This window comes from Bacillus sp. FJAT-29814 (genome assembly GCF_001510715.1).
Lineage (GTDB): Bacteria > Bacillota > Bacilli > Bacillales > Cytobacillaceae > Neobacillus.
Map to the genome: position 1 here is coordinate 170,643 of NZ_LMTJ01000003.1, position 115,343 is coordinate 285,985.

At 42.8% G+C, this 115,343-nt stretch carries 106 protein-coding genes, 1 pseudogene, 2 riboswitches and 1 other annotated feature (2 of these 110 cut by a window edge); of the genes and pseudogenes, 77 read left to right on the top strand and 30 right to left on the bottom strand.

The features are described from left to right. A protein-coding gene (htpG, locus tag AR334_RS08645) for a molecular chaperone HtpG (protein WP_066308206.1) crosses the window boundary here: on the top strand, positions 1 to 716 show its end. It extends 1,165 nt beyond the left edge of the window; 716 of the gene's 1,881 nt are visible here — the last part of the coding sequence; its start codon lies off the left edge, out of view; it ends in the stop codon at positions 714 to 716. A 526-nt stretch (positions 717 to 1,242) separates the two neighbouring features. On the opposite strand, the gene AR334_RS08650 is transcribed toward htpG, so the two are convergent. Beyond that, positions 1,243 to 2,103 carry an MBL fold metallo-hydrolase gene (locus tag AR334_RS08650; protein WP_066308213.1) on the bottom strand — a complete coding sequence of 287 codons (861 nt, stop codon included), beginning with the start codon at positions 2,101 to 2,103 and terminating at the stop codon, positions 1,243 to 1,245. 146 nt (positions 2,104 to 2,249) lie between these two features. On the opposite strand from AR334_RS08650, the gene AR334_RS08655 reads away from it, so the two are divergent. Beyond that, positions 2,250 to 3,857 (top strand): AarF/ABC1/UbiB kinase family protein, encoded by a 1,608-nt coding sequence (locus AR334_RS08655; protein WP_066308223.1) that lies wholly within the window; start codon positions 2,250 to 2,252, stop codon positions 3,855 to 3,857. Positions 3,858 to 3,878: 21 nt separating this feature from the next. Here AR334_RS08655 and AR334_RS08660 read toward each other — a convergent pair whose 3' ends face one another. Further along, complete coding sequence (locus AR334_RS08660) at positions 3,879 to 4,748, bottom strand: cation diffusion facilitator family transporter (protein ID WP_066308226.1); 870 nt, start codon at positions 4,746 to 4,748, stop codon at positions 3,879 to 3,881. Between the two features lie 271 nt (positions 4,749 to 5,019). Here AR334_RS08660 and AR334_RS28805 point away from each other — a divergent pair, with 271 nt between their 5' ends. The 8 genes from AR334_RS28805 (at position 5,020) to AR334_RS08700 (ending at position 11,614) form a co-directional block, all read left to right on the top strand. Beyond that, on the top strand, positions 5,020 to 5,178 hold the full coding sequence (locus AR334_RS28805) for a YezD family protein (protein ID WP_156431241.1): 159 nt from the start codon (positions 5,020 to 5,022) through the stop codon (positions 5,176 to 5,178). Positions 5,179 to 5,259: 81 nt separating this feature from the next. Further along, positions 5,260 to 5,976, top strand: coding sequence for a phosphoadenylyl-sulfate reductase (locus AR334_RS08670; protein WP_066308231.1), 717 nt, complete (start codon positions 5,260 to 5,262; stop codon positions 5,974 to 5,976). Further along, positions 5,909 to 7,066, top strand: coding sequence for an inorganic phosphate transporter (locus AR334_RS08675; protein ID WP_082692859.1), 1,158 nt, complete (start codon positions 5,909 to 5,911; stop codon positions 7,064 to 7,066). The genes AR334_RS08670 and AR334_RS08675 overlap by 68 nt, the downstream gene beginning before the upstream one ends. A gap of 1 nt (position 7,067) precedes the next feature. After that, complete coding sequence (gene sat, locus AR334_RS08680; protein WP_066308233.1) at positions 7,068 to 8,216, top strand: sulfate adenylyltransferase; 1,149 nt, start codon at positions 7,068 to 7,070, stop codon at positions 8,214 to 8,216. A 13-nt stretch (positions 8,217 to 8,229) separates the two neighbouring features. After that, positions 8,230 to 8,829: an adenylyl-sulfate kinase gene (gene cysC, locus AR334_RS08685; RefSeq protein WP_066308251.1), complete on the top strand. Its 600-nt coding sequence runs from the start codon at positions 8,230 to 8,232 to the stop codon at positions 8,827 to 8,829. 35 nt (positions 8,830 to 8,864) lie between these two features. After that, entirely contained in the window at positions 8,865 to 9,587 is a 723-nt protein-coding gene (locus tag AR334_RS08690) for a sirohydrochlorin chelatase (RefSeq protein WP_066308254.1), read from the top strand. Positions 9,588 to 9,723: 136 nt separating this feature from the next. Beyond that, a complete protein-coding gene (locus AR334_RS08695; protein ID WP_066308257.1) occupies positions 9,724 to 10,566 on the top strand; it encodes an aldo/keto reductase in 843 nt (280 codons plus the stop codon). Between the two features lie 163 nt (positions 10,567 to 10,729). Beyond that, the gene (locus tag AR334_RS08700; RefSeq protein ID WP_066308260.1) at positions 10,730 to 11,614 is read left to right on the top strand and encodes a YitT family protein; all 885 of its coding nucleotides are present in this window, start codon (positions 10,730 to 10,732) and stop codon (positions 11,612 to 11,614) included. Positions 11,615 to 11,655: 41 nt separating this feature from the next. Here the strand turns inward: AR334_RS08700 and AR334_RS08705 are convergent, their stop codons facing one another. Then, on the bottom strand, positions 11,656 to 12,111 hold the full coding sequence (locus tag AR334_RS08705) for a CBS domain-containing protein (protein ID WP_066308263.1): 456 nt from the start codon (positions 12,109 to 12,111) through the stop codon (positions 11,656 to 11,658). A gap of 216 nt (positions 12,112 to 12,327) precedes the next feature. Between AR334_RS08705 and aspA the strand changes: the two genes are divergently transcribed. Then, entirely contained in the window at positions 12,328 to 13,755 is a 1,428-nt protein-coding gene (gene aspA, locus AR334_RS08710) for an aspartate ammonia-lyase (RefSeq protein WP_066309334.1), read from the top strand. A gap of 35 nt (positions 13,756 to 13,790) precedes the next feature. On the opposite strand, the gene AR334_RS08715 is transcribed toward aspA, so the two are convergent. Beyond that, complete coding sequence (locus AR334_RS08715; RefSeq protein WP_066308265.1) at positions 13,791 to 14,705, bottom strand: 4Fe-4S dicluster domain-containing protein; 915 nt, start codon at positions 14,703 to 14,705, stop codon at positions 13,791 to 13,793. Between the two features lie 268 nt (positions 14,706 to 14,973). Here AR334_RS08715 and AR334_RS08720 point away from each other — a divergent pair, with 268 nt between their 5' ends. Then, positions 14,974 to 15,432, top strand: coding sequence for a response regulator transcription factor (locus AR334_RS08720; RefSeq protein WP_082692860.1), 459 nt, complete (start codon positions 14,974 to 14,976; stop codon positions 15,430 to 15,432). A gap of 408 nt (positions 15,433 to 15,840) precedes the next feature. Beyond that, positions 15,841 to 17,148, top strand: coding sequence for a cytosine permease (locus AR334_RS08725; protein ID WP_066308271.1), 1,308 nt, complete (start codon positions 15,841 to 15,843; stop codon positions 17,146 to 17,148). A 74-nt stretch (positions 17,149 to 17,222) separates the two neighbouring features. Here the strand turns inward: AR334_RS08725 and AR334_RS08730 are convergent, their stop codons facing one another. Further along, a complete protein-coding gene (locus AR334_RS08730) occupies positions 17,223 to 18,920 on the bottom strand; it encodes a PucR family transcriptional regulator (protein WP_066308279.1) in 1,698 nt (565 codons plus the stop codon). 227 nt (positions 18,921 to 19,147) lie between these two features. Between AR334_RS08730 and AR334_RS08735 the strand changes: the two genes are divergently transcribed. The 7 genes from AR334_RS08735 (at position 19,148) to AR334_RS08765 (ending at position 27,436) form a co-directional block, all read left to right on the top strand. Continuing rightward, entirely contained in the window at positions 19,148 to 20,032 is an 885-nt protein-coding gene (locus tag AR334_RS08735; RefSeq protein ID WP_066308283.1) for a DUF2877 domain-containing protein, read from the top strand. Further along, positions 20,029 to 21,573, top strand: coding sequence for an acyl-CoA synthetase FdrA (gene fdrA, locus AR334_RS08740; protein ID WP_066308285.1), 1,545 nt, complete (start codon positions 20,029 to 20,031; stop codon positions 21,571 to 21,573). Before AR334_RS08735 ends, fdrA begins: the two co-directional genes overlap by 4 nt. Before the next feature lie 2 nt (positions 21,574 to 21,575). Continuing rightward, complete coding sequence (locus tag AR334_RS08745) at positions 21,576 to 23,003, top strand: DUF1116 domain-containing protein (RefSeq protein WP_066308287.1); 1,428 nt, start codon at positions 21,576 to 21,578, stop codon at positions 23,001 to 23,003. Positions 23,004 to 23,131: 128 nt separating this feature from the next. Next, on the top strand, positions 23,132 to 24,304 hold the full coding sequence (locus tag AR334_RS08750; protein WP_066308289.1) for an ankyrin repeat domain-containing protein: 1,173 nt from the start codon (positions 23,132 to 23,134) through the stop codon (positions 24,302 to 24,304). Between the two features lie 21 nt (positions 24,305 to 24,325). After that, the gene (gene arcC / locus AR334_RS08755; RefSeq protein WP_066308292.1) at positions 24,326 to 25,297 is read left to right on the top strand and encodes a carbamate kinase; all 972 of its coding nucleotides are present in this window, start codon (positions 24,326 to 24,328) and stop codon (positions 25,295 to 25,297) included. Positions 25,298 to 25,374: 77 nt separating this feature from the next. Beyond that, positions 25,375 to 26,916: a xanthine permease gene (locus AR334_RS08760; RefSeq protein ID WP_172799186.1), complete on the top strand. Its 1,542-nt coding sequence runs from the start codon at positions 25,375 to 25,377 to the stop codon at positions 26,914 to 26,916. A 67-nt stretch (positions 26,917 to 26,983) separates the two neighbouring features. Further along, a complete protein-coding gene (locus tag AR334_RS08765) occupies positions 26,984 to 27,436 on the top strand; it encodes a nucleoside deaminase (RefSeq protein WP_066308299.1) in 453 nt (150 codons plus the stop codon). A gap of 58 nt (positions 27,437 to 27,494) precedes the next feature. Here the strand turns inward: AR334_RS08765 and AR334_RS08770 are convergent, their stop codons facing one another. Continuing rightward, positions 27,495 to 28,367, bottom strand: coding sequence for an alpha/beta hydrolase (locus tag AR334_RS08770; RefSeq protein WP_156431225.1), 873 nt, complete (start codon positions 28,365 to 28,367; stop codon positions 27,495 to 27,497). A 247-nt stretch (positions 28,368 to 28,614) separates the two neighbouring features. Here AR334_RS08770 and AR334_RS08775 point away from each other — a divergent pair, with 247 nt between their 5' ends. Beyond that, positions 28,615 to 29,895, top strand: coding sequence for a purine/pyrimidine permease (locus AR334_RS08775; protein ID WP_066308302.1), 1,281 nt, complete (start codon positions 28,615 to 28,617; stop codon positions 29,893 to 29,895). 279 nt (positions 29,896 to 30,174) lie between these two features. Here AR334_RS08775 and AR334_RS08780 read toward each other — a convergent pair whose 3' ends face one another. Beyond that, positions 30,175 to 30,516, bottom strand: coding sequence for a hypothetical protein (locus tag AR334_RS08780; RefSeq protein WP_066308305.1), 342 nt, complete (start codon positions 30,514 to 30,516; stop codon positions 30,175 to 30,177). A 268-nt stretch (positions 30,517 to 30,784) separates the two neighbouring features. On the opposite strand from AR334_RS08780, the gene AR334_RS08785 reads away from it, so the two are divergent. The 6 genes and pseudogenes from AR334_RS08785 (at position 30,785) to AR334_RS08805 (ending at position 35,646) form a co-directional block, all read left to right on the top strand. Next, on the top strand, positions 30,785 to 31,774 hold the full coding sequence (locus AR334_RS08785; RefSeq protein WP_066308311.1) for a VanW family protein: 990 nt from the start codon (positions 30,785 to 30,787) through the stop codon (positions 31,772 to 31,774). Positions 31,775 to 32,411: 637 nt separating this feature from the next. After that, positions 32,412 to 32,805: pseudogene (locus AR334_RS29460) on the top strand (amino acid permease); the annotation flags it as partial. Positions 32,806 to 32,880: 75 nt separating this feature from the next. Continuing rightward, on the top strand, positions 32,881 to 33,054 hold the full coding sequence (locus tag AR334_RS29885; RefSeq protein WP_172799187.1) for a hypothetical protein: 174 nt from the start codon (positions 32,881 to 32,883) through the stop codon (positions 33,052 to 33,054). A gap of 94 nt (positions 33,055 to 33,148) precedes the next feature. After that, positions 33,149 to 33,496 (top strand): PadR family transcriptional regulator, encoded by a 348-nt coding sequence (locus AR334_RS08795; protein ID WP_066308317.1) that lies wholly within the window; start codon positions 33,149 to 33,151, stop codon positions 33,494 to 33,496. After that, positions 33,477 to 34,115, top strand: coding sequence for a hypothetical protein (locus AR334_RS08800; RefSeq protein ID WP_066308320.1), 639 nt, complete (start codon positions 33,477 to 33,479; stop codon positions 34,113 to 34,115). The genes AR334_RS08795 and AR334_RS08800 overlap by 20 nt, the downstream gene beginning before the upstream one ends. Positions 34,116 to 34,176: 61 nt before the next feature. After that, a complete protein-coding gene (locus tag AR334_RS08805) occupies positions 34,177 to 35,646 on the top strand; it encodes a DUF4153 domain-containing protein (RefSeq protein ID WP_253701230.1) in 1,470 nt (489 codons plus the stop codon). Between the two features lie 38 nt (positions 35,647 to 35,684). On the opposite strand, the gene AR334_RS08810 is transcribed toward AR334_RS08805, so the two are convergent. After that, a complete protein-coding gene (locus AR334_RS08810; RefSeq protein ID WP_066308324.1) occupies positions 35,685 to 36,476 on the bottom strand; it encodes a TIGR00266 family protein in 792 nt (263 codons plus the stop codon). Positions 36,477 to 36,826: 350 nt separating this feature from the next. On the opposite strand from AR334_RS08810, the gene AR334_RS08815 reads away from it, so the two are divergent. The 6 genes from AR334_RS08815 to AR334_RS08840 all read left to right on the top strand — a co-directional run bounded on the left by AR334_RS08815 (position 36,827) and on the right by AR334_RS08840 (position 45,928). Next, positions 36,827 to 38,575, top strand: coding sequence for a SulP family inorganic anion transporter (locus tag AR334_RS08815; RefSeq protein WP_066308327.1), 1,749 nt, complete (start codon positions 36,827 to 36,829; stop codon positions 38,573 to 38,575). A gap of 25 nt (positions 38,576 to 38,600) precedes the next feature. After that, positions 38,601 to 38,954 (top strand): metalloregulator ArsR/SmtB family transcription factor, encoded by a 354-nt coding sequence (locus AR334_RS08820; protein WP_066308329.1) that lies wholly within the window; start codon positions 38,601 to 38,603, stop codon positions 38,952 to 38,954. Between the two features lie 153 nt (positions 38,955 to 39,107). Beyond that, positions 39,108 to 40,901 carry a TIGR04190 family B12-binding domain/radical SAM domain protein gene (locus tag AR334_RS08825; RefSeq protein ID WP_082692862.1) on the top strand — a complete coding sequence of 598 codons (1,794 nt, stop codon included), beginning with the start codon at positions 39,108 to 39,110 and terminating at the stop codon, positions 40,899 to 40,901. A gap of 377 nt (positions 40,902 to 41,278) precedes the next feature. After that, the gene (locus tag AR334_RS08830; RefSeq protein WP_042463935.1) at positions 41,279 to 41,479 is read left to right on the top strand and encodes a cold-shock protein; all 201 of its coding nucleotides are present in this window, start codon (positions 41,279 to 41,281) and stop codon (positions 41,477 to 41,479) included. A 169-nt stretch (positions 41,480 to 41,648) separates the two neighbouring features. After that, a complete protein-coding gene (locus AR334_RS08835; RefSeq protein WP_066308338.1) occupies positions 41,649 to 42,794 on the top strand; it encodes an exonuclease SbcCD subunit D in 1,146 nt (381 codons plus the stop codon). After that, positions 42,791 to 45,928 (top strand): AAA family ATPase, encoded by a 3,138-nt coding sequence (locus AR334_RS08840; protein WP_066308340.1) that lies wholly within the window; start codon positions 42,791 to 42,793, stop codon positions 45,926 to 45,928. Before AR334_RS08835 ends, AR334_RS08840 begins: the two co-directional genes overlap by 4 nt. Positions 45,929 to 46,256: 328 nt before the next feature. On the opposite strand, the gene AR334_RS08845 is transcribed toward AR334_RS08840, so the two are convergent. Next, positions 46,257 to 47,912 carry an FAD-binding dehydrogenase gene (locus AR334_RS08845; protein WP_066308343.1) on the bottom strand — a complete coding sequence of 552 codons (1,656 nt, stop codon included), beginning with the start codon at positions 47,910 to 47,912 and terminating at the stop codon, positions 46,257 to 46,259. A 130-nt stretch (positions 47,913 to 48,042) separates the two neighbouring features. On the opposite strand from AR334_RS08845, the gene AR334_RS08850 reads away from it, so the two are divergent. The 3 genes from AR334_RS08850 to AR334_RS08860 all read left to right on the top strand — a co-directional run bounded on the left by AR334_RS08850 (position 48,043) and on the right by AR334_RS08860 (position 50,217). Then, positions 48,043 to 48,624 (top strand): uracil-DNA glycosylase, encoded by a 582-nt coding sequence (locus tag AR334_RS08850; protein WP_066308345.1) that lies wholly within the window; start codon positions 48,043 to 48,045, stop codon positions 48,622 to 48,624. 230 nt (positions 48,625 to 48,854) lie between these two features. Further along, positions 48,855 to 49,694: an alpha/beta fold hydrolase gene (locus AR334_RS08855; RefSeq protein WP_253701232.1), complete on the top strand. Its 840-nt coding sequence runs from the start codon at positions 48,855 to 48,857 to the stop codon at positions 49,692 to 49,694. A gap of 61 nt (positions 49,695 to 49,755) precedes the next feature. After that, complete coding sequence (locus tag AR334_RS08860; protein WP_066308346.1) at positions 49,756 to 50,217, top strand: GNAT family N-acetyltransferase; 462 nt, start codon at positions 49,756 to 49,758, stop codon at positions 50,215 to 50,217. 37 nt (positions 50,218 to 50,254) lie between these two features. On the opposite strand, the gene AR334_RS08865 is transcribed toward AR334_RS08860, so the two are convergent. Further along, the gene (locus AR334_RS08865) at positions 50,255 to 50,731 is read right to left on the bottom strand and encodes a GNAT family N-acetyltransferase (RefSeq protein ID WP_066308351.1); all 477 of its coding nucleotides are present in this window, start codon (positions 50,729 to 50,731) and stop codon (positions 50,255 to 50,257) included. A gap of 38 nt (positions 50,732 to 50,769) precedes the next feature. Beyond that, a complete protein-coding gene (locus AR334_RS08870) occupies positions 50,770 to 51,198 on the bottom strand; it encodes a hypothetical protein (protein ID WP_066308353.1) in 429 nt (142 codons plus the stop codon). Between the two features lie 86 nt (positions 51,199 to 51,284). On the opposite strand from AR334_RS08870, the gene coaW reads away from it, so the two are divergent. Both coaW and selB read left to right on the top strand, forming a co-directional pair. Then, positions 51,285 to 52,163, top strand: coding sequence for a type II pantothenate kinase (gene coaW / locus AR334_RS08875; RefSeq protein ID WP_253701234.1), 879 nt, complete (start codon positions 51,285 to 51,287; stop codon positions 52,161 to 52,163). A 71-nt stretch (positions 52,164 to 52,234) separates the two neighbouring features. Then, positions 52,235 to 54,121, top strand: a complete 1,887-nt coding sequence (selB, locus tag AR334_RS08880) for a selenocysteine-specific translation elongation factor (protein ID WP_082692882.1) — start codon at positions 52,235 to 52,237, stop codon at positions 54,119 to 54,121. Between the two features lie 48 nt (positions 54,122 to 54,169). On the opposite strand, the gene AR334_RS08885 is transcribed toward selB, so the two are convergent. Continuing rightward, positions 54,170 to 55,771, bottom strand: a complete 1,602-nt coding sequence (locus AR334_RS08885) for a TerD family protein (RefSeq protein ID WP_066308357.1) — start codon at positions 55,769 to 55,771, stop codon at positions 54,170 to 54,172. Between the two features lie 226 nt (positions 55,772 to 55,997). Here AR334_RS08885 and AR334_RS08890 point away from each other — a divergent pair, with 226 nt between their 5' ends. From AR334_RS08890 to AR334_RS08935, 10 genes are all read left to right on the top strand, one after another. Continuing rightward, positions 55,998 to 56,822: a M55 family metallopeptidase gene (locus AR334_RS08890; protein ID WP_066308361.1), complete on the top strand. Its 825-nt coding sequence runs from the start codon at positions 55,998 to 56,000 to the stop codon at positions 56,820 to 56,822. A gap of 13 nt (positions 56,823 to 56,835) precedes the next feature. After that, positions 56,836 to 57,768 carry an ABC transporter permease gene (locus AR334_RS08895; RefSeq protein ID WP_066308367.1) on the top strand — a complete coding sequence of 311 codons (933 nt, stop codon included), beginning with the start codon at positions 56,836 to 56,838 and terminating at the stop codon, positions 57,766 to 57,768. After that, positions 57,769 to 58,722, top strand: coding sequence for an ABC transporter permease (locus tag AR334_RS08900; protein ID WP_066308369.1), 954 nt, complete (start codon positions 57,769 to 57,771; stop codon positions 58,720 to 58,722). It abuts the gene before it with no gap. Between the two features lie 6 nt (positions 58,723 to 58,728). After that, complete coding sequence (locus tag AR334_RS08905) at positions 58,729 to 59,727, top strand: ABC transporter ATP-binding protein (RefSeq protein ID WP_066308371.1); 999 nt, start codon at positions 58,729 to 58,731, stop codon at positions 59,725 to 59,727. Between the two features lie 30 nt (positions 59,728 to 59,757). Then, positions 59,758 to 61,389, top strand: a complete 1,632-nt coding sequence (locus AR334_RS08910) for a peptide ABC transporter substrate-binding protein (RefSeq protein ID WP_066308374.1) — start codon at positions 59,758 to 59,760, stop codon at positions 61,387 to 61,389. 83 nt (positions 61,390 to 61,472) lie between these two features. Then, a complete protein-coding gene (locus tag AR334_RS08915; RefSeq protein WP_066308377.1) occupies positions 61,473 to 62,396 on the top strand; it encodes an LD-carboxypeptidase in 924 nt (307 codons plus the stop codon). Positions 62,397 to 62,411: 15 nt separating this feature from the next. Continuing rightward, positions 62,412 to 63,503: a mandelate racemase/muconate lactonizing enzyme family protein gene (locus AR334_RS08920; RefSeq protein WP_066308387.1), complete on the top strand. Its 1,092-nt coding sequence runs from the start codon at positions 62,412 to 62,414 to the stop codon at positions 63,501 to 63,503. Continuing rightward, positions 63,490 to 64,419 (top strand): C40 family peptidase, encoded by a 930-nt coding sequence (locus tag AR334_RS08925; RefSeq protein ID WP_066308390.1) that lies wholly within the window; start codon positions 63,490 to 63,492, stop codon positions 64,417 to 64,419. Before AR334_RS08920 ends, AR334_RS08925 begins: the two co-directional genes overlap by 14 nt. 2 nt (positions 64,420 to 64,421) lie before the next feature. After that, positions 64,422 to 65,435 carry an ABC transporter ATP-binding protein gene (locus AR334_RS08930; protein WP_066308393.1) on the top strand — a complete coding sequence of 338 codons (1,014 nt, stop codon included), beginning with the start codon at positions 64,422 to 64,424 and terminating at the stop codon, positions 65,433 to 65,435. Between the two features lie 3 nt (positions 65,436 to 65,438). Further along, complete coding sequence (locus AR334_RS08935) at positions 65,439 to 66,212, top strand: serine hydrolase (protein ID WP_066308395.1); 774 nt, start codon at positions 65,439 to 65,441, stop codon at positions 66,210 to 66,212. 50 nt (positions 66,213 to 66,262) lie between these two features. On the opposite strand, the gene AR334_RS08940 is transcribed toward AR334_RS08935, so the two are convergent. From AR334_RS08940 to AR334_RS30605, 6 genes are all read right to left on the bottom strand, one after another. Continuing rightward, a complete protein-coding gene (locus tag AR334_RS08940; RefSeq protein WP_066308397.1) occupies positions 66,263 to 67,720 on the bottom strand; it encodes a sodium:alanine symporter family protein in 1,458 nt (485 codons plus the stop codon). Between the two features lie 166 nt (positions 67,721 to 67,886). Next, a complete protein-coding gene (locus AR334_RS08945; RefSeq protein ID WP_066308400.1) occupies positions 67,887 to 70,988 on the bottom strand; it encodes an MMPL family transporter in 3,102 nt (1,033 codons plus the stop codon). A 3-nt stretch (positions 70,989 to 70,991) separates the two neighbouring features. Further along, complete coding sequence (locus AR334_RS08950; protein ID WP_066308403.1) at positions 70,992 to 71,453, bottom strand: MarR family winged helix-turn-helix transcriptional regulator; 462 nt, start codon at positions 71,451 to 71,453, stop codon at positions 70,992 to 70,994. 453 nt (positions 71,454 to 71,906) lie between these two features. Beyond that, on the bottom strand, positions 71,907 to 72,098 hold the full coding sequence (locus tag AR334_RS08955) for a hypothetical protein (RefSeq protein WP_066308406.1): 192 nt from the start codon (positions 72,096 to 72,098) through the stop codon (positions 71,907 to 71,909). Between the two features lie 118 nt (positions 72,099 to 72,216). After that, positions 72,217 to 73,107, bottom strand: a complete 891-nt coding sequence (locus AR334_RS08960) for a cupredoxin domain-containing protein (protein ID WP_066308409.1) — start codon at positions 73,105 to 73,107, stop codon at positions 72,217 to 72,219. A 101-nt stretch (positions 73,108 to 73,208) separates the two neighbouring features. After that, positions 73,209 to 73,343 carry a hypothetical protein gene (locus tag AR334_RS30605; RefSeq protein ID WP_301337156.1) on the bottom strand — a complete coding sequence of 45 codons (135 nt, stop codon included), beginning with the start codon at positions 73,341 to 73,343 and terminating at the stop codon, positions 73,209 to 73,211. 166 nt (positions 73,344 to 73,509) lie between these two features. Next, positions 73,510 to 73,725 (top strand) — a binding site (T-box leader). 47 nt (positions 73,726 to 73,772) lie between these two features. Between AR334_RS30605 and proS the strand changes: the two genes are divergently transcribed. Both proS and AR334_RS08975 read left to right on the top strand, forming a co-directional pair. After that, positions 73,773 to 75,203, top strand: coding sequence for a proline--tRNA ligase (proS, locus tag AR334_RS08965; RefSeq protein ID WP_066308411.1), 1,431 nt, complete (start codon positions 73,773 to 73,775; stop codon positions 75,201 to 75,203). Positions 75,204 to 75,446: 243 nt separating this feature from the next. Further along, positions 75,447 to 76,007, top strand: a complete 561-nt coding sequence (locus AR334_RS08975; RefSeq protein ID WP_066308415.1) for a GNAT family N-acetyltransferase — start codon at positions 75,447 to 75,449, stop codon at positions 76,005 to 76,007. A 46-nt stretch (positions 76,008 to 76,053) separates the two neighbouring features. Here the strand turns inward: AR334_RS08975 and AR334_RS08980 are convergent, their stop codons facing one another. Then, on the bottom strand, positions 76,054 to 76,641 hold the full coding sequence (locus tag AR334_RS08980) for a YdcF family protein (protein ID WP_066308418.1): 588 nt from the start codon (positions 76,639 to 76,641) through the stop codon (positions 76,054 to 76,056). Between the two features lie 203 nt (positions 76,642 to 76,844). Between AR334_RS08980 and hmpA the strand changes: the two genes are divergently transcribed. Further along, positions 76,845 to 78,056, top strand: coding sequence for an NO-inducible flavohemoprotein (gene hmpA / locus AR334_RS08985; RefSeq protein ID WP_066308421.1), 1,212 nt, complete (start codon positions 76,845 to 76,847; stop codon positions 78,054 to 78,056). Positions 78,057 to 78,101: 45 nt separating this feature from the next. Here the strand turns inward: hmpA and AR334_RS08990 are convergent, their stop codons facing one another. Further along, complete coding sequence (locus AR334_RS08990; RefSeq protein ID WP_066308423.1) at positions 78,102 to 78,950, bottom strand: DegV family protein; 849 nt, start codon at positions 78,948 to 78,950, stop codon at positions 78,102 to 78,104. A 259-nt stretch (positions 78,951 to 79,209) separates the two neighbouring features. On the opposite strand from AR334_RS08990, the gene AR334_RS08995 reads away from it, so the two are divergent. Genes AR334_RS08995 through AR334_RS09005 form a run of 3 tightly spaced genes read left to right on the top strand, consistent with a single transcriptional unit; the run spans position 79,210 to position 81,888 of the window. Next, on the top strand, positions 79,210 to 79,989 hold the full coding sequence (locus tag AR334_RS08995; protein ID WP_066308424.1) for an SGNH/GDSL hydrolase family protein: 780 nt from the start codon (positions 79,210 to 79,212) through the stop codon (positions 79,987 to 79,989). 11 nt (positions 79,990 to 80,000) lie between these two features. Beyond that, positions 80,001 to 80,915 carry an ABC transporter ATP-binding protein gene (locus AR334_RS09000; protein WP_066308427.1) on the top strand — a complete coding sequence of 305 codons (915 nt, stop codon included), beginning with the start codon at positions 80,001 to 80,003 and terminating at the stop codon, positions 80,913 to 80,915. Beyond that, the gene (locus tag AR334_RS09005; RefSeq protein WP_066308429.1) at positions 80,908 to 81,888 is read left to right on the top strand and encodes an ABC transporter permease; all 981 of its coding nucleotides are present in this window, start codon (positions 80,908 to 80,910) and stop codon (positions 81,886 to 81,888) included. The genes AR334_RS09000 and AR334_RS09005 overlap by 8 nt, the downstream gene beginning before the upstream one ends. A gap of 172 nt (positions 81,889 to 82,060) precedes the next feature. Here AR334_RS09005 and AR334_RS09010 read toward each other — a convergent pair whose 3' ends face one another. Further along, complete coding sequence (locus AR334_RS09010; protein WP_066308431.1) at positions 82,061 to 83,284, bottom strand: NAD(P)/FAD-dependent oxidoreductase; 1,224 nt, start codon at positions 83,282 to 83,284, stop codon at positions 82,061 to 82,063. 285 nt (positions 83,285 to 83,569) lie between these two features. Here AR334_RS09010 and AR334_RS09015 point away from each other — a divergent pair, with 285 nt between their 5' ends. Then, on the top strand, positions 83,570 to 84,175 hold the full coding sequence (locus AR334_RS09015; RefSeq protein ID WP_066308434.1) for a hypothetical protein: 606 nt from the start codon (positions 83,570 to 83,572) through the stop codon (positions 84,173 to 84,175). A 127-nt stretch (positions 84,176 to 84,302) separates the two neighbouring features. Then, complete coding sequence (locus AR334_RS30610) at positions 84,303 to 84,428, top strand: hypothetical protein (protein ID WP_301337157.1); 126 nt, start codon at positions 84,303 to 84,305, stop codon at positions 84,426 to 84,428. 86 nt (positions 84,429 to 84,514) lie between these two features. Here AR334_RS30610 and AR334_RS09020 read toward each other — a convergent pair whose 3' ends face one another. After that, entirely contained in the window at positions 84,515 to 84,724 is a 210-nt protein-coding gene (locus AR334_RS09020; protein ID WP_066308442.1) for a twin-arginine translocase TatA/TatE family subunit, read from the bottom strand. 72 nt (positions 84,725 to 84,796) lie between these two features. Further along, a complete protein-coding gene (locus AR334_RS09025) occupies positions 84,797 to 85,819 on the bottom strand; it encodes a M42 family metallopeptidase (protein WP_172799203.1) in 1,023 nt (340 codons plus the stop codon). Positions 85,820 to 86,010: 191 nt separating this feature from the next. On the opposite strand from AR334_RS09025, the gene AR334_RS09030 reads away from it, so the two are divergent. After that, positions 86,011 to 86,322: a hypothetical protein gene (locus AR334_RS09030; RefSeq protein WP_066308447.1), complete on the top strand. Its 312-nt coding sequence runs from the start codon at positions 86,011 to 86,013 to the stop codon at positions 86,320 to 86,322. A 45-nt stretch (positions 86,323 to 86,367) separates the two neighbouring features. Here AR334_RS09030 and corA read toward each other — a convergent pair whose 3' ends face one another. The 3 genes from corA to AR334_RS09045 all read right to left on the bottom strand — a co-directional run bounded on the left by corA (position 86,368) and on the right by AR334_RS09045 (position 89,929). Next, positions 86,368 to 87,318 carry a magnesium/cobalt transporter CorA gene (gene corA, locus AR334_RS09035; RefSeq protein WP_066308450.1) on the bottom strand — a complete coding sequence of 317 codons (951 nt, stop codon included), beginning with the start codon at positions 87,316 to 87,318 and terminating at the stop codon, positions 86,368 to 86,370. 38 nt (positions 87,319 to 87,356) lie between these two features. Then, positions 87,357 to 88,679, bottom strand: a complete 1,323-nt coding sequence (locus tag AR334_RS09040) for a hypothetical protein (RefSeq protein WP_066308453.1) — start codon at positions 88,677 to 88,679, stop codon at positions 87,357 to 87,359. Positions 88,680 to 88,765: 86 nt separating this feature from the next. After that, complete coding sequence (locus AR334_RS09045) at positions 88,766 to 89,929, bottom strand: TIGR04053 family radical SAM/SPASM domain-containing protein (protein WP_156431243.1); 1,164 nt, start codon at positions 89,927 to 89,929, stop codon at positions 88,766 to 88,768. A 232-nt stretch (positions 89,930 to 90,161) separates the two neighbouring features. Here AR334_RS09045 and AR334_RS09050 point away from each other — a divergent pair, with 232 nt between their 5' ends. Then, positions 90,162 to 90,944 (top strand): C40 family peptidase, encoded by a 783-nt coding sequence (locus AR334_RS09050; protein WP_066308455.1) that lies wholly within the window; start codon positions 90,162 to 90,164, stop codon positions 90,942 to 90,944. Between the two features lie 46 nt (positions 90,945 to 90,990). On the opposite strand, the gene AR334_RS09055 is transcribed toward AR334_RS09050, so the two are convergent. Together AR334_RS09055 and AR334_RS09060 are read right to left on the bottom strand one after the other, a co-directional pair. After that, the gene (locus AR334_RS09055; RefSeq protein ID WP_066308460.1) at positions 90,991 to 91,341 is read right to left on the bottom strand and encodes a hypothetical protein; all 351 of its coding nucleotides are present in this window, start codon (positions 91,339 to 91,341) and stop codon (positions 90,991 to 90,993) included. 211 nt (positions 91,342 to 91,552) lie between these two features. Beyond that, on the bottom strand, positions 91,553 to 92,929 hold the full coding sequence (locus AR334_RS09060) for an MFS transporter (RefSeq protein WP_066308462.1): 1,377 nt from the start codon (positions 92,927 to 92,929) through the stop codon (positions 91,553 to 91,555). Between the two features lie 194 nt (positions 92,930 to 93,123). Between AR334_RS09060 and AR334_RS09065 the strand changes: the two genes are divergently transcribed. The 3 genes from AR334_RS09065 to AR334_RS09075 are packed head-to-tail and all read left to right on the top strand — an operon-like array spanning position 93,124 to position 96,757. Continuing rightward, entirely contained in the window at positions 93,124 to 95,457 is a 2,334-nt protein-coding gene (locus AR334_RS09065) for a xanthine dehydrogenase family protein molybdopterin-binding subunit (RefSeq protein ID WP_066308469.1), read from the top strand. Next, positions 95,444 to 96,283 (top strand): xanthine dehydrogenase family protein subunit M, encoded by an 840-nt coding sequence (locus tag AR334_RS09070; protein WP_066308472.1) that lies wholly within the window; start codon positions 95,444 to 95,446, stop codon positions 96,281 to 96,283. Before AR334_RS09065 ends, AR334_RS09070 begins: the two co-directional genes overlap by 14 nt. Positions 96,284 to 96,301: 18 nt before the next feature. Continuing rightward, a complete protein-coding gene (locus AR334_RS09075) occupies positions 96,302 to 96,757 on the top strand; it encodes a (2Fe-2S)-binding protein (protein ID WP_066308475.1) in 456 nt (151 codons plus the stop codon). A gap of 19 nt (positions 96,758 to 96,776) precedes the next feature. Here AR334_RS09075 and AR334_RS09080 read toward each other — a convergent pair whose 3' ends face one another. Next, the gene (locus AR334_RS09080; protein WP_066308478.1) at positions 96,777 to 98,843 is read right to left on the bottom strand and encodes a penicillin-binding protein 2; all 2,067 of its coding nucleotides are present in this window, start codon (positions 98,841 to 98,843) and stop codon (positions 96,777 to 96,779) included. A gap of 353 nt (positions 98,844 to 99,196) precedes the next feature. Between AR334_RS09080 and AR334_RS09085 the strand changes: the two genes are divergently transcribed. From AR334_RS09085 to AR334_RS09110, 6 genes are all read left to right on the top strand, one after another. Then, positions 99,197 to 99,982, top strand: coding sequence for a TerC family protein (locus tag AR334_RS09085; RefSeq protein ID WP_066308480.1), 786 nt, complete (start codon positions 99,197 to 99,199; stop codon positions 99,980 to 99,982). Positions 99,983 to 100,137: 155 nt separating this feature from the next. Beyond that, on the top strand, positions 100,138 to 100,833 hold the full coding sequence (gene pssA, locus AR334_RS09090) for a CDP-diacylglycerol--serine O-phosphatidyltransferase (protein WP_082692884.1): 696 nt from the start codon (positions 100,138 to 100,140) through the stop codon (positions 100,831 to 100,833). A 111-nt stretch (positions 100,834 to 100,944) separates the two neighbouring features. Then, positions 100,945 to 101,247, top strand: coding sequence for a heme biosynthesis protein HemY (locus tag AR334_RS09095; RefSeq protein ID WP_066308483.1), 303 nt, complete (start codon positions 100,945 to 100,947; stop codon positions 101,245 to 101,247). Positions 101,248 to 101,377: 130 nt separating this feature from the next. Further along, on the top strand, positions 101,378 to 103,093 hold the full coding sequence (locus tag AR334_RS09100; RefSeq protein ID WP_066308486.1) for an ABC transporter ATP-binding protein: 1,716 nt from the start codon (positions 101,378 to 101,380) through the stop codon (positions 103,091 to 103,093). 105 nt (positions 103,094 to 103,198) lie between these two features. Continuing rightward, positions 103,199 to 103,993: a Cof-type HAD-IIB family hydrolase gene (locus AR334_RS09105; RefSeq protein WP_082692863.1), complete on the top strand. Its 795-nt coding sequence runs from the start codon at positions 103,199 to 103,201 to the stop codon at positions 103,991 to 103,993. 90 nt (positions 103,994 to 104,083) lie between these two features. Further along, on the top strand, positions 104,084 to 104,287 hold the full coding sequence (locus AR334_RS09110) for a cold-shock protein (protein ID WP_066308488.1): 204 nt from the start codon (positions 104,084 to 104,086) through the stop codon (positions 104,285 to 104,287). A 415-nt stretch (positions 104,288 to 104,702) separates the two neighbouring features. Here the strand turns inward: AR334_RS09110 and AR334_RS09115 are convergent, their stop codons facing one another. After that, entirely contained in the window at positions 104,703 to 105,689 is a 987-nt protein-coding gene (locus AR334_RS09115; RefSeq protein WP_066308490.1) for a nuclease-related domain-containing protein, read from the bottom strand. A gap of 299 nt (positions 105,690 to 105,988) precedes the next feature. Between AR334_RS09115 and AR334_RS09120 the strand changes: the two genes are divergently transcribed. The 10 genes from AR334_RS09120 to AR334_RS09165 form a co-directional block, all read left to right on the top strand. Next, a complete protein-coding gene (locus AR334_RS09120) occupies positions 105,989 to 106,825 on the top strand; it encodes an oxidoreductase (protein WP_066308494.1) in 837 nt (278 codons plus the stop codon). Between the two features lie 166 nt (positions 106,826 to 106,991). Then, positions 106,992 to 107,453 carry a GyrI-like domain-containing protein gene (locus tag AR334_RS09125; protein ID WP_066308497.1) on the top strand — a complete coding sequence of 154 codons (462 nt, stop codon included), beginning with the start codon at positions 106,992 to 106,994 and terminating at the stop codon, positions 107,451 to 107,453. A 115-nt stretch (positions 107,454 to 107,568) separates the two neighbouring features. After that, positions 107,569 to 107,715: riboswitch (FMN riboswitch) on the top strand. A 117-nt stretch (positions 107,716 to 107,832) separates the two neighbouring features. After that, on the top strand, positions 107,833 to 108,915 hold the full coding sequence (ribD, locus tag AR334_RS09130; RefSeq protein WP_066308500.1) for a bifunctional diaminohydroxyphosphoribosylaminopyrimidine deaminase/5-amino-6-(5-phosphoribosylamino)uracil reductase RibD: 1,083 nt from the start codon (positions 107,833 to 107,835) through the stop codon (positions 108,913 to 108,915). Positions 108,916 to 108,925: 10 nt separating this feature from the next. Further along, positions 108,926 to 109,582 (top strand): riboflavin synthase, encoded by a 657-nt coding sequence (ribE, locus tag AR334_RS09135; protein ID WP_066308502.1) that lies wholly within the window; start codon positions 108,926 to 108,928, stop codon positions 109,580 to 109,582. Between the two features lie 21 nt (positions 109,583 to 109,603). Next, on the top strand, positions 109,604 to 110,797 hold the full coding sequence (locus tag AR334_RS09140; protein ID WP_066308506.1) for a bifunctional 3,4-dihydroxy-2-butanone-4-phosphate synthase/GTP cyclohydrolase II: 1,194 nt from the start codon (positions 109,604 to 109,606) through the stop codon (positions 110,795 to 110,797). Positions 110,798 to 110,817: 20 nt separating this feature from the next. Then, positions 110,818 to 111,288 carry a 6,7-dimethyl-8-ribityllumazine synthase gene (gene ribE / locus AR334_RS09145; protein WP_066308512.1) on the top strand — a complete coding sequence of 157 codons (471 nt, stop codon included), beginning with the start codon at positions 110,818 to 110,820 and terminating at the stop codon, positions 111,286 to 111,288. Positions 111,289 to 111,398: 110 nt separating this feature from the next. Next, positions 111,399 to 111,588: riboswitch (cobalamin riboswitch) on the top strand. Between the two features lie 130 nt (positions 111,589 to 111,718). Then, positions 111,719 to 113,542 (top strand): DUF4430 domain-containing protein, encoded by a 1,824-nt coding sequence (locus tag AR334_RS09150; RefSeq protein WP_172799188.1) that lies wholly within the window; start codon positions 111,719 to 111,721, stop codon positions 113,540 to 113,542. A gap of 69 nt (positions 113,543 to 113,611) precedes the next feature. Beyond that, entirely contained in the window at positions 113,612 to 114,343 is a 732-nt protein-coding gene (locus AR334_RS09155) for a DUF4430 domain-containing protein (RefSeq protein ID WP_066308520.1), read from the top strand. Between the two features lie 18 nt (positions 114,344 to 114,361). Beyond that, positions 114,362 to 115,240: an energy-coupling factor transporter transmembrane component T gene (locus tag AR334_RS09160; RefSeq protein WP_066308524.1), complete on the top strand. Its 879-nt coding sequence runs from the start codon at positions 114,362 to 114,364 to the stop codon at positions 115,238 to 115,240. Further along, a protein-coding gene (locus tag AR334_RS09165) for an ABC transporter ATP-binding protein (protein ID WP_066308531.1) crosses the window boundary here: on the top strand, positions 115,222 to 115,343 show its 5' portion. 1,516 nt of this gene lie beyond the right edge of the window; 122 of the gene's 1,638 nt are visible here — the first part of the coding sequence; the start codon lies at positions 115,222 to 115,224; the stop codon falls past the right edge of the window. The genes AR334_RS09160 and AR334_RS09165 overlap by 19 nt, the downstream gene beginning before the upstream one ends.

The following is a 115,343-nucleotide window of genomic DNA, read 5'->3' on the forward strand; positions in this document are numbered from 1 at the left end:
ACGGTGTCTATAGCGATTTCGGTTCACATAAAGACGAATTGCAGGACCTATTAATGTTCTATTCTTCCAAAGAGAAGAAGCTAGTTACATTAGATGAATATGTGTCCAGAATGCCGGAGGACCAAAAATACATCTTCTATGCTACCGGAGCCTCCAATGAGCGAATTGAAAAATTGCCGCAGACAGAGCTGGTGGCAGATAAAGGATTTGAGATTTTATACTTTACAGATGAGATTGACGAGTTTGCCATCAGAATGTTGATGAGCTACAAGGAGAAAGAATTTAAATCCGTGTCCAGCGGCGATTTGGGCTTTGAAGCGGACGAGAAGGAACAGGAAGCTGCGTCCGAACAGCAGGACAACAAGGAATTGTTCGAGCGGATGAAGGGAATTTTGGCAGGCAAAGTGAAGGATGTCCGAGTATCCAAACGTCTGAAGTCACATCCGGTATGTTTATCGACTGACGGCGATGTCTCCATCGAGATGGAGAAGATTTTGAGTGCGATGCCGAACAACCAAAACATCAAGGCCGAAAAAGTATTGGAAATCAACGTCAACCACGAGGTTTTTGATGCGTTGAAGGATGCATTTGCCTCCGACCAAGACAAACTTGGACTCTATACCCATCTGCTGTACAACCAAGCCCTGTTGATCGAAGGGTTGCCAGTCGAGGACCCGGTAGAGTTTACCAACAATATTTGCAAAATTATGGTGTAAAGAATGGGGAAGGATTGCCGTATGTGGGATGTGCGCGGCAATCCTTTTTTGTTTTTGGAAGGACAGAACTGAGCGGGTTCGAGGTTAAAAGGTCTTTTGAATTGTAATTATCTAGAAAATGAAAGGCGAAATCCTCTAGAAAGAGGTGGTATCTGTCCTTCATAGGCTCGATGCAGGACAAGTTTAATTAAAAGTGCGGTCAAAACGGTCTTCATAGGTCGAATGAAGCACAAAATCAGCTGAGTAGTTGCTAAAAATGCCGTTCATAAGCCCAATGAAGGACAAAATTAAGTGAAATTAGGAGAAATTGTCCTTCATCTCGGGTGCCAAAAAATATATCTGCGGTAAAATCAAATATATCTGCGATAATTTCAATATATCTGCGATAGTCGCAATTATATCTGCGATAGTCGCAATTATATCTGCGATAATTTCAGTATATCCGCGATAATCCGAATATATCTGCGATTCGCCCCAAAACCCTCTAAACCAACAAAATGACACCACAAACCCTATTCAAAAAAACTCAGTGCGGCCCGCCGCCATCCACATATTTCCCGTAATCCGGTACAGCAAGCCTGTCAAACTCGTTAACCAGCCTCCGAAGTCCGATCGATAGCGCATCACCTGCAACAGGTGCCCCATGCCCGACAACAGCAACAGAAGGGTTCAATTCGGCCAGCCGTTGAACAGAGTTCTTTGCCGCCTGCCAATCGGTCGTGAGGTACCGGGGCGGACCGTTGATTTCCTGCTCCTGCGTCAATACCTTATATAAAGTATCCTGTTTTACATTTATAAACGCATCACCAGCAATCAAAGCCCGGTCGGAATCCCTAAAAAAGGAAACATGACCAGGCGAGTGGCCTGGTGTGTGAATCCAGCGGAACCCATCTAAAAACGGCACGGTTCCATCGGCAGGCAGCTTTTCAACTTGATTCCCCAGGTTAATTGGCTCATTCGGAAACATTGGCGACATTTTGGCCACCATGCCGCCCTCGACCGTCGGGTCCGGTTCCGGGTAACTCTGACGGCCGGTTAAAAACGGAAGTTCCATCTCATGAGCGAACACCGGAACTTGCCAATGCTTAACAAGCTCCACAATGGCTCCAACATGATCAAAATGCCCATGCGTTAAAATAATCGCTTTCGGTCGGCTTCCGCTTCCAAACCGTTCCTCTGCAACCCTTATAATTTCCTCTGCTGACTCCGGCATTCCGGCATCCACCAAAACATACTCGTTTCGATCCGGGTTTCCCACTAAACATATATTGACAATTTGGATGGTATGAGAATAAATATCTGGTAACACTTCAATTCCAATACCACTAGCAATGGAAGTGGCCGGAATAAACTTGTAATCACTTCCGTAGGACATCTCTTGATCCATCGGATTACCTCCTTTTTTAAGCAACATTAGTTTTTCACGTCTTGACAAAAATATCCCTAATATACCAATGGAATCAAATTATTTCCAGTTCTAGGCAAAACGTCTATAATACTAATGTAGCTGTGTTTAACGAGGGGTGGATTTCAATGAAATACAAGCAAAAGTCGCGACGGATGTGGCGGATTTTGTCCTTTGCACTGTCTGTTTTCCTAAGAGTGTACTGGTACAAGTTGATGAAAAAATCCGAAATAGAGCGGGAAAAGCTATGGGGGAATATTGGACAAGAGTTTCGGCAATTGCTATTTGATTTAGAGGGATTGTTAATAAAAGTCGGTCAATTTTTAAGTATTCGGGCCGATTTGCTGCCCAATAGTTTTATAAGCCAAATACAGGACTTAGTCGATCAGGTGCCCCCCTCCAATTGGGAAGAAATCATAGTGGTCATTGAAAAAGAATGGGGCGGACCGATTGAACAATTCATACAATCTATTGACCCTAAAGCAGTAGCTTCTGCTTCCATTGGCGAGGTTTACCGCGGCATACTCAAAGATGGAACAGAAGTGGCTGTCAAGGTGCAGCGTCCTATGATAAAGTCGATTATTACGACTGATTTTCGGGCATTGTCGATTATTATTTGGTTTGCCGATCATTTTGCGCCTGTGCCAAAGGGATTTATTAATTTTAAGATGTTATTTCAGGAACTAAAAACTGTGATTGAAAAAGAAGTGGATTTCAAAAAGGAACTGGAAGCCATCCAACATTTCCGCCATCGTTTCCAGTCCTTTCAAGGGCTCGCCATTCCTAAAACCTATCCCAATCTATCAACCTCGAAAGTGTTGGTCATGGAATGGGTGGAAGGGGCAAGGATTACTGACCTCGACTTCTTGGAGCAAAACTCAATCGACAGGGCTGAGTTAGCACAGCGGTTATTCCGCTTGTTTATCCCACAATGGTTGGAGGCCGGTATCTTTCATGCAGACCCACACGCTGGGAACGTACTGGTGAAGGCGGATGGCACCATCATCCTTTTGGACTTTGGCATGGTCGGGGAGATTTCGAAAAAAGATGCGCTGAATTTCCAGGACCTGATTCAAGCGATATTGGCAAAAAACTATGCCATGGCAGTCAAAGTTTTAATAGATTTGGGTTTTATTCAACCTGGCGCCAACACAAAAGCCATTGAGCCGGTATTAAAAGAAGCCTTTTCTTTTGATTTTAATCAGTTGAAGGAGATGGACCTGTTTCAGGTAAAAAAAGACCTGAATGAAATGATTAAATCACTGCCAATCCAGGTTCCAACCAGATTTATTTTCCTTGGCCGATCATTCGTAACCATTGAGGGGATGCTTCATAGCATTAGCCCGGACCAGGAATTGCTTGAGATCGCAAAACCCGCTTTTATCGATTGGCTGAATCATGGCAATCAAAGTAAATGGAAGCTGGTATTAAAATGGATTCATTCCCAGCCGGTTTTTCAAATCTTTCATTCTATTACCGATTTGCTTGAGGCGCCGAATCGTTACCTTGAGCAAACTCAGGCACTCAAGCAAAGAGAGTTTTACTTTACCAAATTTGAAAATCAGAAGAAACAGGCATTTTTTCTGGCGATCCTGGGAGTGGCCGGAGTTTTTGCTGGTCTGTCTATTAACGAAGAGATCCTTTGGAAAGGGGCAGTCGGAATCGTCGGTCTTTCTATTATCACCTACTTCATTACTAATAAAAATCAGAAAAAATGGTTAAAAGGCGGAGAATGAACGATTCACCGCCTTTTCGCGTTAATTTGGCTCGACATGCACATGGACATCAAAAACATCATGTTTTTTGATTAGCTCGTTCTCCACCTTTGTGGCTACATCATGCGCGTCCCGAATATTTAACGTGGAATTGACCAGTATGACGACATCGACCACGGCGCTGTTTCCGTAATTTCGTGCTTTAATGTCCTTGATTCCTTTTACACCGGGAATTTCCTCAATCGTATTTTTAAAAGAATGCATTTCCTTCACATCAAATCCATCGGTCAAACTATGGGAAGCGGAGCGGAAGATATCCCACGCCGTGTTACAAATAAGCAGTCCAACCACAATGGCAGTTACCGGGTCAAGCCAGGGAAGTTGAAATTGGGCGCCGATGATACCGATGGCCGTCCCAATACTGACCCAGGCATCGGAAAGATTATCCTTGGCTGCCGCCATTACCGCTTGGCTGTTGGTTTTTACAGCGAGCTTGCGATTATAGCGGTAAACAACATACATGACAATCGCACAAAATAAGCCGGTAACGGCCGCTATTGGATCAGGGGAGACACTTCTCCCATTCAACATGGTGGTTGCCGCAGCATATAGTACTTCAATCCCCACAGCCATCATAATAAACGAAGATACCATGGAGGCGACAGTTTCCGCTTTCCAATGACCGTAAGGGTGATCTCGATCAGCAGGTTTTTGCGATAATTTCAACCCAATCAATACAACAATTGAAGCGAGGACATCGGTTGTATTATTAAGCCCGTCCGCCTTTAATGCTTCGGAATTTGTAAAAAAGCCGACTGTTAGCTTTAGTGCGGATAAACAAAGGTATGCCACTATACTAATAATTGCCCCTCGTTCGCCCTTTTTCAATTCCAGATACTTTTCTTGTTCCATTGTTAAAGCCCCCAATTTCTATTGCCATTATTATCTTAGCAATCGATAGTCGAGTGGGTCTAGAGCAACCTTTTTAGTCTCTTATTAAAATTATTGTAATAGCAAAAAATGTTTCGCTTGGGAAAAAATCATTGTCAACTTTTTTATCGGTAAAAAATTTTGAAAAATTGAAATATACATTATTGACAAATTCCTATCGGTATAATAGGATTAATTTTAATATTAATTTAATTGCAAACGAGATAAAAGTTAAAAAAGGGGGGCGAATCGGCTGCGACCAACAGAAGAATGGCATGAAATTGCCCAACATCTTCAGGCAATGCTAGAAAGTATTAAATTCGGATCAATTACACTAGTTGTCCAAGATGGGAAAGTAGTGCAAATTGAGAAAAATGAGAAGGTTCGTCTTCAAAACAATAAAACTCGCTGACTAGACAAACTAGAGGCGGTCTACACCTAATATGGTGGAAGACTGCCTTTTTTTATTGCCGAAATAGGAGGTTTAACGACTTTGACAAATACTGTGACATATGAAAATTGGAATCAAATATCCGAGAGCTTTTCAACAAACGATGAAACAAAAGGGGCCCGTGCCGTTTTGGAATGGGCGTATCGTCAATATTCAGAGGACAAAATTGTTTATGCTTCGAGCTTCGGGGCAGAGGCAATCGTGTTAATTGATTTGATTTATCAGGTGAAGCCCGATGCCCATATCGTTTTTTTGGATACCGACCTTCATTTTCTCGAAACCTATGAAGTTATTGAAAAAATCGAGAAACGTTTCCCGTCATTGAAGATTGAAAAGAAGAAACCGGCGTTAACCCTGGACGAACAAGCGGCCCAGTATGGCTCGGCATTATGGAAACGGGAGCCGAACCAATGCTGCCAGATCAGGAAGGTGATCCCGTTAAGAGAGACGCTGATCTCTAAGGATGCCTGGATTTCCGGCCTTCGCCGAGATCAATCGCCAACCAGGAAGGATACCCTATTCCTAAACAAAGATGAAAAATTCAAAAATATTAAAATCTGTCCGTTAATTCATTGGACATGGGATGAGGTTTGGCAGTACATCAGAAGCCGAGACCTCCCGTACAACGAACTGCACGACCGGAATTACCCTAGCATCGGCTGCTTCCCATGTACACAGGCGGTCGGAAGTGATGGCGATTCCCGTGCCGGCCGCTGGAGCGGAAGCAGCAAGACAGAGTGTGGCTTGCACACATCTTAAGGAGGGGATTCCTACGGTAACCATCATTGCAGTTACAATCGGGTTGTTTTTTGCTGTCAATATTGGCGCGAGCGGGGCGGCGGCCTCAATGGGAATTTCCTATGGCGCCGGAGTAGTGAAGAAGCAATTGGCTTTATTTCTATGTGCCATCGCTGTTTTTCTGGGGGCATGGCTCGGCGGAGGTGAAGTGGTCAAAACAATTGGCAGTGGAATCGTGCCTAGCAGCACATTTACCAATGCGATTGCGTTAATCGTGTTGGCCTCAGCAGCGCTGTCATTATTCCTGGCAAATATCTTTGGAATCCCTCTATCCACGAGCGAAGTGGCGGTCGGCTCCGTTGTCGGAGCAGGGATTGTCTATCAATCTGTGTTTGTAGGGAAGCTTTTATGGATTATGATGTTTTGGCTGCTCACTCCCTTTGCTGCCTTTTTCATTGCGATTTTCGCCACCTATTTTTTAAAAGTAAGAGCCGTTCAATCTGTGCTGGCAACTAGTAAGGCGGCTCCAATCCTGGCCGTTTTGGTTGTGATTATGGGCCTGTTTGAAGCCTTTTCGGCGGGAATGAACAATGTGGCCAATGCCGTTGGGCCGCTTGTTGCAGCAGCATTGATGTCAAAGGAAAGCGGCGTACTTTGGGGCGGGCTAGCCGTCGCGTTGGGCGCCTGTCTCTTGGGCCACCGGGTCATTGAAACCAATGGCAAGAAAATCACCACATTAAGATTGGAAGAGGGCTGTGTCATTTCCGGAACGGGGGCAGGCATTGTCACGGCAGCATCCATTTTTGGAATTCCGGTGCCGTTAACGCAAATTACCACCTCTTCCATTATCGGAATCGGTTTTGCCAAGCATGGAAAATCGGTATTAAAAAAGGATATTGTTGTTCAATTGCTTACCGTTTGGCTCGTTTCCCCAGTCTTATCCATGGTCTTATCCTATACCATCATCCAGCTAGTGATTGTGCAGAATGTCTACCCGATAATTGTCATGGCTGGCGTGCTCATTTCAGTTTTCGGAGTTCTGAAATTGATGAAGACAGCAGTTGTAACTGAGACAAATTTTACAAAAGATTTATTACGAAAGGTTGATTAAAATGTCATTTCTACCAAAACCACATGGAGGAAAGCTAATTCAAGCTTTCAATCCGCACTACGATATTAGCTCAGTAAAAAAAGAAATAGAAATTGATTCAGTTGCTTTAAGTGACCTGGAATTAATCGGAATCGGCTTGTTCAGCCCTTTAACAGGCTTTCTAGGAAAGAGAGATTACGAGGCAGTGGTCACCACGATGCTTTTAGCGGACGGTACCGTTTGGTCGATTCCGGTAACCCTGCCTGTTTCCTATGAAGTGGCGGATACGCTGGTTGTTGGCGAGGAAGTCAAGCTCACCTACAACAATGAAGTGTATGGGGTGATCACAGTCTCTGAAACGTATGAACCTGATTTAACAAAAGAAGCAATCGAGGTTTATAAAACAGAGGAACTCGCCCATCCCGGGGTAAAACGTTTATTTGAACGGGGGCCGGTATATGTGGCCGGTGAAATCGTGCTAGTGAAAAAGGCAGAAAAAGGCGTATTCGGTGATGTGTGGTTTGAGCCAAAGGAAACAAGGGAATTTTTTGAAGTAAAAGGCTGGAAAACCGTCGTTGGTTTCCAAACGAGAAATCCGATTCACAGAGCCCATGAATACATTCAAAAAGTCGCGCTTGAGACGGTTGATGGCCTGTTCGTTAACCCGCTTGTCGGGGATACAAAATCGGATGATGTCCCGGCGGATATCCGGTTAAAAAGCTATCGGGTACTACTTGAAAACTATTATCCGAAAGAGCGGGTTCAGCTGGGTGTCTATCCGGCGGCAATGCGGTATGCAGGGCCAAGAGAGGCAATCTTCCATGCAATTGCCCGGAAAAATTTTGGTTGCACCCACTTTATTGTCGGCAGGGACCATGCCGGTGTCGGCAACTATTACGGTACCTATGATGCCCAATATATTTTTAACGAATTTACCGAAGAGGAATTAGGAATTAAGCCATTGTTCTTTGAGCACAGCTTTTATTGCACGAAGTGTGACGGAATGGCGTCCGATAAAACTTGTCCGCATGGCAAGGAGGACAGGGTCATACTTTCTGGAACAAAGGTGAGGGAGATGCTTCGTGCCGGAGTGCTTCCGCCATCCACCTTCAGCCGCAAAGAAGTGGTGGAAGTATTGATTGAAGGCATGCGAGAAAAGACGACTGTATAAGGAGAATCGGAAAATGGGGAAAGCAACCAACATCACATGGCATGAAACGTCGATCACAAAATCAGACCGCCGGATCCAAAATGGCCACGGTAGCTGCACGCTATGGTTTACCGGGCTTTCCGGCTCCGGGAAATCGACGATCGCCAACGCTGTTTCACATGAATTGTACCGCCTGGGGATCAATGAATACGTCCTGGATGGGGATAATATACGTCATGGCTTAAATAAGGATCTTGGTTTTTCGGACGATGACCGGACTGAAAATATTCGCCGGATTGGGGAAGTCGCTAAGCTGTTTATAGACAGCGGCAAAATCGTAACCACGGCCTTTATTTCCCCGTTTCGTTCGGACCGTGATGGGGTACGTGCTTTGTTTGAGGCAGGGGAGTTCATCGAGGTATATGTAAGCTGTCCGCTCGAGGAGTGTGAACGCCGCGATCCAAAACAGCTTTATGCAAAAGCTCGCCGAGGTGAAATCAAGGATTTCACAGGGATTGATTCTCCATATGAAGCACCGGAACAGCCAGAAATAACAATTCAATCAGATAAGGTCTCAGTTGCCGAGGCCGTAGAACAAGTATTAAACTATTTACGTGGACAAAATTTCATTTAAGACAATCTTGCAACAGCAGAAGGGGGGCAGCCAGGATGAACGCAATCCTATACGTCGGCCACGGTACGCGCTCAAAAACAGGCGCCGCGGAAGCAAGTAGTTTTGTCCAACGGGTGATGGAACGAATCAATATACCGATTCAGGAGCTCGCTTTCTTGGAATTGACGGAGCCGTCGATTGCAGAAGGTTTCGCCCGTTGCGTTGAAAAAGGGGCAACTCAAATAAGTGTTGTTCCCCTTTTTCTGCTTGCGGCGGGACATATCAAAGAAGATATTCCCCAAGCCCTTGCTTCACTAAAAAATACTTATCCAACTATTAAAGTGCAGGTAAAGGACCCGTTTGGTATACAATCGGTCCTACTGGACGGGCTGGCAGAACTCATTAGGGAATCTGCGGGGGACATCTCCCGGAGCGACTCGATTTTAATCGTTGGCAGGGGCAGCAGTGACCCGGATCTTCATCCTGCTTTTTCAAAAATTGCTGAAGGAATCCGTGAGAGGCTTGGAACAACATCTGTTTCGGTTTGTTATCTTGCGGCGGCGTTACCAAGGTTTGATGAAGAGTTGAGATTGATTGCCGAACAAACCTCCGGCAGGGTCATTGTCGTTCCGTATTTACTATTTTCCGGTCTGCTCCTTGCTGAAGTAAATCAGAAAGTGCACCAAATGCAAAAACAAGGTATAGAAATTCTCCATACCGGTCAGCTTAGCAAACATCATGCCATCGAGGATATTATTATAAAGAGGGCGACACAGTAGGAAAAACACTCATGCGGGTGTTTTTTTGCTTAACAAGGTTTCTTAATGGAAGATTTCGTTATTTTCATGTAGTATTTTTATTGGGATGGGCAGGAATAGAGGTTTCGTACATATCATGATTAAAAGGAGAATGAAGATGCCAAAAAGTTTAACGGACACGACCAAATTACATAACGGCGTAGAAATGCCATGGTTCGGCCTGGGAGTTTTTAAGGTAAAAGAAGGCAGCGAGGTTATTGAATCCGTAAAAGCTGCTCTGAAACATGGCTACCGAAGCATTGATACCGCTGCTGTCTACAAAAACGAAGAAGGCGTTGGCCAGGCCATTCGCGAATCCGGAGTTCCCAGGGAAGAAATATTCGTTACCTCAAAGGTATGGAATTCTGACCAAGGCTATGAAACGACGCTTCAAGCATACGAAACAAGCCTAAAGAAATTAGGTCTTGATTACCTGGATTTATACCTAATCCACTGGCCGGGTAAAGATAAATTTAAAGAAACATGGAAAGCGCTTGAAACACTGTACAAGGAAGGCCGGGTCCGGGCAATTGGTGTAAGCAACTTCCATATCCATCATTTGGAGGAACTGCTAAAGGATGCCGAAATCAAGCCTATGGTGAATCAGGTGGAATATCATCCACACCTTGCGCAAAGGGATTTGCTAGACTATTGCCAGCGGGAAGGGATTCAACTTGAAGCATGGTCACCGCTTAAGCAAGGAAAATTATTAAATGAGCCAACGATTTCACAAATTGCCGAAAAATATGGAAAATCAACAGCACAAGTAATTTTACGCTGGGATTTGCAAAATAAAGTAGTGACCATTCCAAAATCCATTAAAGAACAGCGAATCATTGAAAATGCTGAAATTTTTGATTTTGAGCTAACTGCTGAAGATATGGAAAAATTGAATGGATTGAATAAGGATGAGCGTACTGGTTCTAATCCTGACGAGTTCATGGCTGGTTTTACCGAATAATAAATCTGAAGCGGACAGTCAAAAATAGCGACCGTCCGCTATTTTTTGTTCCTATCCAAACCTGAACTAGGGTTCATATTATTGACCAAAAATGATATAATGAAGATAACTCTCAATTGTAAACTGAATTAGGGAGACTATAATATCGTAAAGGAGTGATTGGATGACAGAACTTGTTCAATCAACAATTCAACACCGCAAACTTCCTCTAACCAGGATCATAGTCAGAATCATTGCCATTACCATCGGAGCCGTCCTGATGGCGACGGGGCTGGAAATATTCCTGGTTCCCAACCATGTCATTGATGGGGGCATAACCGGGATCTCCATTATGCTGTCTCATATAACTGGTTGGAAATTGGGAATATTTCTGTTCCTGTTAAACCTGCCTTTTGTTTATATGGGCTATAAACAGATGGGGAAAACATTTGCATTTTCAACTGTATACGGCATTATCGTATTATCCATTTTTACTTCATTTTTTCACCCGATTCCTCCGTTCACTGAAGATATTCTGCTGGCTACGGTTTTTGGCGGAATGATTTTAGGTATAGGTGTCGGCCTTGTTATACGCAATGGCGGTGCCTTGGACGGAACCGAAATCCTCGCCATTGTCATAAATAAAAAAGTTCCGTTTTCGGTAGGGCAAATCATCATGTTTATGAATATTTTTATTTTGGGGACGGCCGGTTTTGTATTTGGCTGGGACCGGGCGATGTACTCGCTGTTAGCCTATGTGATTGCATCTAAGGCGATTGACACCGTGGTTGCAGGGCTCGAGGAATCAAAATCTGTCTGGATTATCAGCGATGACGCCGAAAAAATTGGTGAAGCCGTAAATGCACGGCTAGGCCGGGGTGTCACTTATTTAAAAGGTATGGGAGCGTATACCGGAGACAATAAAAAGGTTATTTTTAGTGTCATTACCAGACTTGAGGAATCAAAATTAACGACGATTGTAGAAGATATTGACCCTTCGGCATTTCTGGCGATTGCTGATATTTCCGAAGTGCGCGGCGGCCGCTTCAAAAAGCGGGATATTCATTAGCGTTATCCACCAAAAGGATCTGCACAGATCCTTTTGGTGGTTTAGAGCAAAGCCTTGAAGGAATTTCTGATCACATCGCCACGGCTGATGATGCCAGCCAATACCCCGTTACGTTCAACCGGAACTTTTTTGATTTGCTTATTACCCAAAATAGCCGCAATGTCCTCGACATTTTCATTCCAGTCCACTTTATACACCTTTTTCTTGGCAATTTCCAGGACATTTAAGTTTAGCAAACGTTTTTCCCGTTCTTCAAACTCTTCCTGGTCGCCTTTAATAACAAACGTATAGAAAAAGCTGTCTACGACTCTGTCCTTGTGTTTACCTATGTATCGCATAATGTCGCCATCACTGACAAAGGCGACCACCTCGTTTCTGTCATTTACGACAGGAAGCCCGCTAATTCGGTATTCAATAAATTTTTCAATAACCGATCTGACCAGGTCGCTGTCTTTCACTTTATGGACTGGGCTGATCATTATCTCATGTGCCTGCATTTAATAAACCTCCTTTTAATGGCCAATTTACATTTATTATACAAAAATAATTAAAAATCAAAAAGATGCATACCCGCGGCGGCTCCGAACCCGTGCTCTTTTTGCGGATTTCCTGGTCCAATAATATTAAAAAACAGTGAAATAGGAGACAGTACCATAATGTACTGGTATTATTTTATTGAAAGGGTATTCTTTTTAATTATAGAGGTGGGAGAAATGTTGCAGATGGATAAAACAAGAGTGGAACAGGACTTCTTGGGAACGAAGGAAATACCTTCGGATGCCTATTACGGGATTCAAACACTGAGAGCAGTTGAAAACTTTCCGATAACCGGCTATAAAGTTCACCAAGAGTTAATCATCGCATTGGCGATGGTGAAGAAAGCGGCGGCCATTGCCAATATGAATACAAAGCGTTTATATAGCGGACTGGGCGAAAAAATTGTCCAAGCAGCCGATGAGATGATTGCCGGACAGTGGCATGATCATTTTATCGTCGATCCGATCCAGGGCGGGGCAGGGACTTCCATGAACATGAACGCCAATGAAATCATTGCCAATCGGGCGCTCGAATTGCTAGGGCATGGAAAAGGCGAATATAAGCACTTAAGTCCCAACAGTCATGTCAATATGTCGCAATCGACCAATGATGTATTTCCAACCGCGATTCATATTGCCGCTCTCAACCTACTGGATAAATTGCTGGTAACAATGGATGATATGCATGCTGTTTTTCTTGAAAAAGCGAAGCAATTTGAAAAAGTCATTAAAATGGGACGTACCCATCTTCAGGATGCTGTTCCAATCCGCCTTGGCCAGGAATTTGAAGCGTATTCACGGGTGCTGGCCAGGGATATCAAGCGAATTAAACAATCACGCACCCATTTATATGAAGTGAATATGGGGGCTACAGCAGTTGGAACCGGATTAAATGCCGAACCGACCTATATTAAAGATGTGGTGAAACAATTGGCTGAAATCAGCGGGCTGCCGTTGGTAAATGCTGATCATTTGGTCGATGCCACACAAAACACAGATGCATATACAGAAGTTTCAGCAGCGCTGAAGGTCTGCATGATGAACATGTCGAAAATCGCCAATGATCTCCGGATGATGGCATCTGGCCCACGCGCAGGGTTGGGGGAAATCACCTTGCCGGCCCGTCAGCCAGGGTCGTCCATCATGCCGGGAAAAGTAAATCCAGTTATGCCAGAAATGATGAACCAAATTGCCTTTCAGGTAATTGGAAATGACCATACTATCTGTTTGGCCTCGGAAGCGGGTCAATTTGAGCTAAATGTTATGGAGCCGGTGCTGGTATTTAACCTACTGCAGTCCATCAGTATCATGAATAATGGTTTCCGCTCGTTTACTGATTATTGCTTGAAAGGGATTGAAGCAAACGAAGCGAGATTAAAGGAGTATGTGGAAAAGAGCGTCGGGATTATTACAGCGGTTAACCCGCATCTTGGCTATGAAGTCGCTGCAAGAATTGCCCGGGAAGCAACGATAACTGGCAAATCTGTCCGTGAATTATGCCTTAAATACGATGTGTTGACCGAGGAAGAATTGGATCTTATTTTAAATATTTATGAAATGACCAAACCAGGTATCGCCGGTGCGGCTCTATTGGAGAGAGATTAAGAAGAAAGCGAACAGTCCACTGTTCGCTTTTTTTCTTATAGGAAATTCAAAATACTGTTAGCTTTCTTGCTTTTGCAAATAAAACAGCTGTCTTCTTCCTCCCATGAATAGAACGGGTCACCGCAAGTTTTACAATTTCTTTTATGGATTGTCATACATTCTACTGCGGATTCTCGTATTTCTTGTTTAATGTTTATTCCTTCAAATTTGCAAACATCAACACAAAGAGAGCAGCCTGTGCAATTCCCGGCGCTGAGCTTAAGCTGTTCTCCTTCAATCGAAAAGACGTTTTCGGGACAAAGACGAAAACATGTCTCACATAAGGTGCATTGTTCTTTATGGAAATCAATCGTAAACAATGCCCAATCGGGAAACATGCCAATACGTTTAAATTTCGTGTAATTAAAGCGCCACTTTGCTGGTGTTACAGTGGCTGCAGCAAGTTTTTTGCTATCAAATGAAAGTTTATTGAAAAAATCACGTCTTGAAAGCTTTTTTTCCTGCAAATTAATCGATTCCTGATCATTACGAATTTCAAAAGGTAGGTTATTCATCCCCATTAACTGAGAATTCGTCTCCTTTATTATTTGGTCCACGTTCTGATTGGGGCTGGATATGGAAATTGTTCTAATTTCATTTTTATACATAAATAATAATTCGTTAACAGTTGGCGCTGGTCCATCTTCCAAAATTAAAACTTTATTGACAACTTTTCTGGAGGGCGATTTTCCTTCAAGCGCTACAACGGGACACACCGTTACGCAACGGCCACAGAGGTTACAGTTTTGATTGTTGACCATAGGAATTCCGTTTTCAAAAGAAATCGCCTGCGACTCACAGCTATCCACACAGGAGGTACAGGTACTAAAAGGGCTAATTTTCCGCAGACAATGGTCGGTAGCTTTTATTTCATGGCTAAGGCTTTCTAGCCAGTTCATCCATAATGACATGTTTTCACCCCTTAACGATCCCCTCTCTTCATTGTAACGCGGCTGGACTATTATTTTCTCGAGTTCCCAATATTTCCAACGTTTTGTAACATTTTATCAACAATTTAGTGGAAACTGTCACCTAATGTTAACGAAATGTACAGAAGAATGGCTTATTTTCAAGCTAAAATTGAAATAAGAGAATTATGGCAATTCAAAAGGATGATGGCTGGGGACATTGGATGGCCTAAAATAATAGCGCTTTATAAAAGTTGAAGGTTAAGAGGAAATGATTAAGAGGGGAAGGGTTTTTTTAGGGATGAATATTTTGATCATCGATGACCAAGAAATTGTAGTGGAGGAGCTTTCATTCATACTTAAGCAGGCTTATTGTGTAGATAATTTATATTATGTATCAGACGGTAATGAAGCGGTAGAGCTTGCGGAAAACGTTCTCGCAGATTTGATCCTGCTTGAATTATCTATGACGGGTGGTTTGGATGGTTTTGCAACACTTGAAAAACTGCGAAAACTGCTGCCGAAAGCAAAAATCGTCATTTTCACCATGGTGGACAATCTTGATTACCAGAAAAAAGCATATGAAGCAGAGGCAGATGGATATTTGATAAAACAACTAAACAGAGATGTCATTATCGATTCTTTGGATCAAATTCTAGCATCCTATAAAGTGTTCAATGTGGATGTAATGACCGCTGTGGTCTTAGGTGATACGCCGACTAAAGAATAAAAATTTAACGATTGAAAACGAGAAATAGGGAACAAGTAGGTTCCTCAGGAAGAAAAAGTCCCGATTATTGGAAATCGGGACTTTTTGTGATGTTTACAATTGTCAATTTATTTTCACAAATCTTCGTATTTAATGCCTATAGCTCAAGGGGGAATTTCAGTTGTTTTATCCAAAGACCGTTAAATTATTCCAATCTACAATATGTAATAAGGTCATTAAGAAAACGCTTTAAAAGTTTAGGATGGAAGGGAAAAAGGAGGGGATTTACCATAACGCCTTAAACCTATTAACAAAAAGATAGGCATTTATGACCTTGAAAATGATAGTTCAAAAGACATCAACCAACAAGAAAACCTTCCAGTGCCTATTCTAAGAGCTAAGAAAATTCGCATCATAAGGAGGAAAAATATGCAGTCCAATAATGTAGATAATAAACTTTTGGATCCAGAGTTTGAGACCGTTCCGGTACCGAAAGAATATCGAAAACCATTAGCATCTGTCGCAGCAGTGTGGTTTGGTTTTCCAATGGTGTTAACAAGTGCCGTAATTGGCGGGGTTATCACATACATGCTTGGATTTAAAACAGGTGTTACCGCAATTTTAGCCGGTAACTTGTTGCTATGCCTCATAGTAGGTTCCCTTAGCTACCTGGCTGGAAAAACAGGAGAAAATTTTGCGATGACAGCCCAAAGAACCTTCGGACGATTTGGGTATATAGTCGTATCGGGATTACTTTCCACTGTAGTGGTAGGATGGTTTGCTCTAATGACAGGGCTTACCGGTGATACCATGGCACGATCATTCGGTGCCCCTTTGCTATTAATGACCTTACTCGGCGGAGTCCTTTATGTAGCCGCAACTTTTATCGGGATTAAAGCATTGACGATTTTAGGATGGATCGCGGCACCTTTGTATCTAATCTTGGGGGCTGTTTCAATTGTCCTTTCTTTAAAATCTGGAAATACAGACATCATAAATTATGAGCCTGCGGCTGGTGCGGGTCTTATGTCATTTGGGGCGGCAGTGACTTTGGTTTTTGCTACATTTGCTGACTCCGGAACGATGACGGCAGACTTTACCCGTTGGGCCAAAAATGGAAAGGAAGGATTGCTGGCAGCCATTTCAGCCTTCCCATTTGGAAAGTTCATTGCAGAAGTAATTGGGTCCATTATTGTAGCAACGGGTGTAATCCAAAACCCTGCCGCTAATGGCGGTGACTTCATGCCTATCTTATCTGGACAAGGAGCTCTGCTTTCGGCCTTGGCTATTATTTTTGTATTTATCAACCTTGGTGTAGGGTGCACACACTGCTTGTATAATGGTGCAGTTGGTTTTTCGCATATGACTGGAAAAAGCATGAGATCTTTGACAATTATTTTAGGCATTATTGGAATTATTGCCGCTGTTTCCGGGATTTGGAACGCTTTCCAAAGCTGGCTTGAACTATTAGGCTTAATTGTTCCGCCAATCGCAACAATTATTATTATTGATCAACTAATTCTGCGCAAGAATAAGACAAATGAAACAGCAAAATGGAAGCCATTGGCATTTGTTGCGTGGGGAATGGCAGCTATTGTTGCCTTACTAGTTAACTTCTTTGCCCCAGAGCTTTCAGTGGTGGCCTTCGGTATTGGCTCTGCAGCTATTTTCTATTATGTTGGAAGCCTACTTGGGAAATCTTCACCTAATGAGGCTGCTAAAAAGAAGGCTGTATAGGATATATTTGTACAATTAAGAAAGGGGTAGCCTTCATGAGGTTACCCCTTTCTATTCCAAAACTAAGATTCTAATTAAATTTTTTTATTTAAAAGTCTATATATTTTTAAAGCTAATTGAATTTGCAGTAGTTCCTCAGAATTCTTTAAATCAGTGTTTAGGATTTCCTTGATTTTTTCTATTCTATATATGAGTGTGTTACGGTGCAAAAACATTGCTTTTGCGGTTTCACTAATATTAAGGTTGTTTAAAAAGTAATTTTCTAAGGTATCAATATACCCTGAGTTATGATGTTTATCATGTTCATATATTTTGCCAAGTCGTTTGCTGAAAAAATCTTCCAATTGAATATCTTTTATATTAGAATCCAAGAAATGATAGACCGTATGATCTTCAAAATGAGAGATTCCACCACGGTCTTCAAATTTCTGCATCAGTCTAATTGATTCATTCGCTTCAGAAAAGCTTTTGTGGAGAGAATGTACCTTTTCGTACTGCCTGCCAATACCAATTAGGAAAGTGATATTTTTTAATTGTTTTTCCATTGAATTGTATAAATTAATTGCATATTGTTTTGCTTCGGTTATAGAAATGCTCGGTTTACTTTCATTTTGGCCAATCAAAATAATAATACGATTGTTTCGGTGAAAGCAGGTAACTTCTCCATTTGCAATATTAGAAGTCGTATAAACGATATCCACACATTGTTTGGATATGCTTTCCATTCTCACTCTTCTGGCTACCAAATCCTTGTACTGATCGAGTTCTTTGGTTTCGACATTAATCACGATACAGTAGTACCTAAATTGTGAATTTAATCCGTGCATTTCACTCAATGTTTGAATTGATTCACTTGATGTTATTTTCCCTGTCAGTAAATCATCAAAGAAGTCATGGCGGATTTTCAACTTAACTTCCTCAATTTCCTTAGCTTTAATCCTTTCTAAAGCGATATTTGTCGATGCCTGTTCCAAGATGATAAAGTCAAACTCGGTTAATTCACGAACAGTTTCCCATACGATTATATAACCATAAATATTGCTTGCTGCAGCGACCGGCAGGATCCGGCATTTTATTTCCATCCCTTCCAAACGAAATATTCTTTTGATTGATCTTTTCATATCATTAATATTTTCTGGAATAGACTGTATGAACTCTTTAGGGAAGGCTTGTCTATTTTTTATGAGATCAAAAAAATAAGAAAGCGGGACTTTGTTATTAATGTGTTCCGTAATGTGCACAAGCTTCCAGTCCTGGTCGACAAGAATAATTGGATTATTAATCGTCTCAGATAACATGGATGAAATCCGTTCAATACCGCCGCCTTCCAGGGTAATTCTGAAAAATAAATTATGCATATCCAATGTTTTTCTATTTAATAAATCGTATCTGCCTGAAGCTTTCTCATTGATGATGGAAATAACCCTGGATAGAGTGTATCCAAATGGCAGTTCTATAAGTGGTAAACCATATTTATTCGCCTGGTCAATCATATTTTGCGGGAGTTTATCGAAATAGCGTTTCATTTTGATTATAAGCCCAGCACAGTTAATTTCAGCGAGCTCTTTAATGATTCTATTTTGCAGTTCCTCATTATCCTTGAAAATATATCCAGTCGACAATAGCAATTCATTTGGCGAAAGCCAGTCGAAGGCATCGGGATTCTCAATAATATTCACGATTGATATTTCATTGTTAATGCCTTTTTCTCCTCCTACAATCTTCATCCCATCGATAGCTTTTATGTTAAATAGTTCTTTTACTGTAAGCAAATTTCCTCACCTCGTTGTCAAAATTCAATCACAATTCGTTGTATAAGTTGCACAATTGAACTTAAAGCTTTTTGGATTGCCTATACGATGACCTTGTTATGCATTATATCTAAAATAATCGTGTAAGGCTTTAGGTTTGTCAAATGAAATCGTATTCAAAAAGGAGGTACGATTCGATCTAATTTAGATTAAACGCTTCATTGGTGTAAATCTTAGGGGTGTCTTTCGTGAGAGAAATAATTTCTGGTGATGTTGATTTTATTCATAGAATTCACGATTCAGAGTTTAATGGTTTTGTGCATAGTACATTTAATCAAACGTTTAATATTCATTGTCTAGAAGATGGTGAGCTATACACTATAGCGGGAAGCAAGATTGATAATGCACCAAATACATTTATTATCGATGTCGATCATGTCAGTTCAATGAAAATTGAAGTTAATGACAAGGTATATGTTGTAAATAAGGTCTTATACATTGAAGATAAACTTGCCCTATCAATCGACAAAGCTGCTGCTTGGCAAGGTCAGATTCCGTCATACCCAAGCAATGTAGAGGTTTTGAAGCGAAATTTAATGACCATGAAGGAATACCTCAGAATTCATGGGAAAGCTGGCGGAATAAAAAAACCTCTAGTTACTAACAGCCCTTTTGAGGCTGAAATGGCTGAAATGCTAGAAAAACGAGTAGCTTTATTTTTGGATGAATTATTAAATAATCGAATGTCTCATGCTTTGCCGCATGCGGTTTCAATTTTAGGTCTTGGACCAGGATTAACACCATCAGGTGATGATTTTTTAGTAGGGTTATTTACCGTTTTAAATATGAAAAATTGTCCTTACAACAAGTGGTGGTTATTCTGTGATGCCGTAACGACAAAAGCCAAAACCTTAACGAATGACATTAGCTACATGGCTTTGAAAAAAGCTGCAACTGGTAAAGTGAGAGAGTCTATCATTTCATTACTCAACTCCTTATTAATAGGGAATGAAGAAGACTTAATTCTCTCTTTAAATAAAGTAATTAACATCGGCTCTTCTTCCGGGACAGATATAGCTTTTGGGCTTATTTACGGGCTGGAGGCCAATATTAACGCAGGAGGTAAATTATGACTGTTCAAGCATTGATTAAGCCAAACACATATTTCGATTCAGTGTCTTTAATGTCACTCTCAACCAAAGCGAATCAAATTGAAGGTGTGGAACAAGCCATTATTGCAATGGGAACTGAAATGAATAAAGAGGTAATGAAAAACGTCGGCTTAATGACACCGGAAGTGGAAGAAGCCAAGACGAGTGATCTCATTATTGTAGTAAAAGCAGCATCAGATGAGTTATGTGAAAGCGCATTCGAGAGCATTAATGAATTGTTTACTAAGAAAAATACATCAAAAGGAAAAAGTGAAGTAAAGTACGCCACAATTTCATCGGCAGCCCAAAGTGTACCTGAAGCGAATTTGGCAATTATCGCTGTAAATGGAGCATATGCGGCTAGGGAAGCGAGAAAAGCGCTTGAAAACGACCTGCATGTCATGATGTTCAGCGACAATGTAAGTATCGAAGATGAAATTGAATTGAAGAATTTAGCTCACGAAAAAGGATTATTGATGATGGGCCCTGACTGTGGAACAGCTATTATCGGCAATACTGCCCTTTGCTTTGCAAATGCAGTCAGAAAAGGGAACATCGGTATTGTTGGGGCATCGGGAACAGGTAGCCAAGAGGTAAGTGTTCGGATTCACGAATTTGGCCAAGGTATCTCCCAGCTGATTGGAACAGGCGGAAGAGACCTTAAAGAAGAAGTTGGCGGAATCATGATGCTGGATGGTATCCAAGCACTTGAAGACGATGAAGCAACAAAGGTAATTGTTCTTGTTTCTAAACCACCTGCACCAAGCGTGGAAGAAAAAGTGTTAGCCAAAATTAAAACCTGTAAAAAGCCTGTTGTCGTTTGGTTTGTTGGCGGCGATGAAGAGAAGATTACTGCTGCTGGCGCTCATTTTGCAAAAATGTCAAAAGAAGCAGCGCTTAAAGCCGTTATACTTGCCGGTGCTGACGAAAGCAAACTGAATAAACGTGCGTTAAACATCCCATTAATCGAAGAAGTTCGCACTAAATTAACGCCAGAGCAAAAATATATTCGCGGCCTATTCAGTGGCGGTACTCTTTGTGATGAAGCGATGCACGCTGCAATGGAGAAATTCGATAACGTTTACAGCAATCTAGCAAGAAATCCGGAGTATCGTTTAAAAGACAGATACACAAGCCAAGAGCATACATTCATTGACTTTGGTGATGATGAATATACACAAGGAAAGCCGCACCCAATGATTGACCCGTCAACTCGTTTAGAAAGATTTATTCAAGAAGCAAAAGATCCATCTGTGGGTGTAATTGTTATGGACTTCGTTTTAGGTTACGGTGCTCATGAAGATCCAGTGGGAGCATTCCTTCCAGCGATTATGGAAGCGAAACAACAGGCGGAACAAGAAGGCAGACACTTAGAAATTATCGGATATGTTCTCGGAACAGAATTAGATCCACAAGATTATGAAGAGCAAATCAATAAATTATTAGCTGCAGGTGTAACTCACGCAAGCAGTATGCAAAATGCAGGTCTATTGGCTCGTGAATTTGTTGTGAAGGGAGAATAGCCATGAGTAAAATTAATGAACTTTTCAAAGGGAAACCACATGTAATTAACGTAGGAATTGAATCTTTCAAGGATGATTTAGCATCACAAGGTGCCGAAGTAATTCATTTGGAATGGACACCACCTGGCCGTGGAAATCCCGATTTAATTGCGGCACTTGACAAGCTGGAAGATCCAGCGCTCATCGAAAAAATCGAGGAAGCAAATAAATTGGCTGTTGAAAGAATCATCAACTCACAGCCAGTATTAATTGGCTATGATCAAGCAATTAATTGCGTACCAGGAATGACGAAAACAACAATTCTTCATGCCGGTCCTCCAATCACTTGGGACAAAATGAACGGACCAATGAAAGGTGCTGTTACCGGGGCAATCGTATTTGAAGGGTTAGCCAAGGATATCGAAGAAGCTGCTGCGCTTGCTGCTTCCGGTGCCATTACATTCTCTCCATGTCATGAACATAATTGTGTAGGCTCAATGGCTGGGGTTACATCTGCATCCATGTTTATGCATATTGTTGAGAACAAAACTTATGGCAACATTGCCTACACAAACTTGAGTGAGCAATTATCAAAAATCCTTCGTATGGGTGCGAATGATCAAAGTGTTATTGATCGCTTAATCTGGATGCGCGATGTGTTCGGTCCAATGTTAAGAGATGCCATGAAACTTAATCCAAATGGTATTGACTTACGACTAATGCTGGCACAAGCGCTTCATATGGGTGATGAGTGTCACAACCGTAATGTTGCAGGGACAACATTACTAGTACAAGCGTTGACTCCTTATTTAATTCAAACTGATTTTACTACTGAGCAAAAGAAAGATGTATTTGATTTCATTGCAAGCAGTGACTATTTCTCAGGTCCTACTTGGATGGCTATGGCTAAATGTGCCTTAGATGCTGCACATGGTATTGAAAACAGTACAATTGTTACCACTATGGCTCGTAATGGTGTGGAATTCGGAATTCGTGTCAGTGGTATGCCTGGAAACACGTGGTTTACTGGCCCTGCACAACAAGTAATTGGTCCAATGTTTGCTGGATATAAGCCTGAAGATTCAGGCCTTGATATTGGCGATAGTGCAATCACTGAAACTTACGGTATCGGCGGATTTGCAATGGCAGCTGCTCCGGCAATTGTTGCTCTTGTGGGTGGAACAGTTGAAGAGGCGATTGGCTTTACAACAAAAATGAAAGAAATTACAACTGATGAAAATCCAAACGTAACCATCCCATTATTAGACTTCATGGGGGTAGCAACTGGAATCGATGTCCGCAAAGTTATTTCAACTGGCATTCTGCCAATCATCAATACTGCGATTGCTCATAAAGATCCGGGAATAGGTATGATTGGTGCGGGTATAGTAAATCCACCAGTTGAGGCTTTTGAAAAAGCAATGTTAGCTTTAAGTGAAAACATTCATTAATAATTAATTGGTTAGGGGAGTTTAGAAAAACTGTGAATGTAGTTCATTATGTTTTTTTGGAATCTCCCCTCCTGATGATTTCAATCCGAATATTACAGCAGGGCATGAGAATAGGAGAGAAAAAAAAGATGGAAAGCAAATCCTTAGATCGGGAGCTAATTTTCGCAAGCGAGCAAGGAGATAACGAAAGGGTACAAAAGCTCATACAGGAAGGCGCAAGCGTTGATTTTAAAGATGAAAATGGCCGAACAGCCTTAATGGCGGCTACGCAAAAAAATCAACTTGAAGTGGTCAAACTTCTCTTGGAAGCTGGCAGTGACGTAAACACTAGAGATATTACCCAACTTACCCCATTTATTTGTTCAGGAGCAAATGGCTTCCATGAAATCCTAAGCGTCATGCTTAAATACGGTGCAGACCTAAATAGTGTCAATCGATTTGGAGGCACAGCGTTACTTCCTTCAAGTGAAAAGGGCTATTTAAAAACCGTTCAAGCTTGTTTAGATGCGGGCGTGCCTGTAAATCATGTAAACAATTTAGGATGGTCCGCTCTCCATGAAGCCGTTATATTGGGCAATGGCGGCCGTTTGTATTCAAATATCATCGAAAACCTGGTAGAAGCTGGTGCCGATGTGAACTTACCGGATCGTGACGGAAAATCATCGCTCCAACACGCAGCAGCACTAAAGCAGGAAAAGGTTGTAAAAATTCTAAACAAAAAATATGAAGAGAAAAACTTGCACATTATTTCTGCAAAAACTTTCTATAAAGAAGACTGTTACGAGGAAGCGATATCAGAAATCAATAAAGGACTTGAAAATGACTCTACTAATCTTGATTTCTATTTCTATAAAGGATATTGCTTGCAAGAATTAAAGAAATATGAAGAGGCGCTTACAGAATATAACAAAGCACTAGCCTTAAATCCAAATGATTTGGACTTCTATTTCTATACAGCGAATTGCCTCCGATTAATGAACAAACCTGAGGAGGCTTTGGGGGAATATGATAAAGCCAGCGATTTAAATCCTAATGAAACATTTTATCGTTATCACAAATCAAATTATTTAAGAGAATTGGGAAGACATGAGGCTGCAGTCGTTGAAATGGATAAGCTTCTTTCCATGCTGCCGCATCGATATGATTATTCCTTCCATAAGGCAAATAGCCTTAGATCGTTAGGCAGGCACCAGGAAGCGATAGAAACGATAGAGGATGCGATTGCAAATGACCCGACTAATCCTTTATATCATCAGCATAAAGAACAGTCGATTGCATTGCTGCAAGAACATCAAGATTAAATAAGGACAGGAGAAATAGCTGTGGAAAAATTAGTTATTGTTGCTATTGGGGGGAACTCTTTAGTTCGCGAAAATGGACGAGATTCCGTTAAGGATCAATATGAAGCCGTTTGTGAAACCGCAATAAACATTGCAGATATGGTTGCAGAAGGCTTCAATGTAGTTGTTACACACGGCAACGGACCTCAAGTTGGTTTTGGACTTAGACGATCTGAAATTGCAAATGAGGTGGCCGGCATGCCTGATGTGCCACTAGTTAATTGTGGAGCTGATACACAAGGAGGCATAGGCTATCAAATCCAACAAGCTTTGATTAATGAGTTTGCTAGAAGAGGTATTGATAAAAAAGTAGCAACCGTTATTACCCAAGTGGAAGTTAGCGCAGAGGATCCAAATTTTGAAAATCCAACCAAACCTGTTGGTTCATTCTTTACTCTAGAGCAAGCGGAAGAAATGAAGAAGGAACACCCAGATTGGATTTTCATTGAGGATTCCGGCCGCGGCTACAGAAGAGTGGTTCCTTCACCAAAACCAATTGATATTGTAGAAAAGGAAGCAATTAAAACTTTAATTGAGGCTGGTTTTGTTGTTATTGCAGTAGGCGGTGGGGGAATACCTGTCGTTAAAACTGACAAAAACACATATGAAGGCGTTGATGCTGTAATCGATAAAGATTTTGCAACAAGCCTCCTGGCAGAACAAGTTCAAGCGGATACCTTAATCATTACTACTGGTGTTTCGAAAGTTTGCATTCATTTTGGGAAACCAAATCAACGGGCTCTTGAAAATATTTCAATCGAGGAAACCAAGCAGTATGTTGAAGAAGGTCATTTTCCTCCGGGAAGCATGCTTCCAAAAATTGAAGCAAGTTTAAGTTTCTTGGAAAAGGGCGGTTCCAGGGTCATCATCACAAACCCTGAAAGTCTGAAGGAAGCTATTCAAGAAAAAGCAGGTACCCATATTGTAAAAAAAAAGCAATTCATGACCAATTAAAATAGGAAATTTTGAAATTAAATGCTTATTACAATTTAGCAAAATATTAAATTATTCATTTTTAAGGAGAAATTTATATGGGAAATGTAGCTTTTTGGAAAAAAGGAGACATTGCTGCTTCCTTCGGTTTGTTCGTTAATGTTTTGACAGACTTTTTGGTTATGATTTCATTATTAATCGGTGTAGTAGGGATGCCAACAGAGTTTGTTTTTAAACAAATTGTCCCTGGCTTTGGACTTGCTGTATTGCTATCTGGTATTGTATTTGCTTATTTTGCGTATAAATTAGCTAAGAAAACAGGCAGAACTGATGTTACCGCACTACCATCAGGCTCTAGTTCACCTGGTATTTTCCTTATCGTATTTGTGATTATGCTTCCTCTGTATCATCAAACACAGGACGCTGCTTTCACAACAACAGTTGCTATCCTTTGGGGTTTTGTTGAGTCTGGCATTTTATTCCTTGGAGCATTCCTTGGTGAAACTATTCGAAAAATCGTTCCAAGAACTGTCTTGCTGGCAGCCTTGGCAGGTTTGGCATTTGTATTCTTGGGCATGAACCCAATGCTGCAATCTTTTGAAATGCCTGTAGTAGCTTTTGTTGCATTAATAATCATCTTCATGAACTGGTTAAGTAAACATCCAGTATTAAAGAAAATACCTACGGGTTTATTATTGATCGTAGTTGGAACTGCAATTGCTTGGATAGCTGGATATCAAAATCCTGCTGATGTGACTGAAGCGCTGAAATCATTTGGCTTTAATCCTCCTATGTTGCATTTAACTGGTTTTGCAGACAGTTTTCAAGCTGCGTTGCCATATTTATTAACTGCTGTACCACTTGGTTTGGCTAACTACATTTTTAATTTAGAAAACGTTGAAGCTGCTGCTGTTTCAGGGGATGAGTACAAAACTAGAGATGTTATGCTAACAAACGGCTTTTGTACTTTAATAGGCAACCTTTGTGGTAACCCATTCCCAGTAACAGTATATGTAGGTCATGCTGGCTGGAAAGAAGTTGGTGCAGGTTTAGGTTATTCTATTGCTAGCTCTGCAGCCATTTTCTTTATATCAATTTTCAGTCTTATGGGTCTGTTGCTTGCTGTAGTCCCAATTGCCGCTATTGTTCCGATGCTCGTATTTATCGCGGTTGTAACAGGGCATCAAGTGGTTAAAGAAAGTCCAAAATTTGAAGCTCCGGCAATCTTTGTATGTTTCTTCCCATGGGTTGCTAACTGGGCACTTGTTGCTGTTAATAATGCACTTTCAGCTGCTGGTACATCGGTAGGTGCAGCTGAAAATCAAGTTTCCTCACTTGCACTTCACAATGCCGGACTTTTCTATGATGGTTTGGTTGCTCTCGGTAATGGTGCTCCTATTACTAGTGTTCTCTGGGGGTGTATTGCAGTATTTACTATCCGTAACACGCCTATTGGAGGCATAATAGCTGCAGTGTTAGGAGCCCTATTAACTTTTGTTGGTGCAATTCATACAAGCACTATTGGATTTGCACAAGATATTGCAATGCCTTTCGTTGTGGGATATCTACTAATTGCAGCATTTTTAGCATACAAACTTTATGTAAATAAGAAAGAAAATCTTGGTCCTGTTACAGAGTAAGAATGAAAGTCACTCTGGTATTTAAATTCCAAAATTTCATATAAACAACACTTGGAGGAATTAGGCTATGGATTACATTAAAATGGCGGTAGATGCAACAATTGAAGGGATGAACAAAAGAATAGGCGGACCTTTTGGTGCAACAATTGTCCGTAACGGTGAAGTTGTTGCAGCTGTGAGTAATACGATGATTAGAGATACTGATCCTTCCGCACATGCAGAACTGGTGGCCGTTAGAGAAGCATGCAAGAAATTAGGTACATTTGATTTATCGGATTGTGTTATGTATGCTACGTGTGAGCCGTGTCCAATGTGTGTAGCTGTCATGATTTGGGCTGGAATAAAAGAAGTTTTTTATGTCAATACAAAGGAAGATGCAGACAAGCATGGTTTCTCAGACATGCACCTGCGCAAATATTTATCTGGTGAAGATAAGAGTGTTATAAAAATGGTAAAAGTTGAGCAGAGAGACGACTGCGACCATCTTTTTGAGCATTTTCATGAATTAAACAACAAGTAATTCAAAAGACCGCAAAAAGTCCGTCATGTCAATAGACAATGACGGACTTTCTTTGTGTCTAAGCAAGATGAGTGTGTAGAAAATCAATCACCTGTTTAAGAGCGTTTTGTACAACTGGATTATGAAAATCTTTATCAAAAACATGTTCTCCATTAGGAATGGTAATTAATTTTGCCTCTACACCATCCTTTATAATGGCAGCTCTCATAAAGACTGATTGCTCATATGGAACGTCTGTGTCCTTTGTTCCGTGTAAGAACAGTGTTGGCGGGTAATCACTTGTGACATTGTAAATTGGACAATACTTCTTGAGTTCCTCTTTATTGCTTTCAGGATTAACACCGGTAATGAGCTCGATCCAGTTCCCATGCTGTCTACCGTACACGTAAAGCAGGAAACGCTGTTCTACAGAGGCATCTGTAAGCGGCAAGTCAGAAATAAGGGTATTTGCTACATTTTGAGGTACCATGTCCTTTTGACAATAAAAGCTGCTAGGGGTAGTTGCCCATTTCCCCAAAATATCACCATATCCATAGAAGGATACAATAGCCTTTGGTTTATTTTTAAACATTCCGCAACATAGAGCTAGAAAACCACCTGCTGAACTGCCGACAACAGCAATTTTCTCGTGGTTAATAGAAAATTGTTCAGTTCCTTTGGTAATTAGCCAATCGATTGCATCTTCAATGTCCTCTAGTATACCTGGCAGTTTTGTTTCGGGGGCTAAACGATAATCGATGGAAAACAAAGAGAATCCATTATTAATATACAATTGTATCATTTCTTCATTAAGTTCTTCTCTTGTCCCCCATATCAAACCACCGCCATGAATATAAACCACAACGGGTGCAAAATTACGATTGGCAGAATAAAAATCCGCTTTAACAGAAAAAGAATCATTCTGTTTATATAAGACTGTTTGTTTCAACATTTACCACTTCCATTCCCTTATGTACTTTCTTAGGCTGATTTCAATCAAATAACTTAATTAAGTTTATCAAAAAAGTAATAAATATGACCCATTCAAACTAACTAAAAATGGACATGTTTCATTGTATACTTTGCCTAAGGGGAAGCGGGATATTTGGGATCAATAAACAATGACGGTTTGCATTAAATCATTTAATATTATTACCGAGAGGAATATGTTGAATATTTGAAAGGTGTCCAATGCATCCATGATTCGTGAAAATAACTTTTTAAGTACGTTCCAATGGTTTATCTATCTGCTGGCTAACTCGATTGCCCTTCCTATAGTTATTGGAAATATGTTTCATCTTAACGGAACGGAAATATCTACCCTAATGCAAAGAACATTTTTTATGGTAGGACTAAGTTCATTTCTTCAAGCAAGATTTGGACATCGTTTGCCGATTGCAGATGGGCCGGCCGGTTCATGGGTCAGTATTTTTGTTATTTTTGCTAGTATTGGGACGGAGCAAGGACTTACAGCGCTAGAGACCTTACAAACACTTGAGACAGGTGTGATGGTGGCAGGTGTTCTATTATTATTCTTAGGAATAACAAAATGGGTCCGCCATTTTCTTTTTCTTTTTACTCCACTAGTTACCGGTACGTTTTTGTTTATTCTAGCCCTTCAATTGAGCGGTGTGTTTGTTAATGGTATGGTATCCAATTCGGTTAAAACTGGTCGAATTGATAGTGTAAGTTTTATTATAGCGGTACTGATATTTGCCTTCATTATAGTCCTATCCTTCAAAGGCAGAGGCTGGTTGAAAAATTATGCCATTTTAATTGGTATTATAGTAGGGTGGATTCTTTTTATTCTATTAGGAAAAGGCACCAAAGAAGGATCGATTTCATCGGAAATATTTAAGCTTCCTGAAATCTTCCCCTGGGGTTTGCCTCAATTAAATGTCGGAGTAATCATTACGGCTATTTTATTTACCTTTTTACTTATTTCCAATACCTTTGCTGCGATCACTGCTGCTGAGGATGCTAATCCTCATAATAATTATCAAAGACAAGAAAGACTGTACAAAGGTATTTGGGCAGGAGGGATATCCCATATTCTTTCTAGTATCCTTACTACTATTGCTGTTGTACCATTGCCGGCTACTGCGGGCTTTGTAAAATTAACAAAGCAATATCGAATCTTACCGTTTTTATTTGCTTGCGGGATTCTTATCATAATTTCATTGTTTCCCAGTATTGTTGGAGCATTGGCTTCCTTGCCTTTACCAGTTGCCAGTGCAGCACTTTTGGCTACACTAGTTGAAATGCTGGGAATTGCCGTTCGTTCGCTAACTAAACAACCTTTAACTGACAGAAATATTACAATCATCGGTGTTTCATTACTCCTTGGCATCGGAACGATGTTTATATCTGCTGACGCATTTAATGGCCTTCCATCTATTGTTCAGAGTATCGGTAAAAATGGTTTGTTAGTAGGAACGTTTGCAGCAATAATATTTGAGCAAATATGGAAAGAAAAATAAAAAAACGAAACAAAGAAAAAAGGCTGTGAGCACATAAATGTGCTGACGGCCTTTTTGCAAAAGATGACATTAGGTGCTAAAACACAAAAGATATTTGTTTGGTTGGCTGAAAGATGAACACAAATTATTGTATATAATGCCTAATTCTCAATCCGTATTTTTGGGTTGGTTATACATGGACATTTTTGTGCATTTTATCTAAAATTAAAAATTTGAAACGCTTTCTAAAATTTGAGATTCGTTGTAAGGATGCAAAAATATTTGTACGCTTTTTTATTGTTATTTATCCCCTTTTTTGTCATTAACTTTTTTGTCACTTAAGGTTCTGTAAATTTGAGTATGCATGCTGCCTTCCACGATGTTTTCAAGAAAAAATGGACCGATTAGCTCCAAATATCCTTCATCATCGAACATCTTTTTATTTTGCCATTCCATTTCTGCCAAACCATCGTAGGTAGATAGAAGTGCGTATGTATGGTCATTTCCTGAAATCGGTGTGAGAATGTCGACTTTATGATTAAAATTCTCCATCCTGTATTTTTTAATTTCTCTTAAATTTTCGATTGCTTCTTTAAACTTTTCCAGTTTTACTACGAACGTCTGATACACAATGACAGACATTTCCGCACCCCCAAAGTTTTAGCTGGTTATCAATAATATGGACCTTTTTCACTTCTTTATTCACTTTGGGCGGGGTAAAATGGAAATAAGACTTTTAGCACTTAAGCTGGTAAAATAAAAAACTATCATTGTGTGAAAGGAATGTTTGCCAGGAAAAAGAAACTAAAATGGAATAAACTGGAGGATTTCCTGAAACTAATTGCTTACGACATGCGTCTAAGTTACAAAAGAGCAATGGAAAAAATAAAAAACGGGGGAACAATTGGGGATGTTTAAACGGCGTAGGTTGTTGTTGTTATTGGTCGTATCCAGTTTATTTGGGTTGGTCGGATGCCTAGAGAAAACTGTCAAGGAAATAGAGGTCAAGGCAACCGAGGTGGAGCAGAAACAAGCGGAGAAGACCAAACCGGCTGAGCCAAAAGTTGAAAAGCCTGTTATTGTCAATATAATTGACCCGAATACAAAGGCTATCATAAAATCGTATACGCCAAAAGACTATGGATTCGGGACAGACAATGAAAAATATAAAGCAGAACTCGCCAAATGGGCAAAAGAATTGGCTAGAGGTACAAAAGACACACCGGGTTACGATAAGCGAATGACGCTTGACAAAATTGATGAAAATGGCCAGGTGATCAAAGGTAATCCACAAACGTTACTTGATGAGACCGAATTGACGGAAAGACTCCTCCAAGCATCCGGAAAAGGCGGCGATGTTGAGATACCGCTTTACACGACTGCCAGTGGCTACAAAATGGAAGATGTGCCAACACTTGATGAAGTATTGGTCGCCTCGTTTACAACCCGCTTTAATGGCAATGTTGCCGGAAGGTCAAAAAATATTGAATTATCTGCCGAGGCGATAAATAATATTATTCTTGGTGACCAAGATTCATTCTCATTTAATACAACCGTGGGACCAAGAACTGCGGAAACCGGTTATCAGAAAGCACCAGAAATCATCGATGGAAAGTTAGTTGACGGAATTGGGGGAGGTATTTGCCAAACCTCATCGACGTTATTTAATACCATTGATCAATTACCTGTCACCTATATTGAGCGACACTTCCATTCCCTCGATGTCGGCTATGTGCCGAAAGGGAGGGATGCCACGGTATCCTATGGTGGGAAGGACTTCAGGTTCAAAAATACGACCGGCGTGCCTTTACTGTTAAAAGCAGTTTATAAAAAAGGTTCATTAACAATTGAGGTTAGGACCTCAAAAATATATAAGTCCATGATGAAGAAGCCTGTGTAAAAAATTAATCCCTTCATGCCTAATGCATGAAGGGAATTTTTATTTAGCTATATTGTTCCCAATCAGTATAATGCCCGCTACCTTGGCATCCTGGACATTCAAATGAATTGAAATAGGCAAATTCATTATATGGATAGACCGTATAGCCCCGCCCTTGGCAATCAGGACACTTGCCTTGGTCTCTCATGTTGGAGAGATGATTTTGGTAACGCGTTTCCCTCCATTGATTAAACGAGCTGAGTAGTCCCATTTTTTTCACCTCACCATTCAGGCTTTTTAAATTAGTATTGGGTTATAATGGAATATTTATGCTTCCGTTTTCCCTAAAAATAGGGGTCCGGCTGCTGCTGAAAAACTATTATGTAATAATATTTTTATGAAAGTTATGTCAATTTGTGAGTGCCCCCTTGATAAAAATTCAGACTGTGACAACTCGCTGTTGGGGAAAATTCCCTTTTTCTATCCAGATTTTTTGCAATAATGAAAGTGCATTCTATGGACAAAGGGGGAAGTTTCATGCAATTACCAGAGAACAACAAGAAACAAGAACTGCAAAGAACCATGAAATCACGGCATCTGTTTATGATTTCATTGGGTGGGGTAATTGGTTCCGGCCTTTTCTTGGGTTCAGGCTACACTATCGTTATTATCGTTATTATCAGGTTTTTTTGCAGAAGAAACTGTTTTCGTTTGGCTTTTATCCGTTGCTGGGTTAGGTGGGCTGGATTTCGATTACAGCTTCGCAAATAGCTTTCCGCCGCAAGTTTATTCGTGAAGGCGGAAAGGTGGAGGACCTAAAATTTAGGACCCCGTTTTTCCCGGTTCTTCCGCTTATCGCCTTAACATTGAATATCACCGTGTTGGCTAGCTTGGCATTTGACTCGGAACAGCGTTTGGCATTATATCTTGGCGTTCCGTTTGTAATCGGCTGCTACTTGATTTATCACCTTAAGATTAAAAAGAATCGTGAGCAGGATGATTTGGAGAATCAAGAACTCCAGCTGCAAAATAATAAGAAAATGGTGATCTGATTACCATGAATAACGTTTGGGATCTGCCGAGCGTTTTTGATTACTTTCGGCAATACTAAAGTGGAGGTGAGTCAATTGGACAAATGGAACGGGCAATCAGCCCCAAATAATAATCTGCCTCCGAAAACACTTCGGACAGGAAATTTTATCGGAAAACAGACAGACCACGAATTTTCCGAGGAATTGTCTGATGGCGGCGAGCGCGACCAATACATTAAGCGGCAGCAAAAGGATTTGAAGATGAAATGAGAGTGGCGATGAAAAATCGTCACTTTTTTCTTTACAGGATAAAAATTTTATTATAGAATTTCTATGTACCTAATAAAACTAGGTAGGTGAGAAAATGTTTAACCGTGAATTAGTCAAGGGAAGTACTTCGTTAATATTGCTGCAATTGCTAAATGAACGCGATATGTATGGCTATGAATTGGTCAAAGAGCTTGAACAGCGCAGCGACAAAGGCTTAAGTGTTAAAGAAGGGACGTTATACCCTGCGCTTCACAAGCTGGAAAAGCAGGAGTACATCGAATGCTATTGGCAGGAGCAGGAGAAAGGGCCGGCACGAAAGTATTATCGGATTACAACAGCAGGCAGGGAGCTATTATCAGAAAAAACCCGGGAATGGCAGGATTTTGTAAAAGTCATGAACAAAGTAATCGGGAGATCAAACAATGGAACGGCCGAAGAGTAGGTTTTTGGAGCAACTTGCCATAGGACTTGGGAAGCATCCGGACAAAGAAAGCATTCTTCTTGAATATGAATCGCATATTGACGAAATTATTCTTGAATCATTACATTGCTTGAATGAGGAAGAATTAATGGAATCAATTGTTTCAAGGCTCGGTAGTCCGGAAGAAATTGCGGAAGCTTGGAAAGAAGAACTAGCGGTTACCCCAAGCAATATGAAGTGGCTGTTTATTTTGATGAACATTCTTTTTTTCGTTGGCGGCAGCTTGTTAACACTCGTACATAATCTCTATCAATGGACATGGCTCACAACCATATGGGAGCATCTAACCGCCATCCCAACCCTTATTGCGTTTTTATATATGTTTTTCTGGGCATTGCTTGGGTACGAAATCGGCAAAGGCTTTGGTCACGGTGGCCGCAAGCTTCTCAAGAAAACGTTTTTGCTCTCGCTGATGCCCAATTTGCTGCTCATGATATTAACTGTGTTTGAAATCATTCCGCATTCGTGGTTTGCACCGCTATTGACGAAAACATTTATTATTGCTTGTATCATCTTTACCGTCATTCTTTACCCCATCAGTTTGCTTGGCTACCGCTGGGGGAGGAAAGCTTCGATATGAGCATTTTTTTTGCCTATATACCTAGAATAACGATATATATAGAAATTCAATGGAGAGAGTGATGATTACAATGGAGAAGACGTTTGCAACAAAAGATTGGGTCTTTTTGTTTTTATGTTTGCTGCTTGGAATATTGGCGGAGGAGACGCTCCTTCGAGGGAAAATTGGGATTTCTTATTTGGTCTTTATCACCGCATTTTATGGTGTGTTTTTTTGGCGCTTCCGCGGGTTTTCGTTTTCTCACCAGCGCTTTGGCTACCTGCTGTTATGCTGTATCTGGCTATTGGCTGCAGGATATTTTATTAATGATAACATTCTGTTTCAGGTGTTAAATATGCTGGTTATCCCGGCGTTGGCAATTGCTCATTTGGCGGTGGTGACAAGCCCGAAAAATCTAAACTGGAATCAGTTTGCCTTCCTCCACTACTTATTCACCAAGCTGCTTGGGGTCTTCAAATACGTAGGCGAAAGTGCTGGAGTGATCGGGAAGGGGGTAAAACGGGGAGTCGATGAAGACAAATTGTTAATCTGGAAAAAAGTGCTGATCGGCGTTCTAATCTCAATCCCGATTCTTGCAGTTGTACTCAGACTTTTAATGTCGGCCGATACCCAATTCGAACGAATGATCGGCGGGATTCCAAATTGGTTTCTTGTCATCGATATGGAGAACTTCATTAGGTTATTGGTCGTCCTATTTTTAACAGCTGCATTCTTTTCTTATATGCAAGTTCTATTGAAAAAACACATCCAGGTGCTGAAGCAGCAAGACCATGCCGAAGGTTTCAAAATTGATGCGATTATTACGGTCACTTTTCTCGTTTTAATCAATCTGGTATATGTGCTGTTTACCGTTGTCCAATTTAAATATTTCTTCAGCGGCACCCTTCAATCAGACTATACGTATGCAGAATATGCCAGAAAGGGATTTTTTGAACTCCTGTTTGTGACGATGTTTAACCTTTCTGTAACGGTTATCGTGTTGACATTCGTTGACCGCAGCCTGACCGGTCTTAAGATGATGACACAGGTTTTGCTCACGCTTTTGGTCGGATCAAGTTTCGTTATGCTTAGCTCCGCTTTCATGCGCTTAAGTATGTATGAAGAAGCCTACGGATTTACCTTTACCAGGGTATTGGTTCATTCGTTTATGCTATTTTTAGTGTTCATTTTGGTTTATACGCTGGTGAAAATTTGGATGGAGAAGCTTTCCATATTCCATTTCTATTTTATTGCATCTTTAATCTATTACACAGCGATCGCTGTGATTGATTTAGATCGATTCGTGGTGAAGAAGAATATCGAGCGTTATGAGGCCACTGAAAAAATTGATGTCCACTACTTGAACAGCTTATCGTACACGGGTGTACAAGGTTTGATTGAACTTTATGAAAAGCATCCGGCAATCGAGGGCTTGGGCCCAATCATACAGGACAGGAAGCAGGAGGCCGTTTCAGCGGATAACCCTTGGCAATCGTATAATTTGGCGAGGGAGCAGGCGTATAAGGAACTGAGAAATTTTGATTTGAAGTAAAGAAGCAGGGTCATTTCGACCCTGCTCCAAGCCCTAAATTAGTCCCCATTAAACATATCAAAAATCCCGCGTGCGATGCTGCCTTCGTCTTTGCTGCCGCCGCGATGAGGAGCTGCTGCAAACACGCGGCTTGCGAGCCTACTGAATGGCAGCGATTGAATCCATACCGAACCAGGACCGCGCAACGTGGCAAAGAACAAACCTTCGCCGCCGAACAACGCGGTTTTAACTCCTTTTACAAATTCAATATCATAGCTTACATCCCGAGTCAACGCCACCAAACAGCCAGTATCAACGCGTAATGTCTGGCCAGGAAGGAGCTCCTTTTTGGTAATCGTTCCACCAGCGTGGACGAACGCCATTCCATCGCCTTCTAGCTTTTGCATGATAAAACCTTCTCCGCCAAAGAAACCGACGCCGATTTTGCGCTGGAATTCGATTCCAACCTGGACTCCTTTTGCCGCAGCAAGAAAGGCATCCTTTTGACAGATGATTTTGCCGCCAAGCTGGCTTAAATCCATCGGAATGATTTTTCCTGGGTATGGAGAGGCAAACGAAACATGACGTTTAGCCGAACCTGCATTTGTGAACGTTGTCATAAATAAACTTTCACCAGTGAGGACTCGCTTACCGGCAGAGAAAAGCTTCCCCATCAAGCCGCCACCGCCAGCGCCGGAGCCGTCTCCAAAAATCGTTTCCATTTGAATGTCATCATCCATCATCATAAAGCTTCCCGCTTCCGCAACGACTGTCTCATGCGGATCAAGTTCAACCTCAACAAACTGCATATCATCGCCGTAAATCTTGTAATCAATTTCGTGGTTATTCATACCCGTTCCCTCCACTTATTTTAAAAAATAAAGGCCCAACTATATTTTAAAATAAATAGGAAGAAAGTGCTAACATTAACCAGAAAAATCCAAAATAAAAGGACGCCTGAATAGTTCAGGCGTCCTCCTGCGTATTGCGGCGAAAAACCACACTCCACATTGTGTGTTCCATAAGGAATGTTTTTCGGCTTATGCAATTCAGCTCATCGCTTGGCTATTGTATCATGAAAGATTTACAAAAGCAAATGAACAATTTTTAGTATTTACCACTTGATATTAGTAATCTATTATTATATATTCAAATAATCAGATATACAAAATAACAAAATAAGAAGATAAGAAGGGTGAACATGTTTACTGACAAAAGGTTCCATCATTATTCTTTAAAGAGCGTGCCAAAAGATCTGCTCTCAGGGTTGATTGTCGGGGTCATCGCGATTCCCCTTGGTATGGCCTTTGCCATTGCTTCCGGAGTGAAGCCAGAGTATGGAATCTATACGACCATCGTTGCCGGGATTCTCATCTCCTTATTTGGCGGATCGAAGTATCAAATCGGCGGTCCGACCGGTGCTTTTATCCCGATCTTGTTCGGGATTGTCATGACCTACGGCTATGAAAACCTGCTGATTGCCGGATTTATGGCCGGAATTATTCTTGTGTTAATGGGCGTATTTAAGCTGGGCTCATTGATTAAATTCATCCCGAGGCCGGTCACGATTGGATTTACAACCGGGATTGCGGTCACGATTTTTACGGGTCAGATTGCCAGTTTCCTAGGATTAGAGGGTATTGAGAAGCACGAAGAATTTATAAAAAACATTGGGGAACTCGTGGTCCATTTGAGTACCATCAATATTTTCAGCGTCCTAACGGCGGCAATTTGTTTATTGACCATCATTTATACACCAAAAATCGCCCCAAAGATTCCCGGACCGTTACTAGGCTTGCTGGTATCGACCTTTATCGCGGCACTTTTGTTTCCAGGTGAGGTGGCAACGATAGGATCGGCTTATGGGCAGATTCCCAATTCATTGCCTAGCATCCAGATTCCCGAAATAAATCTGGACGTTATTATGAAACTGATTAAGCCGGCATTCATTATTGCAATGCTTGGTGGTATTGAATCGCTTCTGTCAGCAGTTGTTGCCGACGGTATGACTAACAGCAAGCATCACAGCAACCGGGAACTGGTTGGTCAAGGAATAGCCAATATGATTACCCCATTGTTTGGCGGGATTCCGGCGACAGGTGCGATTGCCCGGACAGCAACGAATATTAAAAACGGAGCCGTGTCACCTTTATCGGGAGTTTTTCACGGTATCGTCGTACTCTTAGTATTAGTATTTTTTGCACCGTATGCTTCCTATATTCCCCTCGCTAGCATGGCGCCCATCTTAATGGTGGTGGCTTGGAATATGAGTGAGCGAAAGGTGTTTGCCCATATTTTTAAAACAAAATCAACGGATTCACTGGTACTGGTTGTCACCTTTTTACTTACTGTGTTCGTCAACCTTACGACAGCAGTAGAAGTTGGCCTTGTCATGTCGGCTATTCTGTTTGTAAAACGAATGAGCGATGTGATGGTAACTGCAAAGGCATTACCAAACCCGCAAACAAATCGGGCAAAGGTCGAAACAGGGATGGTCACCGATACTCATGATTGTCCGCAAATCAGTATCTTTAATATTGAAGGGCCATTGTTTTTTGGAGCTGCTCTTAGCTTTGAAGAAACGATTATGAAGACCATCAACTACCGCCCTAAAATTCTGTTATTGAGGATGGGAAGGGTTCCCTTCATGGATACAACCGGGGAAGCGAATTTGTCGAGTATTGTTCGCCAGTTTTCCAAAAATGGTATAGTATTAATATCAGGGTTAAATCCTCAGCCGGAAAAGGTTTTGAAAAAGACGGGCTTATATGATGTCATTGGGAAAGAGCACTTTTTCGAACATACTGGAGAGGCCATTCAATATGCACTTGGTCAATTAAATAAAAATAAGTGTCTCGGCTGTAAGCATTTTGCGTTTAGAGAATGTAAAAAGCTGTCAGGTTCCGAGGCTGTGGAAAGATCGAAGCAGAAGTTAACCGCAACGATCTAGTAAATTAGGCAAAGGTGATGATGATTTGAATTTGGAAATGCAAAAATTTAAGGCAGAATTTTTCAAAGCACTGGCACACCCCTTAAGAATCCGAATATTAGAGGTGCTTGCAGAGGGTGAGAAAAGTGTCAATGAAATTCAAACCCATGTCGGCAGTGAAGGATCGGCTGTTTCTCAGCAACTGCAAATACTGCGGGCTAAAAATATTGTTTCCGGAACAAAGGATGGAAATAAAGTCATATATACGCTTAAGGACCCGATGATTATCGAACTGCTGGCGGTGGCTCGCCAAATTTTCAATAACCATCTGGTTGATACTATTACGATTTTGGACAGATTTAAAGATGATGAGGAAGTGCCGGTTGCGCCGAAGAATTAAGTTCTTCGGCTTTTTTCTATTTATAAGGTAAATACATAGTTATTGTTATAATTTGGAAATTATCGTTTTTTTGTAATATTTAACCCGTCACTTCGGCAGTAAATAGTATTACTATGAAGGTGGAACTAGATATTAAAGGAAGGTGATGGTCTGATGTATGACTTAGTGCTTCTGCATCCTCCAACCGTATATGATTTCAGGAAGGAGATGCTGTTTACAGGTCCAATCAGCGATGTGGTTCCTTCTTCACCCGTATTTGAAATGTACCCGATTGGGTTAACAAGTATCGGAGATTACCTGGAGCGATTTGGGTTAAAGGTGAAGATTATTAATATCGCCAACAGGATGCTGCTAAATCCAAATTTTGATGTTGAAAAAAAACTCAGGAAAATCAAGACGAAGGCATTTGGGATTGACTTGCATTGGCTCCCGCATGCCCATGGCAGCGTAGAACTTGCCAAAATAGTCAAGAAATATCATCCGGATACGCCGGTTATGTTTGGCGGCCTATCGAGCACTTATTTTCACAAGGAATTGATCCAATACCCATCCATTGATTTTGTCGTCCGCGGCGATACAACAGAGAAATTAATTCTTATGCTGCTGAACAAATTGGAGGCAGACGCGGACAGCTTTTTCGATATCCCAAACCTCACTTGGAAACGAGAGGGGAAGTATTATCATAATGATATGACCTATGTTCCCGACAGTCTCGATGAATTTGAACATCCAGGGTACCGATATGTTATTGGTTCGGTGTTTAAATATTTTAATCTGTTGGACCCATTACCCTATAAAGGCTGGCTGCAATATCCAAATACAGCGATTCTAACTTCAAAAGGGTGTACATACAATTGTTTGATTTGCGGCGGCTCAAGGGATGCGTATGAATTAAACTGCAATCGGAAGAAACTGGTCATGCGCTCCCCGAAAAAAATGCTCGAGGACATTGCCTTGATTCAGCGTTTTACCCGAGCACCAATTTTCTTGTTAAACGATATCCGCCAGGGCGGGAAGGAATACGTTGAAGAATTCTTGAGCGGATTGGAAAAAATGGATTTGAAAAATGAAATCGTTTTTGAGTTATTTAACTATGCCGATGAAGAATTTTTTGAGCGATTGAACCAGGCGATGCCCAAATATAGCATTGAATTGACACTGGAATCTGCAGATGAAGATATCCGAAAATATAACGGCAAACTCCCATGTACCAATGCCAAAGTAATCGAAATGCTACAATATGCACTCAAACATGGCTGTGCAAAGATTGATTTATTCTTTATGACGGGAATTCCCAATCAAGACTACGACAGTGCATTAAGAAATATCGATTTTTGTGAAATTATTCACAAGGAATGCGGCGAAAGTACGAAAATTTCCTACTTTGTGGCACCTTTATCGCCATTTCTTGACCCTGGCAGCCCCGCTTTTGAGAACCCGGAAAAATACGGCTATAAAAAGTTCTGTCACAAGCTCGAGGATTTCCGCGCGGCAATGAAACAGCCATCATGGAAAAATATGCTAAGCTATGAAACAAACAAAATGACACGCGAGGACATTGTCCGGGCAACCTATGATTCTGCATTAAGGCTGAATCAATTTAAGTACAGAAATAACCTCGTCTCGAAAGAAGTCCATGATGAAGTAGCCTATAAAATCGAAAAATCGGTGGACTTCCTGCGACAGCTGGACGAATTGGCACTTCTTCCACAGGAGGAGCAGGCTGCAGAGTTGGCAAAGATTAAAGAAGAGGTAGATCAAATTAACCGCCACAGCATTTGCGGAAAAAATGAATTGAAGTGGGAAGTTAAAAAGCTGTATGCGAATTTTCTCTCGCTCACTTACATTGGCTTTGAATTATTTGTGGATGACATGATTAAAAGGGTCAAATGCCGGCTTGGCATCATTGACCGGAATATTGTGGCTCCCAGTAATATAAGGAAATAGCGGATTAAAATTAAGGAAACCCATATATTTTTCAACAAAAATTGACAGCTTTCTTCATTGTGATTATAGACAACATGACTGATTAGACTGTTATCATCGGTCTGGGCTAGGAAATGATCCTTGGTTGGTGCCGTTTTCATTAGTTTCTAACGTCTTGGAATAGAATTGTGTCGTATTATGTAGCCTGCCCCTTTGTTGACATCAAATGAAATAAATGTTAAATTGTAAACAGCCGATTCACGAGATAAGATTTATGTTACAACTTCTTCAAGGTTTTAACCGATGTTTGGATGAGGTAATTAAAGTAAAGCTATCTACGTTGCAATTTGGTGAATTTTAAACACGGCTTGTCCAAGCCAATAGGAGGATTTTTTTTCATGAAAAACGGTAAGGTAAAATGGTTTAACTCAGAAAAAGGTTTCGGATTCATCGAAGGAGAAGACGGAAACGACGTATTCGTTCATTACTCTGCAATCCAAACTGAAGGTTTCAAAACTTTAGAAGAAGGTCAAGAAGTATCTTTCGAAGTTGTTGAAGGAGCTCGTGGACCACAAGCTGCTAACGTAACAAAGAAGTAATTCTAATGCTAATTATAACAGCCCGGCAACGCGCCGGGCTGTTTTTTGTTTGCCAAATTTCCCCTAGCCCCGTATGGCCCTCGTCATACTGGAATGAATTCCACCCCCCGGGACCCCCGCTATTTTGATATAATAGTAGCATTGAGAGTTTCATAATGGAGTGATACAGATGAAATTTATCCACACTGCCGATTGGCATTTGGGAAAACTGGTCCATGGCGTCTATATGACCAATAACCAGCGGGAAGTGCTCGAACAGTTTATCGAAGTCGTCGCGGAAGAGAAGCCAGATGCGGTGGTTATTGCCGGCGACCTATATGACCGTTCCGTCCCGCCGACAGATGCTGTCGAACTGCTTGATGAAATCCTGTTTAAAATCAACGTCGAGTTAAAAACGCCTGTTGTGGCGATTGCCGGTAACCATGACAGCGCCGAACGTCTTTCCTTTGGCAGCTCGTGGTACAAGCACAGCCAATTCTATTTAACTGGCAAGCTTACAAACAGCTTTGAACCGGTTCGGATTAACGGAGTAAACTTTTATTTGCTTCCATATGCGGAGCCAGGCGTTGTCCGACAGGTTCTTGGTGATGATTCCATTCATTCTCACCAGGAAGCCATGAAAGCGATGATTGGAAAAATCGAAGAAAACTTAAATCCTAATGAACCGAATGTATTGGTAGGGCATGCCTTTGTATTGGGAGGCCAGACCTCTGATTCCGAACGGGTTTTATCAGTTGGAGGCTCCGGCTGTGTCGGTGCGGAATTGTTCGAACCTTTCTCCTATACTGCACTTGGCCATCTTCACAGTCCTGACGCGATCAAACACGATAAAGTGAAATATTCCGGTTCGCTATTAAAATATTCTTTTTCCGAAGCAAAGCAGCGCAAGTCCATTTCGATTATTGAAATGGATGAAAAGGGGGACTTTTCGCATCGCTACCGCTCACTTGCACCCACCCATGACATGCGGGAACTGGAAGGGCACCTGGAGGAATTATTGGATCCGCAATTCTATGAAAAAGAACGGACCCATGATTATTTAAAAATTACCCTGCTTGATGAAGGGGCGCTGATTGATCCCATCAACAAACTGCGGCAGGTGTATCCGAATGTGCTACATCTTGAGCGGAAATTAGACATGACCGACCTGAAGAAAAAGCAATCGCTACAGGCTATTCGCAGTGAAAAGAAGTCGGAAATCGAGTTGTTTGAGCAATTTTATACCGAAATGACCACTTCTGAATTTTCGACACATAAAAAGGAAGCAATGGTTGAAATCATTGAGAAAGTCATGAAAGGAGTGGGGGTTGGATGAGACCTTTAAAATTGACCATGCAGGCGTTTGGCCCCTATGCCGAGACGGAGTCGATTGATTTTACAAAATTGGGAAACCGGACAATGTTTGTGATTTCAGGTAAAACGGGCTCAGGAAAAACAACCATTTTTGATGCCATCACCTATGCGATTTATGGAAAGGCCAGCGGCGAGGACCGAAATGGTCCTGAGCTGCGAAGCCAGTTTGCTAGAGACGACCTATTAACAGAGGTTTCGTTGGATTTTTCGCTTCGAAACAAAAGGTACTGTATTACCAGGTCCCCACAGCAGTTAAAAAAGAAGGATAAAGGTGACGGGTATACGCAAATCGGTGCCAAGGCTGAGCTGTATGAGTGGAGCACTGATGGTGAGAAATCTTTATTGGCTTCAAAAGTCAATGATGTCGAGGAAAAAATTAAAGAAATTATGCTGATCGATGCCAACCAATTTCGACAGATCCTGATGATTCCACAGGGAGAATTCCGCAAATTGTTAACCTCAGACAGCAAAGATAAAGAGGTCATCCTGCAACGGCTGTTTCATACCCAGCTTTATAAAATGGTGGAGGACAAGCTAAAGGAAGAAGCAACACAGTTGAAAAAGTCAGTCGAGGACCAGGTCCAAGCACGAAATGAAGCGATTCGCCGGATTCAGGCCGTGACAAATGAGGAGCTTCGGGAATACCTGGAAGCGGGCAGTGTGAATGACACGATTATCATGCAGCTTCTGGAAATTGAAATTGCCGGAATGGCCGAGCAGCTTGAAAAATTGAAAGATATACTCAATGAAAAGTCTACTGAACGCGACCGGATTAAGGCACAGCTATTTGAAGCGGAAGCGATTCTCAAGCAGCTGCAGACGAAAGAGGAATTAAAGCAGGAAAAAGCCCGGCTCGAGTCCCAGGAGGATTTTTTCAAGGAAGTCGATGTCCAAATTCAGCGGGCACAGCGGGCGGCGTTGCTGGCTAAACAGGAAGAACTCTGCCACCGGCTAAAGCGTGACGCCGATCTATATGAGACCAATGTCAAAGCCATCAAAGAGGAAATCACAAAGTATACAGCGATGGTTGAAACATACGATGCCCAGCTCCAAAAAGAACAAGACCGAGAAGGGGAGCGTCAGGCTGCGCTTGATGAAGTGAATCGGCTAGTAAATATGAAGGACGATGTATATTCCTTTGCGGCATTGGCAAAGGAAACAGCCAGAACAGAAGGTTTGCAGGCTGCGGCCAAGGAAAAGCTGCAACAGCTTGAAAAACAGCTTGAGGGGAACGAGGCGAGAGCTAAGGTACTGCAAGCCAAGAAGGAAGAAATTGAAAAAGGGAAAATTATCTACCTTGAGAATAAAGCCAAGCTTGACAGGCTGCAAACCGAGTTTGACCGTCTTGAAAAATACGAGACTTTACTTGGACGTCATCGTGAGTCAGTTGGAAAGCTTCAGGCCATTTCTGGACGCTATGAAAATACTGCGGCAAAATTGGCGGATGCCCGTGCGTTAGTGGAGGAACTGGAACAAAAATGGCTTTATGGACAAGCCTCCCTGTTGGCAGCAAATCTTCACGCCGGGGAAGCATGCCCTGTTTGTGGTTCCGAGCATCATCCCGCTCCAGCCAGCTTGAATGACCATGGTCTCCCAAGTGAGGAAGATCTCAAGGCCGCAAAGGCTGATGCGGTCAAATGGGAAAAAGCAAAATCTGCGGATGAATCGCTGCTGTATCAGTGTCAGTCAACCGAGAAAACGGCCAAGGAGGCACTTGAAGAAACTCTTGCCGGAATTGTCACGCTGCGGCCAGGTTTTACCGAAGAGGACCTCAGTTTCGTTAAAGGTGATGTGAAAGCAGAAAGAGCAGGGCTTATGCAGGCTCAAAGTAATCTGGAACAGCAAATTAGGCTATTTGACCGTGTCATTCAACAGTTGGCCGACATGGAAAATGAAAAGCACAACCTGCAAAACCAGAGTCAACAAGCTGCTGCCGAGGTAACAGAGCTAACGATTCAATTTACAGAAAAGAAAACAAATTTGACAAGATTGATGAATGCGATTCCGGAAAATCTTCGTACTGAGGCCGAATATGAAAGAGTATATGCCGCCTCTAAAAAGCGTCATGAACTATTAGTGAAACAGCTCGAGGAGGCTGGGAAACGCCTGCAGGCTGCGAAGGAAAAGCTTACCACTGAAACTGCCAGATTACTCGATGCTGAAAAGCTATTGAATGGCAAGCAGCAGGAGCTGTTGACAGAGCGGGAAGTCTTTAAGACAAATCTTTCGGAACAAGGTTTTGAAAATTACAATGTGTACCACGCTTCCAAACGCACAGAAACTGAGATTCAGAGATTAAGTGCGGAATTGCGCGACTATCGGGAGAGACTTCGTTCTGTATCGGACAGGTTAAGAGAACTGACCGATCTCCTTGCAGATGTGAAGGTTCCAGATGTTGCTGGCTTAAAGGCTGAGCTTGACAGAATTGGCAATGGAATTGAAGGTCTTAACCATGAACATACAAACCTGTTTGTGAAAAAGCGGGATAATGAAGAAATCTACAGCCAGGTAGGGCGCTTTAATGAAAGTATGAAGGTGCTCGAGGAGCGTTATAAGCTGATTGGCCACCTGTATGAAATTACAAAAGGGCAGAACAGCTTCCGGATCACCTTTGAACGGTACGTGCTGGCGGCATTTTTGGATGATATTCTCCGTGAGGCGAATTACCGGTTGCGGAAAATGACTTCTGGGCGGTATGAATTGTTGCGTAAGACTGACAGGTCCAAGGGAAATGCCCAGAGCGGGTTGGAACTGCTTGTCTTTGACCAATATACCGGCCAAGAGCGTCACGTCAAAACGTTGTCCGGCGGCGAAAGCTTTAAGGCCTCGTTGTCATTGGCATTAGGTCTTGCCGATGTGGTGCAAAACTACGCGGGAGGGGTCTCTCTGGAAACGATGTTTATCGATGAGGGATTTGGCACATTAGACCCTGAATCCTTGGATCAGGCAATTGAAGCGTTAATGGACATCCAAAGCAGCGGCCGTCTGGTCGGGATCATTTCGCACGTTCCGGAATTAAAGGAACGCATCGATGCCAGACTCGAGGTAATTGCCGGTCAAACTGGAAGCCGGACAGAGTTTGTGTTTACGAATTAAAATTGACAGCGAGGAGCTTTTAACTCCTCGCTGTTTTTTACTAAATAGATAGTTTGATATGGCGGTGGTCAGGTAGAAAGGTTGTACGTGCCCGATTTTTGGAAAAAAGGAAGTGGGAGGTCACGTAGCGGGGCTGTACGTGCCCGATTTTTGGAAAAATGGAAGTGGGAGGTCACGTAGAGGGGTTGTACGTGCCCGATTTTTAGAAAAAAGGAAGTGGGAGGTCACGTAGAGGGACCGTACGTGACCGATTTCTGGAAGAAAAGGAGTAGGTGGTCACGTAGAGAGCCTGTACGTGACCATACTAGAAAAAATTGAATTAAAAAAACTATTGTAATTCCTTTGCTAGTGCCCGGCCCGCCTGTCTTCCCGTAAACAAACAGCCGCCGAGAAAGGTGCCTTCCAACGAGCGGTAGCCATGGATACCACCCCCACCAAAACCGGAAACCTCACCTGCTGCATAAAGTCCTGGTACTGGATTACCGGACGAATCTAGGACTCTGCCAGATAAATCAGTTTGTAGTCCGCCCAGTGTTTTACGGGTGACAATATTTAACCGAACAGCAATTAATGGTCCTGCCTTAGGGTCAAGAATCTTGTGAGGCTTCGCGACCCTGATCAGTTTATCGCCAAGGTAGTTTCGGGCTGTCCGCATTGCCGCAATTTGCAGGTCTTTGGTAAATTTATTATCCATTTCCCGGTCACGTGCTTTTATTTGCCGCTCAATTTCTTCCAAAGAAAGCAAGTTATCTCCGGACAGTTTATTCATCCCATCGACTAATTCTCGAAGTGTATTCGCAATTACAAAATCCTCACCATTATCCATGAAGGCCTGGACCGGAGCGGTCGCCCCCGGAAGAACCCGCGACAATACCTTTTTAATGCTCTTTCCGGTCAAGTCTGGATTTTGCTCCGATCCGGAGAGGGCAAATTCTTTTTCAATAATCTTTTGGGTTAAAATAAACCAGGAATAATCGTAGCCGGATTTCATGATCGCTTCGAGCGTGCCAAGCGTGTCGAATCCAGGGAAATTTGGAGTTGGGAAACGCTTTCCGTTTGCATTAAACCAAAGGGAGGAAGGCCCAGGCAGAATCCGAATTCCATGCATCGGCCACACTGGATTCCAGTTTTTTATTCCTTCCGTATAGTGCCACATCCGGTCGCGATTGACAATTCGCCCGCCAGCAGCCTCGGTAATGGCCAGCATCCGGCCATCGACATGCTCCGGCACCCCGGAAATCATTCTTTTTGGAGCGTCTCCAAGTCGGGAAGGCCAATTTTTCCGGATTAACTCATGATTTCCGCCAATCCCGCCGCTTGTAACCATTACCGCTTGGGAATGGCACTCAAAGCTTCCAATGACTTCACGAGAACTTGATTCGCCGCGTTTAGCATTACTTGATACAAGGATATCACCACGGGCACCAACTACTGCACCTTTCTCGGTTATTAATTCATTAACGCGGTGCCGCGGCCGGTAATCGACAAGGCCTTCGTCCATCGCTTTTCGAACTCTTTCCTCAAAAGGCTTTACCAGTCCGGGGCCTGTTCCCCAGACAATATGGAACCTGGGCACGGAGTTGCCATGACCCTCGGCAAGATAACCGCCGCGCTCCGCCCAACCAACCACCGGGAAAAAGCGGACACCCATATTATACAACCACTGACGCTTCTCGCCAGCAGCAAAATCAACATATGCCTTGGCCCATTTTTTGGCCCAAATATCTTCGTCATCTTCGCGGTCGAATCCAGCGGAGCCAAGCCAGTCCTGCCATGCGAGTTCCTTTGAATCCTTAATTCCCATCCGCCGTTGTTCCGGTGAATCGATAAGGAATAACCCGCCAAACGACCACCAGGCTTGTCCTCCTAGCGAGGCTTCAGGTTCCTGGTCCAAAAGAAGGACCTTTTTTCCGGCTTCAGCAAGCTCAGCAGTTGCCACCAAACCAGCCAGTCCGGCCCCAACTACGATCACATCATATTTCAAATTTCTCCCCCCTTACAAATATATCTCTTTAGTACCAAATCGTATTGTAAGTTTGCTGAAAAGTCAATTATTATTGGGGTTCAGATAAAAAGGGAAAAATGAAATTGAATTAACCAATGGGGGGATTATTATGTCTGACTACTGCCCGGTGCTTTGGCCGGAGGAACCGACTCCGGACCATCTTAAAAATTGCAGTGAATGCGGTCTCGACAAGCATGGGTCGCGGATGGTATGGGGAGAAGGAAATCCGAATGCTCCAATTATGATTCTGCTCGATAATCCGGGAGCCCGTGAAGACCGTGAAGGAAATCCATTTGTATGCGGCACCAGGCAAACTCTCCAAAATGGAGCCCATCATGTCGGTTTAACCATGGATGATTTATACGTAACCTGGATATTAAAAAGAAAGCCTATTAGGGCCTATGACAAGGAACATGTTCGGCAAATTTGTATGAATCACCTAGATCAACAAATAATGGAAAAACAGCCAAAACTGATTATTTGTTTGGGAAATGTCGCGGTTCAGTCTTTTTTCAACGATAAGGATGCTGAGGTGAAAGCGCTACGGGGCACGATTCATCAGATCAACGGGTATCCAACTGCTGTGGGTTATCACCCACTGGCGGTACGGCGCCGTCCGAATCTATGGTCTGTTTTTGAAAATGATTGGAAGGTCGCTGCCGATTATTATTATTCTAAAAGCAATACTTAATTTTATAAGTGTTGCTTTTTTATTTTCATGGTAATATTTTACTAGCAACCAAGAAAATGGCCAGAAGATATCCCAATGATTTTAAGAGAAGAGGAAAAACAATGTTTAAAAGATTCACTCCAACTATAAACAGTGAACATGCAGTAGCGGAATTGCAAAAAGTTAGGATTGGCGGAGTCGACTAATGGCTGCTAATTCGTGGGGAAAGTATAGAAAACCCTATATTATTAATGCTTCACGGCGGTCCGGGCGCGGCTCAGATCGGCTTTAATCGGGAATACCAGCAGGAACTGGAAAAACATTTCATAGTCGTAAACTGGGACCAACGAGGTTCAGGCTTGTCCTTTTCAAAATCGATTCCAAAAGAATCGATGAGTGTGAATCAATTTTTAAACGATGCAATTGAAGTAACTGTATATTTAAAGACAAGGTTTCAAAAAGAGAAAATTTATTTAATTGGGCACTCATGGGGCAGTATTCTGGGGATGCTGGCAATTCATAAACATCCGGAGCATTTTTTACATTATTTTGGTGTTTCCCAGGTTGCAAGTATGCGAGATGCTGAAGAATTATCTTATAACCTCATTTTGGAAAAAGCGAAGGAAAACAACGACCAAAAAGCGATTAACGATTTGACCATGATCGGAAAACCGCCATGGAAGAGCTTAAGGCATGATAAAGTTCATCAAAAATATGTGGATTTGTTTGGCGGCGGCATTTCACATGATGGGAAACTGGTAAATGTATTTGTTAAGCAACTTTTAAAAAGTAAGGAATACACTTTCTGGGATGTTATTAATCATTTAAGAGGGCAGCTATTCAGTATGAAAGCAATGCTTGTTGAATTGAGAGATTTAGATATACGGGATGTCATTCACAATGTCGAAGTGCCAGTTACCATCATCATGGGTAGACATGATTTAACGGTGCCGCATGCCCCAACACAAGAATTTTTCGACCAATTGCAGGCTCCTAGTAAAGAATGGTTAACCTTTGAAAGTTCGGCTCATTCGCCGAATTATGAAGAATTGGAGAAGTTCACGCAAATTGTCGTGTCAAAACTATGTTAATTTAGTAGATAGATAATTCATTTAAAGAAATTAACAAAAATTTAAAAAAGGAATTGACTTTATGATCCAAATAATCGACTTTCAAAACAATCAGGTAGTTAAAGAACTCTTTGACCTTCAAAGGGCTTCATACCTTGTGGAAGCAAACTTAATCGGCTTTGAAGAGATTCCGCCTTTAAAGGAGAGCTTTGAAGAACTTATGAATTGTGGAGAGTCTTTCCTGGGGTATTTTGAAGGAGAAGAATTGGCTGGTGCAATTTCATACACAATCAACGGACAAGAGCTCACCATTTGCAGAACGGTGGTTTCCCCAAATCATTTTAGAAAGGGAATTGCTCAAAAACTATTAAAAGCTGTCGAGGACACACATAACGATATTCCAGTTTTTAAGGTTTCTACCGGCAAAGATAATTACCCTGCGAAAAATTTATATCTAAAAGATGGCTTTACATTAGTGGAGAACATAGAAGTTGCACCCGATTTCTTTATAAGTACTTTTGAAAAAAGAAAGGTAGATAAGTGATGAACGGGGTGTCTAAACTGGGCACCCCGTTATCCTTTTATAGCACGGTCTCGAACTCTTGAATCGTTCTTTTATGGTCGTCAGTTGTTTCAGTGTAGCTTCCCCCGGTGAATTGTGAGATAGTCCTCCGCCAGAATGCTTTCGCAGGTTCGTTTTTTTCAATTTGCGTAATATGCCATTTTCCCGGGAACATGTTGAAAATTTCAGTTGCAGCGATTTTTCCATAACCCATTCCGGCATATTTGCGAACGATGAAGAATTCTAGTATGGTGTTCGGTTCTGTTTCTGTGGCGCTTTCAACCAAAGCAAACCCTATTAGCTCGTTGTCCTTTTTAATAAAAAACGCGTGATGGTTGGGGCGCTCCCAAAAGAGCGTTAAATCGAAGGGTTTGTAAGCTCCGTTTTCCTCCAACATGATGGAAGGAATATATTGACTAAATTCATAAATATAAAATTGCATAAGATCATGCAAAGTATACGCCTCTTCTTTTAACACTTTTACTATTCTAATCATGTTTGGCCTCCTAACTTACTTCTCTATTAAAATTTAAGCTATTGCGATAAAGCTGGGTGCTCGGTCAGGTAGTTCGTCAATTCCTGCAAGTCCTGCGACTCATGTACAACGCCAATATTGTCAAAAACAATGAAGGCCGTTTTTTTCTTAATATGTAGATTGGGATAGATTTTTTTTGCCATATCCCATTCCGGTAAACTTAAAATATTTTTTACTGCAGTTGTAATGGTTTGATTTTCCTCAACAGGTGCCCCATCATCCTGAATTCCCACGACCAAAAGTGAATAGGTTTGATCATCCTCAGCCAAAAGGTTGGGGTAAGGAAAAGGTTGGTTAGGATCTTTTTCTTGAGTTTTCTGCTGGCTTGCCTCACTTTTAAGTTTTGAATCAGCAGCCTTTGGTTCACTGTTTTGACAAGCGGTTAATAACAATAAACCTGCCAGAATTGGTGCAATCAATTTTTTCATAGTAATCTTCCTTCTGTTAAAAAATGTCCTTTCTAAAAACATAGCACATTATGAAAAACAAATACCTTTGTGATTGTGGAGGATTAGTGACAACAAAAGCAGGAAAAATAAAAGATATGTCAAAAAGAACAATATACATTTTTGGGGGAGTGATCGAATTGCAACAGGTTAAAGCAGGGATTGACGCTGGTGGGACATTATTAAAAATTGCTTACCAGGAAAACGGTGCTAAGCACTATAGAAAGTATCCGATCGGTGAAATGGAATCGGCTATTTCATGGTTAAAAATGATGGCGCCGGATTTAGGTGTTGCTTTAACAGGCGGGAAAGCCCATATCGTCCAGCAAAAATTTTTCCCGGATGGGTTGATGGTGCCGGAGTTTCAGGCTACATGTGAAGGTGCCCGGCTTCTCTTGCTTGAAGAAGGGAAGAAGCTGGATGCACCGTTTATCATTGTAAATGTCGGGACCGGGACGTCTTGGCATTTGGTTAATGGGGAAAAGTATGAGCGCATTCTTGGCAGCGGAATGGGCGGAGGTACGTTTATGGGACTTGGAGCATTGTTAACGAATGAAGCCAACTATGAAAAATTCACTGAGCTGGCTGCAAGTGGCCAAAAGGGTAATCTTGACCTGCTGGTGAAGGATATTTACGAATCAGATCAAGCGCCGATTAATGGTGACTTAACTGCAGCCAATTTTGCAAAGGGATTATCTGTTAAGCACAGTCCAGCAGACAGGATGGCCGCTTTGGCCAATATGATTGCAGAAACGATTATGTTATTAACCCTGCAGGCAGCTGCAATCCATAAGGTAAAAGAGGTCGTGTTTATCGGAAGTTCGTTAATTGACAATCCTTTGTTAAAGGGTACGCTTAACAATTATATGACGATGCTAAGTTTGGATGCCATCTTTTTAAAAAATGGTGAATATTGCGGAGCGCTAGGTGCGTTTCTATCTGTTTGAAAAATGTTCCCTTGAACATTCAAGCCAATAAAGCTACAGTAGAGGAGAAGACGTTAAAGAAGGTGGCAAGCTTGGAAAAAAGATATTTTACAATTGGAATGGCCGGTCATATCGACCACGGGAAAACCTCGCTTACAAAAGCATTAACCAATATCGATACCGACCGTTTAAAAGAAGAAAAGGAACGGCAGATTTCGATTGAACTCGGATTTGCTCCTTTATATGAAGATGATGAAATCCAAATTTCCGTTATTGATGTTCCTGGACACGAGCGGTTTATTCGCCAGATGATTGCCGGTGTCGCCGGAATTGACCTAGTGGTGCTCGTGGTTGCTGCTGATGAGGGAGTAATGCCGCAGACCAGGGAACACTTGGATATTTTAAAATTTCTGGGAGTCAAAAATGGGATTGTCGCCATTACCAAAATAGACCGGGTTGACGAAGATTTTATTGAATTGGTGAAGGATGATATTTTGGGAGAGCTAACCGGAACGGTGTTCGAGGAAGCGCCATTTGTCCTCGTAGACAGCCTTTCCAAAAAAGGCATCGACGAAATAAAGGAGCTTATTATAAAAAAACTGAAGGAACAAGAGATGCGCGATGCCAAAGGGGCATTCCGGCTGCCAATCGACCAGGTGTTTACTGTGAAAGGGCAGGGAACCGTGGTTCGTGGTACCGTTTATGAAGGTACCGTGGAAGAAGGACAGGCATTAAAAATCATGCCGAGGGGGCTGGAAGTTCGGGCCCGTCAAATTCAGGTCCACCACAAGCAATCGAAAATAGCGTATGCGGGCCAGCGGGCGGCGATCAACCTTTCGGGAGTTTCCAAGGAGGACCTCGAACGCGGTGATGTCCTCGTTTCTTCCGAACATTTTATTGTGTCCAAAGTCATCGACGTTGCGATCACAGTTGTAGAAGAACTCGAGCATTTAATCAAGCAGCGTATGCCAATCAAATTACATATCGGGACAGCCGAGGTCATGGGGCGCATCGTTTTCTTTGACCGCAACGAAGTGAAAGAGGAGATTGGGGAAATTCTTTGTCAGCTGAGGCTTGAAGAGGAAATTCTGACAAAACGGGGCGACCGCTTCATTTTGCGCCGGCCAAGCCCAACCGAAACCATTGGTGGCGGCTGGGTTATTGATCCAAGAGGCAATAAATACCGCTTTGGCGACGAAACCATTGGCGAATTAGAAAAGAAAAAAGTCGGTTCGCCAAAGGAACGGATCACGGCGGCATTGCTCGAGGCAAAAAGTCTGCCTTTGACGGAATTAATCAAACGGACTGCGCTTGATGATGAAACCCTTGCAGAACACCTTGAAAACGAGGATGATTTTGTTTTATACAATGGTAGAGAATATACCCTGAAACAATTAATTGACGCGATTGAGGAAGATATCTATGACCGTCTACGGGATTTCCATAACCAACATTCGATGAAATCGGGCGTCAATAAAGCCGAACTGATTCAGACCATGCAAAAGAGATTTCCAAAGGCACTGCTTGAGTTTGTGGTCGAAAACGGCATAACAAACGAAGTCTTTCAGCGAAAAGGACAGTTTGTCTCGTTGGCGACATTTATGCCGCATGTACCGAAAAGCTGGGCAAAGCGGACAGAAAATCTGCTAGAGGAAATGAAGAAGGATGGCTTAAAGGTTCGCTACTTGAAAGACTATTTCTCTGCGGCCGGTATCCCTGCTAATCTTGAACATGATCTTCGGCGGTTTTTGGAAGACCAGGGGTTCATCATGATGCTGGATGAACAGTATGCCTATCATGGAGAAGTCTTTAACGGAGCAGTAGAGAAACTTCGCAGTAGGACTGGTGCCGAATTTGAGGTTGGCGATGCGAAGGAGATTCTCGACCTTTCGCGTAAATACATGATTCCTTTCCTTGAAAGATTGGACGCCAACGGCTTTACAAAACGTGTGGAAAACAAGCGTGTCTGGAAAGGCTAACACAAAAAGCCTCTATCCCAATACCTAATGGGATAGAGGCTTTTTCCATTATGATAAAAACTCTGCCGGATTCAACCCGAGCTCACGGCAAATGTCAGCAACAGTTTGTTTTTCATAATTGTCAAAGTTGCCGTCTGCATAGCCGATGGCGATGCAATATCTTGCAACAAGGCGGGCGATTTCCGGTTTAGTTCTGATTCTTCCCAGCGCCCGGTATGCTTCTGCTGTCCCAAGCATCCGATCCATTTCAATTCGCGACACAAAGTAATTGAATCTCTGAATTACCTTATTGGTATCGAATACCCGCAACTCATCACTTTGATGGACGAATTCAAGCAGTTTTTGCCGTTCGGATGCATCCAGATAGCCGTCAGCCATCGCCACCAGGGCGCAGCCTGCTACGACAGCATCAAGGACATCCTGGCTCTTGTAACGAGAAAATAGCTCCTGGGCCCGCCGTTTTTGATTGTTGGCCCACTCGGCATAATCGGTTTGGGAAGGTGACCAACTGCTGCCACAGTTGTTGCAGGTAAGTTTTAATTGGTTTTGACCGATAAATCCGCCAAGCAAGCCAATTGGGCCGAGTATTAATCCGCCAACGGCAGCTTTGCCTAAGCCAAACCCTTTTTTGCCGGTCCTGACATTAGTAGAATGACAGCGTGGACATATTATATCGTCACCACCATAAGTTTGCCTGGAGCCTGCTGCAGGTGAATACGTCTGTGATGGATAGCCATAAGCTGGCTGCCGGTTGGATGATTCGGGCTCAAGATGAATCGGCTGCTGGTTAAAAGTCTGATTGGCCTGGCTTTGACGATAGGGGTCATAATTGGTTTGACTTTGTCTGTATGGGTCATAATTTTGCTGATTTTGATGGTTCTGATTAAATCCTGTTTGATTCTGCCGGTTAAAATCAAAATTCCCCTGGTTGTGGCTGCTCGGATGAAACTGGCCCTGATTCTGTCCCGCCGGAATATAGTTCCCCTGACTTTGCTGAACAGGACTGGTTTGATTTGCCCCATAACCGGGTTGTTGATACGAATTAGGCTGCTGAGTCTGCGGACTAGGTGCAGGATCATCAACGGTTACGCCAAAGTTCTGGCATAACGCGGCAAGTCCGCCTTGAAAGCCGCTGGCAATCGCATTAAATTTCCACTCTCCGTTATGGCGGTATAGTTCCGCTGCTACAATGGCCGTTTCAATCGTAAAATCCCGGCCCAAATTAAACCGTAGCAGTTCTTCATTATTTTGTTCATTAAAAATACGAACATAGGAATCGGAAATTTGTCCAAAATTTTGCCGCTTTACTTGGGCATCGTGAATCGTGATTGTAAAGGCAATCTTATGGATATGGGCGGGAACGGTTTTTAAATCAATTCGAATTTGCTCATCATCCCGGACGCCAGACCCGACTCGATTATCGCCACTGTAGACAATGGAGCCGTTTCCGCCTGTAGGATTGTTATAAAAAACAAAATCCAGATCCGATTGAACTTTCCCGTTTTGCCCCAATAAAAATGCCGACGCATCCAAATCAAAGTTGGCGCCGACCTGGTTGATTGTCCAGCCCAGCCCGACCACGACATTCTGCAGCCCTGGATGGGACTTTGTCAAATCTACCTTTTGCCCTTTACTAAGTGTTACTCCCACACACCCTCACTCCTATCATTTTCTACTTCCTATTATAAACCGATTTTGAGGAAATTTTTAATAAGATTCATTAGCTTAGTTCTACGGATAAAATGTAGGAAAGTTTCACTACTATGAAAAAATTAGTAAAAAATATTTCGAGAATTTTAAGAACAGTTTGAATAAAGGGTAAAACTATTCTATAATAGTTAGAAAATAGAAATCTAGTAAAAGAAAGGGGAAGCCAATGAAGTTATATGTTTCCGTTGACATGGAAGGAATCACCGGGCTGGTGGACCACACCCATGTCGATTCTGACAAGCACAATTATGAGCGCAGCCGAATAATTATGACAGACGAGGCTAATCACGTCATCACCTCCGCCTTTGAATATGGCGCAAAGGAGGTAGTGGTCAATGACAGTCACTCCAAAATGAATAATTTATTAATTGAAAGACTGCATCCCGAAACGCAGTTGATTACTGGCGATGTTAAACCATTTTCAATGGTACAAGGTTTGGATGGAACCTTTGATGGTGCCATTTTTACTGGATATCACGCAAGGGCCGCGCAAAAAGGCGTCATGACGCATTCGATGATTTTTGGAGTCCGGAATATGTACATAAACGACGTGGCTGTAGGGGAACTAGGGTTCAATGCCTATGTTGCCGGATATTACGATGTACCAGTGATTATGGTTGCCGGAGATGACGGTGCATCCCTCGAAGCACAGCAGCTTATTCCGAACATCACAACCGCTGTGGTCAAGGAAGCGATTTCCCGTTCCGCTGCCAAATCATTGACACCAGCCAAAGCAGGGCAGCTTCTAAGAGAAAAAACAGCCTTGGCGATTCAAAATAGCGACAAAGTGAAACCGCTAACACCGCCGGACAGGCCGCTCTTAGGAATTGAATTTACCAACTATGGCGAGGCCGAGTGGGCAAATTTAATGCCCGGTACCGAAATTGTTCCCGGAACAACAATCGTCCGCTTTCAAGCAAAGGATATTTTGGAGGCATACCAAGCGATGCTGGTTATGACCGAATTAGCGATGAGGACAACATTCTGTTAGGACGTGGTGATACGTGAATACATATTTTATTAAACGTTTTGTTGCCATGATTATTACATTATGGCTGATCGTCACCGGGACCTTCTTTTTGATGCACTCGGTACCGGGGTCTCCGTTTAACGAGGAACGGACAACTAACGCAGCGATTCAAAAAAACCTTGAATCCTACTATCAGCTTGATAAGCCGTTATTGGTACAATACGGAAATTACCTGAAGGCATTGGTCCAGTTCGATTTGGGACCTTCCATTAAAAAGTCATCACAAACAGTAAACGACATGCTCGGAAGGGGGTTTCCGGTTTCGTTTGAGCTCGGACTATATACATTGCTTCTAGCCATCGTTTCCGGAATTACGCTTGGTGTATTTGCTGCATTGCGACATAACGGGCTGATTGATTATTTGGCGATGAGTATTGCGGTTCTCGGCATATCGGTTCCAAACTTTGTTATGGCAACATTGTTAATCCAACAACTGGCCGTAAACATTCCCATTTTTCCGGTCGCGACTTGGTCTAGTCCCATGCATATGGTATTGCCAATCTTAGCCTTGGCAACTGGTCCGATGGCGATTATTGCCCGCTTGACCCGGACAAGCATGCTCGAAGTATTAACGCAAGATTATATTCGAACGGCTAAAGCTAAAGGTTTGTCACCAGTGAAAATTGTTTTCAAACACGCGCTCCGAAATGCGCTGCTTCCAGTTGTAACCGTTCTTGGCTCCCTTGCAGCCAGTATTTTGACCGGGACATTTGTTATTGAAAAAATCTTCGCCATCCCGGGTATGGGAAAATATTTCGTTGATAGCATCAATAACCGCGATTACCCCGTTATCATGGGGACAACCGTTTTCTATAGCGCCATTCTCATTCTTATGCTGTTTTTGGTGGATTTAGCCTATGGAATTTTGGACCCTCGGATTAAACTGCACAAAAAGGAGGCGAAATAAATGGAGCTTCGCAAGCAAGATGTACGAAATATTTCGCCTGATGTTCCTGATGAATGGTTTGTTCCGATACAACAAAACCAGCAGGCGGGGGAAGCCGTTGTCCGGCCAAGCCTTTCTTATTGGAAGGATTCCTGGCATAGGCTGTTGAAAAATAAATTGGCCATGGCAGGACTTATATTTTTGATATTCCTGGCGATTTTTGCCATATTCGGACCCGTCCTCTCACCTCATTCGGTGGAGACGCAAAGGTTGACCGAGCAGAATCTGCCACCATCGGGCAAATACTGGTTTGGAACCGATGATTTAGGACGTGATGTATTTACCCGTACGGCCTATGGTGCCCGGATTTCCTTGTTTGTCGGCTTAATGGCGGCAATGATTGATTTTATTATCGGCGTTGTATATGGCGGGATTGCCGGCTATAAAGGCGGCCGAACTGACAACCTGATGATGCGGTTTGTGGAAATTTTATATGGCCTGCCATATCTTCTTGTCGTCATTCTGGTCATGGTTGTCATCGGCCCAGGGTTAACGACAATTATTCTGGCACTTTCGATAACGGGCTGGATCGGAATGGCGAGGATTGTTCGCGGCCAGGTCCTGCAAATTAAAAACTATGAGTTTGTGCTTGCTTCTAAAACATTTGGAACAAGTGCAGCCCGTATCATTCGAAAAAACTTGCTTCCCAATACGATGGGACCCATTATCGTCCAAATGACATTGACCATCCCATCAGCAATTTTTGCTGAAGCATTCTTAAGCTTCATTGGGTTGGGTATTCAGGCCCCACATGCCAGCTGGGGCGTAATGGCCAATGACGGCTTGTCTACAATTCTATCTGGTTACTGGTGGAGATTATTCTTCCCGACCCTATTTATCTCATTAACTATGTTTGCGTTTAATGTTTTGGGTGACGGGCTCCAGGATGCCTTAGATCCGAAGTTGAGGAGGTAAGACAGCATGGATAAAATACTTCAGGTAAAAAACCTTCACGTATCCTTTTCAACCTATGGAGGGGAAGTCAAAGCCGTCCGCGGAGTCAGCTTTGATCTTCATAAAGGTGAAACACTGGCGATTGTCGGCGAGTCCGGCTGTGGAAAAAGTGTCACCTCGCAAAGCATCATGAGGCTAATTCCAGAGCCGCCCGGCAAAATCCATCAAGGAGAAATCATTTTTAAAGACAGAGATATCATTAAAATGAAGGAACCGGAGCTCCGAAAGATTCGTGGCGCTAACATTTCGATGATTTTTCAGGACCCGATGACAGCCTTAAATCCGACGCTGACGATTGGCGAGCAAATTATGGAAGGAATCATCCAGCATGAGAAGCTGTCAAGAGATCAGGCGAAAAGGGTCGCCGTTGAAATGCTGAATTTGGTTGGCATTCCCAACCCGGAAATTCGCTTAAAGCAATATCCGCACCAGTTCAGCGGCGGGATGCGCCAGCGAATTGTTATCGCGATGGCACTTGTGTGCCGGCCGGATGTCTTAATTGCTGATGAACCGACAACAGCACTTGATGTGACGATTCAAGCACAAATCCTCGAGCTGTTTCGCGATATTCAAAAGAAAACAGGAGTATCCATTATCCTCATTACCCATGATTTAGGCGTAGTGGCCCAGGTGGCTGATCGAATTGCGGTCATGTATGCCGGCCGAATCGTCGAAATCGGGACGAGGCGGGAGATTTTTTATCAGCCGCAGCACCCGTATACAAAAGGACTGCTCCAATCTGTTCCACGGTTGGATGCAGAAAAGGCTGAACTTGTTCCGATTCCCGGAACGCCGCCAGATTTATTTTCCCCTCCGGTTGGCTGCGCTTTTGCGGCGCGATGCCCACATGCCATGGAGGTATGCGACAAGGTTTACCCGTTTAAAACGCAGTTAACCAGTGACCATAACGTTGATTGTTGGCTGCAGGACGAACGGGCCCAAAAATTGGTTTCATCCTTTAAATAACCATAAAAAAATTTGACTAGGGGGAAAAAGATGAAAAAGATTACTGCAATTTTAGCCGCTGTAATGATGTTGTTTGCGCTGGCAGCCTGTACAGCAACCAAGGATGCCGGCAAAGAGCCAAAGGATGAAGGAAAAGGCGGAGAAAAGGAAAAGGTTGAAAAGGTTCTTTACCTAAATAATGGACAAGAACCAACATCGTTTGACCCGCCAATCGGCTTTGATGCCGTATCTTGGAATTCCTTGAACAACCTGATGGAAGGCTTGACCCGCCTTGATGAAAGCCACCAGCCTAAAGCGGCAACAGCTGAAAAGTGGGATGTATCCAGCGATGGTAAAACCTACACGTTCCATATTCGTGATAATGCCAAATGGTCCAATGGTGATGATGTAACTGCAGATGACTTCGTATTTGCCTGGAAGCGTTTGTTGGATCCTAACACCGGTTCTCCGGCAGCATTCCTCGGTTATTTTATTGAAGGTGCTGAAGCTTACAACAACAATGAAGGCTCTGCAGATGATGTTAAGGTTAAAGCCGTGGATAAAAAGACCTTCGAAGTAACATTAATTAGCCCGCAGGCTTATTTCTTAAGTGTTATTTCGAATCCTTGCTTCTTCCCAATCAATGAAAAGGTAGCGAAAGAAAATCCACAGTGGTTTGCAGAAGCTAGCTCATTTGTTGCCAACGGTCCGTTCAAACTTGCTGAATGGAATCATGACAGTGATTTCACGATGGTGAAAAATGATAAATACTGGGATGCGAAAAATGTAAAATTGGATAAGGTTCATTGGGCTATGGTTTCAGATACGAATACGGAATACCAAATGTTCACGACTGGTGACCTAGATACTTCCGACGTTCCTGGAGAACTTGCAGACAAACTGTTTAAAGAAGGAAATGTAAAAGTAGAAGACCAGGCAGGTCAATACTTCTATCGTTTTAACGTGACAATGAAGCCATTCCAAAACGAAAATATTCGTAAAGCATTTGCTTTAGCAGTAGACCAAAAGCAAATGGTTGAACTAGTGACAAAAAATCAGGAAAAACCTGCATATGGCTTTGTTTCCTACGGGTTTAAAGACCCGGCAGGAAATGACTTCCGTAAGCAAAACGGGGATTTAATTAAGACGGATGTAGCTAAAGCGAAAGAATTGCTGAAAAAGGGTATGGAGGAAGAAGGCTATGCGACTCTTCCAGAAGTGACTCTTACTTACAGTACACTGGAGACTCACAAGAAAATTGCTGAAGCTCTGCAGCAAATGTTCAAGGAAAATCTTGGCGTTGATGTGAAGCTTGCCAACATGGAAAGCAGCGTATTCGCATCTGAGCAAAAAGCTTTGAAATTCCAGTTATCACGTAGTTCGTTCCTTGCCGACTACGCGGATCCAATCAACTTCCTGGAAAACTTTATCACTGGCTCGCCAATGAACCGTACTGGATGGAGCAATGCAGAATTTGATCAACTTATCAAGGATGCAAAGCTTGAAAAGGATGAAAAGAAACGTTACGAAATGATGTACAAAGCTGAAAAGATATTATTTGATGCAGCACCAATTATTCCAATTCACTTCTACAACCAGACTTACCTGCAAAATAAAGATGTTACAGGTATCGTTCGCCACCCTGTTGGTTACCTAGAGTTAAAATGGGCTGACAAGAAGTAATAGTTTTTAAAAGGGGTGTTCGATTGTGAACATCCCTTTTGTCCTCATAACATAAAGTTTTAGGTGAAAGGGGGTTCTAATTGATGAATTTAATGAAACCAAATCGGCTGCAACAAGGAGATACGGTTGGAGTGATTGCCCCGGCAAGCCCGGCAATCCAGGAGAATCTCGAGAGGGGTATCCAGTTTTTAAAAGGATTAGGTTTGAAGGTAAAAATCGGGAAAAGTGTTGAAAGAATATACGGTTATTTGGCAGGCTCTGATCAGGAGCGGCTCGATGATTTGCATGACATGTTCGCAGATCCGGAGATAAAAGGCATCATTTGTGCCCGCGGCGGTTACGGAACGGGCAGAATTGCCACTAACATTGATTATGATTTAATCAGGGATAATCCCAAGATTTTCTGGGGCTATAGTGATATTACCTTTTTACATACGGCAATTCGCCAAGAGACAGGATTGGTGACCTTCCATGGTCCAATGCTCGGTTCTGATATCGGGAAGGAAGATATCCATCCATTATCAAAAGAAGGATTCCAGCAGTTATTCTCACCCAAAGTCTTGACCTATACGGAGCAATATTCCCCATTGGAGGTGCTGGTTGATGGAAAGGCAGCCGGCCCGCTAGTTGGAGGCAATTTAACCCTTTTGGTCAGCACCCTTGGGACCAAATTTGAAATGGATACAAAGGGTAAACTGTTGTTTATTGAGGACGTCAATGAGGAGCCTCGGGCTGTTGACCGGATGCTGAATCAGCTTTATATGGCCGGAAAGCTTACTGATGCTGTCGGAATGGTTGTGGGTGATTTCTGTGACTGCATGCCGAAACGGGATTTGTCGTTAATGCTTGATGAAGTCATTGACCATTATGTTAAGTTAACGGGCAAACCGGCAATGAAAGGTTTCCAAATCGGCCACTGCAATCCCCACATCTCGGTTCCATTTGGTGTCAGCGCAACGTTAGACACAAAAGAAAAAAAACTGGTTGTCGAAAGCGGCATTCTATAAAAGGAATGATAAATGATGAAGATCGAAAGAATAGAAACTTTTAGAGCTGCGGTGCCTCTGATAAAACCTTTTAAAACGGCTCTAAGAACCGTGGTAACGGCGGAAACGATCATTGTAAAAGTAACTTGTGACAACGGGATTGTTGGCTGGGGCGAGGCTCCTCCTACCGTAGTGATTACCGGGGACAGCCTGCGAAGCATCGAATCAGCCATACAGGATGTCATCGGACCCTTTTTGGTACATAAAAGTCTATTAAACTTTGAATTGCTTTTTCATGGATTAAAAAGTATCTTAGTAGGCAACTCAAGCGCTAAAGCCGCTGTCGACATGGCCTTGTACGATTGCTTGGCACAAGCTTGCAAACTTCCACTCTACCAATTCCTCGGCGGTCATAAAAATCAATTGGAGACCGACTTTACCGTCAGTGTCAACGGGCCGGAGGAAATGGGTGAGGATGCGGTTTCCTATGTCAAGAAGGGCTTTAATGTCTTGAAGGTAAAGGTCGGCAAGGATGATATCGCCACCGATATCGAGCGGATTCGTGAAATTAGGAACAGGGTCGGTTACGACATTAAAGTTCGTCTCGATGCCAATCAAGGCTGGAACGCCAAGGATGCCATCAGGGCCATCCGTAAAATGGAAGATAGCGGGTTGGAAATAGAACTCGTTGAACAGCCGGTTAAGGCTGACGATATTGACGGATTGAAGCAGGTAACCGACCATGTCGATACTCTGATTATGGCCGACGAAAGCGTGTTTACCCCGAAGCAGGCCTTCCATGTATTACAAACAAGAAGTGCCGATTTGATCAATATCAAGCTGATGAAAGCCGGGGGGATCTATCAGGCACAAATCATCAATCAACTTGCCGAAACATGCGGGGTGGAATGCATGGTTGGCAGCATGATTGAGACGAAACTCGGCATTACTGCGGCTGCCCATTTTGCTGCAAGCAAGCAAAATATTACCCGCTACGATTTCGATGCGCCACTCATGCTGGCGAAGGAAATCGTGGATGGCGGAATTCAATACAACAACAGATTTATTACGATACCAAATGAACCCGGCCTAGGAATCAAGGGGATCAACGCAGATGGGGGGAATTAAGTTGAATAAATGGCTTGTCAATGTACCAGTTGCTACAGTTTGGACGTCTTATGATTCGGCACGGGAAATCGACTTGGATGCTGTCACAAATCCGGTTGATCTCCATGCTTGGCTATCGGCCTTGACCTATGAGACAAGATTGGGTTTATGTGATGATAACCTAGTGCAAACGCAAGTATTATATGGTCAAGAGGTATTGCTCCTAGAGGAGAAGGAGGAGTGGGCCCATATTCTTGTTCCGGAGCAGCCCTCATCCAAAAATGAACATGGCTATCCGGGCTGGGTTCCTAAATGCCAGCTTGTTCCATGTCCAGCAGATTGGGATTTGCATGAAGGTCCAGTCGTTGTCGTGACCAAACCCCGGGCAATTTTAACAAATGAGACGAAATTGGAACTATCGTTTCAAACAATGCTGCCGCTTTCAAGGGAAGAAGATGGGCAGGTTTGGGTTAAAACACCGAATGGGACAGGGGCATTGGACAGGGAACATGTAGTTGTATTCCAATCCTTGGCAGCAAGGTGCAAAGGAACTGGAAACGATATTGTGTCAGCAGGAGAACAATTCCTCGGGCTTCCCTATCTTTGGGGCGGAATGAGCAGCTACGGCTATGATTGCTCCGGGTTTAGTTATTCGATGTGCAAGGCGGGTGGCTATGTGATTCCGCGCGATGCCCATGACCAAGCGGATGCAGGCATCCCTGTCGAACCTTCCGAAATAAAGCCAGGTGATTTACTGTTCTTTGCATATGAAGAGGGGAAAGGGAAGATTCATCATGTCGGGATCTATTACGGCGACGGAAAGCTGATGCATTCGCCAAATACAGGCAAGACAATTGAAATTATCCCACTCGCCGGTACAATCTATGAAAAAGAATTATGTGCAGCTAGACGCTATTGGCTTGAGATGGAGGAATAAACATGAGTAATCAACAAGCGCTTCTACAGGTCAAAAATTTGAAAAAGCATTTCCACTTGGGAAAAAACGAAATTCTGAAGGCGGTAGACGGGGTTTCTTTTCAAATCAATAAGGGAGAAACCTTCGGGATTGTCGGTGAATCCGGCTGCGGCAAATCAACTGCAGGGAGAACCATCATCGGGTTATACGACCGGACCGATGGCGAAGTTATTTTTAAGGGAAAAGATGTCCATTCCTTAAATAGTAAAGAACGGTTTGCTTTTCACCGGCAAATGCAGATGATTTTCCAGGACCCTTATGCGTCATTAAACCCGAGATCGACCGTGGCGGAAATTATCTCCGAACCGATGGAGGTCCATGGGTTATACAAGAATAAGCAGGAACGCATGGGAAGGGTATATCAGCTATTGGAGGATGTCGGGTTGAACAAGGACCATGCCAACCGCTATCCCCATGAATTCAGCGGCGGCCAGCGCCAGCGGATCGGGATTGCCCGTGCATTAGCATTGGATCCGGAATTTATTATTGCCGATGAACCAATCTCTGCATTGGACGTGTCGGTTCAGGCTCAGGTGGTTAATTTGCTGATGCGGCTGCAGCAGGAAAAAGGGTTGACGTATTTGTTTATTGCCCACGATCTTTCCATGGTTAAACAGATTAGCGACAGGATTGGCGTTATGTATTTGGGGCATATGGTGGAGTTGACTTCAAGCGGCGAACTTTATCAAAATCCGCTTCATCCGTATACCCAGGCATTGCTGTCGGCGATTCCGATTCCAGACCCGGATGTCGAAGACCGTCGTGAGAGGATTATTTTAAAAGGGGAACTGCCGAGTCCGATTAATCCGCCAAGCGGCTGTGTATTCAGAACCCGCTGTCCGATGGCGATGGAAGTATGCGGAACGGATAAACCGGCATGGCAGGAATTAACCGGCAACCATTTTGTTGCTTGCCATCTTTATGATAAAAATAAAACCGGCGGCCATGATTATTCTCAGGTCGCTGCGACGAGATAACCAATGAGCGTTCTCAAAGCAAAAATTAGGGAGGAACTTGTTGGTTTCAGGGGCAGAATCGGTTTGGCAATCGAAGCAGGGGACGAGTGTATATATTTTAATAGTGAAGAAGTTTTTCCTTCGGCAAGTGTCATTAAAGTTCCGATTTTACTGGCGGGTCTCAAGCAGGCGGAGGAGGGCTATGTTAATCTGGACCAATTAACCGTCATTACAGAAAGGGTGGGCGGCTCCGGGGTGTTACAGAGCCTGTCCTCGCTTGCGTCTCTGACGATCAAGGACCTCTTGACTTTAATGATTACCGTTTCCGATAATGTGGCAACCAATATGGTAATAGATTTATTGGGAATCGAAGCCATCAATCAGGAGATGGAACGGCTGGGGCTAAAGTCTACCAATCTTAATCGCAAGATGATGGACTTTGCCGCAATACAGCGCGGTTTTGATAATGTTACCTGTCCATCAGATATGGTGAAATGTCTAAAGGCGATTAACGAAGGAGCATTTTTATCAGCGGAAAGTAAAGAGATTGCCTTATCCATCATGCACGCACAGCAATTTCTCGATAAATTGCCGGCAATGATGGACCCTGATAGGGTGTTTATCGCAAATAAAACCGGTGGTCTCCCGAATGTGGAGCATGATTGCGCCATCTTTAAATATAATGGGAAAACTGCTTATGCGGCGGTTTTGACCGACCAACTCACTGACGCATATGAGGCTAAACTGGTGATTAGTAGAATAGGGAAGCATGTTGCCGATTATTTACTACCTGAATAGATTCATACGAAAAGGACCGACTCGTAATATCTGAGTCAGTCCTTTTTTCATCAGCCTGTCTTTTCTGTTTCTCGAGGATTGTATTCCTTTTCCCAGAAATCGGCATCTTCAATGCCAAGCTTTACCGGATCAAAAACTGGATCCTTGCCGTCTTTCAGCTGTGCCTCGTAGTCTTTCAGCACTTTCAGGGTAGGTTTGGTGAGCAGTAGAATCGCGATAATGTTCAGCCAAGCCATACTTCCTACGCCGACGTCACCTAATGCCCACGCCATAGACGCTGTTTTCACGCTTCCATAGAATACCATTCCACAAATGACTATTTTCAGAGCAAAAATTGTCCATGGACGCTTTGTTTTTCTATTAATATAGGCAAGGTTTGTTTCTGCCATGTAATAGTAGGCCATGATTGTTGTAAAAGCGAAGAAGAATAAAGATAATGCTACGAATGGAGCACCAAAGCCAGGGAAAACTGACTCAACGGCAGCCTGAGTATACCCAGGACCTGGTTCGATGTCAGCCAAGTTGTTGACGATCGCCGGCTTGTCATCAGGCGTAACATTGTACATGCCAGTAATAATGATCATAAAGGCTGTGGCAGAGCAAACCAATAATGTATCTACGTAGACGGAGAATGCCTGGACAATCCCTTGTTTTGCAGGATGGGATACTTCTGCTGCTGCAGCGGCATGCGGACCGGTACCTTGGCCGGCTTCATTGGAGTAAATCCCGCGTTTTACACCCCAAGAAATCGCAGCACCCAAAATACCGCCAAATGCAGCGTCTGCACCAAAGGCACTTGAGAAAATCAGTCTTAGAACCTCAGGCACTTGTGAAATGTTCATGAACGTGATTAATAGCGCTACAATTATATAACCTGCAGCCATAAACGGAACGACAAACTCGGCAACACGGGCAATTCGTTTTACGCCGCCGAAAATAATGATGGCAAGCAATACAACTAGCAAAGCACCAGTGATTGCAGGGCTAATTCCGAAAGCGTTTTCAACACTTAAGGCGATACTATTTGCCTGAACGCCAGGCAAGAGAAGTCCTGTAGCAATTACCGTTACAACGGCAAATAACACTGCATACCATTTAATCTTTAATCCTTTTTCTATGTAGTATGCAGGACCGCCGCGGAATAGGCCATCTTGTTTTACTTTATAAATTTGCCCTAAAGTAGATTCAATAAATGCGGAAGCGGCTCCAAGGAAAGCCATAGCCCACATCCAGAACACCGCACCAGGGCCACCAAAGGCAATAGCAGTTGCTACCCCGGCGATATTACCGGTTCCGACCCGTCCTGAAAGCGCCAGTGATAGTGCTTGGAAAGAAGAGATTCCGGCTTCGGATTTGCCGCCTTTAAACATCAACCCGTAGATGTCTTTCATATGTCTTACTTGTAGACCCCTTGTTACGATTGTGTAAAACAACCCTACCCCTAAACAAAGATAAATGAGTGCTTGGCTCCAAATAATATCATTAAGCCAATTAACAACTGTCTCCATAAAATTCCCCCTTTGTCCTTTAATGCTTCTTAATTATATAACAATTTTGTTATTAAATAAAGAATATTCCATATATTTTGAATATTATTGCGAAATAATATCTTTTAAAAGAGTGTAAAAAACACGCTGAACAAGTGATTCAGCGTGCAAATGGATGAATGTTCCTCTAATTTTTTCTAAATGGCCACCAGTTGGCTTCACCAAAGGTCCTTACCATGACTGGAACAAACAATGGCAGAACAACCAAGGCATATAAAGCTAGCCCGATTAGGAGAATCGTGGCAATTTGCAGTAATGACAATACTCCGGATGGCATCATCGCTGCAAAGGTTCCTCCGAGGATAATTGCTGCTGATATGATGACGGAGCCCATTTTCTTCATCGATTCGTGAATTGCTTGTTCTACTGGCAAGTCTTTAAATTCGTTGAAGCGGTCCATTAAGAAAATGCTGTAGTCAATTCCAAGTGCAACCAAAATGACGAAAGCAAAGAATGGTACCGCCCAGCTTATGCCGGTATAACCCAGCCAATTCATGAAAATTACTTCGGAAATGGACATCGATGTATAATAGGTCAGGATTAACGAGCCTATTAGGTAAATTGGCATAATGAACGAGCGCAGCAGGATGATGAGGATTATGCTGATCCCGGTAAGCATCAGGATAACCGTTCGTGTATAATCCGCTTTGGAAATGGAATCTAAATCCTTATGCATGCTCGATACCCCGCCGATGGCAACCTTAGCATTTTCAAGTTTCGTATCCTTGACGGCACGTTCAACTGCTTGCTTGATCGCTGGGATTTGGTCAATGGCATCGTTGGAATAAGGGTTCTTATTAAAAACGACATCGATTGTCATCACTTTTCGATCCTTGGACATATAGGTGTCCAACACAGGCTCGAACTCTTCGCTATTCAGCATGTCTTCCGGAATATAGAACCCATTTCGCTCCTGCTTGGATACACCTGTCAGGTAATCTTGGGCAGATGTTAAGCCGTCCGAAACCTGGTTTAATCCATCGGCACTCTGTGATAAGCCGTCTGAAAGCTGGGTAATTTGGCTGCCAATTGATTCGAATCCTGTCAGCAGCTCTTGCTGGCCATTGGATATACCGGTAAGTCCATCTGTGAATTTCGGCAAGTTGGTGACGATTTGTCCTTGGCCGTCACCCATTTGATAGAGTCCTGTCTCCAACTTTTCAAGGCCAGGAAGCAGCAGGTCCATGCCTTTTACCAGTTGCTCTTGACCCGCGATAAGCTGGGAAAATCCAGTATCGGCACTAGTAAGTCCTTCATTTATTTGTTTTAGTGCTCCAGCCAATTGCATTGTAGCCATTTGAGCGCCAGGTGCTTGCGGATTGCCTGGGATCCCTTTTATTGTCATTTTAATAGTTTGGTAGTCCGGGCTTTGAATAATCGCCGGATATTCTTTTTCTAGATTTGAAAAGTTTGTATCAAGAGCAGTTAGACTTTGATTGAGCGTTTGCAGATTGCCGGAGATTTCGCCAAGACCGGCATGTGCTTTTTGATAACCGGCTAATAATTCCTTGCTCTTCTCTAAGGCCATGGCTGAATTTGATTGTATTTGAGCGAAGCCTTTTCTAATTTCAGTTGCCCCTAATGAACCATCCTTAATTCCAGTTTCAATAGCTGAGAGTCCGGTTTGAACTTTAGTCAGGTTATTTTTGATTTCCGTCGTTCCTTTAATTAATTGATCAATCCCATTTGTTGCCTGTTCCATTTTCGGCTGGTTTGCCGCCATTTGGCTGCTGGCATCGGCGAGACCGTCGCTGATTTGTTTAATTCCCTCGTTCCCCTGGTCTAGGCCATCGCTTAATGATTCGACCTGCTTGGAGATGTATAGGTCGTCAATTGGTTTTCCGATCGGGCGGGTGAGAGAACGAACCGTTTTGACATCATCGATCTTGTTCAGCTCTTGGCTGATACTTTCGGTAATGGCCACATAATCGGCCGTATTCATCTCATCATCGTTTTTAATGACAATTTGCGTCGGCATTGATTCGCCAGGACCGAATGATTCGGAAATGATGTTAAAGCCTTTAATCGAAGCATAGTCATCACTGATTTCTTCTAGTGAGTTAAATGATAATTGATCCTTGTAAGTAAATAAGAATGGGACGGTGACGATGGCAACGAGTATAAACGCAATAAATGGGCGTTTTAAGGCAAAGCTGCCCATCGGTCCCCAAATCTTGCTGTCGCCATGTTCTAGCTTGCCTTTCGCCGGCCAGAACAATTTTTTGCCTAACACAGCCATGAAGAAAGGGACGACGGTTCCAAGTGCAAGCAATAGGATCGCAACTCCGACGGCAACGGCCGCTGCTGATTTATATAGCTGGAAGGTGGAAAACCCGATCGATGCAAATCCAATCAATACAGCGATTCCACTGAAAAGTACCGTTTTTCCGGCCGTGCGGTATGTGGTGACAATGGCTTCTGTGACATTTTCTTCACGAGCTAGTTCCTCTTTGAACCGGCTGAGCAGCAGGATGCAATAGTCCGTTCCGATTCCAAAAAGAACTGCGACTAGGAAAATCTGGGTAAAGGTAGACAGTGGAAAATTGACTTGATCAACTAAAATCGCCACAATCGATTGCGCGGTTAGATAGCTAAACCCTACCGTAATTAACGGAATGATTGGCGCAACTGGTGACCTGAACACAAGCAACAGTACGGCCAAAATGAACACAACGGTAATACCCTCTGTTTTTTTTAGGCCTTCCTGGGAGTTCGTGATAAGGTCCTCGCTAATGACCCAGCTGCCAGTATAATTGTGTTCTAGCTTTACATCATCAACCGCTTTATTCAAGTCTTTTACAATTTCTTTTCCTTCCCGGCCATTGGCGGTAACTTGCAGTGAAACCAGGATGGTTTTCCCGTCTTTAGAAACAAGCTGATCCTTTAATTCCTCTTGATTAAAATGAGTGAGAATTTCGGTGATGCCAAGTTCTTCCTTATTGGATTCTAGTGCTTTTATAGCTTTTTCAGCTTCGTCGAAATCTTTGTTCGTTAATTTTTTATCGCTGTGAAAAACAAGCGCCGTTTGGAGGTCGGTGCCTTTATTTTCGTTGGATTGTACATCCTTAAGAATTTTTTGGGCCAATGTGGATGAATATCCCTCGGGGACTGTGATTTGGCCTTTTTCCCGAACAAGGTTCTCCATATTTGGTGCTACCATGAACAAGCCGGCGATGATGGCGATCCAGGCGGCCAAAATAAACCATTTTCCTTTAATGATGGCTCTCACATGCTATTCCCCCAGTTCTTCCTTTTTCTTGTTGTCGAGTATTTGGGCAAGTTTTTCATAAGTATTGATAAATGTGGTGATTTCAGTTTCATCAAATTTGGTAATGATAGATTCCACCAATTGATGGACTTTTTCCTGACATGTTCGAAAAAGTTCCTCCCCAGCATCTGTTAACGTCAGATAGACGACTCGACGGTCATTGACATCACGGGTCCGTTCGATAAGCCCACGATCCGCCATCCGATTAATAATGGCAGTTATCGCACTTTTGTTGACATCAAAAGCATCGGCGAGTTCGGTTGAGGTACAGCAGCTGGCCTTATGGATATAACTTAAAACATAATGCTGGTCATTGGTTAATTCATTGCCCAGTTCCGCCTTGATAAGGGATTCCGCTTTTTTATGTACCTGAAAGGAAACATTCACATAGCGGTCAATCAAGTCTTGAATTAGGGGATTATTCATTTGGGGTCACCTCTGATATTATTGATATTAGTTAAGTGATTGAACTATTCACGTGTTAAACTATAAAACAATTAAACCATGTAGTCAATTAGGAATTATTAAAAATTATTGGGAAACAAGAGGGTGCCAGCGGTAAAGAAGAAGGTGTTATTTTACCCGTGGAGGGATGGAAAAGGGTATTCACGGTAAAAAAGAAGGAGTTATTTTACCCGTGGAGGGGTGAGAAAGGGTGCCCACGGTAAAAAAGAAGGTGTTATTTTACCCGTGGAGGGGTGAGAAAGGGTGCCCACGGTAAAAAAGAAGGTGTCATTTTACCCATGAAGGGGTGAGAAAGGGTGCACGCGGTAAAAAAAGTGTTATTTTTCACATGAAGGAGTTGGGGGGAGTAGTATGAAACTTCATAGAGCGCGATTGGCAGAAAAATCGTCTGCACCGCGTCCTATGAAGGCTCCATCATGGCCACTGCACCTTGTAAGAATTCTTTTTCTTCTTTTTAGCAATGGATCTTATCAAATACACCCCGGCAACCAACGTCAAGACATTCAAGGAATCCCCTAAATTGATGGTCAAGCTAATGTGGTTGTTCACTCTTACATCGTTTTTGTTGTTGTTCGTAGAAGGAAGAGTTTTAACTTCTGTACCCAAGACAAACACCTCCACAGTTTATCGGACAAGTTTATATAATTTAATCTTATTCGAGACCGACAGATTTAAGCCTATAAACAAAAAAACAAGCCATACTAAGGATGGCTTGCTGATGAACTTATTCAACAATTACGGTGCCTTTAAACATATTCATGCCGCAGCTAAAGGTATATTCCCCAGTTTTGTCAGGCGTGAACGTTAATGTCGTTGTGCCAATTTTTAAATCGGCATTGTTAATATTAAAATCCGGCATATTAAATTTCGAGAAGCAGCTATTATCTCCTGGATTTTGAATTTCCAGTTCGACCGGAGCTCCTTTTTTCACCCGAATCACATTCGGAGAATACCCTCCGTCCGTAACAAGAATCTTCACCTTAGGTGTTGCTTGATCCGTCACGTCAATCTCCGTCTTTGCCGCAGGCTGTGTGGTCTTTGTTTGCGAAGCCTCGGCCTGTGCAGCTTCGGTTTTGACAGGGATTTCCACCCAATTACTGCTATACAAAAACAAAAACAGGGAGGCAAACACAACACCGCCAGCAATAATAGCAAACGGCGACAATTCCTCTGTTTGAACCGAGAATTTTTGATTGGTATCAGCCAAAATAAAAAGAATGACAAGCCCAATAATCACAATAAAAAGGCCCAATAAAATACCTAAAAGAATGATAGGATTAATGAAGATAAGTAGGACACCTAAAATGGCACCCATAATCCCGCCAAGCAAACCGAACATGGAACTCATCACGATGGCCAGGAGTCCAATCGGATGACCCGCCAAAAAACCAACCATGAAACCGATAATCATACTGATGCCGACAACAAGGAACATCTCTCCGGATAAAATGCCGGTTATCGTCCCGGAAAGCAACCCTGCCATCGTTGAAATGGCAATTGAAATCATCAAGCCCGGCGTTTTTGCCAGCTGCCCCTTATTTTTGTTTAAAAGATAAATAGAATAGCCTGTTGTCGCCGCAACAATGATGGCGGAAATAATCAAAAAATATGTCATGTTTAACGCTCCTCTTATGGGTTACTACCATAAGAGTATTATATAGGTTAAAAAACCATTTACAGCGATAAGAATTGAACGTTTTATGAAACCTCTCAAAACTATTTTTCTTTTTCGTTTTCTATTGTTTTTTTATAAATCCGTTTTAGGGTTTCATTTTGCATTTTTATTAAATCCAGCAGGAATTCTTTTTCTTCCTCTTCAAGGTCAAGTTCATCCTTTTTCTTGTCCTCCATGCAAATCACCCCAATTTAACTGATAATTATAATTTTACCCGATTTAGCACCAGCTTTAAAGTATAGAAGGATATTAATTAGGCAAAATTGGAGGTATTATTAAAATATTCCACAATAAGAATTGACTTTTGTGATGGAGAACTATATAATTTTTTCTAAAATATAGCTTGAAACAATGACGGGGATTAGTAAATTGAAGCTGTCTTACCAAGAGAGGAAACCATAGGTGCGAGGTTTCTTAAGGCAATCAGTTGAACCTGCCTCCGAGTTCTGTATCGGATATTGCTGAAGATACATGCGGATAAAATCCGTTATCATGGAAAGAGTATAAAGCAATCGCTTTATGAATTTAGGGTGGTACCGCCAGGCCTTGGTCCCTTTTTAGGATCAAGGCCTTTTTATATTTTTAAAAAATAATGAGGTGTCAAAATGGCTAAGGAATTTGTAAAAGATATTACGGCGATGGATGATGATTTCGCGCAGTGGTATACAGATGTCGTAACAAAAGCAGACTTAATCGATTATTCAAGTGTACGCGGTTCGATGATTATACGCCCATACGGCTATGCACTTTGGGATAACATCAAAAACGAACTGGACCGACGCATTAAAGAAACAGGGCATGAAAACGTGTATATGCCTTTATTCATCCCTGAGAGCCTGCTGCAAAAAGAGAAAGACCACGTTGAGGGCTTTGCTCCCGAAGTGGCATGGGTAACACACGGCGGTTCCGAGGAGCTGACGGAGCGATTGGTCGTCCGTCCAACATCAGAGGTTCTATTCTGTGAGCATTATAGCAATATCATTCACTCCTACCGTGACCTGCCAAAGCTGTATAACCAATGGGCCAACGTTGTCCGCTGGGAGAAAACGACCCGTCCATTCTTGCGGACATTGGAGTTTTTGTGGCAGGAAGGACACACCGCGCATGCGACAGATGAAGATGCGATGGAAGAAACCATCAAAATGCTGAATGTGTATGCCGATGTACTGGAGAACATTCTGGCGATTCCAGTTGTTAAGGGGCAGAAAACAGAGAAGGAAAAATTCGCTGGAGCTAAAGCAACATTTACTGTCGAAAGCTTAATGCATGACGGTAAGGCGTTGCAGTCCGGCACTTCCCACCATTTTGGCACCGGCTTTGCTGAGGCATTTGGCATTCAATACACCGATAAAGAAGGGAAGCTGCAGTATGTTCATCAAACATCATGGGGCTTTACCACTCGTGTCATCGGTGCGTTAATCATGGTACACGGCGATGACCGTGGCTTGGTGATTCCTCCAAAGGCTGCGCCAACCCAGGTGATGATTGTGCCAATCGCCCAGCATAAAGAAGGAGTTTTAGACTTTGCCTATGATCTGAAGGCATCTCTTTCAAAAGTGGCCCGAGTTGGTATTGATGCCAGCGACAAGAAGCCAGGCTGGAAATTCAACGAGTACGAAATGAAGGGAATTCCGGTTCGTTTAGAAGTGGGACCTAAAGATATTGAGAACAAGCAAGTTGTATTGGTTCGTCGCGACACTTTGGAAAAAGTGGTTGTGCCAATGGATCAGTTGGAGCAGAAGCTTGCTGAGCTGCTTGATGACATCCAATCGAACTTATATAACAAAGCATTGAAGCATCGCGAAGAGAGAACCTCCGTGGCGACAACTCTTGATGAGTTAAAGAGCACATTGGAGGCAAAACCAGGCTTTATCAAGGCAATGTGGTGTGGCGAGCTTGCCTGTGAGGAGAAAATCAAGGAAGATGTGGGGGCGACCTCACGCTGTATTCCATTTGAGCAGGAAAAAATCTCTGATAAATGCGTTTGCTGCGGCAAAGACGCCGATAAAATGGTTTATTGGGCAAAAGCATATTAAAAATGACCTTTTTGAGGGCTCTTCCGGGTTGGAAGGGCCTTTTTTCTTGGATGCAGCAAGATATCCGCGCAAAAAGGATGGATATCCGCGGAAAGTTCGATATATCCGCGATAATTTGAATATATCCGCGATAAAATCAATATATCCGCGGAAAGAGCATTTTTATCCGCGGACGCCATTTTTTAAAAGGATTTCCAACCATAAGAGGCGAATATGTAAAACTCGGAAGGAGAGGAAGACACAATGAAACCAATTTTAAAAGAATTTCCAGAAGAGATTACCACGGAAAGACTGATCATCCGCAAGCCGATGCCTGGTGATGGGAAGGCCGTTTATCAGGCGATACAAGCGTCAATGGCGGAACTGAAGGCGTGGATGCCCTGGGCCCATCGGGAGCAAACGGAGGACGATGTAGAAGCGAACATGCGCGAAGCCCATGCCAAGTTTTTAACCAGGGAAGACCTAAGATTGCATATTTTTAATAAGGAAACAGGAGAGTTTATCGGGTCATCAGGTTTGCACCGTATTAACTGGGATATTCCTAAGTTTGAAATCGGTTATTGGATCGATACCCGTCATCAAGGAAAAGGCTACATAACGGAGGCGACAGAAGCGATTACGAATTTCGCTTTCATCGAATTGAACGCCAAGCGGGTTGAAATTCGCTGTGATTCCAAAAATAATCGAAGCAAAGCGGTCCCCGAACGTCTCGGTTTTCAACTTGAAGGTATCTTGAAAAATGACGGTCTATCCGCAGACGGCAAAGAAATACGAGATACGTGCGTTTATGCAAAAATAAAATAACAAGGAAAAACTCGGCCAACAAAAAAAAGCCGAGTTTTTCTATCAATCAATCCAAAATATATCGTTTTAAGTAAAACTTGGTTATCGCCAAATATTCGCGAAAATAGGATTTCACAACAGCTTGAGACGGCGTTTCTGCCGGTAGTCCGTCCACCTCCAGCCCTTGGTCACGGGCGATTGATACTCCACGATATAGGTGGAAAGCATTCGTAACCACAACACCTAACTTTGCCTCGGATGGAATTAGTTTTTTAGAAAAGGCAATATTTTCATAGGTGTCCGTCGATTGATCTTCCAGGATGATCCGCGATTCGCTGATGCCTTGTTTCAGCAACTCCCGCTTAATGCTCTCCGCTTCAGAAATGTCCTCACCGCGTCCTTGGCCACCGGAAGCAATCACCAGTGTACTTGGGTTATCCTTAAGGTATACCGCCGCAGCATCGATTCTGCGGGCCAGTGCCAAAGAAGGGGCAGTGCCGTTAACCTTTGCACCCAAGACAATCAAATAATCGGCATCTTTTGGTGCTTCCACATGCCAATACTGACTAATTTTAAATTGCAAAAACAGACAATAAATCAAACCGATCCCAATTAAAATGCCTAGAATAGTAAATATCCGCTTCCGATTTTTCATGTTTCCCCTATCCCATTTTTTCTTAATAGTAATGTATCCTCTAAATATTTTCCAGCATATTGTGAAGCCTGTAACAGGAAATTAGGACTATGACATAGTTCTAATTATTCAAATATAACAATGTGTGATTTAAATCACTAAACCGCCATGTTTTTTGTCATATAATACTACGTACATAGTGAAAACCAAAAGGAGTGTTCAATGTGTTAAATCAAAAAACGATAGAAATTATTAAATCAACCGTTCCGGTGCTCGAGCAGTATGGTGAACAAATTACGACTAGATTTTATCAGCTCATGTTCGGAAACCATCCGGAATTATTGAATATTTTTAATCATGCCAATCAAAAACAGGGCAGACAGCAAAAGGCTTTGGCTGGCACCGTATATGCTGCGGCAATGTATATTGATAATTTGGAAGCCATCCTTCCAGTCGTGAAACAAATTGCTCATAAGCATCGAAGCCTTGGTATCAAGCCAGAGCATTATCCAATCGTAGGTAAGCATCTATTATTAGCAATTAAGGATGTGTTAGGAGAGGCGGCAACGAACGAAATTATTGACGCATGGGCACAGGCCTATGGTGTGATTGCCGATGCCTTCATTGGTGTGGAAGCGGAAATGTATCATGAAGCTGCAACCAAACAAGGTGGCTGGGACGGGTTCCGCGTCTTTTATGTTGACCGGAAAGTGCAGGAAAGTGATGTTATCACGTCCTTTTATTTAAAACCAACGGACAACAAAGCTATTGCCGATTTTAAACCGGGACAATATATCAGCATAAAACTTGAAATCGAAGGCGAAAAGTTCACCCATATTCGCCAGTATAGCCTTTCCGATGCACCAGGCAAGGGCTATTACAGAATTAGCGTTAAACGTGAAGCGGGAACAGCCAATCCCGATGGTGTGGTGTCCAACTACCTTCATGAGGGTGTAAACGAAGGAGATTTACTTCAGATTAGTGCCCCTGCAGGCGATTTCGTACTGAATACTGAAAAATCCTCACCGGTTGTACTGTTAAGCGGCGGGGTTGGTTTAACTCCAATGATGAGCATGCTTAAAACAGTTGTCGAAATTCAGCCAGAACGTAAGGTGACCTTTGTTCATGCAGCTCAAAACAGCAATGTCCATGCTCTAAGAGAGGAAGTGGAGGAGTTGGCACAGCTTGAAAATGTAACATCCTACGTTTTCTATGATGCGCCGACAGATGACGACCGTAAACACAATCGCTTCGATGTCGAGGGCTATATCACCCGTGAATGGCTAAAAGAAAAGGTTTCAATCGAAGATGCCGATTTTTATTTCTGCGGGCCGGTTCCATTTATGAAGGCCATTAACAGCAGTTTACAAGAACTAGGTATTAATGAAGAGAGAATTCACTTTGAGTTCTTTGGACCAAAAGCAAGCTTGGTTTAAAAAAACGAACCCGATTTCCAATTATGAAGGAAATCGGGTTTTTCATTATTCACATACCCAGGAAAGTCCTAGCGTTCCAGCCCCCGTATGCACCCCAGCAACAGTGATCAGCATCATGACCTCAGTTTGTAAATCAGGAAATTGCTCATGAATATATTTTTCAAAGGCGACAGCCTTGTCCTGTTCGTGCGCGTGAATAATCACCGCTTTTGTCACCTTATGAGACTCCAAGTCTTCCTTCAAGCGGTTAACGAGCCATGCGAGAGCCTTTTTTTCAGACCGGACCTTGTCCTTGATTTTGGCGGTGCCTTCTTCAATAGATAGGATCGGCTTAATGTTTAGCAGCGAAGCCAATATTTTTTGGCCGCCGGATACCCGGCCGCTCTTATGTAATTGGTCAAGATTGGACGGGACTAGAAACAGGCGGGTATCGTCACGCATTTCATTTAGTTGGCGAACGACCTCATTAATCTCAACACCTTGCTCGACCAATTGAATGCCTTTCTTTATTAAAAATGACAGCGGATAGGAACCGGTGCGGGAATCTATACCGTATAGTTTGAAACCGGCCATTTCCGCTGCCAAAACGGAAGTTTGATAGGTTCCCGTCAGAATGCTGGAGGCATGTACTGCTACTCCGAAATCATATTCTGTCTTTAACTTTTCATAAAGCTCAACAAAGTCGTTAAGAGAAGGCTGGGATGATTGAAATTTTCCTTCTTCCGTTTTCATTCTTATATAAAATTCTTCCTGCGTTATGTCGATTGTCTCTTTGAAAAAATCGTCATTAATCACAACGTGCAGGGGAATGACATGTATGTGATGCTGCTCGATAAATTCTTTGCTGAGAGATGATGTGGTGTCTGTTATCCAAGCAATTTTCGCCGGGTTCATTTCTTTCTCCTCCTGAGAGTTGCCTTATTTATAGTATTACCCGCTACACATATGACATTATTAAAGCTTTTGTTAAATAATGAAACATAGAATAGGGGTTATGGATTTGCACAACCAAATAAAAGATACTTTAACAGGTGTAACCCGTCTATAAACAAATGTCATGTAACTAGTAAAAATTTTTTTGCTAAAACTTTTATTGTGGTATGAAACTGTGATTAAATGAAGGTATATTCATGGCCGGAAAGGGTTGAGCTGTTTGAGTAAAAACATGGTTCGCTTTGTGACGATTATTGCGGCTTTATTTTTTCTTCTTTGGCTGGCCGGCCTTGGCTGGGCAGTGGCTGAATACTATGCGGGGAAACCGGATCAAGTTCCCAAGGCAAGTGAGCAGAAAATAGAAAAGGCTGAAAGCAAAAAAGGGTTAACGGTAGTCGCCTTGGGTGATTCATTGACGAGAGGAACGGGTGACGAGACTGGGAAAGGCTATGTCGGTGTTTTAGTGGATGAATTGAAGGAAAAGACAAAGCAGCCGATACAGCTTACGAACCTTGGCATCAACGGACAGCGCTCAGACCAGCTGCGGAATCAGGTTGGGCAGACGGAGGTGAAGCGGCAAATCCAAAAAGCTGATGTCATTGTAGTGACAATTGGTGGGAACGATTTGTTTCGAGGCGGGCAAGGGATTATCGAGTTTAAAAATGAGGACCTGACGGAGATACAAACCAAATATCTCGAAAATATAAAGGTTATTCTTGAACAAATTCGAAATCACAATCAGAATGCCAATGTGTTTTTTATCGGACTTTATAACCCGTTTATTGAGCTAGGTGAAGGAAAAGAGATGTCCAAGGTTGTCCGGCAGTGGAACTATCAGAGTGCAGAAGTAAGCGCTGCTTTTCCAAAAATAGTGTTTGTTCCGACGTTTGACCTATTTGAGCTAAAGGTTAATGATTACCTATATTCCGATAAGTTTCATCCAAATACAAAAGGGTACCGGTTAATTGCGGAACGGGTGGCCTCATTAATCACTTGGTGAGGAGATTATTTATGGAAAAAAATATCACTTTATCGGTAAAGGATTTAAAAAAGAAAATTGGCCGGAAAGAAATAATCAAAGGATTATCTTTCGATTTGCGGGAAGGGGAAGTGTTTGGTTTCCTAGGGCCAAATGGTGCTGGGAAAACAACGACCATCCGAATGCTTGTTGGCTTGATTAAGCCGACTTCTGGCACCATCCATATCAGTGGCTATAATATTGAAGGGCAATTTTCCGAGGCAATGAAGAATCTTGGCTGCATTGTGGAAAATCCAGAATTGTATCCATTTTTGTCAGGTTATAACAACCTGCTCCATTTTGCTCGGATGCTCGAGGGGATTGGGGAAGAGCGAATTCATGAGGTAACCAAGCTTGCCGGTTTGACTGAGCGGATTCACGATAAGGTGAAGACGTATTCCTTGGGAATGAGACAACGCCTCGGAATTGCCCAAGCTTTGCTCGGAAATCCAAAGGTGCTCATCTTGGATGAACCGACTAATGGTCTTGATCCGGCCGGAATCCGTGAGATGCGGGAATTTATAAGATTTCTTGCAGAAAAAGAGGGACTAAGCGTTCTTGTTTCCAGTCATTTATTAAGTGAAATACAGCAATTGTGCGACAGAGTGGCCATTATTTCCAAAGGACGTATTATAACCACCGATACGGTTGGAAACCTATTATCCAATCGGGAACGAGTACAGTGGGTGATGAATCCTAGCGAAAAAGGGAAACAAGTTTTACGTGAGTTAACAAAGGTTGAGGAACGGGAAGACGGCACAGTCTTAACCGAATTTGATGAACAGGGGACTCCGTTGTGGAATAAACGGCTAGTAGAAGCAGGTGTCTCGGTACTGGAAATGAACCGCAAGATGCCGGTGCTGGAGGATTTATTCCTTGAACTGACCGGGGGTGAGACCATTGACTAAACTGGTCCAAAATGAAATGCTGAAGCTAATCGCAAAAAAACGCCTGATTGTTATTGGTATAATCATTGGTGTTCTTGTCATCTTGTTTACATATGCCCAGTATAAGGAAACCGAAACACAAAGGAAAAAATTAGGCACGAACGATTGGCGGACGATTCTACAGCAGCAAATTGTCGATACGACGAACCGTCTTAGCAGCAGCCGAATTTCTGATGAGTGGAAAAAGCAGCTGCAAATTTCGCTACAGCAGAAGCAATATTATCTTGACCATGATATCAATCCGGCTGAGCCAGGAGCTCCGACATTTATCAGAATTTTTCTGGAGAACTCGATTGATTTATTTATCCCGTTAATGGTCATGGTGATCGCTAGTGATTTGGTGTCTTCCGAGCATAGTATGGGGACGGTCAAGCTCCTGTTAACGAGGCCGGTGAAGCGGTGGAAAATTCTTTTAAGCAAATATATTACCCTGTGCCTGGCTGTCTCGCTTATCATCGCTATTGCCGGAATCCTCTCTTACCTCATCTCAGGTGCAGTCTTTGGCTACAAAGGCTGGGGAGCTCCGATTTTAACTGGGTTTAATATTACGGATGAAGGACTAAGCACTTCTGAAGTTAGATTATTAAGTTTATGGGAGTTTCTCTTGATGGATATAGGCCTTGTCTGGTTTGTCGCCATTGTGGTTGGGACATTGTCATTTATGCTATCGGTATTAATTCGCAGCACCGCCGCAGGAATGGGTGTCATGCTTGCGGCACTGATCTCCGGTGCTATTTTAAGTAATATGGTTTCCTCGTGGGAATCAGCTAAATATTTTTTCATGGTGAATTTAAGGTTAACAGACTATATGAAGGGAAGTGCACCGCCTATTGAGGGCATGAATCTTTCGTTTTCGATGATGGTTCTGCTTGTTTGGTGGGCGGCAGCGCTGATTGTTTCCTTTGTTGTCTTTACAAAGAGAGATGTATATTAATTTTTGACTAAATAAACAACCCGCTCCCATTAAGGAAGCGGGTTGTTTGTCTTAAAATCGGGGGAATTTAAGACATTTTATTGGGATGCTTCTATTCAAATGCAGCAAGGAGGTGTGAGGGGACGTTCCCCCTTGCTGCGGAAAGTAAACAATCATAAACAGGCTGGAATGCCTATTGCTTGGCAGTCATTTTAACAGGCTCGCGGTCCACGCCTACGTGCTGCTTAATAATTAATGCTGGTCCGCCCAAGTTAAATAGGTAGCGGGCTTCAATTACTTGCTTCATAAAGGCGCCGATTAATCCGGAAAGACGGACACTGCCCACCAATCCCACTGCCGCAAAGTTGCCGATTGAGGCAACAGAACCTTTGTGGTGATATTCAAATACTTTTAGTTCTTCGCCACGAATGGTCGCGACAATATTTTTTGCACAAACAGGTGCCTGCTGTAACGCCACTTGAGCCGTAGGAGGCAAAGCGTTCTTTTCGTCCTTCATGAACAGTGAACAATCTCCAATACTGAATACGTTGTTCATATTTTTTACTCTTAGGTAAGGATCAAGTGCAATTTTTCCTCTTTCCATCGGCAGGCCAAATTTTTCAACGATTGAATTGGCTTTTACACCGCAGGACCAAATTAATGTCCGGGTAGGTAAATCAAGGCTATTTTCAAGACGAATTTTTTCAGCTGTTACTTCCAGTATCTTTGTTGATGTAATTAATTCGACATTCATTTTCTTTAAAGTATTGATGGTGTATTCAATCGATTGTTTTGGAAAGAACGGAATAACGGATGCAGCAGCCTCGACAGCAACGATTCTGATTTTTTCAAATGGAATATCATGCTCTTTGCAAAGCTTTGGAAGTCCGTCCGCCAATTCGCCAAGGATTTCAACTCCGGTAAAACCTCCACCGGCAACCACAAAGGTAAGGCGGGATGGGTCCTGATCTTCTTTATAAAGGTTAAATTGTTTAATAATTTGATGATAAATGGCTTTTGAGCTTTTAAAGCTGCGAATTTCAAAGGCATGCTCCTTAACACCCGGAATGCCGAATGTTGCTACTTCAAAGCCTAATGCAACCAATAAATAATCGTATTGGATCGCAGCGCCGCCTTCAAGATGAACTTCCTGGTTAGCTGTATCGACAGATGTTACTTCTGCTTTGATAAAGCGGGTTTTGTTAGGGTCAATTAATTCCGGAATCGAGATGGCGATTTGCCGGTCCGCAGCAGTTCGTACACCGATTTTGTGCAGCTGTGTGGTTAAGTAATGGTAGTTATGTTTATTGATTAACGTAACATCTGCCTCGCCGGATTTTAATAATTTCTCTAACCGTTTAGAAGTAATAAGTCCTCCGTAACCTCCACCTAAAATAACGATTTTTGGCTTGTTCATCTTCAATCAGCTCCTGATTCCCATAATTCTAAAATATCTTTTTGTGAAACATTTCACATTAATAATGTTTTAAAATAGAGCAATCGCTCTATATTATTGTTTGTGAAATATTTCACATTTATTTTCTAATAATAGAATACGACAATTTTAAAGGTAACGCAAGAATTTTTTAACAAAATTTATGACAAACTGGTAAATTTTTTTTCATAATTTGGGCATGATAACGAAGGGCAAATTTACCAATACTGCAGAGTTCATTACCGAAATACGAAAGGAGCTTGACCAATGAAAGCAAAAATAATACTTTTTATGATTGGAATGTTAGTTTCGGTTCCATTTGCCGCTGGAGCAAAGGAAGTGGTGCCTGACACCAATGTGGATAACCAAGAACAAGTTAATAATGTGGATAACTCCGAGGAATGTGATTGCGAAGCGGAGGAGAGCACGGATCAGCATGGCACGCACGGGCATGGGCATAAGAATGGGGATTGGCAGGCCAAGATGGCAGACCGGGAAAAGCAGCTGCTTGGCTGGGTTGACCAGTATACACCAGATAAAAAGGATGAATGGACTCAGGTTTTGGAGGAAAAGAAGCAGCTGCGCAATGAGTGGATGAGCCCAAATAATGCTGAAAAACGGGAAAAATGGAGAAGCGAAAAACTTAAAAAGATGAAAGAGCTCCATAAGCAGTTGGAGGAAGGCAAAATCACCAAAGAAGAATTCATCAAGGAAGCCCATGGTGGAAAAGATATGGCACTTTGGAAAACGTACCACGACGTTAAGCTTGCTGTCGAGAAAGAAGATGATAAGCTGGCTGCTGAGGGGTTGAACCAGCTTTTGGAACAGTATAAACAGCATAACCAAAGGCTAAAAGAAAAGCTTGACGATTAGTGTGTAAACCAATCCTTATGGGGTTGGTTTTTTTATTTAAGCCAGTGCTTGTTAATAATTATCATGGTTAAAAGAATATCGAAACGGGTAATTTAACTAAGGACGAAAAGGTGAGGAGGGGTTAAAAATGAATCGAAAAAAATTAATGATGACAACTGTTGCTTTGGGGGCCGCCTATTTACTCCGAAACGATAAGTCCCGCAAAAAAATAATGAATCAATTTCAGTCCCTGGCCGAGAAATCAAGACGATAACCTTCCCAAATGGTACAACGGCCAACAGTTCATGCCTGAGTCTAAAAAAGCATCCCCCATGAATACCAGGGGATGCTTTTAAAACTTTATTTTTTCAAATCAACTTGTTTAATTTCCTTTATGTCTTCCGTAATATCTTTCCGAATGTCATCAGCAATGCCGCTGGTGGCATTTTTAAACTCACGGATTGACTTTCCAAAGGCACGGCCGATTTCAGGTAGTTTATTTGGTCCAAACACAATTAATGCTAACGTTAGAATTAGAATTAACCCTGGTACACCGATGTTAGAAAACATGATTCCATCTCCATCTCATTAATGAACTGACATTTTTATTATAGCTGTTTACCGCCATTTGTAAATGTAAAATTAAATGACCATCTCAGATTGAACATAGTGATATAAAAGCTTTGCTGTGTTCTCAAGTGACGATTGATGGGTCCTTTCAAATGCATGGGACGAATCGATTCCCGGTCCGATTAATCCATGAACAAGATCATGTCCGGAGCGAATGGCTGCCGATGCATCGGAACCATAGTGTGGATAAATATCAAGTTTGAAACCGATATTGTTGGCTTCCGCTAACCTTACCAATGCTTTGCGCAAACCGTAATGATACGGGCCGCTGGAGTCCTTCACGCAAATCGAAACCGTGTATTCATCAGTGGACTGGCCATCACCCATCGCACCCATATCGACCGCCAAGTATTCGACTGTTTCCGGAGTAATATTAGAATTTCCGCCATATCCGATTTCCTCATTATTGGAAATCAAAAAGTGGGTTGTGTAGGGCAACGTGATGTTTTCGGTTTTTATTTGCTTGATCAATTGCAATAGAACTGCAACGCTGGCCTTGTCATCCAAATGGCGGGATTTGATATAACCGCTTGGTGTCACCTCTACCCGTGGGTCGAAGGAAACAAAATCCCCGACTTCAATTCCAAGAGCACGGACTTCCTCAGCCGTATGTACTTTTTCATCGATTCTTATTTCCATGTTTTCCTGATTGCGTTCTGCTTTCCCTGCATCTTTGTATACATGGACGGATGTTTGGTGCATTAGGATGGTCCCGGTGTATTTTTTGCCGCTGCTTGTTTCAATCTGGCAGTATTCGCCTTCAATGGAGTTGTATTTAAAGCCGCCGATTAAGTCGATGCGCAAACGGCCGTTTGCCTTGATTTCCTTCACCATCGCCCCTAATGTATCAACATGTGCCGTCAACATCCTGTGCCGGCTGGACTCTTTTCCTTCAATGGTGGCGATTAAGCCGCCCTTACGATTTCTTGTTGTCTCGACTTGCAACCCGGCAAGAAAATTTTCAACATATGTAATGACTTCATTTGTGTTTCCCGATGGACTCGGAATCGACACCAGGTTGGTTAACAACTTCATTGTTTCTTCAGTATTTGGATATGCCACAGTCTGGGTCCCCTCTCAATCATATTGTCCTTTTTATTATACAACTTTTTAAAAATCTCATGTCAAATGTCAACATTCTTTGTCAGCATGCATAGGTTTACTAATGGCGATTTCTAAATTTGAAGGTCAATCATTGGGACTAAGAGTAAGGAGAGAGGGAGAAAGTGACAAGACTTGAATTATATCATAATAAGTCCAAGCCATTTCCGTGGAAGGGCCTGTTACTATACCTGTTTTTAGCAGTTGTGTTAGCAATCGGGATCCTTGGTTTCAGTCATTATTATCAAAGTACAATAAAAATAGAAGCACCTGAAGTGGACTTGGGGCCAAAGGTAGTGATTCATCTGCCAAATGGCCAAAAGGTTTATACTTATGAAAACCTTATTGTTGAAAAGAACGGAAAGACCTATTATAAGGGAGAACAAAACACCATCGATTTGACCGGCGGGGAAGTTGTCTATGAAAATTGGGAATAAAAAGGCGGAGACCCAACCGGGCCTTCCGTCTTTCTATTTAATAAACTATTTAAACCAGCCCTTCTTCTTAAACCACCACGACATCCCAAGTCCAACAAGAACCATGACGATTAACACTAAGAAATAGCCATACTTCCAGGAAAGCTCCGGCATGTATTGAAAGTTCATTCCATACAGCCCAACAATAAATGTCAGCGGCATGAAGATGGTCGTAATAACGGTTAAAACCTTCATGACATGATTGGTCTGATGGGAATTAATCGAAATATAGCTATCGCGAATATCGGTTGTCAGCTCGCGGCTCGCTTCAATCATTTCCGTCAGTTTAAGCAAATGGTCATGAATATCTGAAAAATAAACCATTTTCCCCTGCATCGCTTCCATCCTCTGCGAATTAAGGATGCGGTAGATCAGGTCGCGCATTGGGGTAATCGTATGCCGCATTGTCAGGAGTTGATGACGGGTATCAAATAAATCCTCCAGTAAATCTTCCATCAACCGCCCTCTAGAATTCTCATCTATCTCATTTAACTGATCTTCAATTTTATAAACCAAAGGGAAATAGTTATCCACCATTTTATCAATCACATTATATAACACATGGGAAGGATCCCATTTTTTTATCTGATTGGATTGACTAAGCCTGTTCCATACCTCGTTAATTTCCAGTGAAGGCTGGTGATGAAATGTCACGATGTAATTTTCGCTCAGGAAGAAATCCACTTCATCTCTTGTAATGCTCTCCTGATTCAAAGACTGGGTGACAAAGAACGTATAGTTTTCATAATAATCAAGCTTTGGCCGTTGCAGATGGAGGATACAATCCTCAATCGCCAAGGGATGAAACGATAATGGATCACGGAGAAATTCGACCTCTGGCTCTGACGGTTGATTAAAGTCAATCCAGTACCAGAGAAACTCTCCGTTAATAAGTCTAGTGATTTCGATGTCCTGAACCAATTCATGTTTTTTATTTACCGCTATCGTTCTGATCATTATAGAGACTCCTTACAAACCGGTCATTCAAGCGGGAGTTATTCCTTCTTTGATGATATCACCGCTTTATCTATCCATTTTTTCCGTAACTTTTTATCTTGCCATCCTTGAATCAGACTGCTGATGGCAAGGTACATCACTACAATCATACCACTAAATACAATAAAAACAGCTAAATATTCAAATGGATTATAGGAAGCAAGGCGCTCCCAGTGAATGTTACCTTCCAAGTCATGGGTAAACAAATTCATGCTAAATATCCCGCAAATAACGGTATAGAGAGTTAGAATCAATAGCAAAAAACTGTCCCTTTTTGTGGCCGTATTTTGCTCGTAATGGAATAGGGCGGAAAGCATTTCTTTAGAGCATTGGTATAAGCTGTCAATCTGAAAAGCCTGTTTCATTCCATTAAAAATTTCTGTTCCTCCGTTGTCGCGTGGAATCGTGACAAAATAATAATTCGAAGTAAACGAATGCATTGTATAAATCAGTTGTCTAATTGCCTTTTTATCACTGTCAATATTAATATCCGCGTAACCCTGCAACAGTTTTAGGAAAAACAACCGATGAAATAAATTTGTCAACAAGGCGTAATAATATCGTCCATAAAAATGATTTGTCAGCTTGTCAGTGTCTTGACTAGAAATACAGGCTAAACCGTACTCATCATAATGATATTGAGTTTTTATGTCATTTTTTACGGAAAGCAATGATAGAAGATAAATTTTTGAATCAAATTCCGCTGCGTCATTGCCTTTTATAATGTGATCCAACCCTGGCACCATATCACGGAAAAGCTCTTTTACGAAAAGATCATTTTTCTCTTCATATAAGATAGCTGCTTTTGATTCATTACCAAGGTGAATGCGGGTGGCCTTTCCGCCGGTAAATGTAATGGCATCAGCCAAAGGGAGGTCATTTAGCTCGATTCGGATGGTAACGATGCCAAGTTCATAGGGACAGAGAATCACGTCAACTGAGTGAATCTGGAACGGAATCATGCCATGGTTAATCGTAATGGCGCGTTCGTCAGAAAGTTTCTTTGAGTATCTATGGTATCCTTTATCCTTTCCGGATGTCGGGAACAGGATCTTATTTGTCATCGGGAGGAAAAATGACTCCAAATTTCGATGGGAAATCGCAAAACCCCCATAATATTTGTCTTCCTGTTCTAAATCATTCAATTGAAAGCTGGTAAATTGATGGTTTTCTAGACTTTTCCGCAACTGCAGTTCACTGTCGGCCTTGTATGTAAAGGGAAGGTAAAATTGAAATAGAGCTTTCGAAACCTGCATTTCCGTTGCTGTGAAATCCGCCATAAAAGATAATTCCCCTTCGCTAAATGTTTCTAAACTAAACATTCCCGAAATATTCCCACCTTAATCAAAAAGAATAACGTTATTAAATAACAAAAGACAGCCCCAGGGCTGGGGCTGCCTATTGTTTGCTAAACGGTTGGTGCTGTCTCTTTTTTACGCATTGCCTGCGGTATATAAACGCAGAATGGTTCGCTTTCCAAATAATCGCCTGTTACGGCATAAGTTCTGGAGCGGGAACCGCCGCAAATTTTGTTATATTCGCAAACGCCGCATTTTCCTTTATAGTTGTCAGGCTGACGCAGTTCTTTAAATACTTTTGCCTCACGGTAAATTTCAGCAAGTGGAGTTTCCCTGACATTGCCGCCGACAATCGGCAAGAGGCCGCTTGGCATAACATCGCCGATATGGGAAACGAAGGCAAAGCCATTTCCGTCGTTAACGCCTTTTGGTGCCCGCTTTAACCCGTCATGCATGGAAGCGAAGTCGGTAGTAATCGTGTCCTCGTAGTGAATATCGCCTCTTTCAATCAAATGATCGCGCATTTTTTCCTGAAGGACAACACGGCGGTAATGCTGGGCTGCAGTTGTCTTAATATCATATGGTGCTGTTTTGCTTAATTCATATAGCCAGCGGAATACCTTCTCATGCTCAGCAGGGGAAATACAGGCATCCAATTGGCCTCTTCCGGTCGGTACCAGCAAGAAGATATACCACATCACAGCGCCAAGTTCTCCGACAAGCTTCGACATTTGTTCAAGTGAATCATAGTTGTACCGGGAAATAACCGTATTGATTTGCACCGGCATTTCCAACTCATTCAGGTATTTGATTTTCTCAACCGTAAGATCGAATGACCCAGGAGTACCACGGAAATGGTCATGAATTTCCGGTGTCGGGCCGTCAAGGCTGAAACCCCAGCGGGATAGTCCAACTTCTTTGGCGCGTTTCATTTTTTCGATTGTAACATTAGCAGTGGCACTTGGTGTCATCGAAACACGCATACCTTTTTTAACAGCATAATCCGCAAGTTCAAATAAATCCTCACGCATCATGCAATCCCCGCCGGTAAACACCAGCATTGGATTATCCATTTCATAAATCTGGTCAATCAGATTGATTCCTTCCTCATGAGACAGCTCGCGAGGATCAGGCGTAAGCTGTGCATCAGCACGGCAGTGAACGCACTTTAACTGACAAGCCCTCGTCACTTCCCAAATTACAATGAACGGGTTTTGGTCATAATCGATTGTCTTACTCATTCCGTGTGGATGTCCTTTACTAATTCCTTGCATTTTCATCACCATGCTTTATTTGATTTTTTTATAGGAAAATATGTCTATAGGTTTATTATAAATTTGTTATCAAACTGTGCATGGCAGGTTTGTTACAATATTTCTACATTATGAAAGCTATTAATCAATTAAATAGTAGGAAATTGTTGGAATGAAAGCCAAATCTTTGGTATACCATTTAGGGGCAACTCTCCTTTATTATAAATCTATCAACGACGAAGGAGTGCCAACGATGAAAAAACATCTACTGACATTCGCAGCAACAACCGGGTTCCTGTTTACTTCTTTTGCAGGAGCGGCAAGTGCCCACGAAAACATCTATACTGTCCAAGCCGGCGACACTTTATGGAAAATCTCGCAAGTAAATAAAATCTCTGTCTCTGACTTGAAGGCATGGAACAATCTTACCAGTGATACAATCTATTTAAATCAAAAACTGTCTTTATTGGCGCCTCACAGCCATGAGACCCAGCCTGCGCCATCACCGGCCACGAACAATATCACGTATACGGTAAAGGCCGGTGATACTCTTTGGGGAATATCAAAACAGTTCGGGACAGCCGTCACTGAAATTAAGAGTTTGAATCGATTAACCTCGGATATTATTTATGTCGGACAAAATTTAATTGTAAAAGGGACACAAACCGCGCCAACCATTTCAAAAGCACAACTGGTAATCGATGAAGCGAAAAAGTATATTGGAACCCCGTATCTATGGGGCGGCAATACACCAGCAGGATTCGATTGCAGCGGCTATACAAGATATGTATTTGAAAGAGTTGGAATTGCCATTCCGCGTACCACTGCAACCCAATGGTCAGGACTGAAATCAGTCGCAAGCCCCAATCCTGGCGATATGGTCTTCTTCGAAACGTATGCTCCTGGCCCATCCCACGTTGGAATTTACCTAGGAGACAATAAATTTATCCATGCGAGCTCAAGCGGAGTCGTGATTAGTGATATGGCAACAACCTACTGGAAGCCGAGATACTTGGGAGCGAAAACAGCATTTTAATAGGCGATGAACAAAAAATCCGCTTGGGTAGAAGCGGATTTTTTTGTTAGCTAATTTTTTGTACAGACAGGTCGTTCTGATTTTCAATGACAATAATTTCTTTAAAGTAACTTTTAAGAATCAGCCATTTTGCTGGATAGGTAAACATGAAATCTTCCACTACCTGCTGGGAAAAATGGATCAAGCAGTCAAATTGACTTTTCACCTTTTTTAAATCATATAAAAGGGCATGCGGTATGGTGTAATAGTCATTTAATTGATTGGGATTCAGCTTGATGGCTTGGATTTTTTGTTCTCTCATAAAATTCTCGATTGAATGTTCTTGCAATCTGATGCTTTCTTCCTTGGACAATCCATTAATAGTGATACGGTCATTTATAAAATAAATTCCGTTCAATCAATAACACCTGCTTTTCAACCTTTTTTACTGTTATTGACAGGGATTGGTAGAAGTATACCTAAAAAAATAGGCCCGGCATATGCCGGGCTTCAAGCAACATCTATATAAAAGGGGGCGGAGGTTGAAGGGTTCTAACTGAGAACCTATTCCCATCATAGAGGGTAAATATGAACAAACTATGAAGGAAAGATGAAGAGTTTAAGAAATATTAGACACGCTTCATTCTAAAAAAAGTCAGTGTTCCTCTTGAAAACCAGAGGCTCATTAAAAAACTGACAGCACCCGTAAAGATTAGCACTTTCCCGACGGTAATTATACTTTCTGAAGAAATATTTTCACCAAAAATCAAGCCAAGGATAATGGTCGAAAAAATCGACCCTAAATAGCGACACGTTTGAAACAATCCCGAGGTCGTGCCAACAATTTCCTTCGGGCTTTCCCTCAGCATCGCGACTTGAAGTACGACATTGCCAATTCCATAGCTTAACCCCATTAGCGCCAAGATGACTCCTAACACCAGATAGGAAGCCCCAGGAAAAAAGAAGGTAAACGCAGTCGCGCCAATAATAGAAATAAGCGCACCGATCATAATCGGTTGGTATACTCCTGCTTTATCAATCCACTTTCCTGCAATCGTTGAAATCAAAATACTGACGCCCGACATGAACAGCATCAATACTCCACTTTTTTCAACACTTAAGCGCAACACCTCTTGAAAGTAGCTGGGAAGACCAAAAAATAAACAGTAAAAAAAGATATTTAACACAATAAACTGCAAATAAACCATTGTTAGCTGCGGATGTGTTTTAAAAATCCGTATATCGATAAAGGGTTCTCGAAGTCTTAATTCTCGCCAGACAAACACCCCAAAGAAAAATAGTCCTGCGAACCCCGTCAAGTAATGGACCTTTGCATCAAATGACAACAAAAACCATAAAGTTAGTACCATTCCGGCCGCGAAAAATCCCATTCCCCAGAAATCAAGGCTTGAGAATAATCTTTTAACAGTATCTCTGTCCCGCTTAACATCTTTAGGAAACATAAACCAGCCAAGGAGAAAACTGATCAGAACAAACGGAAAGTTCACCCAAAAGATGGCCGGCCAGCTTCCCCAGACAATCAGGAAGCCCCCGATGGTCGGCCCGAGCGCCACCATCGCCGATGCAAAAATGGAGAGGACAGCAAGAGCAGAAGCTTGTCTTTCTTTAATATGCTCGCGAATTAGCGCCATTCCCGAAGGATAAATCGCACTGCTTCCGATGGACTGAACAAGCCTCATGAGGAGCAGGATGAGAAACGTACTGGATAATGGGGCACCAAATGCCGAAAGCGCGACGAGACCAAGACCGATTAAAAAAGTCTTTTTTCTACCGAATATGTCTCCAATTTTTCCTGTAACAGGCTGGGCTATGGCACTTGCCAAATAAAAGCTGGAAATCAACCAGGACGCTGTTGCAAAAGAAAGCTGAAAATCTCTTTGAATACTGTGAAGTGCCAGGGCAATCATCGAGGAATTTAGTGGATTTAGCATGGTTCCTGATGCTACAGCAGTAATAAATAGTGTTCTTTTACGTTCCAATTCTATTCATTCCTTCCATCTCTTCAGAGGAGAAAAAGGCATCTGTTTTGTAGTTTGTCTGGTTTATCTTTTCCCACCGTCTTTTTAACTATTAAAGAAAATTACCATTCTAGGAATAGCCATCTCATCCATATAAATACGGTAGGAGTTTCTGTATTGGTTCATATTTATAGATGGCAAGTTTCCGGGGAGGAGGAAAGATGTTGAAGGTTGTAGGCAAAAGTGTCATCCGGAAAGAGGCTTACGACAAAGTAACTGGACGGGCAAAGTATACGAATGACTATCAATCCACCGGGATGCTGTCAGGGAAAATAGTCATCAGCCCCTATGGTCATGCAAAAATAGTCAATATCGATACATCAAGGGCTTGGAAGGTGCCTGGTGTCAGAGCCATTTTAGCGGGGAAGCATTATCCGCTGACCGGCGAGGCCATCCGCGACAGGCCGCCAATCGCTGTCGACAAAGTTCGCTATCATGGAGAGCCCGTTGCACTTGTTGTTGCCGATACACCGACGCAGGCAAAAACGGCCGCCGACCTAATCCATGTTCAATATGAATTGCTTCCAGTGGTGAATTCGCCGACACAGGCGTTTCAGCGGGATGCACAATTGGTTCATGACCACCTCGGGGAATATGAAAAAGAAGAAGATTCTCATCCGGTGCCAGGCACGAATATCGCGACACATATCAAGATCCGCAAAGGGAACATGGAGCAGGGCTGGGCGGAAAGTGAAACAGTAGTTGAAGCAAGTATTTCGTTCTCGCCTTCCGACCATGCGGCCATGGAAACCAGGTGTTCTACAGCCGAGATTACTCCTGACGGCAAGATTATCATCATGACCTCGTCGCAGGCACCGTTTATGGTCAAACGATTGATTTCCATGTACTTTAATGAAGATATGGGCAAAATTATCGTCCATACGCCGCTCGTTGGCGGTGCATACGGCGGAAAGGCCTCCGTCCATCTAGAGGTGCTCGCATACTTGGCCTCGAAGGAGGTAGGGGGAAGACCAGTAAAAGTATGGAATACCCGGGAAGAGGACATCATTACTTCCCCTTGTCATATAGGACTTGATGCCACCGTTAAATTGGGGGCAGGACGGGACGGAAAACTAAAAGCGGCATTCATTCAATATTTATGGGATGGCGGGGCCTATTCTGACAAAGCCATCGATGTAACAAGGTCTGGCGCGGTGGACTGCACCGGCCCCTACCGCATTGATAATGTGTGGTGCGACTCCTACTGCATGTATACGAACCACCCATTTGCCGCTCCATTCAGGGGCTTCAGCCACTCCGAACTTTCGTTTGCCATCGAACGGACAATGGATCTTCTAGCTCAAAAATTAGACATGGACCCGCTCGAGCTGCGCTATATCAATGCCATTCGACCAGGAGATACAACACCTACGAGAGTGAAGTTAAATAGCAGTAACTTGGGTGATTTGCCAAGTTGCATTGAAAAAGTAAGAGAGTTAATCAAATGGGATGAGGGGCAGATCCAAGAAATCAATGAACGGCTCGTCAGGGTTAAGGGGGTAAGCTGCAGCTGGAAAACTTCCACAATCGACACTGATGCCCCGTCCGGTGCGATTTTGACGTTCAACCGGGACGGAAGCATCAATCTAATGTCTGGTGTAATCGAAATCGGGACCGGCACGAAAACCATTTTGGCGCAAATACTGGCGGAACGGCTGAAAATGGATGTGGATAAAGTCCATGTCCGGATGGAGGTCGACACACAAACTACACCTGAACATTGGAAAACGGTCGCAAGCCGTGGAACGTATATGGGCGGCCGGGCTGTATTGGAGGCTGCAGATGATGTGATCCGCCAGCTAAAAGAGGTAGCCTCTTGTGCCTTAAGGGCGCCTGTAGAGGATTTCGAGGTGGCGGACAGCCGCGTCTTTTTGCGAGATGATCCCTCGATTGGACTTCATTTTAAAGATGTAGGCTATGGGTATAAATATCCGAACGGCAATACGATTGGTGGACAAATCATCGGCCGGGGCAATTTTGTATTGCGGCATTTGACCCATCTTGACCCGGAGACCGGAGCGGGGAAGCCTGGGCCGGAATGGACACCAGCAGCCTATGCAGTTGAAATTGAATTTGACCGGCGGGATTGCACCTACAGACTTTTGAAGGCCTGCTGTGTGGTGGATGCCGGCAAAGTCATGAATGAAAAAGCAGCCCTTGGCCAGGTGATGGGGGCCATGAGCATGGGGTTGGCATTTGCTGGCCGGGAAACATTTTATTTTGATGAGCTTGGCAGGGTATTAAACCCGCAGCTGCGTACCTATCGGCCGCTGAGGTACGGCGAAAATCCTGATTACTTAGTCGGATTTGTTGAAAGACCGGCGCTTGATTCACCGTACGGGGCGCGGGGCATGGGCGAGCATGGCCTGATGGGAATGCCTGGGGCTTTGGGTAATGCCTTGTCGATTGCTGCAGGTGTTCCGCTAAACAATCTGCCGCTGATTCCGGAGTTAATCTGGAAAGCAAGGAGGGGAACCCGCCATGCTTCCCTTTGACTTTGATTACTACCTCCCAAAAAATTTGCAGGAGGCAGTGGAGCTTTATCGAGATTTGCGACAATCCGGCCGGCAGCCGATGTACATTTCCGGTGCGACAGAGCTGATCACGCTTGGAAGGATTGATCTGGTTTTTACCGATGCCGTAATTGATATCAAGAATATTCCTGAATGTCGAGAGATGGGTTTGGACGGAGATTATTTGGTTTTGGGAAGCGCCTTGACATTGACGGCAATCGAAGAGGCCAATTTGTTCCCGTTGTTGACCAAAACCTCAAGCGAAATTGCCGACCATACCGCCCGTGGAAAAATAACGCTGGGCGGCAATATTTGCGGACAAATATTTTACCGTGAGGCCGTATTGCCGTTTCTCCTCGCTGACAGTCAGGCTGTAATCATTGGACCGGACGGGGTTAAGGTCCACTATATCGATGAACTTTTTCAAAATACACTGCAGCTAGGAAATGGTGAATTCCTTGTTCAACTGGCCACCGAAAAGCGTTTTGTCGATGCCCCGTTCATTAGCATCAAGCGTCGCCAGCAATGGGAGACTGGTTATCCGTTAATTACGGTGGCCGCCCTAAAAATCAGCGGGGAAATACGTATTGCCATCAGCGGGCTATGTCCGTTTCCGTTCCGTTCCAACCAGATGGAAGCCGCCATAAACAGGGATGACTTGTCAGTCGTAAATAGGGTGTCTGCTGCATTAACCGTGCTTCCGGAGCCGATTTTGAATGATATTGAGGGGTCAGCCGATTATCGATTGTTTGTTTTGCAAAATCTATTAAACGACATTTTGGCCGAACTAGATGGGATAAACGCATAATGAGAGGAGCGTTGCGACTTGGCCTTACAGTCATTAACCTTACACATTAATGGGGAACAACATGTTGTAAATGTCAGGTTTGCTGACACACTGTTATATGCGCTCCGGGGTAAACTGGGTCTGACCGGTGCCAAGCCAGGTTGTTTGAACGGGGATTGCGGGGCGTGTACAGTAAATGTAGATGGTTGGCCAATGAAATCGTGCTTAATGTTAGCGGTAGAGGCAGTAGGAAAGGAAGTAACAACGGTAGAGGGGGTGAAGGGAGAGCCAATCCAACATGCCTTTGTTGAGAACTTCGCCTTTCAATGCGGCTATTGCACTCCCGGGTTTATTATGAATTGCCGCTCATTAATCCAGCACCATCCTGATGCCGATGATGCCAAAATCAAAGAGTGGCTTGAATCTAATATTTGCCGTTGTACTGGCTATGCCGAAATTCAACAGGCGGTAAAATCGGTGATAAATAAAGAATAAGGGTGCCAATCGGCACCCTTTATTGGTTCCTTAATTGAAAGTAAGTATCCATCACTCTCCGGCCGATTTTAAAATTCAGCTGGTTGTTATTGTCTCCTTGATAGGCCCAGGGAACTAATACGGCCATAGCCACCTCCGGGTTTTTGCTAGGTGCATAGCTAACCAGGCTGAGATTTATGACAGAAGGGGGCTCTTTGCCAAATCTGTGCCGCTCCGGGCCATCATAAAAGGCTTCGGCCGTTCCAGTTTTTCCAGCCGGGGCGTAGGAAACATCTCTAAAATGTTTATAGGCAGTTCCGCCCGGCTCTTGCATCACCTTTTTAAAGCCTTTCTTGACTCGGTTGATCCATTCCTTTTTGACATCAATCGTATTTAGGACGACGGGATGAATCTCTTGTGTTACAGGTCCCAAATGCCCAGAATCATCGGAAGGATTGCGAATTTCCTTAACCACATGGGGCTGCATTCGATGGCCCCCATTAGCAATCGTGGATATATATTGGGCCAGTTGCATAGCGGAATAGGTATCATACTGTCCAATGGCTAGATCAAGCAAATAACCTGGAAGCCGGCTTTGGCCTTTAAAACCGGCTTGTTCATTAGGTAGGTCGATGCCCGTTCTTGTTCCAAGACCAAATGACGCAAAATGGTTTCTGATAATTTCAAAGGCATTATTGTTAAAATTGAGCGGCTTATCGTATTCATAACGTCCATTTCCAATTCTGATTGCTGTATGGAACATGTACACGTTGGAGGATTTCTTTAAGGCATCGATTTCATTCAATCTTCCCAAATAAGCATAGGATTTTTTTACCTTTGTATCTTTTATCTTAATACCGCTATCATCAAAGACCATCCCTGGAGAGATGGCAGCTGTCTTATAGCCGGTTAAAATGGTTGCCCCCTTCACAGTTGAGCCCACATTATAGGTGGTGGTAAAGGTGCCAAGGGCATCGTCCTCCATCACTGGTTTTCCTGTCGCCCGGTCTTTGACAATTTTTTTCCCCGACATTGCCAATACCTCTCCAGTAAAAGGCTCCATTAGCACAACATAGGCGCGGTCGGTTAACGCTGTTCCTGACAAACGTTTCGCTGACCAAAGCTCATCCTCAATAATCTGATCAACCACTTTTTGTAACTCCATATCCAATGTCAGGATAAGGTCTTTACCTTTCTGGCCACTGGTAACAGGCATTGTTTCAATAACATTCCCAGTTTTATCGGTGATATTTTTCACTTTAGACTTATAGCCTCTTAATACTTCCTCATACTGCAGTTCCAGCTGGCTTTTGCCAACCCGGTCATTGCGGCTGTAGCCTCTCGCCAAATAATAATCTAATTGAGCAGCGGGTAGGCCCTCTTCCGATTTGGTTACCTTGCCAAGAATAGAGCGTAAAGTATGTTCATATGGATAGGCCCGTTCCCAATCCGTGGTGGTATCAACACCGGGCAGGGATTGAAGATTTTCACTGACGATGGCAACTTCCTCATCTGTGACATCTTCGTTTTTAACTATTTGCGAGGTGAATTTATAGCCGCTGGTAAATTCCTTGAATATCGCCATCACTTCAAGGTCCTCGTCAGTAAATGTCGCTAATTCTTCTGGGGTAATTCGGTCACGCTTTAATTTATAAAGTTCACTGTCCGTTAATTCTTTAGCTATGTATAATTGCCTTTCTTCTTTCGTAATTTTGGATTCGGCAAGTTTGGGGTTCTTCATGATCCAAAAATGACGCTTATCCATTTCTGTTACTTTATCGGTTTTTTTATCAATCAGCTGGGCTAATTTCTCTGCGGTTTCAAGCATTTCTTTAGTCGTAAAGCCTTCATTTGTAAACGTGATCGCCCTAACCGGAACATTGTTTACGACCACTCTCAGGTCACGGTCAAACATGACTCCTCGCGGCACCGGATTGCTCACCGTCACATCTTCCTTACGTTCCAGGTCCCGCTTAAAGTTCTCCCCGTAAACAATCTGAACAAAACCAAGGCGCAAAATTAGAACGGAGAATAATAAAAACACGCTAAAAAAAAGCAAATTTAACCGAAAGGGAAAATGAGATTTTTTCTTTTTTTGGTCCTCCAAAGAATGCCACTTCCTTTTTCGTACAGCAGTTTCCTTTTTAGTATGCCTGTTTCAACGAAAAATAAAATTTCTAAATCTTTAAAACTAATATTGACATCTGGCTTAGATGATAATATTCTATTAGTAACAAAATAGTTCCTTTTTAAAGGGGAGTAGCTGCTACAATAAAGTCGTCATTTCGAGGATTCTTCCTCCGGCTTTGTTGGCAACTTTAACGTTGTTAGCAAGACCTTTACTTTACAGGTAAAGGTCTTTTCTGTGTTTATTTTGGCCTTTACTGTAATCGGTAAAGGCCTATTTGTATGGCGAGAGGAATATTTTTTAAAAACCGTACTATTAAGGAGGAAACATTCATGGATTTCGCACTATTATTGGAATATGGCTGGGTTTTACTGGTATTGGTGGCACTAGAGGGTCTTCTCGCTGCGGATAATGCACTGGTTATGGCGATTATGGTTAAACACCTGCCGGAAGAGGAACGAAAGAAGGCATTATTTTATGGGTTGGCGGGAGCGTTTGTGTTCCGCTTTGCCTCGCTATTTGCCATTTCCTTTCTTGTCGGTGTATGGCAGGTTCAGGCAATCGGCGCCATTTATTTATTATTCATGGCTGGAAATCATATTTTCCGAAAGCTATTCGTGAAAGGGAAAAACGAGCTAAAAACAACAGAAGTAAAAAAAGCAGGAGGCTTTTGGAGTACGGTATTTAAAGTTGAATTAGCAGATATTGCTTTTGCAGTCGACTCCATCCTCGCAGCAGTGGCAATGGCCGTGGTTCTTCCGAATACGCCGCTACCAAATATCGGAGGACTCGACGGCGGTAAATTCCTGGTCATTTTCGCCGGCGGAATCATCGGCCTCGTGATTATGCGTTTTGCGGCAAACATGTTCGTCCAGCTGCTTGAAAAAAAGCCTGGTTTGGAAGTTGCCGCCTTTGCGATCGTTGGATGGGTGGGCGTCAAGCTTGCTGTCTATACTTTATCACATCCAGCGCTGTCAATCCTTAGCGAGGAATTTGCCCACTCTACAGAGTGGAAGCTAAGCTTTTATCTTGTTCTTGTTGGGATCGCGGCAGCTGGCTGGTTTTTATCAAAAGATAAACAACCTAACAAGGCAGAAAATAAATCAACTGCATCTTAAATTGGAACATAATGGGCAATCCTTTATAACATGGGATTGCCCTCGATTGTTAAAAATATATCTTTCTAAACATAAAAAGTGTTATGATTTATGGGGAACCTATTATGGAATTGTTTATGAAAAGCATATATTTATAAGGGTAATTGGAAAATGGAGTGATACATATTATTAAGAACAGTATTCCAAATTTATTTACGCTGTTTAATTTATTTTTCGGCTTTTTGTCGATCATGTATTCTGCACAGGGAGACTATAAAAATGCCGCCATCCTCATTTTAATCGGGATGATGCTCGACAGTATGGACGGGCGGATTGCCAGGATCCTCCGCGTGCAAAGTGAACTAGGTAAAGAATTAGACTCGCTTGCCGACGTTGTTACCTTTGGAGTTGCCCCGGCAATGATGGCCTATTATTCCTATTTTTCAAACTTTGGCATTTTCGGGATGGCGATTGCCGGGCTGTTTCCGCTGTTCGGTGCCTATCGGCTGGCCCGCTTCAATATTAATGCGGTCAAATCGTCACTTAAATATTTTACCGGGGTCCCGATTACTGCCGGCGGCGGATTGTTAACCCTATTAACGCTGTTTCACGGAAAAATGCCTTCGTTCATTCTGCCCGTCTCATTTTTTGCCATTTGTTTCTTAATGGTCAGTACAATTAAAATACCAAGCTTGAAGGAAATTCCGCTCCCAAAATACGGCATTATTGTCACAGCCTTTTTGGCTTATGCAATTTACCTAAGTTTAACAAGAGAGCGCTATCCTTACTTTATTTACGTCGCCGTCCCGCTTTATATCGCCTTCATCGTGTTTCAGCAAGTTCGGCGTAAACGCAAGCGGAAAACCAAGTGATGTGGTCGCAGAATAGAAAATGATTAAAAAAGCTGGTAATTTTTAAGAAATTTGTCTATTTTAATATAGGTATGGGTTTACACCCGATTTTCGCAGAAAGAAGGAACAGCCATGAAAGTAAAAGTTAATAGAAGTGCAGCAAAAGCGTTGAAGGAAATGCTTGCGCAGGAGGAAGCACAAGGAAAGTTGTTTAGAGTTTACGTGACAAACGTACACGGCGATCATGCCCATTATGACTTGATGCTTGATACTCCAACCGAAAATGATACTGTGGTCTCATCCGATAAGGAGATTGATTTCATCATTGAAAAAGGCAATGAATACTTGGAAAATATTTGGATCCAATACTTCCAGGTTCCCCAGGAAGAATGGGTCATTACCAATCCTGCCATGGGCCACCATCACCATCATTAATGTTACGAAAACATTTGGACTCCGGTTCAAGTGTTTTCTTTTGTTTTTTAAAAGATTCAAAATTGTTGAAAAAGCTGCGCGCTTTTTCATATAATCCAATTATTAGGACTTCAGACAAAGGGGATTTTTCATGATTCGCCGTTTCTTTTCTTATTATAAGCCGCATAAAAAGCTGTTCATCCTCGATTTTAGCAGTGCCGTGGTGGTGGCAGTCTTAGAATTGGCGTTTCCGCTTGCGGTCCAATGGTTTATTGATGACCTCCTGCCAGAGAGTGACTGGCCGGCGATTGTCTCGGTCAGCATTGGGCTGTTTTCATTATATTTAATAAGTACCTTTTTACAGTTTGTTGTGAATTATTGGGGACATAAACTTGGCATCAATATTGAAACAGATATGCGGCAGGAATTGTTTGAACATGTCCAAAAGCAGTCATTCCGCTTTTTCGATAATACGAAAACTGGGCATATCATGAGCCGAATCACCAATGATTTGTTTGACTTGGGCGAGCTGGCCCATCACGGACCGGAAGATGTGTTTATCGCCATTATGACGTTCATTGGTGCATTTTGGATTATGTTTACCATTAATGTCAAACTAGCGCTTTCCATTCTATTAATTCTACCGCTGTTAATCGTACTTGTTGTTCTTTGCAATTTGAAAATGAATAAGGCCTGGTCCAATATGTATGCGAGTATTGCCGACGTTAATGCACGCGTAGAGGATAGTGTCTCCGGCAGCCGAGTTGTGCAATCTTTTACAAATGAAGATTTTGAGATTTCCAGGTTTAGGAAAAACAACCAACGATATCGCGCTGCGAAACTGGGCGGTTATCGCGTCATGTCGTTTAGCCTGTCTGGAATTTACATGATGACCAGAATGATTACGATTATTGTGTTGGTTTACGGGGCATGGCTCAGTTTTACTGGTCAGCTTTCGTATGGTGAGTTAGTCGGTTTTGTCCTTTATGTGAATGTCTTGGTTAAACCGATCGACAAAATCAGTGCGATTATGGAATTGTATCCAAAGGGGATGGCCGGATTTAAGAGGTTCATTGAATTGATTGATTCTGAGCCTGAGATCCAAGATACAAAGGATGCCGTGGAGGTTGCTTCGTTAAACGGTAATATTGTCTTTCATGACGTGTCTTTCCGTTATGACCGGCATAAAGCAGTCCTAGAAGAGATTAATTTGGAAATTTGTGCTGGGGAGACGGTGGCCTTTGTTGGTCCTTCGGGTGCCGGCAAGACCACGATTTGCTCACTGATCCCAAGGTTTTATGATGTTACTAGCGGCGCGATTACGATTGACGGACTTGATCTTCGGGACATGACGAAAAAATCATTGCGCTCGCAAATTGGGATCGTCCAACAGGATGTATTTCTGTTTACCGGAACCATCAGGGAAAATATTGCTTACGGAAAACGGAATGCTACTGATGAGGAGATTTATGATGCAGCCCGCCGCGCCCATCTTGAACAATTTATTGCCTCCTTGCCGGATGGCTACGAAACGGAAATCGGCGAGCGGGGGCTAAAGCTGTCAGGCGGCCAAAAGCAACGGCTGGCAATTGCCCGAATGTTCTTGAAAAACCCGCCGATTTTAATTCTAGATGAAGCCACATCGGCACTGGATACCGAGACAGAAAAGGTGATCCAAGAGGCATTGAATGAGCTGGCCCAGAATCGGACGACGTTAATCATTGCCCATCGTTTGGCCACCATCCGCAATGCTGACCGGATTGTCGTCATAACAGAGGACGGCATTGCCGAAGAGGGGGCCCATGATGAATTGATAGAACAGGGAGGTATATTTGCCAACCTTCACCGCGTACAATTTCAGCAATAAATAGATATAACCTTGCGACCCGTTTCGCAGGGTTTATTTTTTGATAAATACCTATAAATATATTATGTCAACTAAGTTTTGTATTTTGGCTCTTTTCGATTAAAAATGGTAACCTTATATGTAGTATTTCGTCTGAAGGGAGAATGGAAACAATTGAAAGAAGATATTGTAATCAAGCTAATCGCACTAGATATGGATGGAACATTGTTAAATAATCAACATGAAATTTCCGATGGTAATCGACAAGCGATCAAGGAAGCGCAGGAGAAGGGGGTTCATGTAGTGCTAAGCACTGGGCGGTCTCTTCAAAACTGCCGGCCGCATGCCGATGAACTGGGACTGGCATCATACTTAGTGACGGTTAATGGCAGTGAAATCTGGGATGAAAAGTGCGAACTGGTAGAGCGTAATTTGCTAAAATCAGACCATATCGAATGGATGCTGGAGCTGGCCAAGCAGCACGAAGCAACTTTTTGGGCAATCAACACCGAGCGAAATTGGCATAATGAAATACCGGAGGATTTACATAATGTCGACTGGCTGAAATTCGGTTTTAACGTTCATGACGATGCCACAAGAGAATTAATTCTTCACGAGCTTAAGGCAAAAGGTGAATTTGAATTAACGAACTCTATGCCATACAATATTGAAGTAAACCCAATTGGCATCAGTAAAGCGAAGGGACTTCAACTCGTCTGCGACCGCCTTGGCATTGAAATGAAAAATGTAATGGCCGTAGGAGACAGCTTGAATGATTTAGCGATGATCATGGAAGCGGGAATTGGTGTCGCAATGGGGAATGCCCAGGAGACGTTGAAGAAAGCGGCAGACTGGGTTACCGCAACAAATGAAGAGGATGGCGTGGCCCAGGCAATCCGGAAATGGGTTTTAAGCGAATAATAATTTTTTTGAATAAAAGCAGCCGTCGCCGGAAAACCTATAAATAAGCTTTTTTTAAAAGCTTATTTATTTGTGGGAGGCTACAACGAAATGGAACGCGGAAAAGTAAAATGGTTTAACAGCGAAAAAGGGTTTGGCTTTATTGAACGTGAGGGTGGCGAAGATGTTTTCGTCCATTTCTCCGCCATTCAAGGCGAAGGATACAAATCTCTGGAAGAAGGTCAAGAGGTCAGCTTTGACATTGAAAATGGCCAGCGCGGGCCGCAGGCAGTAAATGTCCGTAAAGAATCTTAAGACTATGAATGAAACAGACTCTACTCAAGGAAGTCTGTTTTCTTCAATTTTGGCCGTTCACCTATGGGTGAGCGGCCTTTTAGCGTGAGTATTGTGGACCCAGTGGCATATTTGCTACTAAGATTGGGTTAGTGGCTTATTTGTGTCCACAATTTGGGCCGGGCTTTTCTAAAAAGGAGTAATTTTGGGTTTTGTTGTGTCCTCAAATAGGATTTCTGGGTCTGAAATGGTGATTTTCTTAAAGAATTGATTAAAAAGGTGTGTTCAATGGTTAAAATTTTTGGCCACTCAAATATATCCGCGATGTTTCGAAGAATATCCGCGATGTTCTGGCAGATATCCGCGATAAAATAAATATATCCGCGAAAAAATCATTTTATCCGCGGAAAATTGAAAATATCCGCGAACGTACATTTTATTCGTTTTTCCAAGGAACTTGATTAGGAAAATAGATGCGCCCTTTATTCGAACCTGAGGAACTTAGATTTGCAGAACGAAGCAATCTATTCGCGACATCCGGTGAATCAACCCGAGCGAACTCACGGAACTGCTTGTTAGTTATGGTTGACCCAATCAACAAAAAATAATCTTGCAAAGCAGGGACCAAAGCATTTTCTTTCACGTAATCATCACAAGAGGGGCAAAACCAATTTTTATCCTTGCGTTGAATGGGAAGATGATTGCAGACCGGGCAATGGATCCCGACCAGCAATTCCCTCTTTTGAATTCCATATCTATCGAGGATGGCGATAGTTGGATGTGTATTGAGTTTTAAAAGCAATTTGCTTAACCTGCGGAGATCCTTCGGTGAGAGGATTTCTGTCTTGTAAAGATTTTCAAAGGTCTTAATTTTATTGAATAGGCTCGGAGATTTGCATATATGCTGCTGGACCTTGTAAGAATTTCTACCGGTAAAATGGAGAATTGCATTGGGATTACTGAAGACAACAAGGTATTCAATGGGGATGGCAGGAAAATTATATTGGGCCAACAGCTTACTTATAAATCTCTGATGTCTCTCCACCTGCGCAATCGGATAAGGATAAGGTTTTTCCCGATCTTCTATTTTTTGAACTAATTGTTCGGTGTCTGTGTCGATGTAAATTTTAGCTGTGTAGTTTTTTACGTCAATGATAAATCCGCGTTGAGGTGATAAAAGGAAGGTGTCAATTTGATGGTGAAAATCTCCGTCTTGAAAGTTTAGGTCGTGGAAAATGTGGTAATCTTTTTCTGGGAGGGCGCCCAAATAGAAGTCAATGGACTCTTCGCCCCAAAATCCTGACCGCCATTTCTCCAAATCTTCCATAATAATTGGCCGCTTCGGATGATTTTTTACAAGTCTCCGTAATAACGCCTCCAAAATAAGAATAATTAGAGGAATGTACCGCTTTTTAATGATCAAATGAATCACTCCTTTTTTGTTTGCTGATAAAATTCTAATTTTAGTTAGAGAATCCTGCCGAAATTTGTAGGATTTTATCAACTTTTTGTGACAATTTTAAGGATAGAGGTTCCGCGAAAATTATATCTGCGATGTTTCGACGGATATCTGCGCTAACCGAGAATATATCTGCGATAAATCAAATATATCTGCGCAAAACCAAAATATATCTGCGATAAATCAAATATATCCGCGCAAATCCAAAATATATCCTCGGTCACCTTAAAACTACTATAATATAAAGAAAGGAGGCGGCTATTATGAACGAACAGATTGCGATTGTGACCGGGGCTTCGAGTGGATTCGGCCTGCTTACAACACTAGAGCTGGCCCGTAAAGGATTCAAAGTGGTGGCCACAATGCGGAATCCAGGTAAAAGTCAGGGACTATTAAACGAAGCTAAATTGCAGGGCCTGGAACAAAGGATCATCATCCACGAACTCGATGTCACCTCGGAAACCTCTATAAAAAAATTAACCCCACTGCTGGAATCGCTCAACAGGGTCGATGTTTTGGTTAATAATGCCGGCTATGCAGCGGGAGGGTTTGTCGAAGAATTGCCAGTGGATGAATATAGAAAGCAATTTGAAACAAATGTTTTCGGCGTAATTGCTGTCACCAAGGCTGTGCTACCGTTTATGCGCAGGCAAAGGCAAGGAAAAATTATTAATGTAAGCAGCATCAGCGGAATCATAGCGTTCCCGGGGTTATCGCCATATGTGGCCTCCAAGCATGCACTTGAAGGGTGGAGTGAAAGCCTCCGCTTGGAATTGATGCCTTTTGGCGTTGATGTTGCGTTAATCGAGCCTGGATCCTACCAGACCAATATTTGGACATCTGGCAAACAAGTAACGAGTTCTTCCGCGGATTCTCCTTACTATGACTTTATGAGGAACTTAGAAAACTATATTGAATCGGGGAATGAGCAGTTCGGTGACCCGCGTGACGTGGCAAAGAAAATTGCCGAGGTTTCAATAATGAAGAGGCCGAAGCTTCGCTATCCAATAGGAAAAGGAGTAAAAGCAATTATTATTCTGAAAAACCTTCTCCCTTGGAGCCGCTGGGAAGCAATTTTTTCTAAAAGGCTTCCAAAATAAACCATATGCCCTTTTGTTTACTTAATTTATCCAACTGCATAAAAATGGGATTTTGTTCCAAGTTTTACCAGAATAATAAATTTTGAAAAAGTCGAAATTTTTTAGCAGGAATTTGCGGATATTGTGAGAATAATAGAAATAAGATAATACAAAAGGGGGGCTTTACTTGGATATAAAAGTAGTAGAGAAGGATAGCCTAAAGGTAGTAGGTATTAGTTGGAATGGTACGTATTCTCAGATGAGCACGATTCCCCGCATGTTTACGGAATTGGAGGAACGGCTGGAGGAAATTCCATATAAGGCGGAAGAACCAGTGCTAATTGCCCCATTTCATAGCCGGGAGACAGAATTCACCTATTATGTAACTGCGCCTGTTGAAAAAATCGAGCGGGTCCCTGCTGGCATGGTAGGTTTCACGATTCCACCAAAGAATTATGTATTTACTACCTACCTGGGTAAACCCGAAGAGGTTGAAAATACATATCTTCAATTGTTCAAGTGGATGCAGGAATACGGTTATGATCATGACCAAAATGCTTTAAGCCTCGAAATTTACAAGGATAAACCGCATAATACCAATGGAGAACTTCATCTTGAAATTTATCTGCCTGTAAAAGTATATAAGTAAATCTTGGAAACAACAGTTAAGGAGAGGGGTGCCTCTTCTTTTTGTTATTTATGGGCAATAAATTTCCTATCTATTAATAAGTAGGGTATAATACCATAAAAGTATAGTTTAATACGAATTCCTTCGGGGTCAGGTGAAATTCCGAACCGGCGGTGATGAAGCTTTAGCTTCTTAGTCCGTGACCCGGTTAACCTTTGGTTAAACGGTGGATCTGGTGAAATTCCGGAGCCGACAGTTAAAGTCTGGATGGGAGAAGGAAAAATGCAGGTTTAAGACTGGGCAAAAATTGTCCATTTTTAAGCCTTAATTTCCTATTGCCATTTTCTGACCCCTGAAGGAATAATCTTCAGGGGTTTTTTCGTTTAAAGGAGAACTAAAGATGGATGATAAACACTACATGAACTTGGCGTTAAACCTTGCCAGAGGAACATTGGGACAAACCACGCCCAATCCTGTAGTCGGGGCAGTAGTTGTAAAGGACAATCAAATCATCGGGATGGGGGCCCATCTAAAAGCCGGCGAACCTCATGCGGAGGTACACGCGCTTCATATGGCCGGTGATAAGGCAAAAGGTGCAACCCTTTATGTCACACTCGAGCCATGCAGCCATTTTGGCAGGACTCCGCCATGCTCGGATTTGGTCATCAAAACGGGGATCAAAAAGGTCTTCGTAGCTACGACAGACCCTAACCCGCAAGTGGGCGGGCAGGGAATCGAGCGGATGAAGCGTGCCGGAATTGAAGTGGAGGTGGGATTGCTTCAAGAGGAAGCCAGGGAGTTAAACAAGGTCTTTTTTTATAACGTCAGGACCGGACTACCGTACGTCACTTTGAAATCGGCCGTTAGCTTGGACGGGAAAACTGCGACGGTTACTGGAGAGAGCATGTGGATCACCGGAGAAGCAGCGCGGGCAGATGTCCATCAATTCCGCCATCGTCATGATGCGATATTAGTGGGAGTTAATACGGTTCTTAAAGATAATCCGTCCTTAACAACGCGACTGCCAGCAGGCGGGAGAAATCCGATCCGCATTATCCTCGATACCAAATTACGGACACCGCTTGACGCAAATGTGATAACAGATAATCAAGCTCCTACTTGGATCATTACCGGAGCGGAAGTGGATGCAAACCGCGAGGCGGCATTTCGCAAATCAGGGATTCACATATTAAAAATGGACACCAGACAAATTTCTATCAAGGCGATGTTGAAAGCGCTAGGCCAGCGAGGGATTTGTACTCTCTTTGTTGAAGGCGGCGCTGAAGTGCATGGCAGTTTTTTAAAAGAAAGAGCTTTCCAGCAAATTATTACCTATGTCGCCCCGAAGCTGATTGGCGGGAAGGGTGCTCCGACTTCATATGGCGGCGAAGGGATTGCCAATATAGCTGAGGCCGTCGATTTGACAATACGGCAAGTGGACATGATTGGCAATGACATCAGAATTATAGCGGAACCAAGTTAGGAGAAGGTGTATGTTTACCGGAATTATTGAAGAAATTGGTGAAATCGCAACTATTCAGCGAACGGGGAAATCATTTGTTTTGACAATTGGGGCCAAGAAAATCTTGGAGGATGTGCATCTTGGTGACAGCATCGCCGTGAATGGGGTGTGCTTGACAGTGACGTCTTTCACAGGTAATCGTTTTGCCGTTGATGTAATGCCTGAAACCGTTAAGGCAACGAGTTTACAGTCATTGACCCGCGGATCCAAAGTGAATCTGGAGCGTGCGATGGCAGCCGGCGGCAGGTTTGGCGGTCATTTTGTCAGTGGTCATATCGATGGCACTGGAATTATCAAGAGGAAGGAAGCACACGAGAACGCTGTGTATTATGAAATAGAAACTGCCCAAGAGCTATTGCAATACGTGATCCTACGGGGATCGATTGCCGTAGACGGGACAAGCCTGACGGTATTCGGAGTTTCGGACAACAGTTTTACATTGTCGCTGATTCCCCATACGTTGTCGGAAACAGTATTAGGGCAGAAGGGTCAAGGGGACATCGTTAACCTGGAATGCGACATGATTGGCAAATATGTCGGCCATTTTTTGAAAAATCAATCAAGTAACGAGCAGAAGTCAAAATCCGGAATTACCGCGAGTTTTTTAGAGGAGAATGGTTTTTATTAAATAAAAAAGGAGTGATGCATCATGTTTGATACCATTGAGGTTGCCCTTGATGAGTTAAAACAAGGGAAAGTTGTAATCGTGTGTGATGACGAGGATAGAGAAAACGAAGGGGATTTTGTGGCGTTGGCTGAAAATGCTTCCCCGGAAGTGATTAACCTAATGGTGACCCATGGGCGGGGACTTGTCTGTGTTCCGATCGAGGAAGAGCTGGCGCAAAAACTCGATTTAATCCCTATGGTCTCGAAAAACACTGATCCGCATGGGACAGCTTTTACAGTAAGTATTGACCACAAATTTTCCACAACGGGGATTTCGGCATACGAACGATCTGCAACCGTTTTGAGCATGCTGGACTCAGATGCCAAAGGGGCTGATTTTAAACGGCCGGGTCATATTTTTCCGCTGGTCGCCAAAAAGGGCGGGGTCTTAAGAAGAACGGGACATACCGAAGCGGCAGTCGACTTGGCAAAGCTGTGCGGGGCGAAGCCAGCGGGAGTCATTTGCGAAATCATGAATGAGGACGGCACGATGGCCCGTGTTCCCGAACTTAGAAAAATTGCCGACAAACTAAATCTCAAAATGATTACCATTAAAGATTTAATTGAATATCGGAACAAAAAGGACAAATTGGTCAAGCGTGAAGTCGAAATTAAGCTGCCGACAGAATTTGGCGAATTTAGGGCATTTGGATATTCGAATCTCGTTGATGACAAGGAGCATGTTGCGCTAGTGAAGGGGGAAATCGACCCAGAACGGCCGATTTTGGTTCGTGTCCATTCGGAATGCCTAACCGGGGATGTATTTGGCTCCTATCGCTGTGACTGCGGCCCGCAGCTGCATGCGGCATTGAATCAAATCGAGCAGGCGGGCAATGGGGTGCTGCTCTATATGCGGCAGGAGGGCCGTGGCATTGGGCTGCTGAATAAATTGCGCGCCTACAAACTGCAAGAACAGGGCTACGATACGGTTGAAGCAAACGAAAAACTCGGCTTTGGCGCCGACTTGCGGGAATATGGCATCGGTGCCCAAATCCTGAAGGACCTTGGCATTAAAAAAATGATGCTGTTAACCAATAATCCGCGCAAAATCAAGGGTTTGAAAGGCTATGACCTCGAGGTTGTAGAGCGGGTGCCGCTGCAAATGGAAATGAAAGCGGAAAACGAACGTTACTTACGTACGAAACACGATAAGCTTGGTCACCTTTTACATTATTAAATTATTTGGAGGAATCGAACATGGGACATATTTATGAAGGAAATTTGGTAGGATCAGGTCTTAAAATCGGTATTGTTGTCGGGCGCTTTAATGAGTTTATTACCGGAAAATTATTGAGCGGTGCCGAGGATGCGCTGCGAAGACATGGAGTAAGTGAAGCTGATGTTGACGTCGCCTGGGTTCCAGGTGCTTTTGAAATTCCGCTAATTGCTCAAAAAATGGCAAATAGCAAAAAATATGATGCGGTCATCACGCTGGGTGCGGTCATCCGCGGTTCCACTCCGCATTTTGACTATGTTTGCAATGAAGCGGCAAAAGGTGTTGCCGCAGCGGGATTAAATAGCGGCATTCCTGTTACCTTTGGTGTCCTGACAACCGATTCCATCGAGCAGGCCATTGAGCGGGCTGGAACAAAGGCCGGCAATAAGGGCTGGGAGGCAGCGACAACGGCCATTGAGATGGCAAATTTGTGCAGAGGCTTTGACCAATAATTAACTTTTAGAAATGGAGGGGCAGCTCTATAATAGCTGCTCCTCAAACTTTCTAAACAAAAACATATACAATCGAGTCAGTTTTTTACTATAATAGTCTTAGCATAAAAAATATCTTTTAAAAAACAGGTGCTAAAGTCAGTGCTAGACTTTTAGCTTAATAGGGAAGTTGGTTAAAAGCCAACGCGGTCCCGCCACTGTAAATGCGAGCAACCTATACCATGCCACTGTCGATAGATGGGAAGGCATAGGGAGCGATGACCATGAGCCAGGAAACCTGCCTGTTTTATAAACACCGAAAACCTACGCGGATAGGGGAGTGTTACGCCAGAAACTTTTTTTCGTTTGTTTCTTGCTATACATAACACTTCCTCCTTATTGATAGGAGGATTTTTTTATGCCATTTTACAAAAGGAGAGGAAGTCAGATCATGAGAAACAAGAATTTGTGGCTGGTCATGCTACTGATATTCGCGATTATTACCAGTGGATTTCAAACACCTGTCCATGCCGCAGACGAAACGAAGCAAGCAACAATTACGGTAATTGGGCCAGACTCGTTAAGCCCGATGGTTGATAAAACGGTCCAATTTGCAGAAAACAAAACAGTGACAGAAATATTAATTCAAGCTGTTGGAGAGGACCAGGTTAAGTTTAACCAATGGGGAATGATTTCGGAGATAAATGGCCTCCAAGAAGAGGGTACTAATTTTTGGGGATTATTTGTTAATGGAATTTCAAGCGGAATTGGTGCTGACACTTATTCAGTCCAAGACGGGGACAAAATAATCTTCCGCTATACCGACTGGACAAAGCCCATGGAAAAATCTGTGTCATTCAAGGTTCTTGATATGGAAAACAAGGATGTAATTATTCCTTCGAATGTAGAATTTTTAGGAAATCCAAATGCATTCCAGTTATTGCAGACTACAGTTGGTCCAGACAAGGTAGGATATGATCAGTATCCATTTGGTAAGTTTGTCCATACAATCAATGACATAAAGTCTGATTCAACCAATTCCTGGAGCCTTTTTATAAATGGGGAAGAAGCTCAGGTAGGAGCCGAGGGTTATACACTTAAACCAGGTGACCAAATCAGTTTTCAATTAACTGCTTTTGAGCCTATACCGGAAGCGCCTGGCGAAGGAGATAATGGAGAAACAATCCCTCCGGAAACTTCACCATCTGCATCGTTCCCTCAAGAATCATTGCAAACTGCAATTGATCAGGTAAGCCAATATGTCCTCCAATCGCAGGTGGGGGAATGGGAAGCTGTTGCCTTAAAACAAGCTGGGAAAACCATTCCGGCAGGCTATCTGGATACGGTAAAAGCAGCCGTTAAAGATAGGCAAGGAAAATTTTCAAGGATTACAGATACAGAACGGTATGTTTTAGGAATTCTCGCAGCGGGCGGAGATCCGACTAATATCGAAGGGTATAACCTTATCGAAGCAATCTATAACGGAAATGTAACAAAGCAAGGATTAAACGGGGTTGCGTTTGGACTGATTGCATTGGACAGTGCAAATTTCCAAGTTCCTGATACCGCTGTTTGGACTAGAGAAAAACTAATCAATTATATGTTAGAAAGACAAAAGGCTGATGGCGGTTGGGAATGGGCTGATGGTTTAGGCAGTGACATTGATCTTACAGCGATGATCCTGCCATCTCTTGCCCCATATAAAGATCAAGCTAATGTAAAAGAAGCAGTTGATAAGGCCGTTCAATTCTTAACAACGCAATACCAAAATTCTATGGTCGGTAATAGTAACTCGGCAGCGCAAATGATTATTGCCCTGTCAGCATTAGGTATAGATGCAAATAGTTCTCCTTTTGCCGACCAAAATAGCAGTTTAATTCAATTTTTATTATCCTATCAAAATAGTGATGGAGGCTTTGACTTTCAAGGTGGGGACGAGAGTGATTTTATGTCAACCTACCAAGGCTTTCAGGCCCTAACAGCCTATCAGCTATTTGCGCAAGGTAAAGGCTCTTTATACAAGCTATCATTAGCAGAGCAAAATCCGGGAACAAACCCGCCAGCGACAGAAACACCGAAGGCCGAACAACCTAAAGCGGACACACCAAAGACCGATCAGACAACTGTCCAAACACCAACAACCAAAACAACAAAAACTGCCGGACATACACTTCCAAACACAGCGTCCGACTTTGGTAATTTGCTGGCATTGGGCGTACTGCTCATCTTATTTGGAAGCGGCTATTACCTAAAGCAAAGGAAAACCAAAGCATAAGGATTCCGGGTTGTCCCTCCAAACCTTAAAAGTTTGAAGGGACCCCCTTATCTGAAGGAGGTTGACATCATGCGTAAACTCTTAATTTTACTAACTATCTTTCTATTAACATTTGGTTTGGCGGCCTGTGGCAGCGGGGAGCAGACGACGGATAAATCCCCATCAAAGCCCGCAGCTTCCTCAAAAGCAGAGGAAAAAACGAAGGAACAGCCAGCTGATGCAGAAGAACAGCCGAATGACTCAGCTGCAACGTCACAAACAGAAGAAAATACAGCACAAGCTCAAGCTGATTCAAAAACAAATTCCGATACTCAATCAGCCTCAACTGCAAATGCAACTACAACCAAAACGGCAGATACTAAGCAGCAGGTTAATAATAACAATACACCTGGAAAGACAAATCCGGCACCATCGAATGGCCAAACAACAGCAAGTCCTACACAACCAGCCGCTCCGGCTCCTGAAAGTCAAAAGCCTGCAACAACGGTGACTTTTTCAATTATTGGTCCGGACAACCATGTGATTCTGGCAGCGACAAAGGTTAATTTTTCGGAAGGTGACACCGTGTTTGATGTACTAAAGCAATTGGATAAACAACATAGCTTTGTGGTAGTATCGAGAGGTAGTGGTGCTACAACTTATATTGAAGGAATCGAAGGTAGTGATTTTAGCTACTTTGAATTTGATGAAGGTCCAACAAGCGGTTGGGTGTTCAAACAAAATGGCGCAAACCTGACCAAAAGTGTTGGTGTCACGGCACTCAAAGATGGTGATCGGATTGAAGGAATCTATACGAAATAGCAAAGGGGGGAGCAAGTGATGGGAACAAGATTTGCACGGTTCCATCCGCTTGTGTCCTTCTTTTTTTATGCAGGGGCAGTGATGTTGCTTATTTTGATGCTGCATCCGGTTTTTCAGGTAATTTCTTTATTCCTTATCATAGCCATCAATATCATCCATGATCGGTTGGCAGGATTAAGAAAGTGGAAATATCTCCTCCTAGTTACATTTGTCTTGCTGGTTGTTTTAAACCCTTTATTTAATGAAAGGGGAAGGCATCTATTGTTTATGGCCGGTGAGCACCGGATTACATTGGAAGCTGTCCTGTACGGCGGAATGAATGCCCTCTCCATAATAGGCATTATCGCCGTTTTCATTTCTTACAATGTTATTATGACTCCAAATAAGGTATTGTTTCTATTTGCCAAATTTCTACCGCAATTTGCGGTATTGTTAATGCTGACATTGCGATTCATCCCGTTAATGAGCAGGCGGATGGAAGAGATTTCGCTTGTTCAAAAAAGCAAAGGAATTATGGTGACCAAAGGAAACTGGCGGACACGAGTAAAGACAGCATTTTCTTATGTGCAGGCACTATTAACCTATTCATTGGAGGAAGCGATTCAAACGGCTGATTCGATGAAGGCAAGGGGGTACGGTAAAGGACCGCGGACTTCTTACGAATTTTTTCGGATTCGCGGCAAAGATACAATCGCTATTGTGATCTTAATGGTACTGTTATCCATCATCATTTACGGCAGAAGTCTTGGTTACGGAGTATTAACCATCTATCCGATGATGGAGGACTGGAGATTAGCAACTTGGGATACGGCCTTTCTCATTTGTTATATACTGTATTTGAGTTTTCCGATTTATGTTGAAGCAGGTGAAGCATTTCGATGGCACTTATCGAATTAACTGATGTTACATTTACCTATCCGGACAGTTTACAGCCGGCGATAACGAATCTTTCCTTGAAAATTGAAAATGGGCAATTTGTTGTTTTATTCGGTGCATCCGG

What these genes read in the sequence shown, in the direction of transcription:
- AR334_RS08650 (WP_066308213.1), bottom strand. Translation starts at nt 2,103, where the DNA reads ATGGATCAAGAGATGTCCTACGGAAGTGATTACAAGTTTATTCCGGCC.
- AR334_RS08655 (WP_066308223.1), top strand. Translation starts at nt 2,250, where the DNA reads ATGAAATACAAGCAAAAGTCGCGACGGATGTGGCGGATTTTGTCCTTT.
- AR334_RS08660 (WP_066308226.1), bottom strand. Translation starts at nt 4,748, where the DNA reads ATGGAACAAGAAAAGTATCTGGAATTGAAAAAGGGCGAACGAGGGGCA.
- AR334_RS08675 (WP_082692859.1), top strand. Translation starts at nt 5,909, where the DNA reads ATGGCGATTCCCGTGCCGGCCGCTGGAGCGGAAGCAGCAAGACAGAGT.
- sat (WP_066308233.1), top strand. Translation starts at nt 7,068, where the DNA reads ATGTCATTTCTACCAAAACCACATGGAGGAAAGCTAATTCAAGCTTTC.
- cysC (WP_066308251.1), top strand. Translation starts at nt 8,230, where the DNA reads ATGGGGAAAGCAACCAACATCACATGGCATGAAACGTCGATCACAAAA.
- AR334_RS08690 (WP_066308254.1), top strand. Translation starts at nt 8,865, where the DNA reads ATGAACGCAATCCTATACGTCGGCCACGGTACGCGCTCAAAAACAGGC.
- AR334_RS08695 (WP_066308257.1), top strand. Translation starts at nt 9,724, where the DNA reads ATGCCAAAAAGTTTAACGGACACGACCAAATTACATAACGGCGTAGAA.
- AR334_RS08700 (WP_066308260.1), top strand. Translation starts at nt 10,730, where the DNA reads ATGACAGAACTTGTTCAATCAACAATTCAACACCGCAAACTTCCTCTA.
- AR334_RS08705 (WP_066308263.1), bottom strand. Translation starts at nt 12,111, where the DNA reads ATGCAGGCACATGAGATAATGATCAGCCCAGTCCATAAAGTGAAAGAC.
- aspA (WP_066309334.1), top strand. Translation starts at nt 12,328, where the DNA reads ATGTTGCAGATGGATAAAACAAGAGTGGAACAGGACTTCTTGGGAACG.
- AR334_RS08715 (WP_066308265.1), bottom strand. Translation starts at nt 14,705, where the DNA reads ATGTCATTATGGATGAACTGGCTAGAAAGCCTTAGCCATGAAATAAAA.
- AR334_RS08720 (WP_082692860.1), top strand. Translation starts at nt 14,974, where the DNA reads ATGATTAAGAGGGGAAGGGTTTTTTTAGGGATGAATATTTTGATCATC.
- AR334_RS08725 (WP_066308271.1), top strand. Translation starts at nt 15,841, where the DNA reads ATGCAGTCCAATAATGTAGATAATAAACTTTTGGATCCAGAGTTTGAG.
- fdrA (WP_066308285.1), top strand. Translation starts at nt 20,029, where the DNA reads ATGACTGTTCAAGCATTGATTAAGCCAAACACATATTTCGATTCAGTG.
- AR334_RS08745 (WP_066308287.1), top strand. Translation starts at nt 21,576, where the DNA reads ATGAGTAAAATTAATGAACTTTTCAAAGGGAAACCACATGTAATTAAC.
- AR334_RS08750 (WP_066308289.1), top strand. Translation starts at nt 23,132, where the DNA reads ATGGAAAGCAAATCCTTAGATCGGGAGCTAATTTTCGCAAGCGAGCAA.
- AR334_RS08760 (WP_172799186.1), top strand. Translation starts at nt 25,375, where the DNA reads ATGGGAAATGTAGCTTTTTGGAAAAAAGGAGACATTGCTGCTTCCTTC.
- AR334_RS08765 (WP_066308299.1), top strand. Translation starts at nt 26,984, where the DNA reads ATGGATTACATTAAAATGGCGGTAGATGCAACAATTGAAGGGATGAAC.
- AR334_RS08770 (WP_156431225.1), bottom strand. Translation starts at nt 28,367, where the DNA reads ATGTTGAAACAAACAGTCTTATATAAACAGAATGATTCTTTTTCTGTT.
- AR334_RS08775 (WP_066308302.1), top strand. Translation starts at nt 28,615, where the DNA reads ATGATTCGTGAAAATAACTTTTTAAGTACGTTCCAATGGTTTATCTAT.
- AR334_RS08780 (WP_066308305.1), bottom strand. Translation starts at nt 30,516, where the DNA reads ATGTCTGTCATTGTGTATCAGACGTTCGTAGTAAAACTGGAAAAGTTT.
- AR334_RS08785 (WP_066308311.1), top strand. Translation starts at nt 30,785, where the DNA reads ATGTTTAAACGGCGTAGGTTGTTGTTGTTATTGGTCGTATCCAGTTTA.
- AR334_RS08795 (WP_066308317.1), top strand. Translation starts at nt 33,149, where the DNA reads ATGTTTAACCGTGAATTAGTCAAGGGAAGTACTTCGTTAATATTGCTG.
- AR334_RS08800 (WP_066308320.1), top strand. Translation starts at nt 33,477, where the DNA reads ATGGAACGGCCGAAGAGTAGGTTTTTGGAGCAACTTGCCATAGGACTT.
- AR334_RS08805 (WP_253701230.1), top strand. Translation starts at nt 34,177, where the DNA reads ATGATTACAATGGAGAAGACGTTTGCAACAAAAGATTGGGTCTTTTTG.
- AR334_RS08810 (WP_066308324.1), bottom strand. Translation starts at nt 36,476, where the DNA reads ATGAATAACCACGAAATTGATTACAAGATTTACGGCGATGATATGCAG.
- AR334_RS08815 (WP_066308327.1), top strand. Translation starts at nt 36,827, where the DNA reads ATGTTTACTGACAAAAGGTTCCATCATTATTCTTTAAAGAGCGTGCCA.
- AR334_RS08825 (WP_082692862.1), top strand. Translation starts at nt 39,108, where the DNA reads ATGTATGACTTAGTGCTTCTGCATCCTCCAACCGTATATGATTTCAGG.
- AR334_RS08830 (WP_042463935.1), top strand. Translation starts at nt 41,279, where the DNA reads ATGAAAAACGGTAAGGTAAAATGGTTTAACTCAGAAAAAGGTTTCGGA.
- AR334_RS08835 (WP_066308338.1), top strand. Translation starts at nt 41,649, where the DNA reads ATGAAATTTATCCACACTGCCGATTGGCATTTGGGAAAACTGGTCCAT.
- AR334_RS08840 (WP_066308340.1), top strand. Translation starts at nt 42,791, where the DNA reads ATGAGACCTTTAAAATTGACCATGCAGGCGTTTGGCCCCTATGCCGAG.
- AR334_RS08850 (WP_066308345.1), top strand. Translation starts at nt 48,043, where the DNA reads ATGTCTGACTACTGCCCGGTGCTTTGGCCGGAGGAACCGACTCCGGAC.
- AR334_RS08855 (WP_253701232.1), top strand. Translation starts at nt 48,855, where the DNA reads ATGCTTCACGGCGGTCCGGGCGCGGCTCAGATCGGCTTTAATCGGGAA.
- AR334_RS08860 (WP_066308346.1), top strand. Translation starts at nt 49,756, where the DNA reads ATGATCCAAATAATCGACTTTCAAAACAATCAGGTAGTTAAAGAACTC.
- AR334_RS08865 (WP_066308351.1), bottom strand. Translation starts at nt 50,731, where the DNA reads ATGATTAGAATAGTAAAAGTGTTAAAAGAAGAGGCGTATACTTTGCAT.
- AR334_RS08870 (WP_066308353.1), bottom strand. Translation starts at nt 51,198, where the DNA reads ATGAAAAAATTGATTGCACCAATTCTGGCAGGTTTATTGTTATTAACC.
- AR334_RS08890 (WP_066308361.1), top strand. Translation starts at nt 55,998, where the DNA reads ATGAAGTTATATGTTTCCGTTGACATGGAAGGAATCACCGGGCTGGTG.
- AR334_RS08900 (WP_066308369.1), top strand. Translation starts at nt 57,769, where the DNA reads ATGGAGCTTCGCAAGCAAGATGTACGAAATATTTCGCCTGATGTTCCT.
- AR334_RS08905 (WP_066308371.1), top strand. Translation starts at nt 58,729, where the DNA reads ATGGATAAAATACTTCAGGTAAAAAACCTTCACGTATCCTTTTCAACC.
- AR334_RS08910 (WP_066308374.1), top strand. Translation starts at nt 59,758, where the DNA reads ATGAAAAAGATTACTGCAATTTTAGCCGCTGTAATGATGTTGTTTGCG.
- AR334_RS08915 (WP_066308377.1), top strand. Translation starts at nt 61,473, where the DNA reads ATGAATTTAATGAAACCAAATCGGCTGCAACAAGGAGATACGGTTGGA.
- AR334_RS08920 (WP_066308387.1), top strand. Translation starts at nt 62,412, where the DNA reads ATGAAGATCGAAAGAATAGAAACTTTTAGAGCTGCGGTGCCTCTGATA.
- AR334_RS08925 (WP_066308390.1), top strand. Translation starts at nt 63,490, where the DNA reads ATGGGGGGAATTAAGTTGAATAAATGGCTTGTCAATGTACCAGTTGCT.
- AR334_RS08930 (WP_066308393.1), top strand. Translation starts at nt 64,422, where the DNA reads ATGAGTAATCAACAAGCGCTTCTACAGGTCAAAAATTTGAAAAAGCAT.
- AR334_RS08935 (WP_066308395.1), top strand. Translation starts at nt 65,439, where the DNA reads ATGAGCGTTCTCAAAGCAAAAATTAGGGAGGAACTTGTTGGTTTCAGG.
- AR334_RS08940 (WP_066308397.1), bottom strand. Translation starts at nt 67,720, where the DNA reads ATGGAGACAGTTGTTAATTGGCTTAATGATATTATTTGGAGCCAAGCA.
- AR334_RS08950 (WP_066308403.1), bottom strand. Translation starts at nt 71,453, where the DNA reads ATGAATAATCCCCTAATTCAAGACTTGATTGACCGCTATGTGAATGTT.
- AR334_RS08960 (WP_066308409.1), bottom strand. Translation starts at nt 73,107, where the DNA reads ATGACATATTTTTTGATTATTTCCGCCATCATTGTTGCGGCGACAACA.
- AR334_RS30605 (WP_301337156.1), bottom strand. Translation starts at nt 73,343, where the DNA reads ATGGAGGACAAGAAAAAGGATGAACTTGACCTTGAAGAGGAAGAAAAA.
- proS (WP_066308411.1), top strand. Translation starts at nt 73,773, where the DNA reads ATGGCTAAGGAATTTGTAAAAGATATTACGGCGATGGATGATGATTTC.
- AR334_RS08975 (WP_066308415.1), top strand. Translation starts at nt 75,447, where the DNA reads ATGAAACCAATTTTAAAAGAATTTCCAGAAGAGATTACCACGGAAAGA.
- AR334_RS08980 (WP_066308418.1), bottom strand. Translation starts at nt 76,641, where the DNA reads ATGAAAAATCGGAAGCGGATATTTACTATTCTAGGCATTTTAATTGGG.
- AR334_RS08990 (WP_066308423.1), bottom strand. Translation starts at nt 78,950, where the DNA reads ATGAACCCGGCGAAAATTGCTTGGATAACAGACACCACATCATCTCTC.
- AR334_RS09000 (WP_066308427.1), top strand. Translation starts at nt 80,001, where the DNA reads ATGGAAAAAAATATCACTTTATCGGTAAAGGATTTAAAAAAGAAAATT.
- AR334_RS09010 (WP_066308431.1), bottom strand. Translation starts at nt 83,284, where the DNA reads ATGAACAAGCCAAAAATCGTTATTTTAGGTGGAGGTTACGGAGGACTT.
- AR334_RS09015 (WP_066308434.1), top strand. Translation starts at nt 83,570, where the DNA reads ATGAAAGCAAAAATAATACTTTTTATGATTGGAATGTTAGTTTCGGTT.
- AR334_RS30610 (WP_301337157.1), top strand. Translation starts at nt 84,303, where the DNA reads ATGAATCGAAAAAAATTAATGATGACAACTGTTGCTTTGGGGGCCGCC.
- AR334_RS09020 (WP_066308442.1), bottom strand. Translation starts at nt 84,724, where the DNA reads ATGTTTTCTAACATCGGTGTACCAGGGTTAATTCTAATTCTAACGTTA.
- AR334_RS09025 (WP_172799203.1), bottom strand. Translation starts at nt 85,819, where the DNA reads ATGAAGTTGTTAACCAACCTGGTGTCGATTCCGAGTCCATCGGGAAAC.
- corA (WP_066308450.1), bottom strand. Translation starts at nt 87,318, where the DNA reads ATGATCAGAACGATAGCGGTAAATAAAAAACATGAATTGGTTCAGGAC.
- AR334_RS09040 (WP_066308453.1), bottom strand. Translation starts at nt 88,679, where the DNA reads ATGTTTAGTTTAGAAACATTTAGCGAAGGGGAATTATCTTTTATGGCG.
- AR334_RS09045 (WP_156431243.1), bottom strand. Translation starts at nt 89,929, where the DNA reads ATGCAAGGAATTAGTAAAGGACATCCACACGGAATGAGTAAGACAATC.
- AR334_RS09050 (WP_066308455.1), top strand. Translation starts at nt 90,162, where the DNA reads ATGAAAAAACATCTACTGACATTCGCAGCAACAACCGGGTTCCTGTTT.
- AR334_RS09065 (WP_066308469.1), top strand. Translation starts at nt 93,124, where the DNA reads ATGTTGAAGGTTGTAGGCAAAAGTGTCATCCGGAAAGAGGCTTACGAC.
- AR334_RS09070 (WP_066308472.1), top strand. Translation starts at nt 95,444, where the DNA reads ATGCTTCCCTTTGACTTTGATTACTACCTCCCAAAAAATTTGCAGGAG.
- AR334_RS09085 (WP_066308480.1), top strand. Translation starts at nt 99,197, where the DNA reads ATGGATTTCGCACTATTATTGGAATATGGCTGGGTTTTACTGGTATTG.
- AR334_RS09095 (WP_066308483.1), top strand. Translation starts at nt 100,945, where the DNA reads ATGAAAGTAAAAGTTAATAGAAGTGCAGCAAAAGCGTTGAAGGAAATG.
- AR334_RS09100 (WP_066308486.1), top strand. Translation starts at nt 101,378, where the DNA reads ATGATTCGCCGTTTCTTTTCTTATTATAAGCCGCATAAAAAGCTGTTC.
- AR334_RS09105 (WP_082692863.1), top strand. Translation starts at nt 103,199, where the DNA reads ATGGTAACCTTATATGTAGTATTTCGTCTGAAGGGAGAATGGAAACAA.
- AR334_RS09110 (WP_066308488.1), top strand. Translation starts at nt 104,084, where the DNA reads ATGGAACGCGGAAAAGTAAAATGGTTTAACAGCGAAAAAGGGTTTGGC.
- AR334_RS09120 (WP_066308494.1), top strand. Translation starts at nt 105,989, where the DNA reads ATGAACGAACAGATTGCGATTGTGACCGGGGCTTCGAGTGGATTCGGC.
- ribD (WP_066308500.1), top strand. Translation starts at nt 107,833, where the DNA reads ATGGATGATAAACACTACATGAACTTGGCGTTAAACCTTGCCAGAGGA.
- ribE (WP_066308502.1), top strand. Translation starts at nt 108,926, where the DNA reads ATGTTTACCGGAATTATTGAAGAAATTGGTGAAATCGCAACTATTCAG.
- AR334_RS09140 (WP_066308506.1), top strand. Translation starts at nt 109,604, where the DNA reads ATGTTTGATACCATTGAGGTTGCCCTTGATGAGTTAAAACAAGGGAAA.
- ribE (WP_066308512.1), top strand. Translation starts at nt 110,818, where the DNA reads ATGGGACATATTTATGAAGGAAATTTGGTAGGATCAGGTCTTAAAATC.
- AR334_RS09150 (WP_172799188.1), top strand. Translation starts at nt 111,719, where the DNA reads ATGAGAAACAAGAATTTGTGGCTGGTCATGCTACTGATATTCGCGATT.
- AR334_RS09155 (WP_066308520.1), top strand. Translation starts at nt 113,612, where the DNA reads ATGCGTAAACTCTTAATTTTACTAACTATCTTTCTATTAACATTTGGT.
- AR334_RS09160 (WP_066308524.1), top strand. Translation starts at nt 114,362, where the DNA reads ATGGGAACAAGATTTGCACGGTTCCATCCGCTTGTGTCCTTCTTTTTT.